Origin of the sequence: Streptomyces sp. WG7, assembly GCF_049975785.1 — a bacterium.
Taxonomy (GTDB): Bacteria; Actinomycetota; Actinomycetes; order Streptomycetales; family Streptomycetaceae; genus Streptomyces.
The window spans coordinates 1-103,826 of the sequence record NZ_JBNGGE010000029.1 but is presented as its reverse complement, the minus strand read 5'-3'; the positions used below and the strand labels follow the sequence as shown (position 1 = coordinate 103,826).

Here is a 103,826-nt window from a genome sequence, read left to right as displayed (position 1 = left end):
ATCAGGGGCCGAAGCGTGCGGATCCCGCCCCGAGTCGTACGGATCAGGCCGAAGGGTGCGGGTCCGGCCCTGAGTCGTACGGATCAGGGGCCGAAGCGTGCGGATCCCGCCCCGAGTCGTACGGATCAGGCCGAAGGGTGCGGGTCCGGCCCTGAGTCGCACGGTTCAGGGGCCAAGCGTGCGGAGACCGGCCCGGAGACGGCTACAACGCCTCTTTCCGCGTCAGGTGGTTGAAGACCAGCCAGCCCGGCAGTACGGGCAGCCAGAGCGTGAGCAGCCGGTACAGCAGGACCGCGGGGGCGGCGACCTCCTTGGGGAGGCCTACGGCGATCAGGCCGACCGTCAGTGTCGCCTCCACCGCGCCCACACCGCCCGGCGTCGGCGCCGCGGAACCCAGCGCGTTGCCCGCGAGGAAGACGACCGCGACGCTCGCCAGGCTGATCGACGTCGACTCGTCGCCGAAGGCCCGGATCGAGGCGTCCAGGCACATCACGAAGCAGGCGGTGAGCAGCAGCATCCCGCCGATGCCGGTGACCAGCTTCTGCGGCCGTTGCAGCACATCGAGCATGCGCGGTACGACTCCGGCGAAAAGCGACCGCACGCGCGTGACGACGAATTTCCGCAGGAACGGCACCGAGGTCACCACGAGCACGAGCACAGCCACCGTCAGCAGACCCGCGATGACCGTCCGGGACGGGGACAGCGACGGCGTCTTCTCGGTGCCGGTCAGATAGCCGAAGGACAGCAGCATCAGGATGTGGCAGCCGAGCCCGAACAACTGCGACGCGCCGACGCTCGCGACCGCGAGACCGGGGCGCACCCCCGCGCGCTGGAGGAAGCGGGTGTTCAGGGCGACCCCGCCGACCGCCGCGGGGGCGACGATCTTCACGAACGACCCGGCGACCTGCGCGGCCACGGTCCGCAGGAACGGCACCCGCTCGGGCACGAATCCCAGCAGGGCCATCGCCGCGGCGACGTAGCTCGCCGCGGAGAACAGCACGGCCGCGGCGACCCAGCCCCACTGGGCGTTCGAGATCAGGGGCCCGAACTCGATGTGGGTGAGCTGCGTCAGCAGGAAGTAGGCGCCGATCGCCCCGGCGATGAAGCTGATCAGCGTACGTGGCCGCACTCGTTCCAGGCGGGCCGGCTCGACGGGGGCCTGCGGCCTGATCCGCAGCACCGCGTGCCGGATCAGCGTGAGCAGGTCCTCCTCGCGGGCCCCCTCCAGCGCCTCGTCGACGGCCCGCTTCTCCGCACGCTGCTCGGCGCGTACGGCCTTCTTCTCGGCCTTGTCGGCCCTTTCCGGTCTGCCGGCCTTGTCGGAGGTCCCGGGTACGGGGCTCGTGTTGTCGGCGGCCGCCTCCGAGCGGGCGAGCTTGGCCTGCCGGGACGACTCCAGGACCGCCTCCCGCTCGCGCTCGGCCCGCTTCCGGGCCAGCTTGCGCAGGGTCGCGCGCGTGGAGCGGCTGAGCGCGATGGGCTGGAGCATCGGCAGGCAGTCCGCCACGGTGTCGGGGCCGAGCACGCCGACCGCCGAGGCGACCGCGCGTTCGGCACCCACCCGCAGGCCGAGCGTGACCAGGAGCTGGGAGACGTCCATGCGCAGCAGCAGGTCCCCGGCGGCGATCTCGCCGATGCGCAGGTCGGTGAGGATCACCGTGCCGGAACGATCCACCAGGATCGCGTCGCCCACCAGCCTGCGGTGCGCGATGCGCCGGGACTGCAGGGCCCGCACCTGCTCCCAGGTGCCGCGCAGCAGGTCGTCGGTGATCTCCTCGTCCGACAGCGAGTCGAGTGTGCGCCCGCCGGTGTGCTCGTAGACGAGCATCACGGCGTCGGGACCCAGTTCGGATGTCGCGATCAGCTTGGGGGCGTTGGCGCCGGCCGCGATCGCCGCGTAGGCGAGCAGTGCCTCCTGCTCCAGGGCCTGCCGCAGGGAGGGCAGGCTGCTGCGGGTGGCGAAGCCGCGCAGCGTCAGGTTGCGCCACGCGCGGTAGAAGAAGCCCTGTGCCTGCTGCTCCCGGTCCACCACCGTCACGTCCAGCGGTCGGCCGTCCTCCAGCGTGACGAAGTAGCGGCGGCCGCGGTCACCGGTCTCCGCCGTGTCCGACGGCGCCTCCTCGCGGGCGGCGGTCACCGGGCGGAAGCCGACGTGCCGCAGGCCCGCCATCAGCGTCCGCCCGGTGGGGCGGACGTTGGGGGACCCCACCGCGTACAGCGTTCCGTACGCCACGGACCAGCCGATGAGCACCGTCAGGATGATCGAGAACGGCGTCGTGTAGCCGGTGACGAGCATCGAGAAGGCGTCGAGGAGCAGCACGATCCACAGCACCGCGCGCCAGCGGGGTCTGCGGGACATGCCGACGGCCGTCATGTAGGCGATGACCGGCGCCAGGTAGCCGTGCACCGGATCGGTGAGAGCGTGGACGTCGCCCGGCGAGGGCTGGGTGAGGGCCTCCTGGATGGAGCCGGGGGCCGCCTCGGCGACCCACAGGTCGGTGGCGAGGGTCACCCCGTGTGCGAGGACCGCCGCCAGCACCCCGTCGGCGATCCGCAGCCCGTCCCGTTTGATCAGCCGCTCGATCGCGAACGCGACGGGCACCAGGAGGATCGCGATGCTGGAGGCCAGTCCCGCGATCTTGATCAGCAGATCGGGTGCCTGCCCGGTGCCCTTGTTGATGTCCTGTTCGAGGCCCGAGGTGGTGCCGTGGGCGAAGGCGGCGACGGCGAGCAGTACGGCGACGGCGAGCACGCCCACCAGGAGCCGCATCAGGTCGGACGGACGGTGCACGCGCGCGGGGAGCAGCGGTTCGTCGCCCTCCACCTCGTCGATGTGCGCGACGTCGTCGGGGTCGGCGGCGGTCGCCGTCCTGCCTGGGGCCGCCCGCCGGCCGGTGTTCTCGCCGCTTCCGTCCGCGGTGTCCGGGCGCGACGAGGAGTCAGAGGTGCCCTCGGGGTCCTCGGGGTGCACACCCTGCTGTTTCATCGCCTCTTCTTGCTCTCGTATCACTGGTCACCGCCCGCACGATGGTGGCATGCCGCGTCGGCCTCGGCAGGCATCAGGGTGCCCGTGCGGGCCGCACAGTCTGCCCGAAGCGCCGCTTCCGGGCGAGGGACGCGCACCGTCCCAAGCGCGTCGCGTTGTCGGTGGAGTGCGGCAGTATGGGTCGGATGAGCGAGCAGAGCCTTCCGGACGACGCCCGCCCGGACTACGCGGACGCGCTGCCCGAGTACGCCGAGCGGGTTCTCGAGGTGACCGAGCTGATTCCGCCGGGCCGGGTCATGACGTACGGGGACATCGCCGAGTACCTGGAGGAGGGAGGGCCCCGCCAGGTCGGACGGGTGATGTCCCTCTACGGGGGAGGCGTTCCGTGGTGGCGCGTCGTCCGCGCGGACGGGGTCCTGCTCGCGGGGCAGGAACTGGAGGCGCTCGACCGCTACCGGGAGGAGGGCACGCCCCTGAAGGAGGCGAGCAGAGGCGCGGAGGGGCATCTGCCGCGCCTCGATCTGAAACGGGCGCGGTGGGACGGCGGCGAACGCGCACAGGCTCACATCTGACAGCTTCCGCCATCGGATCGGCCGACGTGTGACCTGTGATCCGTATGAGGGAAAAGGGACAGTTCGGGCACGTCCATGGCATGACGTACGTTCGTGGGGCGGGGGACACAAGCGCCGCACGTGGCCCGAGGGAAGAAGGGGAAGCTCTGCTTCCGCCTCATCCGTCGGCCTGGCGTCGGCGGCACCAGCCCCTCTCATCCCGCGGCCCCCGTCGTGCCCGCAGCGCGGACGGCCCACCAGCACACCCACCAGGACCGGCGAACCACGTGAGCTCCTTCTCCTCTGCCAGACACCCGTCGCACCCCCAGGTGCGACGGGGGAGCCGTGGCGCTTACCGGCTGGTGCGTACCCCGCCGGAGCGAAAGGATCCCCCTCGTCTGGACGCCGCACAGCGCGCCGTGGTTGACCACCGGACCGGACCGCTGCTCGTCCTCGCGGGCCCGGGCACCGGCAAGACCACCACGCTCGTCGAGTCCGTGGCGGACCGTGTCGCCCGGGGCGGCGACCCCGAGCGGATCCTGGTGCTGACCTTCAGCCGCAAGGCGGCCCTCGAACTGCGCGACCGGATGGCGCTGCGCATGGGAGCCACCCGTGCTCCCCGGGCGACCACCTTCCACTCCTTCGGTTACGCCCTGGTCCGCGCTCACCAGACCGGCGACCTCTTCGCGGAACCCCTGCGGCTGCTGTCCGGCCCCGAGCAGGACGTGACGGTACGCGAGCTGCTCGCCGGGCAGGTCGACCTGGAGCGGCTCGGCCTGGCCCATGTGCGCTGGCCCGACGAGCTGCGGGCCTGCCTGACCACCCGCGGCTTCGCCGACGAGGTCCGCGCGGTCCTCGCCCGCAGCCGCGAGCTGGGCCTCGGGCCGGACGCGCTGGGGGCCTTCGCCCGACGCATCGGCCGCCCCGACTGGCGGGCCGCCGCCGTCTTCCTCGCCGAGTACCTCGACGTGCTCGACCTGCAGGGCGTGCTCGACTACGCGGAACTCGTCCACCGCGCGGTGCTCCTCGCCCGCCGTCCCGAGGTCGCCGCGCACCTGGCCGCACAGTACGACGCGGTCTACGTCGACGAGTACCAGGACACCGACCCGGCCCAGGTCCGGCTGCTGCACGCCCTGGCCGGGGGCGGGCGCACCCTCGTCGCCTTCGGCGACCCCGACCAGTCGATCTACACCTTCCGGGGCGCGGACGTGAACGGCATCCTCGACTTCCCGACCGCCTTCCCGCGCGCGGACGGCCGGCCGGCGCCGGTCGAGGTGCTGCGGACCTCGCGCAGGTCCCGGGGCGCCCTCCTGGCCGCGACCCGGCTGCTGACCCAGCGCATGCCGTTGACCCGGCTCCCCGCCGACAAGGTGCGCGCCCACCGCGAGCTGACCCCGGTGCGGGACGGAGGGCGCGTCGAGGTGTTCACGTACCCGACATCCGGTACCGAGCTCGACAACATCGCCGACATCCTGCGCCGGGCCCACCTGGAGGACGGCGTCCCCTGGGGCGACATGGCCGTCCTGGTACGCGCCGGGGCACGCACCATCCCCATGGTCCGCCGCGCCCTCACCGCGGCCGGCGTCCCCCTGGACATCGACGGCGACGACCTTCCCCTGCGACACGAGCCGGCGGTGGCGCCCCTGCTGACGGCGCTGCGGGCGGTGGCGGAGGCGGAGGCGGGCGAACGGCCCGGGGCCGGCCTCGCTGCACGCCGGGCGGACGGTGTCGTGCCGGGGGAGGCGATACACAGGGCGGACGGCGACGTCACGGACGAGGCTGAGGACGGGCCGGGCCGGGACGACGCCGACGAGGTGGCGCAGGCGGCACCTGAGGCGCCCCTGCAGGCCGGACCCGAGGTGGCGGAGGCAGGCCCCGAGGTGGCGGTGAAGGCCGGACCCGAGGCCGACGCCGATACGGCGGTGCAGGCAGCCCTCGAGGCCGACGCCGATACGGCGGTGCAGGCAGACCTCGAGGCGGACGCCGATACGGCGGTGCAGGCAGACCTCGAGGCGGACGCCGATACGGCGGTGCAGGCAGACCCCGAGGCCGACGCCGATACGGCGGTGCAGGCAGCCCCCGAGGCCGACGCCGACACGGCGGTGAAGACCGCGCCCGGAGAACGCGCCGACCGCGCGGCGGACCCGTGCTGGCTCCCCACCGAGACCGCCCTCACCTTGCTCACCTCCCCGCTCGCCGGCATGGACGCCGCCGATCTGCGCCGCCTCGGCCGCGCCCTGCGGGAGGAGGAGCGTGCCGCGGGCGACCCGTTGCCACCGCCCTCGGACGTCCTGCTCGCGCGCGCGCTGGCCGAGCCGGAGCGGCTGGCGGTGCACGACCCCGCGTACGCGCGTGGCGCCCAGCGTCTCGGTGCTCTGCTGCGCAAGGCCCGCGAGCGTCTGGCGGGAGGCGGCAGTGCCGAGGAGGCGCTGTGGGACCTGTGGGAGGGCACGCCGTGGCCCGCCCGCCTGGAGCGCTCCGCCCGGCGTGGCGGCGCGGCCGGACGCAACGCCGACCGCGACCTCGACGCCGTGTGCGCGCTCTTCGCGACGGCCGCCCGCGCGGAGGAGCGCACCGGCGGCCGGGGCGCCCTGAACTTCCTGGAGGAGATCGACGCCGAGGACATCGCCGCCGACACCATCACGCGGCGTGCCGTACGGCCCGAAGCCGTCCGCCTGATGACCGCGCACCGCTCGAAGGGGCTGGAGTGGCGCCTGGTCGTCGTCGCGGGCGTCCAGGAGGGACTGTGGCCGGATCTGCGCCGCCGCGGCTCCCTGTTGGAGGCCGACCGGATCGGCCGCGACGGACTCGCCGAACCGCTCACCCCCGGCGCGCTGCTCGCCGAGGAACGCCGCCTGTTCTACGTGGCCGCCACGCGCGCGCGTGAGCGGCTCGTCGTGACCGCCGTGAAAACACCGGCCGACGACGGTGACCAGCCCTCCCGGTTCCTGACCGAACTCGGAGTCGAACCCGCCGACGTCACGGGCCGCCCGCGTCGCCCCCTCGCCGTCTCGGCGCTCGTCGCCGAGCTGCGCGCCACCACGGTCGACCCCCGCGTCTCCGAACCCTTGAGGGAGGCCGCCGCCCGCCGCCTGGCGCGCCTCGCCGCCCTCGCCGACGAGGACGGCCGCCCCTTGGTGCCGTCCGCCCACCCGTACCGCTGGTGGGGCATGTGGGACTCGACCGAGAGCAAGGTGCCCCTGCGCGACCGCGACCAGCCCGTCACCCTCTCCGGGAGCGCCCTGGACCAGCTGGCCAACACCTGCGCCCTCCAGTGGTTCCTCGGCCGGGAGGTGAAGGCCGACGCGCCCGCGACCGCCGCCCAGGGCTTCGGCAACGTGGTGCACGTCCTCGCCGACGAGGTGGCCTCCGGGCGCACCCCGGCCGACCTCGCCGTCCTCATGGAGCGCCTGGACTCGGTGTGGAACGCGCTCGCCTTCGACGCCCCGTGGAAGTCGGCGCAGGAGAAGGCCAACGCGCGCGTGGCGCTCGAACGCTTCCTGAAGTGGCATGTCATGGACCGCGCCGGACGCACGCCGGTGGCGAGCGAGCACGACTTCGACGTGACCCTGGAAGCGGGCGACTACGAGGTGCGCATCCGCGGCCAGATGGACCGTGTCGAGGCCGACGGCGACGGCCGCGCCTACGTTGTCGACTTCAAGACCGGCAAACAGGCGCCCACCTCCGCCGAGGTGGCCCACCACCCGCAGCTCGCCGTCTACCAGCTCGCCGTCCGTGAGGGCGCTGTCGACGACGTCTTCGACGGCACCCGCCCCGGGCCGGGCGGCGCCGAGCTCGTGCAGTTGCGCCAGGGCGCGCCCAAGCGGGACGGCGGCGAGACCTTCCCCAAGGTGCAGGCGCAGGACCCCCTGGAAGGGCCGGGGGGCGAGTGGGTCGGGGACCTGCTGGCCACGGCCGCCGGCAAGGTCCTCGACGAACGGTTCACGCCGACCGCGGGCCAGCACTGCACCCACTGCGCCTTCCGCGCGTCGTGCAGTGCACGGCCCGAAGGGCGGCACGTCGTGGAGTGAGCGCCCGGAGCGCCCGGAGCCCCCAGAGCACCTGGAGCGTCCGGAGCCCCCGGAGCGCCCGGAGCGCCCGGAGCGCCCGGAACCCCCCGGAGCACCTGGAGCGCCCGGAGCCCCCGGAGCGAGCGGGCGTCCGGTGTGATGAGCGGCACCACAGGCGCTGACCTGCGCTTCTTCCCGCTCCGGAGGCGATCCCGCCTCCGCCTGTCAGTGCCCGCCGCTAGCCTCTCTGACGTGCCAGCCCATCTCACTGATCCCGAACAGCTCAAGGAGCTCCTCGGTATCCCTTTCACCCCGGAGCAGACGGCCTGCATCATCGCGCCGCCCGCCCCGCAGGTGATCGTGGCCGGGGCCGGGTCGGGCAAGACGACGGTGATGGCCGCCCGTGTGGTGTGGCTGGTCGGCACCGGCCAGGTCGCCCCGGAACAGGTCCTCGGCCTCACCTTCACCAACAAGGCGGCCGGCGAACTCGCCGAGCGCGTCCGCAAGGCGCTCATCAGGGCCGGCGTCACCGACCCTGATGTGATCGACCCGGACAACCCACCGGGCGAACCGGTGATCTCGACGTACCACGCCTTCGCGGGCCGCCTCCTGACCGACCACGGCCTGCGCCTCGGGCTCGAACCGACCTCCCGTCTGCTCGCCGACGCCACCCGCTTCCAGCTCGCCGCGCGTGTCCTGCGCGAGGCCCCAGGGCCCTACCCCGCGCTCACCCGCTCCTTCGCCGACCTGGTCAGCGACCTCCTCGCCCTGGACGCCGAACTCGCGGAGCACCTCGTACGCCCGGAGGAGCTGCGCACCTGGGACGCCGCCCTCCTGGACACCCTGCAGGACGTCAAGCTCAGCAACGCCGATCTGCGCAAGGTTCCCGAGGCCGCCGCCGCGCGCCGCGAACTCGCCGACCTGGTGATCCGCTACCGGGCCGCCAAGCGCGAACGGGACCTGCTCGACTTCGGCGACCAGATCGCCCTGTCCGCGCAGCTCGCCGGGCTCCCCGAGGTGGGCCGCGTCCTGCGCGACGAGTTCCGGGTCGTGCTGCTCGACGAGTACCAGGACACCTCGGTGGCCCAGCGCATCCTCCTGGCGGGCCTGTTCGGCGGCGGCACCGGCCACCCCGTGACCGCCGTGGGCGACCCGTGCCAGGCCATCTACGGCTGGCGCGGCGCCTCCGTCGCCAACCTCGACGACTTCCCGGAGCACTTCGCACACGGGGACGGCCGCCCCGCCGCCCGTCAGGCGCTCAGCGAGAACCGCCGCAGCGGCGGCCGCCTCCTCGACCTCGCCAACGGTCTCGCCGAGCCCCTGCGCGCCATGCACGCGGGCGTGGAAGCCCTGCGTCCCGCCCCGGGCGCGGAACGCGACGGCACGGTCCGCTGCGCCCTGCTGCGCACCCACGCCGAAGAGATCGACTGGATCGCCGACTCCGTCGCGCACCTCGTGCGCACCGGCAAGGCGCCCGGCGAGATCGCCGTCCTGTGCCGTACCGCGACCGACTTCGCCGAGATCCAGGGCGCGCTGGTGGCCCGCGACGTCCCCGTCGAGGTCGTGGGCCTCTCCGGGCTGCTGCACCTGCCCGAGGTGGCCGACCTGGTCGCCGTCTGCGAAGTACTCCAGGACCCCGGCGCCAACGCCTCCCTGGTGCGCCTGCTCACCGGCCCGCGCTGGCGTATCGGCCCGCGCGACCTCGCCCTGCTGGGCCGCCGCGCCCGGCTCCTGGTGAGCCACGCGCGCGTGGACGGCGACGACGACCCCGACCGGCGGCTCGCCGAGGCTGTCGAGGGGGTCGACCCGTCCGAGGTGATATCGCTCGCGGACGCCCTCGACACCTTCCTGGAGACGCCGCTGGACGGCACCGGCGACGACGACGGGCTGCCCTTCTCCACGGACGCCCGCGTGCGCTTCGCACGGCTGGCCGCCGAACTGCGCGACCTCCGCCGGGCCCTGTCCGACCCGCTCATGGACGTCCTGCACCGCGTCCTCGCGGTCACCGGCCTGGAGGTCGAGCTGTCGGCGTCCCCGCACGCCCTGGCCGCCCGCCGCCGCGAGACGCTGTCGAACTTCCTGGACGTCGCCGCGTCCTTCGCCGCGAGCGACGGCGAGGCCACCCTGCTCGCCTTCCTCGGCTTCCTGCGCACCGCCGCCCAGTACGAGAAGGGCCTGGACAACGCCCTGCCCGGCGGCGAGAACACCGTCAAGGTGCTCACCGCGCACAAGTCCAAGGGCCTGGAGTGGGACGTCGTCGCCGTACCCGGCCTGGTCACCGGAACCTTCCCCAGCGGCCAGGGCCGCGAGAAGTGGACCGCCCAGGGCAAGGTGCTGCCGCACGGCCTGCGCGGCGACGCCGACACCCTGCCCGACGTCGAGTCCTGGGACTCCCGGGGACTGAAGGCCTTCCACGAGTCCATGAAGGGACACCAGCACACCGAGGAACTCCGCCTCGGCTATGTCACCTTCACCCGCCCCCGGTCCCTGCTGCTGGGCTCCGGCCACTGGTGGGGCCCCAGCCAGAAGAAGCCCCGCGGACCGTCCGACTTCCTCACCGCCCTGTACGAGCACTGCGCCGCCGGGCACGGCGAGATCGAGGCCTGGGCGGACGAACCCGCCGAGGACGAGGAGAACCCGGCCCTGCACCGGGCGACCGCCGATCAGGCCTGGCCCCTGCCCCTGGACGACGAGGCACTCGCCCGACGCAGGGCCGCCGCCGAGACGGTTCTCGCCCACCTGGACGGCCTCGCCTCCCACGAGGACGGCCGCCCCGCCGCCACGCACGACGTGAACACCTACGACGACCCGGACTGGCCGGCGCCCCCCGAGGACGACGAGGCACCCCAGGACGAAGAGGACCCCGGCTGGACCGAAGACCCCGCCGACTGGGACTCCTGGGCCACGGACCGCCCCGTCACATCACAGGCGGACCTCCCTTCCACGTCAGAGGCGGACCTCCTGTCCGTACCACCGGCGGACCTCCCTTCCACGTCGCACGCGGACCTCCCCTCCGCACCGCCGGCGGACCTCCCCGTCACACCGCCGCCGGACGGATCCGCCACGCCGTTGCCGGACCGGCGGACCGTCCCCCCGCCGGACCGGCCGACCACGCGACCGCCGGACCGCCGCCCCACCGTCCCCCACCAGGCGACGCCTCCCGGACAGCCCGGCACCGACCTGCCCCGCCCCCACCCCGAGGAGCCGCCACCGGCTCACCCCGCCCCCCAGAGACCGGCCGCCCCCGCCCGCCTCACCCCGGAGGAGGCCCGCACCGTCGCCTCCTGGGACCGCGACCTCGACGCCCTCACCGGCGAGCTCCTGCGCGCCCGCGAGAGCGTCACCGAGGTGCATCTCCCGGCGTCGCTGACCGCCACCCAGTTGCTGAGCCTGGCCGCCGACCCGGACGGCTTCGCGCAGGAGCTGGCCCGGCCCATGCCTCGCCCGCCCCAGCCCGCCGCCCGCCGCGGCACCCGTTTCCACGCCTGGGTCGAGGCCCGCTTCGAACCACTGATGCTGCCCCTGCTCGAACCGGAGGAGCTCCCCGGCAGCGAGGCAGAGGTCGCCGACGAACGCGACCTGGAGTTCCTCAAGGACGCGTTCGAGCGCACCGAGTACGCCCGGCGCACCCCGTACCGCGTCGAAGCCCCCTTCCAGCTCTCGCTCGCCGGCCGTGTCGTACGCGGCCGCATCGACGCCGTCTACAAGGAGGGCGACGGGGAGACGGCGACGTACGAGATCGTCGACTGGAAGACGAACCGCGTCGCCAGCGGGGACCCGCTCCAGCTCGCGCTCTACCGCCTTGCCTGGGCCGAGCAGCTGAACGTACCGCTGGAGTCGGTGACGGCCGCCTTCCTGTACGTACGCACCGGCGAGGTCGTACGCCCCGAGGGGTTGCCGGACCGCGCCGCGCTGGAGGATCTGCTGCTGGCCGAGCCGGTCGGTGACGAACCGCACGACCGGGGTGTCCGCGCGGGCCGATAGGCTCGTGAGCATGAGCCACCCCGTTGACAATGCTGTCAGCGCTGTCCGTACGTACATCGAGCAGCACCGCGCAGCCTTCCTCGACGACCTCGTCGACTGGCTGCGCATACCGTCCGTGTCGGCCCAGCCCGAGCATGCGACCGATGTGCGCCGCAGCGCCGACTGGCTCGCCGCCAAACTGAAGGAGACCGGCTTCCCGACCGCCGAGGTCTGGCCGACCGAGGGCGCCCCGGCCGTCTTCGCCGAGTGGCCCTCCGGTGACCCGCAGGCACCGACGATCCTCGTCTACGGCCACCACGACGTGCAGCCCGCCGCGCGCGAGGACGGCTGGAACAGTGATCCCTTCGAGCCCGTGGTCCGTGAGAACCGCCTCTACGCGCGCGGGGCGGCCGACGACAAGGGCCAGGTGTTCTTCCACACACTCGGCGTCCGTGCCCACCTCGCCGCCACCGGCCGAACAGCCCCCGCGGTGAACCTCAAACTGCTGATCGAGGGCGAGGAGGAGTCCGGCTCCCCGCACTTCCGCGCCCTGGTCGAGGAGCGCGCCGCACGGCTCGCCGCCGACGCGGTGATCGTCTCCGACACCGGCATGTGGTCCGAGGACACCCCCACGGTCTGCACCGGCATGCGCGGCCTCGCCGAGTGCGAGATCCGGCTGCACGGCCCCGACCAGGACATCCACTCGGGCTCCTTCGGGGGCGCGGTCCCCAACCCTGCCACCGCCGTCGCCCGCCTCGTCGCCGCCCTGCACGACGAGCACGCGCGCGTGGCGATCCCCGGCTTCTACGACGGCGTGATCGAGCTCACCGACCACGAACGCGACCTCTTCGCCGAGCTGCCCTTCGACGAGCGGCAGTGGCTGGGCACGGCCAAGTCGTACGCCGCCCACGGCGAAGCCGGGCACACCACCCTGGAGCGCATCTGGGCCCGCCCCACCGCCGAGGTCAACGGCATCGGCGGCGGCTACCAGGGCCCGGGCAGCAAGACGGTCATCCCGTCGTCCGCCATGGTGAAGCTCTCCTTCCGGCTGGTCGCGGGCCAGGACCCCGACCACGTGGAGAAGGCCGTCCGCGCCTGGGCAGCCGAGCAGGTGCCCGCCGGGATCCGCTGCGAGATCACCTTCGGCGCGGCCACGCGCCCGTGCCTGACGCCGCTGGACCACCCGGCGCTGCAATCGGTGGTCCGTGCCATGGGCCGGGCCTTCGGCAAACCGGTGCGCTTCACCCGCGAGGGCGGCTCCGGACCGGCCGCCGACCTCCAGGAGGTCCTCGGCACACCGGTGCTCTTCCTCGGCATCTCCGTCCCGTCCGACGGCTGGCACGCCCCCGACGAGAAGGTGGAGCTGGATCTGCTCCTCAAGGGCGTCGAGACCTCCGCCCACCTGTGGGGTGACCTGGCGGAATACTGGCGCCACGCGCCCTGAACGCTCCGCACGGCCGTGGTCCGGACCGGCATCGCGCGCGCGGCACACTGGAAAGGCCGCCCCGCGCCGCCGAGCTCTCCGGACCCGGTCGCCACCCTCGTACGACCCGCTGAACCGCCTGCCGCACCGAACCGCTCACCGGGGGAGTTGGAAGCACCCGTGACCACCTGGACCGACCACACCGCCGACCGTCCCATCTCGCTCACCGCCCCGAGCGGAATCGACCGCGCCGCCCACCACCGCCTCGACGAGGCATGGCTCGCTGCGGCGTGGAGCCACCCCTCGACGCGCTGTTTCGTGGTCTCCGGCGGCCAGGCCCTCATCGACGAGACGCCCGACGGGCGCACCGAACTCGTCATGACCCCGTCCTTCGAGGCCCCGCTCACCGAGGCGCACCGCTACTTCCTGGGAACGGACGAGGACGGCGTCAGCTACTTCGCCCTCCAGAAGGACTCCCTGCCCGGGCGCATGGACCAGTCCGCCCGCCCCGCGGGCCTGCGCGAGGCGGGCCTGCTCCTGTCACCCCGCGACGCGGGTCTGATGGCCCACGCGGTCGCCCTGGAGAACTGGCAGCGCCTGCACCGGTTCTGCTCCCGCTGCGGCGAGCGCACCGTCATCGCCGCGGCCGGCCACATCCGCCGTTGCCCCGCCTGTGGTGCCGAGCACTATCCGCGCACCGACCCCGCCGTGATCATGGCGGTCACGGACGGGGAGGACCGTATCCTGCTCGGCCGCCAGGTCCACTGGCCCGAGGGCCGCTTCTCGACGCTCGCCGGCTTCGTGGAGCCCGGCGAGTCCATCGAGCAGTCGGTCCGCCGCGAGGTCTACGAGGAGGCCGGCATCACCGTCGGCCCCGTCGAGTACGTCGCCAGCCAGCCCTGGCCGTTCCCGTCCAGCCTGATGCTGGGCTTCATGGCCCACGCCACCTCGACCGACATCAACGTCGACGGCGACGAGATCCACGAGGCCCGCTGGTTCTCCCGCGACGAGCTGGGCGCGGCCTTCGACTCCGGCGAGGTGCTGCCGCCCTACGGCATCTCCATCGCGGCGCGCCTCATCGAGCTCTGGTACGGCAAGCCACTGCCGACGCGCGGCTCCTTCTGAGACAGGACGACGCGTAAGGGGTGGCCTCACCGGGGAGGCCACCCCTTGCGCGTCTCGAAGAAGGCGCGTGCCCCGGCCCACGGTGGCGTGCTTCCACCGGAAGCACGGCGCGGCACGCGCGCACACGAAACCCCCGACCAACCACCCTGGGAACGGTCGGGGGTCGCGCGCGCCGGCGTCAGACCGCGAGAGCCTGCTTCACCTGGGCAAGGCTCGGGTTGGTCATGACGACCTCGTCGCCACCCGTGGAGGGAACCACCCGGACAGTGGGTACCGTCTGGTTTCCGCCGTTCGCCTTCTCCACGTACGCGGCGGACTCCGGGTCCTGCTCGATGTTGATCTCGGTGTAGGCGATGCCCTCGCGGTCCATCTGGCTCTTCAGCCGACGGCAGTAGCCGCACCACGTGGTGCTGTACATCGTCACAGTGCCCGGCATGTCTATCGCGCTCCTTCGGCGGCTCGGAAATGAGGTCGCACGGAGGGAACGTCTGCGGCGACGCCACCATTCCCGGAGCGACCGAGGCACGTGACGCCCGTCGCATTGGTATGACTATCAGTGCGTGCCTGTGGACAACCGACTCACCCGTCTCCCGCGACCTGGCAGCATGGCGGTGTGACAGCAGCAACGCATTCCACCCTCTTCCCGCAGGTACCGGACTCGGCCGACGCGGTGCTCGAAGGGCTCGACCCCGAGCAGCGCGAGGTGGCGACCGCCCTGCGCGGCCCGGTGTGCGTGCTGGCGGGCGCCGGTACCGGCAAGACCCGGGCGATCACCCACCGCATCGCCTACGGGGTGCGCGCGGGGATCCTCCAGCCCTCCAGCGTGCTCGCCGTCACCTTCACCAACCGTGCCGCCGGGGAGATGAGAGGCCGCCTGCGCCAGCTCGGTGCCGCAGGCGTCCAGGCCCGTACGTTCCACTCGGCGGCGCTGCGCCAGCTCCAGTACTTCTGGCCGAAAGCGATCGGCGGCTCCCTGCCCAGGCTCGTCGACCGCAAGATCCAACTCGTCGCCGACGCGGCCGCCGCCTGCCGCATCCGCCTCGACCGGGGCGAGCTGCGCGACGTCACCGCCGAGATCGAGTGGTCCAAGGTGACCCAGACCGTCCCCGCCGACTACGCCCTCGCGGCGGCCAAGGCCGGCCGTGAGGTCCCCCGCGACCCGGCCGAGATCGCCCAGCTCTACTCCGCCTACGAGGACCTGAAGCGCGGACGCGGCGTCATCGACTTCGAGGACGTGCTGCTGCTGACGGTGGCCGTCCTCCAGGACCGCCACGATGTCGCCGAACAGGTCCGCGCCCAGTACCAGCACTTCGTGGTCGACGAGTACCAGGACGTCAGCCCCCTCCAGCAGCGCCTGCTGGAACTGTGGCTCGGCGACCGCGACGACCTGTGTGTGGTCGGCGACGCCAGCCAGACCATCTATTCGTTCACGGGAGCAACCCCCGACCACCTGCTCGACTTCCGCAGCCGTCACCCCGGCGCCACCGTCGTCAAGCTGGTCCGCGACTACCGCTCCACCCCGCAGGTGGTCCGCCTGGCCAACGGTCTGCTCGCCCAGGCCCGGGGCCGGGCCGCGGACCACCGTCTGGAGCTGGTCTCCCAGCGTCCGGCGGGCCCTGAGCCCGTCTACACCGAATACACCGACGAACCGGCCGAGGCCGAGGGCGCCGCCCGCCGCATCCGCGAACTCATCGACTCGGGTGTTCCGCCCGCCGAGATCGCGGTCCTGTTCCGCACGAATTCCCAGTCGGAGACCTACGAACAGGCCCTCGCCGACGCCGCGGTCCCTTACCAGCTGCGCGGTGCTGAGCGCTTCTTCGACCGCCCCGAAGTACGCAAAGCCGGCAGTTCCCTGCGGGCCGCGGCGCGCTTCGGCGGCAACGACTCCCTCCTCGACGACGCCGTCGACCTGCCCTCCCAGGTGCGCGCGGTGCTGTCCGGGGAGGGGTGGTCCCCGCAGCCCCCGGCAGGGTCGGGCGCCGTCCGCGAGCGCTGGGAGTCGCTGGCCGCCCTGGTCAACCTCGCCCAGGACTTCGCCGCCGCCAGAGCGGGCGCCACCCTGAGCGACCTCGTCACGGAACTCGACGAGCGGGCGGGGGCCCAGCACGCCCCGACGGTGCAGGGCGTCACCCTCGCCTCCCTGCACTCGGCCAAGGGGCTGGAGTGGGACGTCGTATTCCTGGTGGGCGTCACCGAGGGCATGATGCCGATCGCCTACGCAAAGACCGACGAGCAGGTCGAGGAGGAACGGCGCCTCCTCTACGTCGGCGTCACCCGGGCGCGCGAACGGCTGCATCTTTCCTGGGCGCTGGCCCGTTCACCCGGTGGTCGGCCGAGCCGCCGTCCCAGCCGCTTCCTGAAGGGGCTGCGGCCCGGTTCGGGGACGGCCGGCGGACGTACGGCCGCGGGCGGCTCGGGAGGTGTGGAACGCGGCTCCGGGGGTGGCGGCGTCGCGGCGTCGGTCCCCAGACGGGTACAGCGGATCCCGGCCCGCTGCCGGGTCTGCGGGCGCACACTCACCGACGCGGGCGAGATGAAGCTGATGCGCTGCGAGGACTGCCCGTCCGACATGGACGAGGGGGTCTACGAGCGGCTGCGCGAGTGGCGCGCGATCCAGGCGGGGCGCAGCGGTCAGCCCGCGTTCTGCGTCTTCACCGACAAGACGCTGATGGCGATCGCCGAGTCCGTCCCGGAGGACGAGCGCGAGCTGGTACGGATCCCGGGCGTCGGCGCGCGGAAGCTCAACCGGTACGGAGCGGATGTTCTGGCCATCTGTGCAGGCCAGAACGGAGTGGGGCTTGACGAAGGCGACTGATACGAACTCGTCGAAAAAATAGTTTGCGCATGCCCCGGGAATCCCCATAGGTTCTTGGTCACGGGAGCAGCGGCCTTCCCGAAGGCCCTGAATCCGTGTTGTACTTGCATATCCGCGGACTGGTTCATCCCGGTCCCCCGAGACGCCGAGAGGAGGCGAGCCCAGTGATCAGCATCGACTTCAGCACCACCGTCAGCTCCACCGCCAAACTGACCGATCGCTCGGCCGTCTCCCTGTGCACGCTCGGCGCTTCCAACCCGGGCACCGGTCTGTCCGGCATTCGTGCCGTCCTTCCGGCCGCCGCCTCCGTTGCCTCCGCGGGCCTTCCCGTCCGTGAGCGCGATGAGCGACCGACCGAGGCACTGGAAGCAGCAGTAGAGGCACAGGCGCAGGCCTATGCCTTTACCGCGACCGGTGCCGGTTTCCGGACGCAGACGACGCAGCACCACCTGATGTGGGCCTTCCGTGGGCCAGAACCCTGGAGTGATCCAGCCTGATTGACGATCAGGCCGGCGCCTTCAGGGCCGCGGAACCCCATCCGGGATCCGCGGCCCTTCTGTTTGTCCCCGAACGGGGACGACAGCACGAAGGAGCCTCGGGACAAGAAAAGAACCCGGTACCAAGCCGCCACCCGGCCGACCGGCCGGAACGACCAGACGAGGAAGAAACCCCGTGCAACTCGAAGCGCACGCCCCGTCCGTACCGCCTTCCGACACGATCCCCAAGCCCGTCCCCACGGAGGACTCCACCTTGACCCCGCTCACCGCGCTCACCGCGCTCGACGACGCCATCGAGAACCTCGGCGTGCCCGTTCCCTGCCGCTCCTACGACCCGGAGGTCTTCTTCGCGGAGTCGCCGGCGGACGTGGAGTACGCCAAGTCCCTGTGCCGCACCTGCCCGCTGGTCGAGGCCTGCCTCGCCGGCGCCAAGGAGCGGCGTGAGCCCTGGGGCGTCTGGGGTGGCGAGCTGTTCGTGCAGGGTGTCGTCGTCGCCCGGAAGCGGCCCCGTGGCCGCCCGCGCAAGAACCCGGTCTCGGCATGAACACCGCAGGAACGATCGACCGTCCCCTCACGTACGACCCGAAGAAGCAGGCCCCGATGAAGCCGTCCACCCACGACATCACAGGCACCACGCCTGAAGACTTCACCCCCAGTGACGCGAAGGACTCGCGTCAGAACAGGACCCGCGAGATGCAACTCATCCCAGAAGCCCTGGCTCGTGCGCATATGCACGACCGCCTGCAGAAGGCCGAGCAGGAACGCCGGGCCCTGCGCCTGGCGACCGCTCGCCGGATGCAGCGACGGGCCGAGCGCGCCTCGATGCGTGCCCGGCGCGCGCTCGCCATGGCTGTCATGCAGTAACCCGGCCACACCCGGAGCATGGCCTCGCCGACGAGGGAGGCGAAGCTCCCCGTGGGGGCCGGTCCGTCCGAACGGACCGGCCCCCACGGCGCGTTCAGCCCCGGCGGCTCATGCCTCCGCCGCCGTTTCCCCCATCTCGTACTCGTCCTCCGCCGCGTACTCCTCCTCGGGGAGGAACCCGACCAGCCACTCCTCCAGCTCGTCACGCAGCCGCACCGTCGCTCCCAGCTGGCACAGCACACCGATGGTGCTCAGGGTCACGCGGTGAATCAGCAGGTAGGCCGGCGGCAGGTTGAGCTGCTTGGCCAGCTGGTAGGCGGGGGAACGGGGGTCGCCGATCCGGGCCGCCTGGCTCCGCATCCAGCCGCGGGTGAAGGTGAACTCGTCGACCCGGGCAGGCTCGATGATCGGCAGCAGGTAGTCGAGGATGGCGTCGGGGTCCAGCTCTATCGACTCCTTGACGAAACCCTCTGCGCAGAGCATCTCGTAGACGGCGTCCGCCTCGCCGTCCAGCGCCATACGCAGGGCCGACCCGATGGGCTCGGGCAGGCCTCCCGGAAGGCGGTCGACCGTGCCGAAGTCCAGGACACCCAGGCGCCAGTCGTCCTCGCCGTCCGGCCCGCACGGCAGCAGCCGGAAGTTGCCCGGGTGCGGGTCGGCGTGCAGCAGGCCGGTGCGCGCCGGGCCGGAGAAGAGGAAGTGGGCCAGGAGCTGGCCCGCCCGGTCGCGCTGCTCCGGTGTGCCGTCCGCGATGATCTCCGACATCGGGATGCCGTCGATCCACTCGGTGACCAGCACCTGGTCGCACTGGTGGACGACGTCCGGCACCACGATGTCCGGGTCGTCCGCGAACTCCTCTGCGTGGGCTCGCTGGGCCTGCGCCTCCAGGTCGTAGTCCAGCTCCTCCGAGACCCGGTCCTTCAGCTCCTTGATCAGCGGCTTGATGTCCATGCCCGGGACCAGCGGGCCCAGCAGGCGGGCGAAACGGCTGAGCTGGTTCAGGTCGGACAACAGGGCCTCGCCGGCGCCCGGGTACTGCACCTTGACCGCGACCTCGCGGCCGTCGTGCCACACCGCACGGTGCACCTGACCGATCGAGGCGGCCGCGGCGGGCTTGTCCTCGAACTCCACGAACAGCTCGGGCCAGTCCTCGCCGAGCCGCTCCGCGAGCACGGAGTGCACCGTGCGCGTCGGCATCGGCGGTGCCGCCTCTTGCAGCTTGGTCAGCGCCGCCCGATAGGGGCCCGCGACCTCCTCGGGCAGCGCCGACTCGAAGACGGACAGGGCCTGTCCGAACTTCATCGCCCCGCCCTTGAGCTCGCCCAGCACCTTGAACAGCTGCTCCGCGGTGCGCTGCTGCAGCTGCTGGCCGACGATCTCCGCGGACTCGCCCACGATTCGCTTGCCGAGCCCCCAGGTCGCCCGCCCGGCGAAGCCGAGCGGGAGCGCGGCGAGCTTGGCGGTCCGGGTGACCGCCTTGCGCGGAAGATCAGACATGCGCCCTCCAAGTCCCAGCCGGCCGCCCCGGTTCTGCCTCACGGCGTACGTCCGCCGACGGCCCTTGCCCCGCCATTGTCGCGCGCCGCTCCCCATCCTCGGGGGTGTGTTCCTGCTTACCTTTTCCGGCGGCGCCGCACGGGCACGCGGAGTGCGCCCGCACCGGCCGCGTGTGCCACCGCAGACCCGGCAGCGAGACCTCCCAGCGTGCGCCGACGCTCGAAGGCGTCCGGCCGTCCAGGAAGGCGAGCGCGTGGGCCGCCGCCAGCCCGGCGACCGTCGTGGCCAGAGTGAGGTCGCAGGCCCGCACCTGGCGCTGCTTGCCGGACCGCCACTGTGCCACCAGACGGGGCCAGGCCGGGTCCCGGTCGGTGCGGTCCGCGTACAGACAGCCCGCGCACCCCGTCTCGCCGGGCAGGACGAGAGGACCGACGACACCGGTCCCCTCCACGACACCGGCGTACAGGTGGGGCGTACCGGAGGCCATGAGGGATTCCGCGGAGGTGGGGTCGGGTGTGTGGACCGCGACGTCGTCGCGCGGGGCGACGACCACCAGCGAGAAACCCGGGACGCCCTCCTCGGGCGGCGTCGTGGGACTGCGGCGCGCCGGGCGGCCGGGGGCGGCCCGGCGGACGACACGGCGGGCTGTCTCGTCCCGGCGCTCGCCTACGGACTCGGCGGGAAGCCCGCCCGGGGCGACGTCCCACGGCTCGACGCGGCCGCCGTCGAGCACGTCGATCTCGCCGACGCCCGCACCCGACAGCAGGCCGGACAGCACCGCGCCCACCCGCCCCGCACCCCTCACCCGCACTCGCAGGGCACGCCGGGCGGCCAGGTGTCTCATCGCGTCCCCCGGTTCGGAGGTGGTCAGGGACAGGGAGGCCAGGTCGGGGCGGAGCCGGTCGAGGACCTCCTTCTTCTCGCGCAGGGCGTCGGCATCCGGCCCGCCGCCCCGGGAGTCGTCGAGGAGGCCGGCCCGCGCCAGCCCCTCCACCACCCGGTCGACATGCCCTTCGGGCAGGTCCAGGCGATGCCCCTCCTCACGCAGGAGAGCCGGTCCACGGGTGCCGTTGAGCAGTTCGAGGAAACTGCCCGTAGCCGTGTCCACCGGGCCGAGCGTCAATGCGTGCGCTGGTGTCATCCCGAACTGCACGGTGTTCAGATCGCGCCAGCCGCGCCTGAGCGCGGGCTTCACCATCGGATGCATGCCAGGTCCCCCGTAGGTCTCCGAGAGTCTTCGAACGTCCCGTATGTCCGGCGGTGGCCCGTCGCGTACCCGTCCATGCGGTCGGTCGCGAATCCGCCGGCGAGTGCCAGCATGCCCTGATCCGTGGCCGGGCGTCGCGAGTTGTCCACAGGCGGTGATCATTCGTCGTACTAATCAGCCGATACTCATCAGCCGGTACCAATCACTCGTGCGAATCAGTCGTACAAGTCTGTCGTACACCCGCAGGAGGGGTGGCGGATCGGCACCGAACCCATCCGGAGCCGGGACTTCCCCGTGTGCAGCGGGTAACGTCGTGGCGTGTCCGCCGACCCACTGCACCGCGCCGGGGCGCCCCAGCGCGCACCGACGAATTCGCCGCCGAACGGCTCGGGGACGAGCGCGATCGAGGTCCGCAGGAGCACCCGGCGACGCCGGACGGTCTCCGCGTACCGCGAGGGCGATCGCACCATCGTGCTGATCCCCGCCCGGATGTCCGAGGCCGAGGAACAACGCTGGGTGAGCGTCATGCTGGACAAGCTGGCCGCCCAGGAGAGCAGACGGGTCCTCGGCGACGCCGAGCTGGCCGAGCGCGCGGAGCGCCTGTCGGGCCAGTACTTCGACGGGCGGGCACGGCCCACCTCGGTCCGCTGGGTCACCAACCAGAACACGCGCTGGGGCTCGTGCACCCCCTCCGAGGGAAGCATCCGGCTGTCGCACCGCCTCCAGGGCATGCCCGAGTACGTCGTCGACTACGTCCTTCTGCACGAACTGGCGCATCTGCTCGTCCCCGGGCACGGACCCCGGTTCTGGCGGCTGCTGGAGGCGTATCCGAGGACCGAGCGGGCCCGCGGCTACCTCGAGGGCGTGGTCGCCGCCGACCGGCTGCCGCACCTGCCCGAGGCCCGCAGCGAGTGACGTGCACCTCCGAGCGAGCGCGTCAGAGGTGTCCGGCACGGCCGCGCACGGGTTCTGTACCGGGTCTGTACCGACTCCCTCCGGTGTCCGGGATTGCCGTTAGCCTGGCGCGACGCACTCGCATTCGGATGGGGGACGGTCGTAACGCATGGCCAGGGAATTCCAACGCGGCCACAAGGCCAGGATCAGTGATCTCACCGCGGGCACGGATCTGTACGTAGGCGTGCAGATCTCCGGCCCCGGACTGAGCTTCGACATCAGCTGCTTCGGTCTCGACGCCGACGAGCGGTTGTCCGACGACCGCTACTTCGTGTTCTTCAACCAACCGAAGACCCCGGAGGAGTCCATCCAGCTCCTGGGTGCGCAGGCGGGTGACATGGAGTCCTTCCGGGTCACCCTCGACAGGATCCCGCCGCGGATCCAGAAGCTCTCCTTCACGGCCACGATCGACGGCGCCGGGCAGATGTCGCAGGCCGGCCCCGGCTACATCCGGATCGTCGCGGGCGGCGAGGAGGTGGCCCGGTACCCGTTCAACGGCTCGGAGTTCTCCACCGAGCGCGCGGTGATGCTGGGCGACTTCTATCTGAAGGACGTGTGGCGGTTCGCCGCCGTCGGACAGGGCTTCGACGGCGGGCTGGACGCGCTGCTGAGGAACTTCGGTGGCGAGGTGGCCGAGGAGGAGGCGCCCGCGCCGCAGCAGGAGCAGCAGCCGCAGGCCGGTGCCGCCCCGGGTTTCGCCCCGCCGGCCCAGGCCTCTGCGCCCCCGGCTTTCGGCGCGCCTACCACCCCCGCCCCTGCTCCCGCGCCGCAGCCCGCCGCGCCCCAGGGCTTCGCCCCTCCGCCCGGCGCCACGCCGGTGGTCCCCGCCCCGACGCCAGGGCCCGACGTGCACGCCGCGCAGACCATCGTCGCGCCCATGAACACGCCGCCCGGCGGATCCCCGGTGCCGCCCCCGGCCCCGCCGCCTCCTGGTTATGGTCAGCCTCAGGCTCCCCAGGCTCCGGTTCCGCCTCCTGGTTATGGTCAGCCTCAGGCTCCGGTTCCGCCTCCTGGTTATGGTCAGCCTCAGGTCCCCCAGGCTCCGGTTCCGCCTCCTGGTTATGGTCAGCCTCAGGTCCCCCAGGCTCCGGTTCCGCCTCCCGGTTACGGTCAGCCCCAGGTCCCCCAGGTCCCCCAGGCTCCGGTCCCGCCCCCCGGTTACGGTCAGCAGACCCCTCACGGCGCCCCGCAGGGCATGCCTCAGGGAGCGCCGCAGGGTGCCGGGGTGATGGCCGCGCTCCAGCAGTTCAAGGAGACGGCGACCGGGCAGCGCTGGACCCAGCAGAACAAGAAGCTGGTCCGCGTCGACCTCGGTGCGGAAGGCCAGCCTGTACTCGCCAGGCAGGGCAGCATGGTGCTCTACCAGGGCAAGGTCGACTTCAGCTACAAGGGCGCCGGGTTCGCCGGCCGGGTCGTGGGCAACGCCACCGGCCAGGAGATGCAGCTGATGCGCTGCACCGGCAAGGGGCAGGTGTTCCTCGCCGACAACAGCGCGATGCTGCACCCCATCGAGCTCCAGGGCGACGCCATCTGCGTCTCCGCGGAGAACGTCCTCGCCTTCGACGAGAGCCTCCAGTACGAGGTCCGCCGCATCGAGGGCCACGGCATCCCCGGCGGCGCGCTGTTCACGATGCAGTTCCAGGGCACCGGCACCATCGTCGTCAAGACGCACGGCGTGCCCGTGGTGCTGCCGGTCACGCCCACCACCTTCGCCGACTGCAACGCGGTCGTCGCCTGGTCGGCCGCCGCCCAGGTGGTCGTCTCCAGCCAGGTGCGGATGCGCCGCAACTCCTACGCGGGCGACACGGGCGAGAGCGTCAACCTGCAGTTCCGGGCCGCGCCCGGCAACTTCGTCATCGTCCAGCCGTACGAGATCTGAGGGAGAGCCCGACATGAACCAGCCGCTCGCGGGCTACGCTCCCGCACCGGTCACCGCCCGCATGGAGAACCACGGCAACCACATGCTGAAGGTCGCCATGCAGACCGGGAACGACCTCCTCGCGCGTGTGGGCTCGATGACCGCCTACGAGGGCTTCGTCCAGTACGAGCCCAACCCGCCGGCCGTCCGCCAGATCGCCCGCGACTGGGCCACCGGCGAGGGCGCGCCCCTGATGAAGTGCTCCGGCGACGGCCTGCTCTACCTCGCCGACTACGGCGCCAACGTCGTCGTCATCAACCTCAACGGCGACGGGATCTCCGTCAACGCGACCAACCTGCTCGCCTTCGACGCCCACCTCACCTGGGGTGTGGAGCGGGTCAAGGGCCTGGCGAAGTTCGCCGGTCAGGGCCTGTGGAACACCAAGATCTCCGGACAGGGCTGGGTCGCCCTCACCTCCCGGGGCAAGCCGATCGTGGTCGACTGCGGCGGCGGTGAGGACGAGACGTACGTCGATCCCGACGCGCTCGTCGCCTGGTCCCCGAACCTCAAGGTGAAGGGCAAGCGCAGCTTCAAGGCGCAGTCGCTGATCGGCCGCGGCAGCGGCGAGGCCTACCAGATGGCCTTCTCCGGTCAGGGCATCGTCGTCGTCCAGCCCAGCGAGGACAGCACCGACCGCCTCCGGGTCCGGGGCTGAGGGGGAGCCAGAACATCATGCAGAGCCCGCTTTTCGCCTACAACGACCAGCAGACCCAGGAAGCCTGGAGCCTGCAGAACAAGCACATGCTCCGCGTCGCCCTGGAGGGTCACGACGACGTGCTCGCCCGCAAGGGCACGATGGTCGCCTACCAGGGGCTCGTCGAGTTCGACGCCGAGTACCAGAGCAACAACCAGTCACGCGCGCGTGCGCACACCGGTGAGGGCCTGGACCTGATGCGCTGCCACGGGCAGGGCACGGTCTTCTTCGCCAACCTCGCCCAGTACATCCATGTGATGGAGGTCGACCAGGAGGGGATCACCGTCGACAGCAGCTACGTGCTGGCGATGGACTCGTCCCTGCACCACGAGGTCATCGCGGTCGACAGCCTGTACGGCATCTCCGGTTCGGGGAAGTACCAGCTCAACATCACCGGCCGCGGCAAGGTCGCCCTGATGACCTCGGGCGCACCGCTGCTGATGCAGGTGACGCCCGACAAGTACGTCAACTGCGACGCCGACGCGATCGTCGCCTGGTCCACCGGTCTGCGCGTGCAGATGCAGGCCCAGACCCACTCCTCCGGGGTGTGGCGGCGCCGCGGCAGCACCGGCGAGGGCTGGGAGCTCAGCTTCATGGGCAGCGGCTTCGCGCTGGTCCAGCCCAGCGAACTGCTGCCGCCGCAGAACGCCCAGATCGGGCAGGGCGTAGCCGCGCAGTACGGCATGGGACAGCAGGGAGCCCGTGGTCAGAACCAGGGGAACGTCTGGAGCTGAGCCCGGAGCACGGTCCCGTAAGGGGTGATCGCGCACAGCGGTCACCCCTTACCGGGGTGACGCGGTCACCCCGTCCGGGTTCGGAGCCGGGCACGCGTTGCCTCGAGCAGGCGTACGACCGACTCGTCGGCCACGTCCGTGACCTCTGCGTACGGGAACCAGCGCAGGTCGAGGGACTCGTCGCTGATGGCCTCCACAGCCCCCTCGGGAGCCACCGCGGCGTACTGGACGTCCAGGTGCCAGGCGCAGGGCGTGTGGTGGCGGTCCAGCCGCACCGGGCCGCCCGGGGCCAGGGCGAGCCCCGCGATGCCCGACTCCTCGGTCGCCTCGCGCAGAGCCGCCTGCGCCAGCGTCGCGTCGACCGGCTCGCAGTGGCCGCCCATCTGGAGCCACATGCGCATCTTCCTGTGGAGGGTCAGCAGGACCCGCTCGCGCGACGGGTCGACGACCAGGGCGCTCGCCGTGACGTGCCCGTCCCGGCAGGCCTTCCACATGCCGTCCGGGTGCGTCGCGAGGTGGTCCAGGTAGGCCTGGCGCAGCTCGTCCTGGCCCTCATGGCCCTTCAGGACCAGGACCGCGTCCTCGTGGAGACTCACTCGGCGTCGTCGCCCTTGCCGTCGGCCTCGGCCTGGCCCTTCTCGTCCTTCTCGTCCTTCTTCTTCAGGTCGGGCTTCCCGGCCGCCTCGCCGAGCATCTTGTCCAGCTCGGAGAAGTCGAGCTGCTCACGGTGCACGAAGCCGTCCGGGTCGTCCAGGTCGGTCGCGGTCGGCAGCATGTCCGGGTGGGCCCACAGGCCGTCCCGGCCGTCGACACCGCGCGCGTCCGTCAGGGACGCCCACAGACGGGAGGCGTCGCGCAGGCGGCGCGGGCGCAGCTCCAGGCCGATCAGCGTGGCGAAGGTCTGCTCGGCGGGGCCGCCCGAGGCGCGACGGCGGCGCAGCGTCTCGCGCAGCGCGTCAGCGGAGGACAGACGCGGCTTGGCGGCGGCGTGCACCACCGCGTCCACCCAGCCCTCGACGAGCGCCAGAGCCGTCTCCAGACGGGCCAGGGCGGACTTCTGCTCGGGGGTGTCCTCCGGCTGGAACATGCCCTGCTGGAGAGCCTCCTGCAGCTGCTCCGGGTTCTGCGGGTCGAACTGGCCGACCACGTCCTCCAGCTTGGCCGTGTCGACCTTGATCCCGCGGGCGTATCCGTCGACCGCGCCGAACAGGTGCGAGCGCAGCCACGGCACGTGTGCGAAGAGGCGCTGGTGGGCGGCCTCACGCAGGGCGAGATACAGCCGCACCTCCTCCTGCGGTACGCCGAGGTCCTTCCCGAACGCCTCGATGTTCACCGGCAGCAGCGCGGCCTTGCCGACCGGGCCGAGCGGCAGGCCCACGTCGGTCGAGCCGACGACCTCGCCGGCGAGCACGCCGACGGCCTGCCCGATCTGCGTGCCGAACATGGCGCCGCCCATGGAGCGCATCATGCCGATCAGCGGGCCGGCCATGGCCTGCATCTCCTCGGGCAGCACGTCCCCCATGGCGGTGCCGACGCGCTCGGCGACCGGGTCGACGAGCTCCCGCCAGGCGGGCAGGGTCGCCTCGACCCACTCCGCGCGGCTCCAGGCCACCGCGGTGCCCGCGCCCGAGGGCAGGGCGGTCGCGTCGTCCAGCCACAGGTCGGCCAGGCGGACGGCCTCCTGGACGGCAGTGCGGTCGGTGGGACCGACGCTGGCGTCCTTCGTGCCGTCCGGCGTGCCCTGGGAGACCGTCTGGCGGGCGATCTGCTTGGCCATGTCCCAGTTCACCGGGCCGCCCTCGTAGGAGAGCATCTGGCCCAGCTGCTGGAACGCGGCACCCAGGTCGTTGGGGTTCATGGAACCGAACATGGCAGCGAACGGGTTGTCCGCACCGGGGCCACCAAGGCCACCGGCTCCGGACGGCCCGAAACCGAACGGGTTGGCCGGTCCCTGACCACCACCGCTCTGCTGGTCCTTCTTCTTGCCCTCGTCGCCGTCGTCCGGCTCCTCCGGCGGAAGGCCGAATCCGAATGGGGTGTCACTCACGGGGTTCCTCGGCTGGTAGGGCCGCCGGTTCTTTCCGGCGGCACGGCTGCCCGACTTCACCACCCAGCGTAGACACCCGGGGCGGTTCGGGCCTCGGTGCTTCGCCGACTGACGGCCTGCGGCAGGATGGATGCCACCTGGTACGTACGCGTCACCCGCGCCCGTACTGAAGACAACCGCTGGAGACGCCCGGTGAGTTCCCCAGATCCGCAGGTTCGCGCAGCGCGAAACCAGTCAACCAGTTCCTCCCGCCCCGGCGCGCGCGGACCCGTCGTCGCGGTCACCGGTGCCGCGTCCGGGGTCGGGGCGCTGCTCACCGAGCGGCTCGCCGCGTCCGACGAGGTCAGAGAGGTCGTGGCCATCGACGAACGGCGCGGTGACTGCGCGGCGGCACGGTGGCAGATCCTGGACGTACGGGATCCGGCCATCGCCGAGAAGCTGCGCGGCGCCGACGTGGTCGTGCACCTGGCGCTGGACCTCGATCTGGAGACCGACGCGGCCGCCCGGACGGCTTACAACGTCCGGGGGACGCAGACCGTCCTGACCGCCGCGGCGGCGGCCGGCGTGCACCGTGTCGTGCTGTGCACCTCCGCGATGGTCTACGGCGCCCTCCCCGACAACGAGCTGCCGCTGTCCGAGGACGCCGAACTGCGCGCCACGGCCGAGGCCACCGGGGTCGGGGACCTGCTGGAGATCGAGCGGCTCGCGCGTCGCGCACCGCGGGCGCATCCCGGCCTCAACGTCACCGTCGTCCGGCCGGCGGTGCTGGTCGGGGGCATGGACACCGCGCTGACCAGGTACTTCGAGTCGCCCCGGCTGCTCGTCGTGGCCGGGTCGCGGCCGGCCTGGCAGTTCTGTCACGTCGACGACCTGTGCAGTGCCCTGGAATACGCGGTGCTCGAGAAGGCCGACGGGGAACTGGCCGTCGGCTGTGACGGCTGGCTGGAGCAGGAGGAGGTCGAGGAGCTCAGCGGCATCCGGCGGATGGAGCTGCCGTCGGCGGTCGCGCTCGGCGCGGCGGCCCGGCTGCACCGCATCGGGCTGACGCCCTCCCCGGCCGGGGACCTGGCGTACACGATGTACCCCTGGGTGGTGAGCGGCAGCCGGCTGCACGACGCCGGATGGCGGCCGAAGTACACCAACGAGGAGGTGCTCGCGGAGCTGCTGGAGGAGGTCTCCGGGCGGCACACGGTCGCCGGGCGACGCCTCGGGCGCAAGGACGCGACCGCGGCGGGAGCCGCCGGAGCGACGGTGGCCCTGCTGGGCGCGGCCGCGGTGGTACGACGGGCACGGAAGGTCCGGCGGCGGATCTGAGGCCGGACGCGGTGCCGCCTCCGGCCTCTTGCGCACGCGCCCTGGCTTGTCTGTCTGCCTCCGGCCTTTTGCGCACGCGCCCCGGCTTGCCTGTCGGCCCACGGCCTTTTGCGCACGCGCCCCGGCTTGTCTTCCGGCCCCCGGCCCCCGGCCCCCGGCCCCCGGCCTCCTGCGCCCGCAGCCCGGCTTCTCCTGCCCGCACCCGGCCCCGTCGCCCGCCGCACACCGGCGGCGGGCCCTGTAGGAGGCTCCAAAGCGGTACGCGCGCGTGCCGGGTGATAGCGCTATTCCGCGCCGTCCGCGCGGTGGGGCACGATGGGCGCATGGCAACCACGAACGACCACCCCGGCGAACTGGCCGCGCCGGACCCCGTCAAGCTGATCGGAATCCGGGAGGCACCCCTCTCCGTGGACGAGGTCTTCCGGGCCGTCGGAGACGACGCGGCCGGCGGGACCGCGCTGTTCGTCGGGACGGTCCGCAACCACGACGGCGGGACCGACGTCGACCGGCTCGGGTACTCGTGCCACCCCAGCGCCGAGGCCGAGATGCGGCGGATCGCCGAGAAGGTCGTCGCGGAGTACCCCGTACGGGCGCTCGCGGCGGTGCACCGCGTGGGGGAGCTGGAGGTCGGGGACCTCGCCGTGGTCGTCGCCGTGTCCTGCCCGCACCGGGGCGAGGCCTTCGACGCCTGCCGGAAGCTGATCGACGACCTGAAGCACGAGGTGCCCATCTGGAAGCACCAGTCCTTCTCGGACGGTACCGAGGAATGGGTCGGCGCCTGCTGAGAGCGGCGCCGCTCCCGTAACTCCGGTTGCGTAACGGACCCCCCGGCGTGAGCGTTGTCACTGCGGATGGTTAATCTGCTGATCGGTCAGTCGCGGACGCTCATGGGGTTGGGAGGTCGGCATGGCAGCGCTTGCCTGGTTGCTGATTCCGCTTGTGGCCGCTGTCGGCGCGGGTCTGTGGGGCAGTTGGGCCAACCGGACCCGCAAGGCACGGAGCGACGGACCCGAGCTGGACGGGTACGCCCGCTTCCGCGAGGCCATGGAGAGGCCCCGTACCGGGCCCTGACCGGACGACGCGGCCCTGACGGTGTTCTGACAGTCCGGTCCCGTACTGTCGTGCCATGCCACGCCGCACCGCGACGATGCTCGCTTCCACCCTGATGCTGATCGCGCTCCTGTGCGCGGGTGTGTTCATCCCCGTGCCGTACTCGGAGATGTCCCCGGGGCCGACGGTGAACACGCTGGGGGACCACGACGGCGAGCCGGTGCTGCAGATCTCCGGTCACGAGACCTACGAGGCGAGCGGGCATCTGAACATGACCACCGTCCGGGTCACCAGCGCCGAGTACAAGATGAACCTCGTGGAGGCGGTCTACGGGTGGCTGGCGCACGACAACCGCGTGGTGCCGCACGAGACCCTCTACCCGGACGGCAAGACCGAGGAAGAGGCCACCCAGGAGAACGCCGAGGAGTTCAGCCAGTCCCAGGAGAGCGCCAAGGTCGCCGCCCTGAAGGCACTCGACATCCCGGTGAAGTCCTGGGTGGTCGTCTCCACGGTCGTCAAGGACTCCCCGGCGCAGGGCAGGCTGCACGCCGGCGACGTGATCAAGACCGTGGACGGCAAGACCGTCACGAAGCCCGCCGACGTCGCCGAGCTGGTGACCGAGCACAAGCCCGGACAGGACGTCGTCTTCACGATCGTGCCCGCCAAGGAGCAGGCCGCCGCGGAGAAGGAGGGCCGGACGCCCACCGAGACGCAGGAGGTCACGATCACCACCGCGGCCTCGGACGACGCCGGCGAGAAGCGCGCCATCGTGGGGATCTCCGCCGGGACCGATCACACGTTCCCGTTCTCCATCGACATCAAGCTGGCCGACGTCGGCGGCCCGAGTGCCGGTCTGATGTTCGCCCTCGGCATCTACGACAAGCTCACGCCGGGCGACCTGACCGGCGGCAAGTTCGTCGCCGGCACCGGGACGATCGACGACAACGGCAAGGTCGGCCCGATCGGCGGCATCGGGATGAAGACGATCGGCGCACGCGACAAGGGCGCCCGGTACTTCCTGACGCCCGCCGACAACTGCGCGGCCGCCGCCGAGGACATCCCCGACGGGCTCACCCTCGTGAAGGTGGACACCATCGACGACGCCCTCGGCGCGCTGAAGGACATCCGCTCGGGGAAGACCTCGCAGCTGCCGGAGTGCACGACCGGATGACGGGCCGAACGGCCGCGTAGAGCTCCGCGGGGTTACTCCTCGAAGGTCGCCGTCAGCGCCTGGGCCAGCCCCGGCACCAGGTCGGAGCCCGTGAGGACCTCCGTGGCGGCGTCCTTCTCCCGCAACCGCAGGGCGGAGTCGCGGGTGCCGTCGCGCAGGACCGCGACCGTCATGCGGACCTCCTGGCGGTCGGGGTGCTCCGCCACCCACTGCGCCAGTCTCGCCTCGTTCAGGCCCTCGGGGACCTGGGCCTCGGCGGACGGCGGCAGCATCAGGCGCTCCACGGCGAGGGCGCAGCCGACCACCGCATCGGGCCAGGCGATGGTGCCCAGGAACTCGTCGAGCGGCTGGTCCGTTGGAATCTCGTCCTGCTCGATCGGGGTGAGGCCGGAGCTCTCCGGCTCGTCCTGGAGACCGAGCCGGTCCGCGAGCGAGGGCTGATCGGCCCTCAGCCGTGCGGTGTCGACAAGTGCAAAGAGGCGTGCGGGCTGGTCCCAGCCGAGGCCCGAGACGTATTCGTCGATCTCGAGTACGGCCCGGGTGAGGGGGCTCGCTGCCATGGGGGTGTTGGACATGGTCACAATCCTGCCTCGTTACTGGCCCGAATCGGGAACCGAGTAAACGATGAGTAAGTTGCATAAGTGTGGGCCCACGATCTCGGGGGCGCACGGGGGGCCCACGAACCCGAGGGCCTGACGGATCAACAGCGAACTTCGAGGTGCGCACCTTGGCTTTCCAGATGCCGGACCGCGGCGGAGGCCCCCCGTCGGGGCCGCGGATCAGAGTGGGCCGCCCGTCCCGGCGTGTCCGAACCCTGCTGATGACACTGGGTGTCCTTGCCGTGCTCGGCATGGCGTTCACCATGTTCGCGGGATTCTGGACGGACTGGCTCTGGTATCGGTCGGTCCACTACTCGTCGGTGTTCACGACGACCCTGTGGACCAAGATCGGACTCTTCTTCGTCTTCGGCCTGCTGATGGCGCTCGCCGTCGGGTTCAACATCTGGCTGGCCCACCGGCTGCGGCCACCGCTGAGCGCCATGTCGATGGAGCAGCAGAACCTCGACCGGTACCGCATGGGCATCGCCCCGTACAAGAAGTGGCTGCTGCTCGGCATCACCGCCCTGGTCGGCCTCATCGCCGGCGCGTCCGCGTCCGGTCAGTGGCGGACCTGGCTCATGTGGGTCAACGGCGTCTCCTTCGGGCAGAAGGACCCCCAGTTCAAGCTGGACGTCTCCTTCTACGCCTTCGACCTGCCCTGGTACCGGTTCCTGCTCGGCTTCGGCTTCGCCGCCGTGATCATCTCCGTGATCGCCGCCGCGCTCACCCACTACCTGTACGGCGGGCTCCGCGTCACCAGCCCGGGCGCGCGCGCCACGGCCGCGGCCACCGGGCACCTGTCGGTGCTCATCGGCGTCTTCGTCGCCCTCAAGGCGGTCGCCTACTGGCTGGACCGGTACGGGCTGGCGGTGAAGTCCAGCGACTTCAAGGCGACCGACAGCTGGACCGGTCTGCGGTACGTCGACGCCAACGCCTACCTGCCGGCCAAGACGATCCTGTTCTGCATCGCCGTCATCTGCGCGCTGCTGTTCTTCGCCACCATCTGGCGGCGCACCTGGCAGCTGCCCGTGATCGGCTTCGGCCTGATGGTGCTCTCCGCGATCCTCATCGGCGGCCTGTACCCGGCGCTGGTCCAGAAGTTCCAGGTCCAGCCGAACGAGCAGGCCAAGGAAGCGCCGTACGTCGAGAAGAACCTCAAGGCGACGCGCGACGCCTACGGCATCGCGGGCACCCAGGTCACCGAGTACCCGGGCGTGAGCCAGACCAAGGACAAGACCAAGCTCCGGGACGACGTGGACGCCGCCGCGTCCATCCGGATCATGGACCCGAACGTCATCTCCCCGACGTTCCAGCAGCTCCAGCAGATGCGTAACTACTACGCGTTCCCGACCAACCTGGACGTCGACCGCTACTCCGCGGACGGCAAGGACCAGGACACGGTCATCGGTCTGCGCGAGCTGAACCTGGCCGGCATCCCGAAGAAGAACTGGATCAACAACCACTTCCGGTACACCCACGGCTACGGCGTGGTCGCGGCCAAGGGAACCGAGGTCGACTCCGAGGGCCGCCCGGTCTTCACCGAGTCCAACCTGCCGTCCGAGGGCGATCTCGGCACGTACGAGCAGCGGATCTACTACGGCGAGAAGACCACCACGTACTCGATCGTCGGCGGTCCCCAGAAGGAGATCGACTACTCCGACGACAGCGGCGAGAAGACGTTCAGTTACAAGGGCGACGGCGGGGTCGACCTGTCCAACCCGATCAACCGGGCGGCATACGCGGCGGCGTTCAGCGAGCCGCAGATCCTCTACTCCGGTGCGATCGGCGAGGGGTCGAAGATCCTCTACAACCGAACGCCCAAGGAGCGCGTCGAGGCGGTCGCCCCGTGGCTGACCATCGACGGCGACGCCTACCCGGCGGTGGTGGACGGCCGAATCCAGTGGATCGTCGACGCGTACACGACGACGAACGGCTATCCGTACGCCTCGCGTACGACGCTCGGTGACACGACCGCCGACTCGCTGACCGCCGCGAACGACCAGCGTGCGGTGGTGGCCCAGCAGAACCAGGTCAACTACATCCGCAACTCGGTGAAGGCGACCGTCGACGCGTACAGCGGCGACGTGAAGCTCTACCAGTGGGACACCCAGGATCCGGTCCTCAAGACCTGGATGAAGGCGTTCCCGAACACCGTGCAGGGCAAGAGCGAGATCTCCGACGAGCTGATGGCGCATCTGCGCTACCCGCAGGACCTGTTCAAGGTCCAGCGCGAGCTGCTCACGCGCTACCACGTGAAGGACGCCAACACGTTCCTCAGCGGCAGCGAGGTGTGGCAGGTGCCCGACGACCCGACCAACAAGTCGGGCGACGCGGTGCCGCCGTACTACCTGAGCATGAAGATGCCCGACCAGGACGAGCAGGCGTTCTCGCTCACGACGACGTTGACGCCCAACGGACGTGACAACCTCAGCGCGTTCATGGCGGTCGACGCCGAGGCGGGGACCGAGGGCTACGGCAAGATCAGAATCCTGAAGCTGCCGACGAGCACCACCGTCAACGGACCCAAACAGGTCCAGAGCCAGTTCAACTCCGAACAGGACATCGCCGAGTCCATCAGGCTGCTGAGAGGCGGCGACTCGGAGGTCGAGTACGGCAACCTGCTGACGGTGCCGCTCGACGGCGGACTGCTGTACGTGGAGCCGGTCTACGTGCGCGGCGGCGGCCTCAAGTACCCGTTGCTGCGCAAGGTGCTGGTCAGCTACGGAGGTGCCACCGCCTTCGAGAACACGCTCGACGAGGCCCTCGCCAAGGTCTTCGGGGCCGCGGAGGCCGGCACGACGGAGCCGCCACCGGACGAGGGCGAGGGCACGACCGAGCCACCGCCGACGTCCACCAACCCGACGGTCCGGGAAGCGCTGAGCGACGCGCAGAAGGCCTTCGACGCCGGCCAGAAGGCCCTGGAGCAGAAGGACCTGGCCGCGTACGCGGAGGCTCAGAAGGACCTGGAGGCGGCCCTGCAGCGCGCCGAGGAGGCGCAGGCCAACGCCGACGAGAGCGCCGGCGGCAAGAACGGCGACGACAAGGCCGGGGACAAGACCGGGGACAAGACCGAGGACGGCAAGGCCAGTCCGAGTTCCGCCCCGACCGGAGATCCCGGCGGAGGCTCGGACAGCGGCTGACCCCGCTGCTTCGAGCCGGGCGTTCGACCTGGTCAAAGCCCATCCCGCGCCGTGCTAGGGTTGTGAACACAACGGCGCGGGGTGGAGCAGCTCGGTAGCTCGCTGGGCTCATAACCCAGAGGTCGCAGGTTCAAATCCTGTCCCCGCTACTGAAGTCGTGAGCTATACGCGAACGGCCACAAAGGCCCGGATTCCGAAAGGAATCCGGGCCTTTGTGATGTGCGAACGCATGTGCCGGTGACGTCTACGGCCGCGCCTCCAGGGGGAGTTGGGGGGATCTGTGTTTGACTTGTCTCCCTGTGGGCATGTCGACAAAACGCTGAAGTGACCTCACGGGCTGCGGTATACCGGATGTACCCAGGTTGCAGGTGGTGCGACGATGGACGTTATGGGGGACATGGCAAATCTGTTCGGGACAGGGCGTTTTGCCCAGCCGTCCGGTCAGGAGGAGAGCGCGGACGAGGCCCAGGAAGCGGCCGACGAGGCCGCCGAGGAAGTGCGCCGGCGGATCGCCGCCGAGGCCGGTGACGTCGAGGCGATGAGCGTCCTCGGCGCGATGCTGCTGCGCCGCGGCGACTTCGACGGAGCCGAGTCCCATCTGCGTGCCGCCACCGCGGCCGGCGACCGGGCCGCCGCCAACAACCTGGGCGTCCTGCTGCATCAGCGCGGGTACGCCGACGACGCGGCCGGATGGTGGCGGATCGCCGCCGTCGCCGGGTCCGCCCCCGCTGCTCACGCACTGGGACGGCACTTTCGCGAGCGCGGGGACGAACCCGCCGCCGAGTACTGGCTGCGCCAGTCCGCCGAGCAGGGCCATGTGCTGGGCGCCTACGCCCTCGCCGACCTGCTGGAGCACCGGGGTGACGACGCCGGGGCCGAGCGGTGGATGCGGGCCGCGGCCGAGCGCGGGCACCGGGAGGCCGCGTACCGGCTGGCACGAGCCCTGGACCGCGGTGCCGGGCGGGACCGTGACGGCGGCGACGCAGGGGCGGCCTCCGCGGCCGAAGGGGCCGAGCAGTGGTACCGGCAGGCCGCCGCACGCGGCCACCGGCGAGCCGCCCTGCACCTCGGGACGATCCTGGAGAAGCGGGGCGAGCTCAAGGAGGCCGGCCGCTGGTACCTCACGTCCGCCAAGGACGGCGAGGCCCGCGCGGCCTGCGCGCTCGGCTTCCTGCTGCGCGACGCCGGGGACACGGAGAGCGCCGCCGTGTGGTGGCTGCGGGCCGCGCAGGACGGCGACGGCAACGCCGCCAACGCGCTGGGCGCGCTGCACGCCGAACGCGGTGAGACCCAGACCGCCGAGCGCTGGTACCGGGCCGCGATGGACGCCGGGGACGACAACGGGGCGTACAACCTCGGGCTGCTCTGCGCCGAGCAGGGGCGCACCGCACAGGCCGAGCAGTGGTACCGGCGAGCCGCGTACGCCGGACACCGGGAGGCCTCCAACGCGCTGGCCATCCTGCTGCTGCGCGGCGGGGACGAGACAGGTGCCGAGCCGTGGTTCTCCAAGGCCGCCGAGGCGGGCAGCGTCGACGCCGCGTTCAACCTCGGGATCCTGCACGCGGGACGGGGCGAGGAGCAGGCGGCGCTGCGCTGGTACGAGCGGGCGGCCGCCGCCGGGCACACCGAGGCGGCGTTGCAGGTCGGCATGGCGCGCCTGCGGGACGGGGACGAGCGCGAGGCCGAGCGGTTCCTGCGGTGCGCGGCGGGGGGCGGCAGCGCGGAGGCCGCCTACCGCCTGGCGACGGTACTGGACGCGCGTCGCCCGCCCGCGCCCGCGCACGAGCTGGGTGAGACGGCACAGGAGAAGTCCGAGTGCGAGGAGTGGTACGAGCGGGCGGCTTCCCAGGGGCACCGGCGGGCCCAGGTGCGGGTCGGCATGCTGGCCGCGGCGCGGGGCGACGTGGTCGAGGCCGCGCGGTGGTACCGGGAGGCGGCCGAGGCCGGATCCCGCAACGGCGCGTTCAACCTGGGGCTGCTGCTGGCCCGCGAGGGCAGCGAGCCGGAGGCCGTCGTGTGGTGGCGCCGGGCGGCCGACGCCGGACACGGGCGGGCGGCGTTGCGGCTGGCGCTGGTCTGCGCGCGGCGGGGGGAGCTGGCCGAGGGGCAGCGCTGGGCCGACCGGGCGGTGTCGCTGGGGCCGCGGGAAGTGGGGGAGCGGGCGGCTCGGCTGCGAGACGCGTTGCGGCAGGAGTTGTCGGCGTGACGCGTGACGCGTGACGCGTGATGCGTCACGCTGCGCTGAGCCGGGTGCCCTGTGAGGCGGCCGGTGTTGTCGCTGGGCGGCGGCGTGGTCCCTCTCAGGCCGTTCAGGCACCGTTCGGGCACTGAGGGAGGCGCGACTGCCCCGGCTGCGGCGGAAGCGATTTGCTTCTGGTCGTGGGGTTGACGTAATGTTCCATTCATCGACGCGGGGTGGAGCAGCTCGGTAGCTCGCTGGGCTCATAACCCAGAGGTCGCAGGTTCAAATCCTGTCCCCGCTACTGAAGGCCGAGGGCCGGAATCCGAAAGGGTTCCGGCCCTCGGTGCGTTCACCGGGAGCCGGTTACCGGTCACTGTTCACCGGTCACTGTTCACCGGTCACGGTTCACCACGTCCGCTCCCACGACGAAGCCCCGGCACCATCGGTGCCGGGGCTTCGTGCGAGGACGGGTGGAAGGGCTTACGCCGCAACGCAGTTCGGGCAGGTGCCGCGGTACGTCACCTCGACGTCGGAGACGGTGAAGCCGAAACGCTCCGAGTCGGGGAGATCGGCCAGCGGGTTGCCGACCGGGTGGACGTCGCGAATCGCGCCGCACTGGGCGCAGACCAGGTGGTGGTGCGGCTGGTGCGCGTTCGGGTCGTACCGCTTGGCACGCTTGTCCGTCGCGACTTCCAGTACCTCACCGAGCGAGACCAGCTCGCCCAGGGTGTTGTAGACGGTCGCCCGGGAGATCTCGGGGAGCTTGTCCACGGCCCTGGCGTGCACCTCGTCGGCCGTCAGGTGGACGTGTTCGCCGTCGAGGACCTCGGCCACGACGCGCCGCTGCGCGGTCATGCGCCAGCCGCGTCCACGCAGCCGTTCCAGTAGGTCACTCATACAGACCAGCCTAACAGCAAGGGGGGCCAGGCCCCGAACGTGTGTGACTTTGGAGTCTTACTTGACTTAGACATTGTCCATTGTAGGATCGGTAGCGGCATTAGCCAAGGGACAGGTTTTGCAGGATTGGCGCAGGAGGCAGTACGTGACTCAGGGACCGCTCACTACGGAGACCGGTGCACCGGTAGCCGACAACCAGAACAGCGAGACCGCGGGCATCGGCGGCCCCGTGCTCGTCCAGGACCAGCTCCTTCTGGAGAAGCTGGCCCACTTCAACCGTGAGCGCATTCCGGAGCGCGTCGTGCACGCCCGCGGCGCCGGCGCCTACGGCACCTTCACGGTCACCGCCGATGTCACCAAGTACACCCGGGCGAAGTTCCTCTCCGAGGTCGGCAAGGAGACGGAGACCTTCCTCCGCTTCTCCACCGTGGCCGGCAACCTGGGCGCGGCGGACGCCGTCCGCGACCCGCGCGGCTTCTCGCTGAAGTTCTACACCGAAGAGGGCAACTACGACCTCGTCGGCAACAACACCCCGGTGTTCTTCATCAAGGACGCCATCAAGTTCCCCGACTTCATCCACACCCAGAAGCGCGACCCCTACACGGGTTCGACGGAGATGGACAACGTCTGGGACTTCTGGAGCCTGTCGCCGGAGTCCACGCACCAGGTGACCTGGCTGTTCGGTGACCGCGGCATCCCGGCGTCGTACCGCCACATGGACGGCTTCGGCTCGCACACCTTCCAGTGGAACAACGAGGCGGGCGAGGCCTTCTGGGTCAAGTACCACTTCAAGACGGACCAGGGCATCAAGTGCCTGACGCAGGCCGAGGCCGACAAGCTCGCCGGTGAGGACCCCGACTCCCACCAGCGCGACCTGCGCGAGGCCATCGAGCGCGGTGACTTCCCGTCCTGGACGGTCGGCGTGCAGATCATGCCCGTGGCCGAGGCCGCGACGTACCGCTTCAACCCGTTCGACCTGACCAAGGTGTGGCCGCACGCGGACTACCCGATCGTGTGGTTCGGCAAGCTGGAGCTCAACCGCAACCCGGAGAACATCTTCGCCGAGGTCGAGCAGTCGATCTTCTCCCCGGCGCACTTCGTGCCCGGCATCGGCCCGTCCCCGGACAAGATGCTCCAGGGCCGCCTGTTCGCCTACGGCGACGCCCACCGCTACCGCGTCGGCATCAACGCCGACCACCTGCCGGTGAACCGTCCGCACGCCACCGAGGCGCGCACCAACTCCCGTGACGGCTACCTGTACGACGGTCGCCACAAGGGTGCGAAGAACTACGAGCCGAACAGCTTCGGCGGCCCGTTCCAGACGGACAGGGCCCTGTGGCAGCCGGTCGCGGTCTCCGGTGTCACCGGCGACCACGAGGCTCCGTCGCACGCCGAGGACAACGACTTCGTCCAGGCGGGCAACCTCTACCGGCTGATGACGGACGAGGAGAAGGAGCGGCTGATCGGCAACCTGGCCGGTGCCCTCTCCGGCGTCTCGCGCGACGACATCATCGAGCGTGCGATCGACAACTTCCGTCAGGCCGACGGTGACTTCGGCAAGCGGCTGGAGGCCGCGGTCCAGGCCCTGCGCGGCTGACGTCCAGCACTGGACCGCTTGTCGTAGCGGCGGGCCGGATCCCCGGGTACGGGGGTCCGGCCCGTTCGTCGTGTCAGCGGGAGTGACGCGAGGGGTGTCGCCGGAAATGCCGGTCACCGGAAGCGCCGCCGGACGGACTCTCGTCAGGCGGTCACCGCCGGCGTCTCGTGCCGCGAGCGTGCCGGTGCCCAGCAGCGGATGATGTCGCGTACCGAGACGATGCCGGCGGGCTCCCCGCGGTCGAGGACGATGAGGTGGCGGAAGCCGCCGTGCGCCATCGCCCGGGCCGCCTCCTCCACGGTCCAGGACGGTGCGGCGAACACGACGTCGGTGGTGGTGTGGGCGTGGGCGCGTTCGGTGTCCGGGTCCTGGCCCAGGCCGACCGAGACGAGGACGTCGCGTTCGGTGAGGATGCCGATGCCGCCGGCGTCGGGGTCGTACACCACGGCCGCCCCGACGCGGCGTGCGGACATCAGGGCGGCGGCCTGGCGGAGGGTGTGGGCGGGGCCGATGGTGAGGACGACCGTGCTCATGGCTTCGCGGACGAGCATGGGTGGAGCCACCTCCTGCCGGTGATCCATGAGTTGGTTCATGGATTCACAAGTTCACAAGTAGGGGGACTCTCAGAGTGGCAGGTAAAGCACGGGTCAACAAGGGGCCGGGCGATGGTGCGCGGGGTGCGCCAGGAAGGCGCTCGGTAGCGCTGGTCGAGAACAGCGCTCTGGCGGCGCTGCCGGGGATGCCCTGCAGCTAGCCGATGACCTGCGTTCATGCTGTCATCACCGGTTGTCGCCGGCCACCCTCGGACGGTCCACGGTGATCTACCCCCTGTAAACGTTGATCCAGGCGATCTGTGTCCGTAGAGAGCCAGGACATAGCCGGGCGGGTGAGCCGGCCATTTCGTGTTCCGGCCGACTGTATCCGCCGCCTGTCGGACTCAGTCTCTCGCCCGCATGGCCCCACCGACACGAGCTCTTGCCGCGGGAGTGTGACAATCACGTATATGTGTGGGGCCCGAGTGGGTAGCCGGTGGCGAAAAGGGAGGCAATGCCATGTTGTTTTTCTACGACCGGCAGACGGGAGGTGCCGCATCCGGCAAGCTCGATGGCAGTGGTGACTACGTCAACCTCAACGACTTCCCGGCCGGACAGTTCGGGGAGTGGACGCACGTTGTGCCCGGAGGCGGCCAGCTCTTCTTCTACGACCGGCAGACGCGAGGTGCCGCATCGGGCAAGCTCGATGCCAGTGGTGACTACGTCAACCTCAAGGACTTCCCGGCCGGACAGTTCGGGGAGTGGACGGACGTCGTGCCCGACGGCGTTCTGGTCTTCTTCTACGACAGGCAGACGCGAGGTGCCGCATCCGGCAAGCTCGATACCAGTGGTGACTACGTCAACCTCAAAGACTTCCCAGCTGGACAGTTCGGGGACTGGACCCGCATCGTCTCCGCCGGCGGCGATTTCTTCGCCCGTTTCTTCTTCTACAGCAAGGACACGGGAGGTGGTGCATCGGGCGAGCTCCGCGACGACGGTGACTACGTCAACCTGAAGGATTTTCCGGCCGGGCAGTTCGGGAAATGGACCAACATTGTCTTCGACGAAGGCGCCTCCAAGCTCTTCTTCTACAGCAAGGACACGGGAGGTGCTGCATCGGGCAAGCTCGATAACGGCGGTGACTACGTCAACTTGAAGGATTTTCCGGCCGGGCAGTTCGGGCAATGGACCAACATCGTGTCCACCCGCAGCAAGCTCTTCTTCTACAACCAGGACACCGGAGCTGCCGCATCGGGCGAGCTGGATGAGGGTGGTGGGTACGTCAACCTGAAGGACTTCCCGGCTGGACAGTTCGGGAGCTGGACCAACTTGGGTGTGACCCAGGAGGGGACTCCCTGACAGCGGCGACGGTGGCCGATGGCTCCCTGGTCCCCCCCAGGCGCTGGCTCTCATGACGGCCCCACGACGGCTCAGAGGGCCTGCGAGAGGGAGGAACGCGCAGGCCAGGCCGTACTCAGCATCAGTAACGCTGGTTGAGGTACCCGAGAAGCTCGTCGTGCAGCCGGCCGTTCGAGGCCGCCGCGTTGCCGCTGTTCGGGCCGGGGCGGCCGTCGAGGCCGGTGAAGGTGCCCCCGGCCTCCGTGACGATGATCGAGTTAGCGGCCATGTCCCAGAGGGAGAGCTCGGGTTCGGCGCAGATGTCGACCGAGCCCTCGGCGACCATCATGTACGGCCAGAAGTCGCCGTACGCGCGCGTGCGCCACACCTCGCGGGTCAGGTCGAGGAAACCGTCGAGCCGGCCCTGCTCCTCCCAGCCGCCGAGCGACGAGTACGCGAAGGAGGCGTCGGAGAGCGCGGAGACCTGGGAGACCTGCAGCCGGGAGGCCGAGGTCAGGCTGCGGCCGGTGAAGGCTCCGTGGTCCTTCACCGCCCACCAGCGGCGGCCGAGCGCCGGGGCGGAGGCGAGGCCGACGACGGGCTGGTAGCCGCCCTCGCCCGCCTCCATGAGGGCGATGAGGGTGGCCCAGACGGGGACGCCGCGCACGTAGTTCTTGGTGCCGTCGATCGGGTCGATGATCCAGCGGCGGGGGCCGGTGCCCTCGACGCCGTACTCCTCGCCGAGCACCGCGTCGCGGGGGCGGGCGCGGGCGAGGTGGCCGCGGATGAGTTCCTCGGCGGCCTTGTCCGCCTCGCTCACCGGGGTCATGTCCGGCTTGGTCTCGACCTTCAGGTCGAGGGCCTTGAAGCGTTCCATCGTCGCGGCGTCGGCGGCGTCCGCGAGAACGTGGGCGAGGCGGAGGTCGTCGAGGTAGTCGGCCATGCGGTCACGGTATCTGCCGGGGGCGGGGCGGGGCTACCAGGGGTTCGGCGGGCGGAGGGCGGGTGCCGGCGCCGGTGGGCCCCCGGCCCGGTATCCGTCGGGGCGCGGGCCCGTCGGACACCGGGCGCAGGAGGGTGCGCGGCCCGGCGTGGCGGCGTGCGACTGCCCGCGGTCGTGTCGGCGGGTGGCCGCCGGTGGCCGTGACGGTCTGTGACCGCCTGCGGTCGGGTCGGGGTGCGACTGCCGGTGGCCGCGGCGGCGTGCGCGAAGGCCCTTGACAGTGCCCCCAGGCCCGTCAAACCTGGGCACCAGGTCGCTCGGCCCGAGGGAGGCGATGGTGCCTGCAGCCCGGGAGTCCCTGCTCGATGCCGCTTACGCGGCGTTGGCGCGCCGGCCGTGGTCCGCTGTGCGGATGGTGGACGTCGCGGCGGCGGCCGGAGTGTCCCGGCAGACGCTGTACAACGAGTTCGGGAGCAAGGAGGGGCTCGCCCGGGCGCTCGTCCGCAGGGAGGCGGACGGATACCTGGCCGGAGTGGAGCGCGCCCTCGCCGGCGGCCCCGAGGACGACTCGTGCGAACGGCTCACCGCGACCGCCGAGTGGACCACGTCCGCCGCCCGGGACAACGCGCTGGTGCGGGCCATGCTCACCGGCTGCTGGAGCGAGCGGCTGCCCTCCCCGGCCCTGACCGCGGTGCCGTCCTCCTCGGCCGTGCCGGCCCAGCGCAGGGCCGACGGTCCGCTGCCCTCGCCCGGCGACTTCGTCGCCCTCGTGCGCGACCGTGCCGTGGCCGTCGTCCTGAAGGGCGGCGGCACGTTTCCGTGGCCGGACGCCACCGAGCTGGCCCGCTCCTGCGAACTGGCCGTACGTCTCGCCCTGTCCTGCGTCGCGGCGCCGCCCGCCGAGGGCGGGGTGGCGGACCTCGTGCGCGCCGCCCTGCCGCGCCGGCCGGCGCCGTAGCGGCGAACGCCTCAGTGCGCCGAGCCCGACAACTGCAGCCCGATCACGCCGATGATGACCAGGCTGATCGAGACGATCTTCAGCGTCGAGACCAGGTCCCCGAGGAAGACCATGCCGTAGATGGCGGTGCCCGCCGCGCCGATGCCGGTCCACACCGCGTACGCGGGGCCGACGTCGAGCTTCTTCAGGGACATGGTCAGCAGGCCGAAACTGCCCAGCGCGAAGACGCAGAAGGCGATGGTGGGCCAGAGCCGGGTGAAACCGTGCGACAGCTTCAGGCAGACGGCGAAGCCGGTTTCGAGCACCCCGGCCACTATGACCAGCAGCCACGCCATGTGTTGTCCTCCCGTAGTCCCCTACCGTGACCGCTGCGCCGATCGGTCGCCTCGTCCGACTATGCCCGGACTTGGACACGACGTGGGTGCGACTTGGTGCGATTATGCACTTACCGGTACCACGGCACGGCAAACAACGCGGAGGTCAGTCGCCTTCCTTCCGCTCCCGCGTCGACAGCAGCCGGCGCAGCGAGTACAGCCGCGCCGGGTCGGCGTGCCCCTCGGCGACCCACGCGTCCAGCGCGCAGTCGGGTTCGTCGTGGCCGCACGCGCGGGGGCAGCCCTCGGTGCCGGGCACCAGGTCGGGGAAGGCGTTGATCACCCGGGACGGGTCGATGTGCGCGAGCCCGAACGACCGCACGCCCGGAGTGTCCACGACCCAGCCACCCGCCTCGGAGGACAGCGGCAGGGCGAGGGCCGAGGTCGTCGTGTGCCGGCCGCGTCCCGTCACCGCGTTGACGTGGCCCGTCACGCGCCGGCGATCCTCGGGCACCAGGGTGTTGACGAGGGTCGTCTTGCCGACGCCGGAGTGGCCGACGAAGGCCGTGATCTTGCCGTCCAGGTGTTCTCGTACGAGGTCGGCCGCCGCGCCGTTCTCCAGCCCCTCGCGGCTGGTGACGACGTACGGGATGTCCAACGCGCCGTACAGCTCCAGGAGTTCGTCGGGCGGCGCGAGGTCCGACTTGGTCATGACGAGCAGCGGGGTGAGGCCGCCGTCGAACGCCGCGACCAGGCAGCGGTCGATCAGGCGTGGGCGCGGCTCGGGGTCGGCGAGGGCGGTGACGATGGCGAGCTGGTCGGCGTTGGCGACGACCACGCGCTCGTAGGGGTCGTCGTCGTCCGCCGTGCGGCGCAGCACCGAGGTGCGCTCCTCGATGCGGACGATCCGCGCGAGCGTGTCCTTCTTGCCGGACAGGTCACCGACCAGTGCCACCCGGTCGCCGACGATCGCGGCCTTGCGGCCCAGTTCGCGGGCCTTCATCGCCATGACGACCCGGTCCTCGACCAGGCAGGTCAGCCGGCCGCGGTCCACGGTGAGGACCAGGCCCCCGGCGGCGTCCTCGTGCTTGGGCCGGGTGTGGGTACGCGGCCGGTTGCCCTTGCGGTTGGGACGGGAGCGGATGTCGTCCTCGTCGGTGTGCTTGCCGTAGCGGCGCATGGCGAACCGTCCCTACGCCTCGAGCATCCCGGTCCACAGGGCGGGGAATTCGGGCAGGGTCTTGGCGGTCGTCGCCACGTTCTCGATCTCCACGCCCTCGACCGCGAGGCCGATGATCGCGCCGGCGGTGGCCATGCGGTGGTCCTCGTAGGTGTGGAAGACGCCGCCGTGCAGGCGCCGCGGGCGGATGTGCAGGCCGTCGGCGGTCTCGGTGACGTCGCCGCCGAGCTCGTTGATCTCCTTGGTGAGCGCGGCCAGCCGGTCCGTCTCGTGCAGGCGCAGATGCGCCACCCCGCGCAGGGTGGAGGGGGAGCCCGCGAGGGCGGCGACGGCCGCGATGCCCGGGGTCAGCTCGCCGACCTCGCCGAGGTCCACGTCGATGCCGTGCACCGCACCCGATCCGGTGAAGACGAGTCCGTAGTCCGTCAGTTCGCAGGAACCGCCCATCTCGGTGAAGATCTCGCGGAGCCGGTCGCCGGGCTGGGTGGTGCGGGACGGCCAGTCGGGGATGACGACCCTGCCGCCGGTCACGAGCGCCGCCGCCAGGAACGGCTGGGCGTTGGACAGGTCCGGCTCGATGGTCAGGTCGCGGCCGAGCAGCGCTCCCGGCGTGACCCGCCAGACGTTCGGCTCGCCGCCGGACTCCGGGGTGTCGACCTGGGCGCCGACCGAGCGCAGCATGTCGACGGTCATCCGGATGTGCGGCATGGACGGCAGCGCGGAGCCGGTGTGGCGGACCTCCACGCCCTGGTTGAAGCGCGGGCCGGACAGCAGCAGCGCGCTGACGAACTGCGAGGACGACGACGCGTCGATCTCGACCGGACCGCCCTCCAGGGCGCCGCTGCCGTGCACGGTCATCGGCAGCGCGCCGCGCCCGTCGTCGTCGATGCGGGCTCCGAGGGTGCGCAGCGCGTCGATCACGCCGTGCAGGGGGCGCTCGTACGAGCGCGGGTCGCCGTCGAAGCGGATGGCGCCGTCGGCGAGCGTGGCGACCGGAGGCAGGAAGCGCATGACCGTGCCGGCGTTGCCCACGTCGACGGTGGCCGGGCCGCGCAGGCCCGCCGGGATGACCCGCCAGAACTCGCCGGTGCCCTCGGGGCCGACGCCCTCCTCGATCTCGACGCCCATCGCGCGCAGGGCGCCGGCCATCAGCAGGGTGTCGCGGGAGCGCAGCGGGCGGCGCAGCCAGCCGGGCTCGGAGGCGAGGGCGGCCAGCACCAGGGCGCGGTTGGTGACCGACTTGGACCCGGGCACGTGGACGGTCGCGTCGACGGCTCCGCTCGCGTGCGGGGCGGGCCAGAGGGCGGTGTGCGCGGGGTTCACGGTCATGGGCCCCACTTTAATGGCAGAGAACGACCGGAGATCTTGATCAAAAGCGGAGAAACCCGGCCGAAAACGCGACAGTGCAATGCGATCGTGCACTTGCCGTGCATATATGCGGAGTGCGGGGGTGGAAGGCTGGAAGCTCGGGGGCGGAAGGCCGAAGGGGAGCGCCCCGTTCACAGCTCCAGCAGCCAGCGCCCCCCGCCGATCAGCGAGCACAGCGACACCGCGTGGAACAGGAAGAACCACACCCCCGCCGGTGCGTGGGTCAGCCGGGCCAGCTGGTCCGCGTCCGAATCGCCGGCGCCGCCCCGCGCCCGCTTGGCCTGCAGCTCGAACGCCGGGCGCACCCCGCCCAGCAGCAGGAACCACACCACCGCGTACGCGAACGCCGCCTGCACCTGTGGCCCGGCCAGCCAGGACACCAGGACGAACGTGGCGCCGGTGAGCACCACCGTGAGCACCCCGTAGGCGTTGCGGACCATCACCAGCAGGGCGACGAGCAGTGCCGTCGCCAGCCACAGCAGCAGGGTGATGCGTCCCGAGGTCAGCAGCGCGGCACCGCCGAGACCGAGCAGCGGGGGAGCGGTGTAGCCGGACACCGCGGTGAGGATCATGCCGAGCCCGTGCGGCTTGCCGCGGCTGACGGTCAGGCCGCTGGTGTCCGAGTGCAGGGTGATGCCGGTCAGCGTGCGCCCGGTGAGCAGGGCCACGAGGCCGTGGCCGCCCTCGTGGGCGATGGTGATGGCGTTGCGCGCCATCCGCCACAGCCCGTGCGGCACCACGACGGCGAGCGCGGCGACCAGGGTCGCGACCACCACCCACAGGTCGGGATCGGGCTGGGTGCCGGAGACCTCGTCCCAGAGGGAGGTGAGCGAGGCCGTTGCGACGTGGTCCATGTTCGGTGAGGGCTCCTCGTGTGCGCGGTTCAGCGGGTGCGGCGCGAAGCGCCTCGTTGCGGGTGGTGGCAGGGAGACGGGCGGGCCTGGCAGTGTGGCACGTATGTGCGGACGGTATGCGGCGAGTCGTCGACCCGAGGATCTCGCGGGAATCTTTGAAATCGAGAAGTGGGAGCCCAAGGAGACCTTGGAGCCCGACTACAACGTGGCCCCCACCAAGGAGGTCTACGCCGTCCTGGACCGTCCCCTGAAAGACGCCGAGGACCCGAAGCCGGTTCGCCAGCTGCGCAAGCTCAAGTGGGGCCTCGTCCCCTCCTGGTCCAAGACGCCCGAGGGCGGCGCCCGGATGATCAACGCGCGTGCGGAGACCGTCCACGAGAAGCCCTCCTTCCGCCGCGCCTTCGCCACCCGGCGCTGCATCCTGCCCGCCGACGGCTACTACGAGTGGGTCACCGGCAAACAGGAGCGCGACCTGGAGGTCGAGGGCCGCAGGAAGCGGCCCCGCAAGCAGCCGTACTTCGTGACCCCGGCCGACGGCTCCGTGTTCGCCATGGCGGGGCTGTACGAGTTCTGGCGGGACAGGACGCTGCCGGACGACCACCCGCAGGCCTGGTGGGTGACGTGTTCGGTGATCACCACCGAGGCGGAGGCCGCGCCGCTGGCGGTCGCCCCGGCTGACGGCCCGCACGCGCTGGCCGAGATCCACCCGCGGATGCCGCTGATGCTGACGCCGGACCGGTGGGACGACTGGCTCGACCCGGCGCGCACCGACCCCGACGAGCTGACCTCCCTGCTGGCGTCGCCGCCCACCGGGCTGATGCGCGCGTTCCCCGTCTCCACCTCCGTCAGCAACGTCCGCAACAACGGGCCGGAGCTGTTGAAGGAGCTGGAAGGGCCGGAAGAGGGCACACTCTTCTGACGTGACGCATGCGACAACGGATCCGACAGAGACGGTCGAGACGGACGCCGGCCCGGCCCGCATCACCTGGCACCCGGCGAAGAAGCCCCGCCTCGTCCTCGCCGCGAGCCACGGCGCGGGCGGCGGCATCGAGGCGCGCGACCTGCGGGCGCTGGCGGCCGCGCTGCCCGCGCACGGCGTCAGCGTCGCCCTGGTCGAGCAGCCCTGGCGGGTGGCCGGCAAGAAGCTGGCGCCCGCACCCAAGACCCTGGACACCGGCTGGCGGGGCGTCTGGCCCGCGCTGGCCGCACCCGGCCTGCCGGTGATCTCCGGCGGCCGCAGCGCCGGCGCCCGCGTCGCCTGCCGCACGGCCGCCGAGCTGGGCGCCCACGCCGTCCTCGCCCTGAGCTTCCCGCTGCACCCGCCGGGCAAGCCCGAGAAGTCCCGCGCCGACGAGCTGCTCGGGGCCGGGGTGCCGACCCTCGTCGTCCAGGGCGGCAACGACCCCTTCGGCCGGCCCGAGGAGTTCCCCGAGGTCCCCGAGGAGACGTACGACCTGGTCGGGATCCCGCACGGCGACCACGGCTTCGCCGTGCCCAAGCGTGCGGAGATCACGCAGGAGCGGGCCCTGGAGATGATCACCGAAAGTGTCGCGGAGTGGACCCGCTCACTCGGCTGAGGGCCCGGGAATGACCGGCGGGCGGCCACTGTTGTGGCGGACATACGTTGCTGAGAATCAGCACCGACGCCGTACGAGAGGAAGTCCGCCGCATGGCTTCAGCCTTCTGCCCAAGTCGCAGCAGCCGCGCCGACCTGGACTGGACGGTGCTGCACGCGGCGAAGACCGCCCCTATTCGGACGGCGGGCGGACCGGATCGGCAAGCGCCCCCGACCGCAGGTCGTCTATCCTCCGAGTCGAGTGGGACCGGTCTCGGTCTCGCGACATCGCTGGAGGAGGTGGGTCCGGTCACTGGGACCGACGCAGGGACCGAACACGGCCAGGCGGAGCAGCCCGAGGGCCGGGGCACGGGCGTGGAGTCGACCGCGGAGCGCAGCGCGCGCTTCGAGCGGGACGCGCTCGAGTTCCTCGACCAGATGTACTCGGCCGCGCTGCGCATGACGCGTAATCCGGCCGACGCCGAGGACCTGGTGCAGGAGACCTACGCCAAGGCGTACGCGTCCTTCCACCAGTTCCGCGAGGGCACCAACCTCAAGGCGTGGCTGTACCGCATCCTCACCAACACCTTCATCAACTCGTACCGCAAGAAGCAGCGCGAACCCCAGCGCAGCGCGGCCGAGGAGATCGAGGACTGGCAGCTCGCGCGCGCCGAGTCGCACATGTCGACGGGTCTGCGTTCCGCGGAGTCGCAGGCGCTCGACCACCTGCCCGACTCGGACGTGAAGCAGGCGCTCCAGGCGATCCCCGAGGAGTTCCGCATCGCCGTGTATCTGGCGGATGTGGAGGGCTTTGCCTACAAGGAGATCGCCGACATCATGGGGACACCCATCGGTACGGTGATGTCCCGGCTGCACCGTGGACGCCGTCAGCTGCGCGGCATGCTGGAGGACTACGCCCGCGACCGCGGTCTGGTCCCGGCCGGCGCCGGAGAGTCGAACGAAGCGAAAGGCTCGGGGTCATGAGCTGCGGAGAGCCGCACGAGACGGATTGCAGCGAGATCCTCGATCATCTCTACGAGTTCCTCGACAAGGAGATGCCGGACTCGGACTGCGTGAAGTTCGAGCACCACTTCGAGGAGTGCTCGCCCTGCCTGGAGAAGTACGGGCTGGAGCAGGCCGTGAAGAAGCTGGTCAAGCGGTGTTGCGGACAGGACGACGTGCCGGGTGACCTGCGTTCCAAGGTCATGGGCCGGATCGACCTGATCCGCTCCGGGCAGTCCGTGCCCGAGCACGACGTCACGGCCGCGCCGCCGGCTCCTCAGGAGTCCTGAGCCGCTCCACGCACGGGGACATGGCGCGTTGCTCGCGTCGCGTCACTTGTGTCGTGTCACGTGTGTCGCTCGTGTCGCGTCACTCGTACGTGCTAATTCGCGGGTTGTCTGCCCGCGTTCCCCCCGCCGCCGTCCTAGGCTCCGGAAGCCTGACAGGCATGGCCGGGGGAGGGGCTCATGGACGCGGTACCGGCGCGGGCGCGTGTCTACGTCGCCGGTGTCGTCCTCGCCGTCCTGGTCTGCCTGAGCCCGCTGCCCCGGTGGCACACGCCCTGGTGGGTGATGCTGCTGCTCGCCGGGCTGTACGCGGGCTCGGAACTGGTCGCCAGGTCCCGTTCCGTCGGGACCTGCTACCCCGTGCTGCTCGCCGGGGCCTTCCTGCTGCCACCGCCCGCCGCCGCACTCGTGGTGCTGCCCGGGGCCCTGCTGTCCCCGGTGGCGCAGCGGCCCTTCACCCTGCGGCGCGTGTGGCGGGCCGGGCATCTGACGCTCGCCGTGTGGGCCGCGGCCCGGGTCCACTGGGAGCTGGGCGGGCGGGACGCGGTCGCCGCCCCCGACCTGCCGTACGCGCTCGTGCCGGCCGGGGCCGCGGTACTGGCCTTCTGCCTGGTGCTGACCCTGCTGGACGGCGGCATCCTGGCGCTCGCCGACCGAACCCCGGTGGGCAGGGCCTGGCGGGGCCAGTTCTCCCGGTCACTCGCGCCGATCGCCGTGCACGGGCTCGCCGGACTGATGATGGCCGTCCTGTGGCGCAGCCCGTACGGCCCCGTCGCCGCGCTGCTCGTGCTGCTGCCGATGTGCGTGGCGTGGTGGGCGTTCGCCCAGTACCACCGGGAGCGGGCCGCGCACCGGGCGACCATCCGCGCGCTGGTGCAGGCCGTCGACATCAAGGACGGCTACACGCGCGGGCACAGTGAGCGCGTCGGCCGGGCCTCGATGATGATCGCCCGCGAGCTGGGCATGGACGACGAGCGCGTCGAGACGCTCCGCTTCGCCGGCATCCTGCACGACGTGGGCAAGCTCGGCGTGCCCACCCGGCTGCTGCGCAAGGACGGGCCGCTGACGCCCGAGGAGCGCCGGGTGATCGAACTGCACCCCGAGTACGGTCACGAGATGGTGCGCGGCATCCGCTTCCTCGGGGAGGCCAGGGCCGCCGTCCTCCACCACCACGAACGGCTGGACGGCAGCGGCTACCCCTACGGCCTGGCCGGCGACCGCATCCCGGAATCGGCCCGGGTGGTGGCCGTCGCCGACGCCTTCGACGCGATGACGTCCACGCGTTCCTACAGCCGGGCGCGTCCCGTCGCGGCGGCGGTGGAGGAACTGCAGCGGTGCGCCGGGGCGCAGTTCGACCCACGGATGGTCGGGGCACTGGTCCGCGCCCTGGGGTGCGACGGCTGGCGCCCGGCGGTGACGGCGGACGGCACACCGGCCCCGGCCCTCCCCGGCGACACACCGGCACCCTCCCTCTCCGGCGGCGCGATCCCGGCCCGGGGAGAGGACGCGCGGGACAGCGTCGGGAGGGGGGCGCCGTGACGGGGCCGAGGGCCCGGGCGGACCGGCGCCGGAGGGCGCACCCGGGGCGTGGTCGCCGGTCGCGGGCGCCGGCCCGTCGGGCGTCGGCCGGTTCCGCGCCGAGGACGGTGGGCCGCGCGGGCCGCCCCGGCTTCCGCGGGCCGACGGGGGGCCGCCTCGACGAACCGGCCGACCACGCCGGCGAGGACCCGCCATGACACCGCCCCGGCCCGGGCCCCGGCCCCAGTCCCTGCCGCCGCCCCGTCACAAGGGCCGGTCGCTGCCGCGGGCCGGGCCCCGCCTCCGGACCCCGGTGGTTCTCCTCCTGATCCCCGCCTGCGCCGGCCTCCTCGCGCTCGCCTGCCTCGCCTCCGTGCTGTGGTCGGGACTGGCCGAGCGGCCCGTGGCGCTCGCCTTCGGCGTCCTCGTCGCCCTCGGTGAACTCACCCGGCGGGCCGGGGCCGAGGTCCGGGAGGCCGCGCCGCTCGCGGCCGCGGGGGCGCTGGCGTACGCGCTGCTCGGGGACATCGCCGGACGGCCCACGCACCACGGCGTCGCCCAGACGGTCACGGTCGTGCTCGCCGCCTCGCTGCTCGGCAGCGTGCCCTACATCGCGCGGGGCGGCGGGCCGGTGCTGGAACACCTCGCGCGGCGTGTGCTGACCGTCGCCTTCGCCGCCCTGTGCTTCCAGCCGCTGTCCAACCAGGGCGCGTTCCACGACTGGAGCGGCCCCGCCTACGCGGTGCTGCTGATCGTGCTGCTCGCCCTGTCCACACTGTGCGACGCCGTACTCGCCGCGGCTCCCGCGCACGCCCGCACCGGGTGGCCCTTCGGCCCGCTGCTGCGCGAGGAACTGCGCGGCATGGTCGGCGTCACGTCCGCGGTGTGCGCGACCGGGGCGGTGATGGCCCTCGCGGTGGCCGTCGCGGGACTGTGGGCGCTCCCCGTCCTCTGCGTTCCGCTTCTGCTCACCCAGCTGTCCTACCGGCGGTACGCGGCCGTCCGGGCCACCTACCGGCAGACCATCGCCTCCCTGGCCCGGGCCACCGAGATCGCCGGGTACACCCCGGCCGGGCACGCCCGCCGCGTCACCGAACTGAGCTGCGCCGTCGGCCGGGACCTGGGGCTGTCCGGGGCCGAGCTGACCGTGCTCGAGTACGCGGCCCTCATGCACGACATCGGCCAGCTGAGCCTGGTCGACCCGGTCCCGGCCGGGGCCACCGCCGGCCTGCCCGCCACGGAACAGCGCAGGATCGCGCTCCTCGGCGGGGCCGTCGTCCGCCGGACCGGGGTCGACGCGGCCGTCGCCGTGGTGGTGGAGCGGCAGGCCGACCCCTGCCGGGAGCAGCCGGTCGCCGCGCGGATCGTGCGGGCCGTGAACGCCTACGAGGAGAAGACACGGGACGCCGGGCCCGGCGGCGGCCTCACGGCGCTGGAGGAGCTGCGCCTGGCCACCGCGGGCGACTACGCTCCCGATGTCGTGGAAGCACTGGCCCGGGTGCTCTCCAGGCAGGGAGGGGTGGCACGTGAGCGTCTCGGCTGAGGGCGGGACGGGAGACGGGCGGGCAGTCTTACCGCGCCCGCGGCTGGGTAACCCATGGGTAATGAGCGCCCTTCCAGCCGTACGTGGTTGGATGCGAAGGAGAAGGTGTCCGGGGGCGCGGAAAGGCACAGCCAGCCCACTGAACGGAACTGGCAGGCGGGAATCGTGAGGATCTTCGGCAAGGGACGGCACCGGCCCTCCGCCTCCTGGCGGCAGGCCACGGACCGTGCGTTCACGCTGATCGGCGACGGTCGCTACGAGGACGCGGGCGCGCTGCTGACGCGGGCCGCCGACCTGGAACCCTGGCTGTCGGAGTCGTGGTTCAACCTCGCCCTGCTGCACAAGTTCCGGCACGACTGGGAGCAGGCCAGAGCGGCCGGCCTCAGGGCGGTGGCGCTCCTCGACCGGGACACCGGCGCGCCCGACTGGTGGAACGTCGGCATCGCCGCGACCGCCCTGCAGGACTGGCCACTGGCCCGCCGGGCCTGGCAGGCCTACGGGCTGCGTACACCCGGGGACCCGACGGACGCCGGTGAGCCGCTCGGCATGAACCTCGGCAGCGCGGCCGTACGACTGTCCCCGGAGGGGGAGGCCGAGGTCGTGTGGGGGCGGCGGCTGGACCCCGCCCGCATCGAGGTGCTGTCCATCCCGCTGCCGTCCTCCGGCCGGCGCTGGGGCGAGGTCGTCCTCCACGACGGGGTGCCGCACGGCGAACGGACCACCACCGCCGGGCACGCCTACCCCGTCTTCGACGAGATCGAGTTGTGGGCACCCTCGCCCGTACCCACCTGGGTGGTCCTCCTCGAGGCCGCCACCGAGTCCGACCGGGACGCCCTGGAGCAGCTCGCCGCCGACGCCGGGTTCGCCGCCGAGGACTGGTCGTCGTCGGTCCGGCTGCTGTGCCGGATGTGCTCGGAGTCACGGATGCCGTCCGACGAGGGCGAGGGCGAGCACCTCGACCCGCACGACCACAGCGAACCCGGACACCCCGGGCCCCTCGGCCACCGCACCGACGGGCAGCTGTGGGTGCCGGAGCGGGAGTGCGGGGTGGCCGCGCCGGCCGCGCTGGTGAAGGGGTTGCTGGACGGGTGGGTCGCGGACAGCCCGGACTCACGGGACTGGCGGGATCTGGAAGAGGTCTGCTGAGCGGCCCCGTAGTCTTGACCAGGGCTCTGCACCAGCAGGCGCCATCAGCATCACCCTTAGTTGTTCGAGGAAGGCATACGTCGGTCATGGCCCAGCAGGACACCGATCAGCAGCACGCGGGCGTGCTCCCCGTGGACGACGAGGGGTTCGTCGTCGACACCGAGGACTGCGAGGAGCGCGAGGCGGCCTGGCGCGAACGCGGCACCTCGCGTCCGATCACGGTGGTCGGCAACCCGGTGCTGCACAAGGAGTGCGCGGACGTCACCGACTTCGGCGAGGAGTTCCAGCAGCTGGTCGCGGACATGTTCGCCAGCCAGCGCACCGCCGAGGGCGTGGGCCTGGCCGCCAACCAGATCGGCGTCGCCAAGAAGGTCTTCGTCTACGACTGCCCCGACGACGAGGGCGTCCGCCACGTCGGCGTGGTCTGCAACCCCGTCCTCGTCGAACTGCCCGCCGACCGGCGCAGCCTGGACGACAGCAACGAGGGCTGCCTGTCCGTGCCGACCGCCTACGCGCCGCTCGCCCGCCCCGACTACGCCGAGGTCACCGGGCAGGACGAGAAGGGCAACCCGGTCAGGGTGCGCGGCACCGGCTACTTCGCACGGTGTTTGCAGCACGAGACGGACCACCTGTACGGGTACCTCTACATCGACCGGCTCTCCAAGCGGGAACGCAAGGACGCGCTGCGGCAGATGGCCGAGAACGAGCCGCGGTACCCCGTGGTCGCGAACGACTGACACCGCACCACCGGTCACACATCCACCGTGCGCACGGCGCCCGTTCGGGTCTCACCCCGAGCGGGCGCCGTTCGTATGCCGGAACCTGCCACACACCAGGAGAATTCCGGCACCGGGGGGTGGCGAATGAGGCAAATCCGTTCCCACAGCGGTCAGTTGTGGTGCTGAATAGGAACTGCGGGGATACGCAACGGCGCACGTCCCGCTCAGCGAGAGGGGTGCGCCACCGGCGGCTGAGAGGGGTTTGTTCGTGCATGCTTTCTCACACGGCACCACAGCGACATCGACCGCGATCGCAGTACCGCCATCGCTGCGCCTTCCGGTGATCGAGGCGGCATTTCCCCGGCAACTGCACCCGTATTGGCCGAAGCTCCAGGAGAACACCCGGACCTGGCTGCTGGAAAAACGGCTCATGCCGGCGGACAAGGTCGAGGAATATGCCGATGGCCTGTGCTACACGGACCTCATGGCGGGGTACTACCTGGGCGCCCCCGACGAGGTCATGCAGGCGATAGCGGACTACAGCGCCTGGTTCTTCGTCTGGGACGACCGGCACGACCGGGACATCGTCCACGGCCGGCCGGCCGCCTGGCGGCGACTGCGGGACCAACTGCACACGGCACTCGACTCACCGGAGGACCACCTGCACCACGAGGACACGCTGGTCGCGGGGTTCGCGGACAGTGTGCGCCGGCTGTACGCCTTCCTGCCGCCTCCGGCGACGTGGAACGCCCGCTTCGCCCGGCACTTCCACGCGGTGATCGAGGCGTACGACCGCGAGTTCCACAACCGCACCCGCGGGATCGTGCCCGGCGTCGAGGAGTACCTCGCACTGCGCCGGCTCACGTTCGCCCACTGGATCTGGACCGACCTGCTGGAGCCGAGCGCGGGCTGTGAACTTCCGGACGCCGTCCGGAAGCATCCGGCATATCGCCGGGCAGCGCTGCTGAGCCAGGAATTCGCCGCCTGGTACAACGACCTCTGCTCACTCCCGAAAGAAATAGCGGGCGACGAGGTCCATAATCTCGGAATCAGTCTTGTCACCCATGAAGGACTGACCCTGGAAGAAGCAATCGCAGAAGTCCGGCGACGCGTCGAGGAATGCGTAACGGAATTCCTCGCCGTAGAACAGGACGCGTTACGGTTCGCCGACGGACTCGACGACGGCACCGTGCGCGGAAAGGAACTGAGCGGCGCCGTCAGGGCCTGCGTCGGCAATATGCGGAACTGGTTCAGTTCCGTCTACTGGTTCCACCACGAGTCCGGCCGGTACAGGGTCGACAGCTGGGACGACCGCTCCACACCCCCGTACGTCAACAACGAAGCGGCAGGTGAGAAATGACCGTCGAGTCAGTCAACCCCGAAACCCGCTCCGCAGCGACACCGGAGCTGCGCGTGCCGCCCGTGGCGGGTGGCGGTGTCCCGCTCCTCGGCCACGGCTGGAAGCTGGCCCGCGACCCGCTGGCCTACATGTCCCAGCTGCGCGAACACGGCGACATCGTGCGCATCAGGCTCGGCCCGAAGACCGTCTACGCGGTCACCACCCCGGAGCTCACCGGCGCCCTGGCCCTGAGCCCCGACTACCACATAGCCGGCCCGCTGTGGGAGTCACTGGAGGGCCTGCTCGGCAAGGAGGGCGTGGCGACCGCCAACGGCCCGCTCCACCGCCGCCAGCGGCGCACCATCCAGCCGGCGTTCAGGCTCGACGCGATCCCCGCCTACGGACCGATCATGGAGGAGGAGGCGCACGCGCTCACCGAGCGCTGGCAGCCGGGACGGACCGTCGACGCCACCTCCGAGTCCTTCCGCGTCGCCGTGCGCGTCGCGGCCCGCTGCCTGCTGCGCGGCCAGTACATGGACGAGCGGGCCGAGCGGCTGTGCGTCGCGCTCGCCACCGTCTTCCGGGGCATGTACCGGCGGATGGTGGTCCCGCTGGGCCCGCTCTACCGGCTGCCGCTGCCGGCCAACCGCAAATTCAACAACGCGCTGGCCGATTTGCATCTCCTGGTCGACGAGATCATCGCCGAGCGCCGCGCATCCGGTCAAAAGCCGGACGATTTGCTGACGGCATTACTGGAGGCGAAGGACGACAACGGCGACCCGATCGGGGAACAGGAGATCCACGACCAGGTGGTCGCGATACTCACCCCCGGCAGTGAAACCATCGCCTCCACGATCATGTGGTTGCTGCAGGCACTTGCCGAGCATCCGGAACATGCCGACCGCATACGCGATGAAGTCGAAACGGTCACCGGCGGACGTCCCGTGGCATTCGAGGATGTCCGGGGGCTCACGCACACCGGCAATGTCATCATGGAGGCCATGCGTTTGCGTCCCGCCGTATGGGTATTGACGCGGCGCGCCGTGGTCGAGACCGAACTCGGTGGCTATCGCATTCCGGCCGGGTCGGACATCATCTACAGCCCGTACGCAATCCAGCGCGACCCGAAGTCGTACGCCGACAACCTGGCGTTCGACCCGGACCGCTGGCTCCCGGAACGCGCGACGGACGTGCCGAAGTACGCCATGAAGCCGTTCAGCGTGGGCAACCGCAAGTGCCCCAGCGACCACTTCTCCATGGCGCAGCTGACGCTGATCACGGCGGCGCTCGCCGCGAAGTACCGCTTCGAGCAGGTGGCGGGCTCGAACGACGCGGTCCGCGTGGGCATCACGCTCCGTCCGCAGGATCTGCTGGTCAGGCCAGTGGCACGGTGAGCGGCGCGGCGTCGTGGCTCAGGCGACGGCCTCCGGGCCCCGGAAGGTGCGCCGGTAGGCGTGCGGAGTGGTGCCCAGGGCCCTGACGAACTGGTGCCGCAGGGCCGCCGCCGTACCGAAGCCGGTGCGCCACGCGATCGCGTCCATCGTCTCGTCCGTCGCCTCCAGCAGCCGCTGGGCCAGCAGCACGCGCTGGCGCAGGATCCAGCGGTAGGGAGTCGTACCCGTCTCCTGCTGGAAGCGGCGGGCGAAGGTGCGCGGGGACATGTGCGCCCGCGCCGCGAGCCGCTCGACGGTGACCTCCTCGGCGAGGTGCTGTTCCATCCAGGCCAGCACCTCGCCGACGGTGTCGCAGGAGGAGCGGGGCAGCGGCCGTTCGATGTACTGCGCCTGACCGCCGTCCCGGTGCGGCGGTACGACCATCCGCCGGGCGATCCGGTTGGCGACCTCCGGGCCCTGCTCCTTGCGCACGATGTGCAGACAGGCGTCGATGCCCGCGGCGGTGCCGGCACTGGTGATCACCGGGTCCTCGTCCACGTAGAGCACGTCCGGCGAGACGGCCACCGTCGGGTACTGCCGGGCCAGCTCGGCCGCGTGGTGCCAGTGCACCGCGCACCGCCGTCCGTCCAGCAGACCGGCGGCGCCCAGCACGAACACCCCGGAACACACGCTCAGCACGCGCGCGCCCCGGTCCACCGCCCGCCGCAGGGCGTCCAGCAGCTCGGCCGGGTACTCCCGGCGCGCGTAGTCGCTGCCCGCCGGCACGGCGATCAGGTCGGCCTCCTCCAGCCGGTCCAGTCCGTACGGCGTGGAGACGGAGAGCCCGCCGACATGGGTGCTCAGCGACGGGCCCTCCGCCGACACCACCGCGAAGTCGTACTTCGGCAGGCCCTCGTCGGTCCGGTCGACGCCGAAGACCTCGCAGACGACGCCCAGTTCGAAGGGATGCGCGCCGTCCAGCAGGACCGCGGCCACGTTCTGCAGCATGCCGCCAGTGTGCCGCGGAAGTGGCAGGAAATCGAGGTCCTACGGCAGTCCTGCCACTCACGGTAAGGAGTCTCCGGCAGGACAGTGGTGTCATGACCGGAAACCAGACAGAAGCCCTGATCGGAATGCTCGTGACCTTCGGACTCCTCGTCCTCATGGTCCTCCCCTCGGTGATCGGCATCGTGCGCGAGAAGCGCGTCGACCGTCAGCTCAGGGAGGCCCGGACGGGCGAGGGGGCGGGGAAGGAGACTCAGAAGTCCTCGTCCAGGTCGACGGTGCCCTCCACCGCCACCTGGTACGCCGAGGGGCGCCGCTCGAAGAAGTTGGTCAGCTCCTGAACGCCCTGGAGCTCCATGAAGGAGAAGGGGTTCTCGGAGCCGTACACCGGGGCGAAGCCGAGCCGCGTCAGGCGCTGGTCGGCGACGCACTCCAGGTACTGCCGCATCGAGTCGGTGTTCATGCCCGGGAGGCCGTCACCGCACAGGTCGCGCGCGAACTGCAGCTCGGCCTCGACGGCCTCCCGCAGCATGTCGGTGACCTGCTGCCGGAGTGCGTCGTCGAAGAGCTCCGGCTCCTCCTTGCGCACGGTGTCGACCACGTCGAAGGCGAAGGACATGTGCATCGTCTCGTCCCGGAACACCCAGTTGGTGCCGGTGGCCAGGCCGTGCAGCAGGCCCCGGCTGCGGAACCAGTAGACGTAGGCGAAGGCGCCGTAGAAGAACAGGCCCTCGATGCACGCCGCGAAGCAGATGAGGTTGAGCAGGAAACGGCGGCGGTCGGCCTGGGTCTCCAGGCGGTCGATCGACTCGACCGAGTCCATCCACGTGAAGCAGAACTCCGCCTTCTCCCGGATGGACGGGATGTTCTCCACGGCCGCGAAGGCCGCGGCGCGGTCCTCCGGGTCGGGCAGGTAGGTGTCCAGCAGCGTCAGATAGAACTGGACGTGCACGGCCTCCTCGAAGAGCTGGCGGGACAGGTACAGCCGCGCCTCGGGGGAGTTGATGTGCTTGTAGAGGGTGAGCACCAGGTTGTTCGCGACGATCGAGTCGCCGGTGGCGAAGAAGGCCACCAGCCGGCCGATCAGGTGCTGCTCCTCCGGGCTCAGCTTCGCGAGGTCGGCGACGTCCGAGTGGAGGTCGACCTCCTCGACGTGCCAGGTGTTCTTGATGGCGTCCCGGTAGCGCTCGTAGAAGTCCGGGTAGCGCATGGGGCGCAGGGTCAGCTCGAAGCCCGGGTCGAGCAGGTTCTTGGTGGTGGTCTCGGTGGTCATTACTGGCAGGCCTCGCAGGACTCGGGGTTTTCCAGGGAGCAGGCGACCGCGTCGGGGTCGGGGGTCTGCCGCACGGGGGCGGTGGCTTGGGCGCCGGCGGCGCGGGCGATGCGGGTCGCCGGGCGGGAGCGCAGGTAGTACGTGGTCTTCAGGCCCCGCTTCCAGGCGTACGCGTACATCGAGGAGAGCTTTCCGATGGTCGGCGTCTCCAGGAACAGGTTCAGTGACTGCGCCTGGTCGAGGTACGGGGTGCGGGCGGCGGCCATGTCGATCAGGCCGCGCTGCGGGATCTCCCAGGCGGTGCGGTACAGCGCGCGGACGTCCTCGGGGATCCAGGTGAAGCCCTGCACCGAGCCGTTGGCCTCGCGCAGCGCCTCGCGGGTGCGGGCGTCCCACACCCCGAGCCGCTTGAGGTCGTCCACCAGGTAGGAGTTGACCTGGAGGAACTCGCCCGACAGCGTCTCGCGCTTGAACAGGTTGGACACCTGCGGCTCGATGCATTCGTAGGCGCCCACGATGGAGGCGATGGTCGCCGTCGGCGCGATCGCGAGGAGCAGGGAGTTGCGCAGGCCGGTCGCGGCGATGCGCTCACGCAGGGCCGACCAGCGCTCCGGCCAGGTGTGCTCGACGCCGTAGTGGTCGGGGTGCAGCACGCCCCGGGCGGTGCGGGTCTTCTCCCAGGCGGGCAGCGGGCCGTGGCGTTCGGCGAGGCCGGCGGAGGTCTCGTACGCGGCGAGCATGACCCGCTCGGCGATGCGGGTGGACAGGGCCTTCGCCTCGGGTGAGTCGAAGGGCAGACGCAGCTGGAAGAAGACGTCCTGGAGGCCCATCGCGCCGAGGCCGACCGGGCGCCAGCGGGCGTTGGAGCGGCCCGCCTGCTCGGTCGGGTAGAAGTTGATGTCCACGACCCGGTCGAGGAAGGTGACGGCGGTGCGGACGGTGGCGTCCAGCCGCTCCCAGTCGATGTCGCCGGCCTCCCGGTCGACGAACGCGCCGAGGTTGACCGAGCCCAGGTTGCAGACCGCGGTCTCCCCGTCGTCGGTGACCTCCAGGATCTCCGTGCAGAGGTTGGAGGAGTGGACGACGTGGCCCGGCTCGGCGGTCTGGTTGGCGGTGCGGTTGGCGGTGTCCTTGAAGGTCATCCAGCCGTTGCCGGTCTGCGCGAGGGTGCGCATCATACGGCCGTACAGCTCGCGGGCGGGCAGCGTCCTGCGGGCGAGCCCCGCGGCTTCGGCCCTGCGGTAGGCGGCGTCGAACTCCTCGCCCCACAGGTCGGTCAGCCCGGGCACGTCGGCGGGGGAGAACAGCGACCACGGCCCGTCGGCGTCCACCCGGCGCATGAACTCGTCGGGGATCCAGTGCGCCAGGTTCAGGTTGTGGGTGCGGCGGGCGTCCTCGCCGGTGTTGTCCCGCAGTTCCAGGAACTCCTCGATGTCCGCGTGCCAGGTCTCCAGGTAGACCGCCGCCGCGCCCTTGCGCCGGCCGCCCTGGTTCACGGCGGCGACCGAGGCGTCCAGCGTCTTCAGGAACGGGACGATGCCGTTGGAGTGCCCGTTGGTGCCGCGGATCAGTGAACCCCGGGCGCGGACGCGGGAGTAGGCGATGCCGATGCCGCCGGCGTGCTTGGACAGGCGGGCGACCTGGTGGAGGCGGTCGTAGAGGGAGTCCAGCTCGTCCTTGGGGGAGTCGAGGAGGTAGCAGGACGACATCTGGGCGTGCCGGGTGCCGGAGTTGAACAGGGTGGGGGAGGAGGGCAGGTAGTCGAGGCGGCTCATCAGCCCGTAGAGGGCGGCCACTTCGTCGACGGACCGTACGGTGTCGTCCTCGGCGAGCCCGGCGGCGACGCGCAGCAGGAAGTGCTGGGGCGTCTCGACGGCCTTGCGGGTGATCGGGTGCCGGAGCAGGTAGCGGCTGTACAGGGTGCGCAGCCCGAAGTAGCCGAAGCGGTCGTCGGCGGCCGGGTCGATCAGCGCGTCCAGCCGGTCCGCGTGCAGTCGGACGAACTCGGCGGTGCGGTCGGCGATCAGGCCCTCGCGGTGGCCGGTGGCGACCGACTCGGTGAAGGAGGTGACGCCCTGGGAGGCGGCCTCGGCGCGGATGCCGATGGTCAGCAGCCGGGCGGCCAGCCGGGAGTAGACCGGGTCCTCCGAGATGAGCCCGGCAGCCGCCTCGGTGGCGAGCTCGCGCAGTTCGGCCTCGTCCGCGCGGGCGGACCGGCCGCGCAGTGCGGCGGCGGCGACCCGGCCGGGGTCGGCGTCGGGGAGGTCGGCGGTCAGCCCGGTCAGGGTCCGCAGCAGGACGGCACCCGGGTTGCCGGGTTCCTCGCTCACTCCGGGTACCGGAGCCGCTGAGGTCGCTGAAGGCGTCACCGGGGTCGCTGAAACCGGGTCGGCTGGCGCGATGGTCACGTGGGGCACTCCCTCGCTCGGCACGGGGCCTGGCGGAGGGCAGGGGGCAGCTCACGAGCGCACACGGCGTCGCGTCCACCGGCCCACTCCACGAGGCCCGGACGTCATGGCACCCGGACCGGGACGGCCGGGCGCACTGTCGGCAGGTCCTCGGACTCGACTCGTGTACAGACGCACACAAGTACACCGTTGCGGGACAGTTCCGGATTCGCACCGGATTCCCCTGCGGCGACAGCGAGCATGAGCATACATCTTGTGCCGTGTTCCGCGAGCACCCCCAGATGTAGTGCCGATCCCGTGCCGGACGTCAGCGCGTGGTCGTGCTCCGCCGCCGCGTACGACAACGGGCCGCCGGATCTCTCCGACGGCCCGACGCGTGCCAGGGGTCAGTGCGAGGTGCCCGCCGTGGCCGGTGGCAGTTCCACCTGGACGCCGGGGTCGCCCGCGTCCGCCGTGTAGTCGCTCGGCTTGGTCTCGTCGACGCCGTCGGGCGCCTTGGCCGCCCGCAGGACGAAGGTCAGGACGACGGTGACCAGGACGTTCAGCACGAAGGCGGTGAGGCCGATGTAGCCGATCTCGCCGATGCCGGGGATCTCGTCGGAGGAGCCGCCGAAGTGCTTCTGCGTCGGCGAGGCGACACCGTACGCGGCGACCGTGCCGTAGACCATGCCGACCGCCCAGCCGCCGAGCAGCGCCCAGCGGTGGAACCAGCGGGTGAACAGGCCGCCGACCAGGGCCGGGAAGGTCTGCAGGATCCAGATGCCGCCGAGCAGCTGGAAGTTGATCGCGACCGTCTTGTCCATGCCGAGGACGAAGACCAGCGCGCCCACCTTCACCAGCAGGGAGACCAGCTTGGAGACCTTCGTCTCCTGCGCCGGGGTGGCGTCCGGCTTGATGAAGTCCTTGTAGATGTTGCGGGTGAAGAGGTTCGCGGCCGCGATCGACATGATCGCCGCCGGGACCAGGGCGCCGATGCCGATCGCCGCGAAGGCCACGCCGGCGAACCAGTCCGGGAACATGTTCTCGAACAGCTGCGGGATCGCCAACTGCCCGTTCTCCACCTTCACCCCCGCCGCGATCGCCATGAAGCCCAGCAGCGCGAGCAGACCGAGCATCAGCGAGTACAGGGGCAGGATCGTGGTGTTGCGGCGGATCACCTCGCGGCTGCGCGAGGACAGCGTGGCGGTGATCGAGTGCGGGTACATGAACAGCGCGAGCGCCGAGCCGAGTGCCAGGGTGGCGTACGTCCACTGGCCGCCGTGGTCCGGCACCAGCCCGCCGTTGCCCGACTCGGTGAACTTGTCGCCCGCCGCGGCGAAGATGTCGTCGAAGCCGCCCAGCTTGATCGGGATGTAGATGATCGCCACCGCGATCACGATGTAGATCAGCGTGTCCTTCACGAAGGCGATCAGCGCGGGCGCGCGCAGCCCCGACGAGTAGGTGTACGCCGCCAGCACGCCGAAGGCGATCAGCAGGGGCAGGTCCTTGACGAACCAGTTGGTGTCCTCGCCGCCGCCGACACCCATCACGTCCAGCACGGCCTGGATGCCGACCAGCTGGAGCGCGATGTACGGCATCGTGGCCAGGATGCCCGTCAAGGCGACCGCCAGCGACAGCCCCTTCGAGCCGAACCGGCCGCGGACGAAGTCCGAGGTCGTCACGTACCCGTGCTTGTGGGAGACCGACCACAGCCGGGGCAGGAAGGTGAAGATCAGCGGGTAGACCAGGATCGTGTAGGGCACCGCGAAGAAGCCGGCCGCGCCCGCCGCGTAGATCGCCGCCGGTACGGCCACGAAGGTGTACGCGGTGTACAGGTCGCCGCCCAGCAGAAACCAGGTGACCCAGGTGCCGAACGAGCGGCCGCCGAGGCCCCACTCGTCGAGGCTCTGGTCGTTCGCGGCCCGGCGCCAGCGGGCGGCCATGAAGCCCATGGCGGTGACGAGGACGAAGAAGAAGATGAAGACGGCGAGTGCGACGCCGTTCACGCCGTCGTTCACTTGGCCCCGCCTTCCCGGCGGGCGCGCTGGTCACGCTGCCACAGCTTGTAGGCGATCACCGTGAGCACGGTGGAGACGATCACCCACGCCATCTGGTACCAGTAGAAGAACGGGATGCCGATGAAGGCCGGGTCCGTCTTCGCGTACGAACCGACCCACAGCATGGCGACGAACGGTGCGACAAGGCAGAGGCCGATGACGACGCGCACCGGCGTCACCGTCGGCCCTCTGCTCACTTCCGGGGCTTGTGACATGCGGTGGCTCCGTCCCCTCGCTGATCACCTCGTGCAGTGCGCACGAAATGTAGGGGACGGCGTCAGGACAGCGGAAGACCTCGTCCGCATATCGGTCCTCAACCGCAACGTCGCCGCCGCGCGTGCGGGCCTTCGCCGGATACGCCCCGGGGCCGGGCCGCGCTCAGTCCCGGGGCCGCTTCAGCCGGGCCACGAACTTGTAGCGGTCGCCCCGGTACACCGAGCGCACCCACTCCACCGGCTGGCCCGTCCGGTCCTGCGAGTGCCGGGAGAGCATCAGCATGGGCAGGCCGACGTCGGTGCCGAGCAGGCCGGCCTCGCGCGGCGTGGCCAGCGAGGTCTCGATGGTCTCCTCGGCCTCGGCGAGATGGACGTCGTACACCTCGGCGAGGGCCGTGTAGAGGGACGTGTACTTCACCAGGGAGCGGCGCAGGGCCGGGAAGCGCTTGGCGCTCAGGTGGGTGGTCTCGATGGCCATCGGCTCGCCGTTGGCCATGCGCAGCCGCTCGATGCGCAGCACCCGCCCGCCGGCCGTGATGTCCAGCAGCCCGGCGAGCCGGTCGTCGGCGGTGATGTAGCCGATGTCCAGCAGCTGCGAGGTGGGTTCGAGGCCCTGGGCCCGCATGTCCTCGGTGTACGAGGTGAGTTGCAGGGCCTGCGACACCTTGGGCTTGGCGACGAAGGTGCCCTTGCCCTGGATGCGCTCCAGCCGGCCTTCGACGACCAGTTCCTGCAGGGCCTGGCGCACGGTCGTGCGCGAGGTGTCGAACTCCGCGGCCAGCGTGCGCTCGGGCGGGACCGGCGTGCCCGGAGTCTGCGTCCGGGTCATGTCGAGCAGATGCTTCTTCAGACGGTAGTACTTGGGCACGCGCGCGGTACGGACGGTCGCCCCACCCTCGTTCTCCGCACTGCTGACGTCGGTGCTCATGCTCTGCCTTCCCGGCTCCGGGTGCCGAAGCGACCGATATCCCTGTCGGCCACGGCTCACATCGTGGCACGGCTTCGTGCCGGTATGGTCCCGCACGCTCCGTGATCCCTTCTGTATACCCGCGCGGCCCCTGCTGGTCTAGTCCATAGCCTCACCCGGAGCCACTGGTACGCGCGTTCGGGCCCGTACCGGCACGCCATGGGGCGGGCGGTGGTACGCCCGGTCCCGGTCCGCCCGATCTGCCCGTTGCGCAATGAAAGGTCCCTGCATATCTCGGTCGCATCACGGACGAGGGGGCCGTGGTTGAACACCCTTGACAGCCCTATTGGTCTGGGCCAAGCTCCCCGTACTGGTCTACACCATTGGTCCAGGTCCCGGCCCCATGGGCGGTCCGCGTCGACGAGCAACCGCGGGGAGGCAGGGGGGTTGTGTGGCATCCCTGAGGAGGGTTGGCGTGAAGCGCAAGCTGACAGCCGCGATCGGTATCGCGGGCATGATGGTCTCGATCGCGGCGTGCGGGGGCGACGACGGCAAGGAGACCGGGGCGGACGGTTTCGCCGGCGAGACGCTCAACGTGTGGGTGATGGACGGTTCCTCGCCCGACGGCTGGCAGGCGGACCTCGCCAAGGAGTTCGAGGCGAAGACCAAGGCCAAGGTCAAGTTCGAGATCCAGAAGTGGAACGGCATCCAGCAGAAGCTGACCACCGCTCTCTCCGAGGAGAACCCGCCCGACGTCTTCGAGATCGGCAACACCCAGACCCCCGCCTACGCCAAGACCGGCGGACTGGCGGACCTGAGCGACCTCAAGAGCGAGATCGGCACCGACTGGTCCGAGTCCCTCAACAAGTCCGCCGTCTTCGACGGCAAGCAGTACGCGGCCCCGTGGTTCGTGGTCAACCGCGTGGTCGTCTACAACAAGAAGATCTGGGCGGACGCGGGCATCAAGGGCACGCCCAAGACCCGCGACGAGTTCTACAACGCCCTCAAGACGATCGGCGAGAAGACCGACGCCGAGCCGATCTACCTGCCCGGCCAGAACTGGTACCACTTCGTGGGCCTGGTCATCGGCGAGGGCGGCGAGCTGGTCAAGAAGGACGGCGACAAGTACGTCTCCAACCTCGGCGACCCGAAGATCGCCGCCGCCACCGAGACCTACAAGAAGTTCCAGGCCCTGTCCAAGGCGCCCAAGGACAAGGACGAGGCCACCCCGCAGCAGGGCGAGATCTTCGCCAAGGGCAAGACCGGCGCCTTCATCGGCATGGGCTGGGAGGGCGCCACGGCGATCACCACCAACCCGGCGATCGAGAAGGACCTCGGCTACTTCACCATCCCGGGCGCCACGGCCGACAAGCCCGAGGGCGTCTTCCTCGGCGGCTCCAACCTGGCCGTCGCCGCGGGCAGCAAGAAGCAGGAACTGGCCAAGGAGTTCCTGAAGCTCGCGCTGTCCGACAAGTACGAGGGTGCGCTGGCCAAGGCCAACGGCGTCATCCCGAACAAGGAGTCGCTGCAGACCAACCTGCAGGGCAACGCCGCCGCCGAGGCCGCCGCGCCGGCCACGAAGTTCGGTGACACTACGCCGCTGATCCCGGAGTGGGCCGCGGTCGAGAACGACCCCAACCCGATCAAGACGTATCTGACGGCCGTGCTGAAGGGCAAGTCGCCGGCCGAGGCCGCCGAGCAGGTCGAGGGCGAGTTCAACGAGCGCCTGGCGCAGCAGCAGTAGCACCGGGTGAGCCGGGGCGGGGGCCGGCACACGGCGGCCCCCGCCCCGGCGTCGAGGTGAACAGGTCGAGAAGAGAGAGACCGCGAGCATGACCGTGCAGACCGAACGGCCGCCCTCAGGCCCGGCGGACGTCCGCAAGGCGGACGGCGGGGAGGCCGGCGGGCCGAAACAGAGAGCCGCGTCGCGCGCCGGCGCGCTCACCCCGTACCTGTTGCTGCTGCCCGCCTGCGCGGCCACCGTGCTGCTGCTCGGCTGGCCGCTGCTGAAGGACGCCCTGCTGTCCTTCCAGAACCTCAACATGACGCAGCTGATCCAGCACGTCACCGAGTGGAACGGCCTCGACAACTACAAGGAGGTCCTCACCAGCGAGGACTTCTGGCGGGTCACCGTCCGCTCGATCCTCTTCACCGCGGTCAACGTCGCCCTCACCATGCTGGTGGGTGCCCTGATCGGTCTGCTGCTCGCCCGCCTCGGCAGGGTGATGCGGCTCGTGCTGCTGATCGGCCTGGTGCTGGCGTGGGCCATGCCGGTGGTCGCCGCGACCACCGTCTACCAGTGGCTCTTCGCCCAGCGCTTCGGCGTCGTCAACTGGGTCCTGGACAAGCTCGGCTGGCACTCCATGGCCGACTACAGCTGGACCGGCAGCCAGATGTCGACCTTCTTCGTCGTCACCGTGCTCATCGTCTGGATGTCCGTCCCGTTCGTCGCGATCAACCTGTACGCGGCGACCACCACCATCTCCGCCGAGCTGTACGAGGCCGCCTCCCTCGACGGAGCCGGCGCCTGGCGCAGCTTCACCACGGTCACCCTGCCGGTCCTGCGGCCGTTCCTCTACGCCACGACCTTCCTGGAGATCATCTGGATCTTCAAGGCGTTCGTCCAGGTCTACACGTTCAACGGCGGCGGCCCGGACCGTCTCACCGAGATCCTGCCCGTCTACGCCTACATCGAGGGCGTCGGCAACCAGCACTACGGCATGGGCGCGGCGATCGCCGTCCTGACCATCCTGATCCTGCTCGGCCTGACCGCCTACTACCTCAGGATCGTGCTCAAGCAAGAGGAGGACGAGCTATGAAGCGCTCGCTCTTCGGCCGCCTGTGGCCCAACGTCACGGCCGTCGTCCTGTTCATCGGCCTCGTCTTCCCCGTCTACTGGATGTTCGCCACGGCCTTCAAGCCGACCGGTGACATCATCTCGGAGGACCCGGTCTGGTTCCCGACCGACGTCACCTTCGAGCACTTCAGGACCGCGGTCAACGCCGACCACTTCTGGACGTACGTCGGCAACTCGTTCATCGTCACCGTCTGCGCGGTCGTCTTCTCGATGGTCATCGCGCTGGCCGGGGCGTTCGCCCTGGCACGGATGCGGTTCCGGGGACGGCGGGGCTTCATCGTCGGCTTCATGCTCGCCCAGATGGCGCCCTGGGAAGTCATGGTCATCGCGATCTACATGATCGTGCGCGACGCGTCGATGCTGAACAGCCTGGTGCCGCTCACCCTCTTCTACATGATGATGATCCTGCCCTTCACCATCCTGACGCTGCGCGGCTTCGTCGCCGCCGTGCCGAGGGAACTGGAGGAGTCCGCGCTGGTCGACGGCTGCACCCGCGGCCAGGCGTTCCGCCGGGTCATCCTGCCGCTGCTCGCCCCGGGGCTGATGTCCACCTCGATGTTCGGCTTCATCACCGCCTGGAACGAACTGCCCCTCATCCTGGTCGTCAACAAGGAGGCCGAGTCCCAGACCCTGCCGCTGTGGCTGACCAGCTTCCAGACCGTCTTCGGCGACAACTGGGGCGCGACCATGGCCGCCTCCTCGCTCTTCGCCATCCCGATCCTGATCCTCTTCGTCTTCCTGCAGCGCAAGGCCGTCAGCGGCCTGACCGCCGGCGCAGTGAAGGGATAACGCGACCGATGACGACCATCGCCAGAGCAACCGACACCCTCACGCGCGACGCGCTCACCGTCCTCCAACCCGGCTTCACCGGCACCACCGCCCCCGACTGGCTGCTGCGCCGCCTCGGCGAGGGCCTGGCCTCCGTCGGCCTGTTCGGACGCAACATCGCCTCGGCCGAGCAGTTGGCCGCGCTGACCGCGCAGCTGCGCGCCGAACGCGAGGACGTCCTCGTCGCCATCGACGAGGAGAGCGGCGACGTCACCCGGCTGGAGGTGCGCACCGGCTCCTCCTTCCCCGGCAACCTCGCCCTCGGCGCGGTGGACGACGTCGGGCTCACCCGGGAGGTGGCCGCGGAACTGGGCCGCCGGCTCGCGGCCTGCGGCGTCAACCTCAACTGGGCCCCGTCCGCCGACGTCAACTCCAACCCGGACAACCCGGTCATCGGCGTGCGCTCCTTCGGCGCCGCCACCGACCTGGTCGCCCGGCACACCGCCGCCTACGTCACCGGCATGCAGTCGGCGGGCGTGGCCGCCTGCACCAAGCACTTCCCGGGCCACGGGGACACGGCCGTCGACTCCCACCACGCCATGCCGCGCATCGACGTGGACGCCGCGGTGCTGGCCGAGCGCGACCTGGTCCCGTTCCGCGCGGCCATCGCCGCCGGCAGCCGCGCGGTGATGAGCGCCCACATCCTGGTCCCGGCCCTGGACCCGGACCGACCGGCAACGTTGTCCCGCCGCATCCTGACCGACCTGCTCCGCGGCGAACTGGGCCACGACGGCCTGATCGTCACCGACGGCATGGAGATGCGGGCCATCGCGGGCACGTACGGCATCGAACGCGGCAGCGTCCTGGCGGTCGCGGCCGGCGCCGACGCCATCTGCGTGGGCGGCGGCCTGTCCGACGAGGACACCGTGCGGCGGCTGTGCGACGCGCTGGTCGCGGCCGTCCGCTCGGGCGAACTGCCCGAGGAGCGCCTGGCCGACGCGGCGGAACGCGTCCGCGCCCTGGCCCGCTGGACCACGGCGCACCGGACGGACGCCCCGGGTGCGGAGGCCGCCGGCGGGCAGGGGGACGGGGACGTGGGCCTGCGTGCCGCCCGGCGCGCCGTGCGGGTCACCGGCGCCGAGGGCTTCACCCCCCTGACCGACCCGCCGTACGTCGCCGCCCTCACGCCCGTCGCGAACATCGCGGTCGGCGACGAGACCCCCTGGGGCGTCGCCGCCGAGCTCTGCCGCATGCTCCCCGGCACGGAGACCGGCAGCTTCACCGGACCGGACGCCGGGAAGGAAGTGCTGGCCGCGGCCGGCCCGCGCCGCGTCGTGGCCGTGGTCCGCGACGAGCACCGCCACCCCTGGATGGCGGCGGCCCTCGACATCCTGCTGGCGGCTCGCCCCGACACGATCGTGGTCGAGATGGGCGTCCCCGGCGCCGAGCCCCGCGGCGCCCTCCACCTGGCCACCCACGGTGCGGCCCGCGTCTGCGGCCGGGCGGCGGCGGAGGCCATCGCGGGGGTGTAGCGGGTACGCCCGCCGGTACGACGCAGGCGCCGGGTCCCTCGACGGGAGCCGGCGCCTCGGCCGGTGCGGGCGGGGTCCGGCCGCACCGCCCGGGGCGCCGGGCGGGCCGGTCCGGGGGCGGTGGGACGCGGAAGGCCTGGGACGCGGAAGGCCGCACCCCATGAGGTGCGGAGCCGGGCCCGGGGGTGCCCAAGAGGCGTGGAGCGGGACTTCTTCGTGCGCGCGGGCTCACCCGTCGGTACGACGAAGGGCGCCGCCCCCGCGATGGCGGGGGATCGGCGCCCTTCCTGCACGCGGGCCGCGCGGCCTTTTCGGCCGGCGCAGGCTCAGATGCCCTGCCAGTCGGGCTTGTGGGCGTAGGTGTGCCGGAAGTAGTCGGCGAGCTTCAGCTTGGAGGCCGCGGCCGTGTCGACGACGACCGTGGCGTGCGGGTGGAGTTGCAGCGCGGAGGCCGGGCACACGGCCGCGACCGGACCTTCGACGCTCGCGGCGACCGCGTCCGCCTTGCCCTCGCCGGTGGCGAGCAGCACCACGTGCCGGGCCTCCAGGATGGTCCCGATGCCCTGCGTCATCACGTGGTGCGGCACCTGCTCGATGTCGCCGTCGAAGAAGCGCGCGTTGTCGACGCGGGTCTGCTCGGTGAGCGTCTTGATCCGGGTCCGCGAGGCGAGCGAGGAGCACGGCTCGTTGAACCCGATGTGCCCGTCGGTCCCGATCCCCAGCAACTGGAGGTCGACCCCGCCGGCCTCGCCCAGCGCCCTGTCGTATGCCTCGCACGCCCCCTGCACGTCCTCGGCGGTGCCGTCGGGGCCCATGAACGCGTCCATGCCGATCCCCAGCGGCTCGAGCACCTCGCGCCGCAGTACCGAACGGTACGACTCGGGGTGCTCCGCGGGGAGCCCCACGTACTCGTCGAGCTGGGCGATCCGCGCCCGCGCCGTCTCCACGGCACCCGAGCGCACCTTGGCCGCCAACGCCTCGTACACGGGCAGCGGAGTCGAGCCGGTGGCCACCCCGAGCAGGGCGTCGGGCTTGCGCCTGAGCAGCTGCGCCATGGCCTCGGCTATGAGCTCGCCGCCCGCCTTGGCATCCGGAACGATGACAACTTCCACGCTTGCCTGCCGTTTCGAAGAGAGGACTCACCCGGGGCCCGGGACTGGCCGTGTGGTTGAACTGGTTGACGCTATGTGGTTTAGACCAATCTAACAGAGCCGGGCCCCGTGGGCGCGTTGAACCGGTCGGGCGGGTGGCCGTGCCCGGCGGGTGTCATCCCGGTGTCACGTCAGCGACCCTCCCGTCGCGTCCACCCAGCTTCCCGTGACCCACCGGCCCCCGTGCGAGGCGAGGAACGCGACCACGTCGGCCACCTCGGCCGGCGCCCCCACTCCGCCCAGCGCGGAGAGCGCCGCCGCCCGCTCCCAGCCGTCGGCGGTCCCGTGCAGCAGCTCTGCTGTGTTGTCCGTGTCGATGATGCCGGGCGCCACCGAGTTCACCGTGATGCCGCGGGTGCCCAGGACCTTGGAGAGGTCACGCGAGAACACGTCCAGGGCGCCCTTCGTCATCGAGTACGCCATGTTGTCCGGCATCGCCGCGGTGCGGGCCAGCCCCGACGAGATGTTGATGACCCGGCCGCCGTCACGCAGCCGGCCCATGCCGTGCTTGAGGATGAAGAACGGGGCCTTCACATTGACCGCGAAGACCGCGTCGTACTCCTCCTCCCTTATCTCTCCGATGGGCCGGGTGGTGCCGATGCCGGCGTTGTTCACCAGGACGTCCACCCCGTCGGCGTGCCGGTCGAACTCCTCCCACAGCGCCTCGGCGGCCCCCGGAGCGCTCAGGTCGGCCGCGATCGCGAACGCCGAGCCGCCTGCCGCCTCGATCGCTGCGACCGTCTCCTTCGCCGCCGCCTCATTCCTGCCGTAGTGCACCGCGACGCGTGCGCCGTCCCGCCCCAGCCGCTCCGCGATCCCTCGCCCGATGCCCCTGCTCGCCCCCGTGACGAGAGCCGTCCTGCCCGTGAGAACCCCCTGCTGCACGCCCATGCCGGCGCCCCCTCCGCATTTGACTAGTGGCCGCTACAGAAAGGACCGTACAACAGTCCGGCGGCATTTCTCTAGTGCCCGCTATAAAATGCACTCCATGGTGAGCAGTGAGAAGACCGGACAGGCGGGGGCCCCGGCCGGCGGTGCCGCGGCGAGGACCCGTGGCCGCCCCCGCTCCTTCGACCGCGCGACGGCCCTGGAGAAGGCGCTCATGGCCTTCTGGGAGCACGGATACGAGGCCACGTCGGTCTCCGACCTCACCCGGGCCATGGATATCGGCGCCCCGAGTCTGTACGCCGCCTTCGGGGACAAGCGTTCGCTCTTCGAGGAGGTCGTCCAGGAGTACGGCGTGCGGTACGGCTCCTTCGGTGCCCGCGCCCTGGCCGAGGAGCCGACCGCCCGCGCGGGGGTGGAGCGGATGCTGCGCGAGGCCGCCGTCGAGTACACGGCCCCCGGCCGGCCGCACGGGTGCCTCGTCATCCACGCCGCCGTCAACTGTTCGACCTCCGAGGTCGAGGAATCCCTGCGGGCGCGGCGCAACGCCAACATCGCCGGGATCGAGGACAGGATCGGCGCCGACGTCGCCGCGGGGGTGCTGCCGCCCGGCACTGACGCGGCCGCCCTCGCCCGGCACACCGGCGCCATGATCCAGGGCATGTCCCAGCAGGCGCGCGACGGCGCGAGCCGGGCGGAGCTGGCGGCGCTCGCGGAAATTGCCATGGCCGTCTGGCCCCGTGTGTGAGCCAACAGGGTTAGGCTTTGGCCGACTGCTCGGGCGTCCGGGCAGCCGACGGAGACGGGTATGACAAACCCTCGTCCGCCACATGGACACGATGAGTGGTCTAGTCCAGAATGGCCACTGAGACACTTGCCGTGACATTCGTACGACGTGATCGTCGGGCTTCCGCCTTCCCCGCACAGGAGGGCGGACCGAGGAACCGGAGCTCTCTGCCCTGACTGCCCCGGCTCCTCATCCTTCGGCCGACCGGGACCGCACACCCCACGGCCGTTGTTGCTCCGGGCTGCGGTGCCGGGAGGGCTGAGGGTCCCTCTCAGGCGCCGCGGCCCGCGGGTGTTCCGGGGCGGATCCGGCGCCGACGACGGTGGGATCCGGCTGGTTTCCGGCGCTGTCCGTACCGCCAGGTACGCTCAGCCACGTGCCCTCCATGAACGAACTCGTACGCCAGCACACCGCACTCGACGTCTCCGACCTCGAGTGGCTCCACCTGCTGGTCTCGGAGTGGCAGCTCCTCTCCGACCTCTCCTTCGCCGACCTGGTCCTGTGGGTCCCCACCCGCGACGGCACGCGTTACGTCTCGGTCGCCCAGATGCGGCCCAACACCGGACCCACCTCGTACCAGGACGACATGGTCGGCCACCTCGTTCCGCGCGGCCGCCGTCCCATGCTGGACGCCGCTCTGGACGAGGGCCGGATCGTGCGCGAGGGCGACCCGGAGTGGCGCGAGGAGGTCCCGGTCCGCGTCGAGTCCATCCCCGTACGACGGCAGGGGCGCGTTCTGGGTGTCATCGCCCGCAACACCAACCTGCTCACCGTGCGCACCCCGAGCCGCCTGGAGCTCACGTATCTGCAGAGCGCCTCGGACCTCGCGCAGATGATCGCGGCCGGCTCCTTCCCGTTCGAGAACCAGCAGCTCGACATGGACGCCTCGCCCCGCGTCGGCGACGGCCTGATCCGGCTCGACGCGGACGGCATCGTCCAGTACGCCTCCCCGAACGCGCTGTCGGCCTACCACCGCATGGGCCTCGCCGCCGACCTGGTCGGCCATCACCTCGGCCGGACCACCGCCGAACTCGCGCCGTCCCGCGGCCCGGTGGACGAGGCGCTCGCCAAGGTGGCCAGCGGCTGGGCGCCGCGCGAGTTCGAGATCGAGGCGCACGACGGGGTGATCCAGTTCCGCGCCATCCCCCTCAAGCCGAAGGGGACGCGCATCGGTTCGCTGGTCCTCCTGCGCGACGTCACGGAACTGCGTCGCCGTGAACGCGAGTTGATCACCAAGGACGCCACCATCCGGGAGATCCACCACCGGGTGAAGAACAACCTCCAGACGGTGGCGGCCCTGCTGCGTCTCCAGGCCCGGCGCATCGAGTCCGACCGGGGACGCGAGGCGCTCGAGGAGGCCGTCCGTCGGGTCGGGTCGATCGCCATCGTGCACGAGACCCTGTCCCAGACCCTGGACGAGCGCGTGGAGTTCGACGAGATCGCCGACCGCGTGCTGGCGATGGTGGCGGAGATCTCGCCGGGCAAGGTCACCGGCCGGCGCACCGGCCGCTTCGGCATCCTGGACGCCGAGGTCGCGACCCCTCTGTCGATGGTGCTGACCGAAGTTCTGCAGAACGCTCTGGAGCACGGCTTCCGCGAGGGCGACACCGGCACGGTCGAGGTCTCCGCGGTCCGTGGCGGTACGACGAAGGAGGCCCGGCTCCTGGTCACCGTCCAGGACGACGGCGTCGGGCTGCCCGCGGACTTCGACCCGCACCGCTCCGGCAACCTCGGCCTGCAGATCGTCCGCACCTTGGTGGAGGGCGAGCTGGGCGGAGCCTTCGACATGGTCCCGGCGCCGGAGCGCGGCACCCGGGTGATCCTGGACATCCCGGTGACCACGGAGAAGTAGCCGGCGCCGGCGGGGGGAGCGGCCGGCCCGCGGAGAAGCAGCCCGCGGAGAAGCAGCCGACGGGCCGGACAGCAAAAAGCCCCGGACCGGTGAAGGTCCGAGGCCAGTGCTCGTGCGATCGCATCGGGGTACTGCGCGCTGCGGCTCGGGAGCGGGGGGTTGCGTACTCGCTGTCTACGGAGTAATGCCGTCAGGCACACGCGCCACCAAGCTCAGGCTGTCAGCAGGGGTGGGGTCAGGCGGAGGCCTGACGAGCCCGGTTGCGGGCGGCACGGCGCTTCATTGCGCGGCGCTCGTCCTCGCTGAGACCACCCCAGACGCCGGAGTCCTGGCCGGACTCGAGCGCCCACTGCAGGCACTGCTCCATGACGGGGCAGCGACGGCAGACGGCCTTGGCTTCCTCGATCTGCAGCAGCGCGGGACCGGTGTTGCCGATGGGGAAGAAGAGCTCGGGGTCTTCCTCGCGGCAAACGGCGCGGTGACGCCAGTCCATGGCTGCTACCTCTCCTTGGTATTACATGCAGGGATGCTTGTGAATGTGAACGCTTTCACGAATCCCTCAACAAGGGAAGGGCCCATCGCCAGGTTGCCCGGGCGTGGTCCTGTGGTTTGAAGAGGGGTTCCGGTGATCTGTGGAGGCCGATGTTGCGGGCCGTCCCGATCGCCAAGAAGAGACTCGCAAACCTCGGCGGCGGATACAACCCCTTCCGGAAAGTTTTTTTAGATTCTGCGGTGTCGACTAGGTCACAGCCGTACTTCCATGGGGTGGATCCTGGTCTAAACGTTCGAGTGAAAGGACTTTCGCCCCTTCTGCTCACACAATCACACGCAGTGCACGGCGAACGCCTGTGAACGTCACGCTTGTGCGCAGCCCCAGGTGGTCACCGTCCATCTGGAGGGGGAGTGGCACCTTCGAATGCAAGGTGAACTCGGTCATGTCGTGCAGGGAGACGGCGTGCCGGCCCCGGGGGCCGCGCTCGGGGGACGAAGTGAGCAACTGGGTGCCATACCGGGCAACCGCCGCCGTCGACAGGCGGCTGAGGCCGAAGACGTCGAGCCCGGTGTCGAACGAGGCCTTGGGCGAGGCGTAGATCGGGCGATTGCCGAGGAACGTCCAGGGGCACGTGTTCGAAACTATGGACAGCACCAGATCGGTGACCGGGTCCTCGCCGGCCCGCTCCAGGGTGATCGTTCCGCTGCGGCGGTGCGGCTCGCCGATGAGCGCGCGCATCACCTGGCGGACGTAGAGGGCGTGTGTCGACTTCTTGCCGCGCTCGCGGTGCTGCTCGACCCGGCCTACCACGCCGGCGTCGAAGCCCAGCCCGGCGTTGAAGGTGAACCAGCGGGCCGGGGCCGCCGCGTCGTCCGAGCCGGGCGCGCCCGAGGCCAGGCCCAGTCCGACGGTCCGCTCGCTGCCCTGGCGCAGTGCGTCCAGCAGGGCGCCGGTCGCCTCCACCGCGTGGTTGGGCAGACCCAGCGCGCGGGCGAAGACGTTGGTGGAACCGCCGGGGACCACCGCGAGACCGGGCAGGTGCTCCGGGTCGGGGCCGGCGTGCAGCAGACCGTTGACGACCTCGTTCACCGTGCCGTCGCCGCCGAGCGCCACCACCAGGTCGATGTCCTCGCTCTGTGCCGCCTGCCGGCCGAGGTCGCGCGCGTGGCCGCGGTACTCGGTGGTGACCGCCTCGAGCTTCATCTCGCTCGCGAGGGCGTGGATCAGCACGTCGCGCGTACGCGCACTCGTGGTGGTTGCCGCCGGATTGACCACGAGAAGTGCACGCATGGTCTGCAGGGTACCTACTGGGGGGTACCCGGCCCAGTCCGAGGTGAGAACGCCGCGGGCGCGGGGTGCGCGTGATACGCCGGATTGTGCGCGTTGCGCCGGACGCGCCCACGGGCGCCGGCGTGCCGAGGGCTACCCTTCAGGGGTGAGCAGTGAGCAGAAACCCACCCCCGAAGCCGCCGAAGAGGCGGGCCCCCGTCCCGGCCGGCTGACCGCCGCGGCCTCGCTCGCCGCACTGGAGGGGCTGGCACTCGTCGTAGGGGGCGCCTGGATGCTGGTGGGAGGTCTTACCGGCCACCCCGACGACCGGACCTCGGCCATCACCGGCGGCGTCACCCTGATCGTCCTCGCCCTGCTGCCGCTGCTCGCCGCCCGTGGGCTGATCGGCCGGCGGGGCTGGAGCCGTGGGCCCGCCGTCGTCACACAGATCATGGCACTGCCGGTGGCCTACAACCTGCTGCAGGCCGACAGCGTGGCCATCCCGGCGGGCATCGTGCTCGGCGTCGTGGCCGTCACGGCGCTGGTGCTGCTCGTGAACCCCGCGACCACCCAGGCCCTCGGCATCCGGGGACCCAGGAGCGCCGAGAAGTAATCGCTGTCCGGTGACGAACGGGCGCGGCGACTGCCCGGCGGTGACGAGGGCTCGACGACAGCCCGGCGGTGACCGGGTGTGACGACAGCCCGGGGGTCTTCGGGCGCCTGCGACTACTCCTCGACCAGCAGCTTCTCCCGCAGCTGTGCCAGCGTGCGCGCCAGCAGCCGCGACACGTGCATCTGCGAGATGCCGACCTCCTGCGCGATCTGCGACTGGGTCATGTTGCCGAAGAAGCGCAGCAGCAGGATCCGTTTCTCCCGCGGAGGCAGGTCCTCCAGCAGCGGCTTGAGCGACTCCCGGTACTCGACACCCTCCAGGGCCTCGTCCTCGGCGCCCAGCGTGTCCGCGACCGCCGGGGACTCGTCGTCGGTGTCCGGGACGTCCAGGGACAGCGTGGAGTAGGCGTTGGCCGATTCCAGGCCTTCCAGGACCTCCTCCTCCGAGATCGCCAGCTTCTCGGCGAGCTCGTGGACGGTGGGGGAGCGGCCGTGCAGCTGCGAAAGCTCCGCCGTGGCCGTGGTCAGGGACAGCCGCAGCTCCTGCAGCCGGCGCGGGACGCGCACCGCCCAGCCCTTGTCCCGGAAGTGCCGCTTGATCTCGCCGACGACCGTCGGCGTCGCGTACGTGGAGAACTCCACACCGCGGTCGGGGTCGAAGCGGTCGACCGACTTGATCAGTCCGATGGTGGCGACCTGGGTGAGGTCGTCCAGGGGCTCACCGCGGTTGCGGAAGCGGCGCGCGAGGTGCTCGACGAGCGGCAGGTGCATGCGGACCAGCCGGTTGCGCAGTTCCGCGTACTCGGGGCTGTCCTTCGTCAGGGTGCGCAGTTCGGTGAACAGGAGGCGCGCCCCGCTGCGGTCCGTCGGGTCGTGCCGCGTGCCCTGCGCGCCTCGCGCGCCCGGCGCGCCGTCCTCGGAGTGTCGCTCGTGCTCGCTCATCGTCCCGCCCGTTGCCCTTTCCCGAGCCCGCGCCTCCGCTCGGACGGGCCGGACGGGGGTGTCCCCGGTCCGCGGCCCGTCGCCCGGGGCGACGGCCCCGGGCGAGGTCTCGTCCTCCGGATGTGGCCGGGCCTGCTCGGGAATGCCGTCGATGCCGTCCGCCATGCGTCGGGCCTCGTTCTCAGAACGTGTGCCCTCGGCCGGCAGCTCCCCTGTGCCGCGCTCTTCGTCCCGCACCGGCCCGTCCCCGTTCCTCACGTCGGCCCGGGTCCCGCGCCGCGCTGTTTGTAGAGGCTGATCGAAACGGTTTTGTCCTCGTCCACGGCGGAGGAGACCTTGCCGGCGAGAGCGGACAGCACGGTCCAGGCGAAGGTGTCCCGCGAGGGGGCGTGGCCGTCCGTGGTCGGCGCCGAGACGGTGACCTCGAGTGAGTCGTCGACGAGGCGGAAGACGCAACTGAGCACCGAGCCGGGCACGGCCTGCTGAAGCAGGATCGCGCAGGCCTCGTCGACTGCGATGCGCAGGTCCTCGATCTCGTCGAGGGTGAAGTCCAAACGGGCTGCGAGGCCGGCCGTCGCCGTACGCAGCACCGACAGGTAGGCACCCGCGGCCGGCAGCCGGACTTCGACGAAGTCCTGGGTCGCGGGCTCGCCTGCGATCTGGGACACCCTCACCTCCAAGGTGGTACAAGCGTTACAGGGCCGAGGTCGCCCCTCGGGGTAACGCGATACGTGGTTCAGCGGTGACGTTATCGCGCTCCGAACTTTCCTGTCCCCGAGACCCCAACCCCTTGCTGTCACTCATAGTAAACACATGAATACGCACAGTGGCTAGGGGTCCGGCGGGCTCAAATCGGAAGAGCGCGCGCCGGGTTGACGTACCCAGGCGTCAGACGGTCGAACCGTCCTGCGGAGAGGTCACACGAGGACGTGGTCGACGAAGCACCAGCGCCAGTTCTCGCCGGGCTCGAAGGTGCGCATCACCGGGTGGCCGGTGTCCTTGTGATGCGCCGTCGCGTGCTGCCTCGGCGAGGAGTCGCAGCAGCCGACGTGACCGCAGACGAGGCACAGCCTCAGCTGCACCGGTTCCGTGCCCTCGGCCACACACTCCGGGCAGGTCTCGCTCCGCGGCTGCGGTTCCGGGTGCGGCAGCGCGTCGGCGTGCGTGCACTGTTTCATGATTGCCAGGTTACGTCGGGTGTGCGGAGAGCCGCGCGGAAAAAAGAGGGCGGGCGAGGACGATGGACGTGATGCCGCTGCTGTTGCTGGTGGCGGGCAGCGCCGCGGTCGCCGCGGCGGGGCGGCGCGTGCCGGTGCCGCCGCCGCTGCTGCTGGTCGCGGCGGGCCTGGCGGTGAGCTACGTCCCCGGAGTGCCCGACTACACCCTCGACCCGCACATCGTCCTGCCGCTGCTGCTGCCCCCGCTGCTCCACACGGCGGCCACCGACAGCTCCTACCTCGGCCTGAGGGCTCAGATCCGGCCCGTGGCGCTGCTGTCCGTGGGCTACGTGCTCTTCGCCACCTTCGTGGTCGGCTGCGCCGCGTATCTGATCGTGCCCGGCCTGCCGCTGACCGCGGCCCTGGTGCTCGGCGCGGTGGTGGCACCGCCGGACGCCGTCGCGGCCACGGCGGTCGCGCGGCGCGTGGGGCTGCCCTCCCGGATCACCACGATCCTCCAGGGGGAGTCCCTGGTGAACGACGCCACCGCGATCACCGCTTTCCGGGTGGCGCTCGCCGCGGCGGTCGGTGAGGGTGCCACGTGGGCCGGCGGGATCGCGGAGTTCCTGATCGCGGCCGTCGGCGGGGTCGGTGTCGGGCTGGTGCTGATGGTGCCGCTCCACTGGCTGCGCACGCACCTGAAGGAGGCGCTGCTGCAGAACACGCTCTCCCTGCTGATCCCGTTCGTCGCCTACGCGGTCGCCGAGCAGGTGCACGCCTCCGGGGTGCTCGCGGTGGTGGTGGTCGCGCTCTATCTGGGACACCGCGCGTGGGAGGTCGATTTCGCCACCCGTCTCCAGGAGGACGCGGTGTGGAAGATGGTCGCGTTCGTCCTGGAGTCCGCCGTGTTCGCCCTGATCGGACTCCAACTGCCCGTCGTCCTGGACGGGCTCGGGGAGTACGAGGGTGCCGACGCCGCCTGGTACGCGGTCGCCGTCTTCGTGGTGGTCGCCGTGGCGAGATTCGTGTGGGTGTATCCGGCGACCTTCCTGCCGCGGCTGTCGGCACATGTCCGCGCGCGTGAAGGGGACCTCTCCTGGAGGGGGCCGTTCGTGATCGGCTGGGCCGGGATGCGGGGCGTGGTCTCGCTGGCGATTGCCTTCTCCATCCCGCTCACCGTGCACGGCGGCGAGCCGTTTCCCGAGCGCAACCTCATCCTGTTCCTCACCTTCACCACGGTCATCGGCACGCTCGTCGTCCAGGGCGTCACCCTGCCGCCGCTGATCCGCCTGCTGAAGTTCCCCGCGCACGACGTACAGGCGGAGACCCTGGCGGAGGCCAACGCCCAGGCACAGGCCTCCCGCGCCGCCGAGCAGCGCCTGGACGAGCTCCTCGCCGACGAGCGCAACGCCCTGCCGGCCCCGCTGGCCGACCGCCTCCGAACGGTCCTGGAGCGTCGCCGCAACGCCGTCTGGGAGCGGCTCGGGCAGGCCAACCCCGTCACCGGCGAGACCGTCGACGACACATACCGACGGCTGTCCCGGGAGATGATCAGCGCCGAGCGGGAGGTCTTCGTCCGGCTGCGGGACGGCCGCTACATCGACGACGAGATGCTGCGTACCCTGCTGCGGCGGCTGGACCTGGAGGAGGCGGCGGCGTACCGGGAGGCGGCGTAGGGGCCCGCCCGCCGGCCGACCGGCGGTGCGTTGTGCGGTTGACGGGGCGGGCGGTCCGACGCGGCCGGCGTGACGGGACACCACGCGCGGGTGCGCCGCCGGACACGGGAGGGGATCCCCGGCTCTCCGGGCCGCGCCCGGGTGGGCGGCCCAGAGGCCGGCCCTGCCCCGCCCGGACACGTCGCGGGCCGGGCAGCGTGGGCGGGGGTCCGGACCGCCGGACCCGCACGGCGCGGGATGCGCCGGGCAGGCCGGGGCAGGCGCCGGGGCGACCGCGGAGACCTCCGGATCCCGGTGCTCGCGAGGCCGGGCGCGGCGGGCGCCGTGACGTCCGTCCGACGGGGTCCGCTCAGGGAAAGGGGCGGCCGGTGACGACCGCCGTCAGGGTCGTCCCACGGGGGAAGGCGCCCTCCTGGGTGAGGACGAGCAGGGCGTGGAGCATCTTGGCGACGTAGACGCGCTCCAGGGGGAGGTCGTGGCGGCGCTCGAAGTCCTCGGCGAAGGAGTCGAGCTCGGGAGTGGTGCGGGCGTAGCCGCCGCCGTGGAAGCGGTCGTCGAGGTCCCAGGAGCCGCGGGGCCCGCCGAACGCGAGGTCCTGGAGCCGTCGTATGTCGTCGGCCAGGAAGCCGCCCTTGAGTACTGGTATCCCGAGCACCCGGCGGCCCGGGGGGAGGCCGGCGGCCAGCCCGGCGAGCGTGCCGCCGGTGCCGCAGGCGAGCGCGACCACGTCGGCGTGTTCGCCCAGTTCCGTGCCGAGGGCCCGGCAGCCGCGCACGGCCTCCGCGTTGCTGCCGCCCTCGGGGACGACGACCGCGTCCTCGGCGTCCGCCGAGCGCAGGAGGGCGGCCAGAACCTCCGGTTCGGTCTTGCGGCGGTACGTCGAGCGGTCGACGAAGTGCAGCCGCATGCCGTCGGCCGCACACCGGGACAGGGAGGGGTTGAGCGGCCGGCCGGCCAGCTCCTGACCGCGCACCACGCCCACCGTGGAAAGACCGAGCAATCGGCCGGCGGCGGCTGTGGCACGCAGGTGGTTGGAGTAGGCGCCGCCGAACGTGACGACGGTACGGCCGTCCACCGTGGCGAGAATCGGCGCGAGTTTGCGCCATTTGTTGCCGACCAGCTCGGGATGGATCAGATCATCCCGCTTCAGCAGCAACCGGACACCGTGACGCTCGAACCGCCCGTCGGCGGTCTCCTGCAACGGTGAGGGCAGGCGGGGGCGCAGGGAGGCGGGGCCGGAGGCGGTGTCGGTGCCGTTCACTCCGCCATTGTCACGCCCGCCGCGCGCGGCGCACGGATCACTTCAGCCGGTCGCGGATCCGCTCCCGCATCGACGCCATCGTGAACCCCCGAGGGTCGACCTTCCCCGGCTGCCATTCGAGGTGGCCGATGACGGATCGTTCGTTCCACCCGTGGTGGCGGCAGACCGCGGCGGCGGCCCGCTCGATCGCCTCCAGTTGCGCCGCCGGCCAGGGATCGTCGCCGTCACCCAGGTTCTCGCACTCGAAGCCGTAGAAGTGGCGGTTGCCGTCGGTGTTCGCCTCGTTGTCCCGGGGCAGGCCCTTCTCCGCGATCACCGCGCGCAGGACCTCGTCGTCGCCGAGCCCGGCGTGATTGGCCCGGCCGTACCCGACCAGGTGGACCTTGCCGTCCTTGGTGATGACCCCGTGGCACAGCGGCCCCGGCAGGCCCTCGTAGCCCTTGCGGCAGATCTCCACGGTCCGTTTGCTGCCCTTGGTGACCGTGTGGTGGATCATCACGCCGTGCACGGGCCCCCAGGGGCCCTTGTGGTTGCGGTTGTGGTCCCGCCAGTCGCCGACCTGGACGACGGTGAGGCCCTCTGCCTTCAGTGCCTTGAGGAAACTGCTCGCGGACATGGGTGAGGCCACGGCCGACTCCTTCGCGCTGAGCGACGACCGCCCGTCGCGACCGCCTCGTACCGTGCTTGTACCGAAACGGAGTGCTCCCTAGTACTTGTTCGATCCGTGTGCGATCCGATCCGGACAACCTTGTCCCGGCCAATCGTTTCGAACGGAGACGGGACAAGACGCCGAGAAGCCGAGACGGTGAGACACGAGACGTCGAACAAACCCCGTATCTGCCCCGGTCGACGGTGATCCATTCCCGCTCGTTCGGGTAATAGCACCGGCGCGCTCCGTGCGGAAGGGTGATGCACGCACAACGATGCCGGGCACAGCCGTCCGGCACGACCGGGGAGGGCAATTCCTTATGTCGGTAGGCGAAGAGGTCCGCACCGAGCAGACCAGGCCGCAGCAGAGTCTCGGCACGGCGGCCGCGCGGAACCTGGCCACCACCACCAAGTCCGTTCCTCAGATGCAGGAGATCAGCTCCCGCTGGCTGCTGCGCACGCTCCCGTGGGTGGACGTCCAGGGCGGCACGTACCGGGTGAACCGGCGCATGACCTTCGCCATCGGCGACGGCCGGGTGACGTTCGTGAAGACCGGCGACCGCGTCGAGGTCATCCCCGCCGAGCTGGGCGAGCTGCCGGCCCTGCGGTCGTACGAGGACCAGGAGGTGCTCTCGGAACTCGCGCAGCGCTGTGAGCAGCGGGAGTTCGGCCCCGGTGAGGTGATCGCCTCGTTCGGCGGCCGGGCCGACGAGGTCTACCTGCTGGCGCACGGCAAGGTGGAGAAGGTCGGCACCGGCCCCTACGGCGACGACGCGGTGCTCGGCGTCCTCGCCGACGGCGCCTACTTCGGCGACCAGGCGCTGCTCGACGGGGACGCCATCTGGGAGTACACCGCCCGCACGGTCACCGCCTGCACGGTGCTGGTGCTGCCCCGCCAGCAGGTGGAGCAGATCGCGGAGCGCGCGGACTCCCTGCGCACGCACCTCGAGGAGCGGCGCTCGATCCCCCAGCAGCGCACCAACAAGCTCGGCGAGAAGGCCATCGACCTCTCCGCCGGCCACAGCGGCGAGCCGGACATCCCGCACACCTTCGTCGACTACGAGGCCCGGCCCCGTGAGTACGAGCTGAGCGTCGCCCAGACCGTGCTGCGCATCCACTCACGCGTGGCCGACCTCTACAACCAGCCGATGAACCAGACCGAGCAGCAGCTCCGGCTGACCGTCGAGGCGCTGAAGGAGCGTCAGGAGCACGAGCTGGTCAACAACCGCGAGTTCGGCCTGCTGCACAACTGCGAGTACGACCAGCGGATCCAGCCGCACGACGGCGTACCCGGCCCGGACGACCTGGACGAGCTGCTCAGCCGTCGGCGCGGCACCAAGCTGCTCCTCGCCCACCCGCGTGCGATCGCCGCCATCGGCCGTGAGCTCAACAAGCGCGGGCTGGTCCCCGAGACGATCGACATCGCCGGCAACCGCATCCCGACCTGGCGTGGTGTGCCGATCTACCCGTGCAACAAGATCCCGGTCACCGAGGCCCGCACGTCCTCGATCATCGCGATGCGTACCGGCGAGCAGGACCAGGGCGTCATCGGCCTGCGCGCCACCGGCCTCCCGGACGAGATCGAGCCGAGTCTGTCGGTGCGCTTCATGGGCATCAACGAGCAGGCCATCATCAAGTACCTGGTCACGGCCTACTACTCGGCCGCGGTCCTCGTGCCGGACGCGCTGGGCGTCCTGGAGAACGTCGAGATCGGCCGCTGGCAGTGACGCCAGTCTCCCGAACGCCGTGTTGCCGCCCTTCCTGGCGGGTACACCCCGGGGGTACGGAGGCGGGCGTATGGGGGAGGTGAGTCCATGACAGAGGCTCGGCACGGCGTCACCGAGACGCTTCGCCCCACCGGGACGCTGGAAAGGCGCGAGCCCACCGGCACGCAGCGGGAGAAGGAGCCGGGGACGACACCCGACGGACGGGGGGCGGCGGGGTCCGAGGGGCACGAGGCCGCGGGGCTGCTGCGGGAGTCCCGGGCGGCGGTCGACCCCGAACTGCGGTCCGCCATCATGTCACTGCCCGCCTCGATGCGCCGGGTCGCGCTGTACCACTTCGGCTGGGAGCACGCGGACGGTACACCCGCGGCGGACAACGCGGGCAAGGCGATCCGCCCCGCGCTCGTGCTCACCTCGGCCGCCGCGCTCGGCGGCGCGGAGGCCAGGGCGGGGGCGGTGCGGGCCGCGGCGGCGGTGGAACTGGTCCACAACTTCACGTTGCTGCACGACGACGTGATGGACCGCGACGCCACCCGGCGCCACCGGCCGACCGCGTGGACCGTGTTCGGGGACGCCGACGCGATCCTCGCGGGGGACGCCCTCCAGGCGCTGGCCCTGCGGCTGCTCGCCGCGGACCCGCACCCGGCGTCCGCGGCGGCGGCCACCCGGCTCGCCGACTGCGTCATGGAGCTGTGCGAGGGCCAGCACGCGGACACGGCGATGGAGCGGCGCGCCCCGGGCGACGTCACCCTCGATGAGACGCTCGCCATGGCCGAGGCCAAGACGGGCGCCCTGCTGGGATGTGCCTGTGCTCTCGGCGCGCTGTACTCCGGTGCCGCCGAGGAGGACGTCGAGGCCCTGGACGCCTTCGGCCGCGAGGCGGGCCTCGCCTTCCAGCTCATCGACGACGTCATCGGCATATGGGGCGATCCGCGCCGTACCGGCAAGCCGGCCGGCGCGGACCTGGCCGCCCGCAAGAAGTCACTGCCGGTGGTCGCCGCCCTCACCTCCGGCACCCCGGCCGCCGCCGAACTCGCCGAGCTGTACACGGCGCCGTACGACGAGGACGGGGAGGACCTGGAGCGCACCGCACTGGCCGTGGAGCGGGCGGGCGGCCGGGACTGGGCGCAGGCCCAGGCGGCCGACCGGATGGCGAGGGCCATGCAGGAACTGGCCCGTGCGGTGCCCGACCCGGAGGCCGCGGGCGGACTGCTCGCGCTGGCCGAGTTCGTGACCCGGCGCAGCACCTGACCGCGCCCCTCCGGCAGGCCCGGCACCCGGGAAGCGCCTGGCCGGTGACGCAAGACCCCGGAGCCCGTGCAGGACCGTACGGACCTGACCGACGTACGGCCGCACCGCCGCGGGCTCCGGTTCGGCGGGTCCCGCACTTCCCCACGGTGTGCGGGGCCCGCCCCTTTGCGGTGTACGGCCGGGCGCGCCTCCTGCCTTCCGCCAGTGCTCGACGACCGGGCTCAACCGCCCTGTACGCGGGCGATGGTGAGCCGGCGAGTCGGGCGGGACATGGGCATGGTGATCCGGAGGGCGGGGAGGGCGACCGGGCGCCGGCCGTCCGGTCGCCGGACGAGGCCTTCCAGGACGGTCCGGCGAGCATCCGGGTTCTCCCCGACGAGATGGTTCCCCGGCCGGAAGACCAAAACCCCTTGAACCACTACGTGTGAAGCACTATAACTGAAGTGGTTGAGACGGAGGAGACCACTTTGCGCAAGCTCACGTACTTCATCGCCTGTTCGATCGACGGCTTCATCGGCGGCCCGGACGGCGACGCGTCCTTCATGGTCCCGTTCGTCGACGAGGAGTTCCTCGCGTTCCTGACGTCGGAGTATCCCGAGACGCTGCCGACCCACGGCCGCCGGCCCCTCGGGATCGACGACCTGCCGAACAAGCGGTTCGACACGATCGTCCAGGGCCGGGCCAGCTACGACCTGGCCCTGAAGGAGGGCATCACCAGCCCCTACGCCCATCTGCGCGAGTACGTCGCCTCGCGCACACTCGCGGAGTCGCCCGACCCGAACGTCGAGATCATCCAGGACGACCTGGTCGGCAGGATCCGCGCGCTGAAGGCCGAGGACAGTGCCTTCGGCATCTACCTGTGCGGCGGCTCGGCCGTCGCCGGCGAGCTGATCGACGAGATCGACGAACTGGTCATCAAGACGTACCCGGTGGTGCTGGGCACGGGCATGCCGATGTTCGGCTCCGGCTTCCAGGTCTCCGAGTTCGTCCAGGAGGGGGTGCGGGCCTTCGGCAACGGCGTCACGGTCAGGACGTACAGCAGGAAGGGCTGAGCGAGCGCGTTCGGCTTCAGGGCGAGAGACGGGGCCGACGGCAGCGATCCGGCCGCGGCTCTTCCGCTCGGCAGGGGGACCGAGGAGAGGCTGCGGAACGCGACCTGACTCGATCGTGGCGCAGGAACAGTCCGGTGAAGCACGGCCGACGGGATTCGTCGCGATGCCGGCCGGCTCGCCGTGACGAACGCCGCGCCGTCCGCGCCCGGCGCGGCGGCACTCGCGCTCGCCGTGGCCGCCTGCTGCGTCTGGACGGGCCCGCGCCGGACGGGACGGGCCCACCGGGGACCGCTCTCCCGCCTCGGGCGGGTGTGAGGGGCGGCAGCTCACGCCGCGGGCCCACGCCCAGGCGCGCGACCCCGGAAGACAGACCGCACCCGTTCCGTCATGGACGCCGTGCTCGGCGTACCGCGGAACGGGTGCGGGCCGGAAGACCAAGACCGTGCGACCCGAGGGAACCGGGCCGAACGGGGTCGTCCAGGATCAGGCCTTCTTGGTCTCCCAGAAGATCTTGTCGATCTGGGCGATGTAGTCCAGGGCCTTCTGGCCGGTCGCCGGGTCGGTCGAGGCCTTGGCCGCCGACAGGGCCTTCAGGGTGTCGTTGACCAGCTGGTGCAGCTCCGGGTACTTCTCGAAGTGCGGGGGCTTGAAGTAGTCGCTCCACAGCACGGAGACGTGGTGCTTCGCGAGCTCGGCGCGCTGCTCCTTGATGACCGTGGCGCGGGCCTGGAAGTGCGGGTCGTCGTTGCCGGCCATCTTCTCCTGGACGGCCTTCACCGACTCCGCCTCGATGCGGGCCTGGGCCGGGTCGTACACGCCGCAGGGCAGGTCGCAGTGGGCGCTGACCGTGACCTTGGGGGCAAACAGGCGGGAAAGCATGCAGCGTTCCTTCCTCGTGATCGTCTTCTCAGGGGGGACATTACTCCCTGGGAGGCGCGTTTTCGCGAGTGCCCCCGTGGGCTTAGGACAAAAGTCCGGGGTCAGACTGAGACTGGTGGAGGAAAGACCGGGGAGGTGCCGGGTCATGCCGGAGCAGCTGTCGCAGGAGACCGAACGCGCCAGAGGGGCCCTGCCCTTCGGGCCGGCCGAGGTGACCGGGCCGTCGATGGTGCCCACGCTGCACCACGGGGACGTGCTCCTGGTGCACTGGGGGGCCAGGGTCCGGCCGGGTGACGTGGTGGTGCTGCGGCATCCCTTCCAGCAGGACCTGCTCGTGGTCAAGCGGGCCGTCGAGCGGCGCGGGGCCGGCTGGTGGGTGCTCGGGGACAACGCGTTCGCGGGCGGTGACAGCACCGACTACGGGGTTGTCCCGGAGGAGCTGGTGCTCGGCAGGGCACGGGCGCGGTACCGGCCGCGCCGGCCGGGTCAGCGCTCGCCGCTCGCGGTGGTCCGCTGGGCGCTGTCGGCGCTCAGGCCGGTGGCCCGGTCCGCCTCCAGGCGTTTGCGGGCGCGGTAGGCCGCCACGTTGGCACGGGTGGCGCAGCGGTCGGAGCAGTAGCGCCGGGAGCGGTTGGTGGAGGTGTCCAGGTAGGCGTTGCGGCAGGGGGCCGCCTCGCACAGGCCCAGGCGGTCCACGCCGTACTCGGTGAGGTGGAAGGCCAGGCCCATCGCCGCGAGGGCGGCGAAACCGGCGGTCGCGTTGGACGGGTGGTCCGCCAGGTGCATGTGCCACAGCGGGCTGCCGTCGTCGTCGCGGTGGTCGTGGCCGGAGATCTGCGGGCTCACCGGGAACTCCAGCAGGAGGGAGTTCAGGAGGTCCACGGCGAGGGTCTCGTCGCCGCCGTCGGCCGCTTCGAAGACCGCCCGCAGCCGCCCCCGCACCGACCGGAACCGGGTCACGTCCGCGTCCGTGGCGCGCCGGGCCGCCGACTGGTTGGCGCCGAAGAGCTCGCGGACGGCCTCGACCGAGGTCAGGGAGTCCTGTCCCCGGGCCGGTTCCTCGGTGTTGACGAGACGTACGGCGTAATCCGAGTAATAGGCCAGTTCCACTTGTAGTCCTTACGGAGGGGCTCTATGGTCGTGCCTGCGGTCGGGTAACAGCTGATCGTGGTTCCAGGGTATTACCAGGGTATTGCGTCACGCACACGACGGAGGGGCTCGATGACGGACGCGGACATCACCACCACCACGACCGGCGCCGACTGGCAGGCCTGGCAGGTCAGCTGGGACCGGCAGCAGGAGTGGTACATGCCGGACCGCGAGGAACGCTTCCGGACCATGCTGGACATGGTCGAGGCCCTGGTCGGTCCCGCGCCGCGCGTGCTCGACCTCGCCTGCGGCACCGGGACCATCACGGCCCGGCTGCTCGCCCGGTTCCCGGAGGCCACCAGCACCGGCGTGGACCTCGACCCCGCGCTCCTCGCCATCGCCGAGGGCACCTTCGCGGGCGACGAGCGGGTCTCCCTGGTCAGCGCCGACCTCAAGGACCCCGACTGGACGGCGGGGCTGCCGTACGACTCCTACGACGCCGTGCTGACCGCCACGGCCCTGCACTGGCTCCACGCCGAACCCCTCGCGGCCCTCTACGGTCGGGTCGCGGAACTGGTCCGCGACGGTGGTGTCTTCATGAACGCGGACCACATGATCGACGAGACGACCCCCAGGATCAACGCGGCCGAGCGCGCCCAGCGGCACGCGCGGATGGAGGCCGCCAAGTCGCAGGGAGCGCTGGACTGGGCCGAGTGGTGGCAGCTCGCCGCCAAGGACCCGGTGCTCGCCGGGCCCACCGCCCGACGCTTCGAGATCTACGGTGAGCACGCCGACGGCGACACGCCCTCGGCGGCGTGGCACGCGCGCGTGCTGCGCGAGAAGGGCTTCGGCGAGGCGCGGCCGGTCTGGTGCTCGCCGTCGGACACGCTGCTGCTGGCGCTCAAGTAACGCGGCGGCGGTCCGGGGCCGGGTCCGAGTCCGGGGCCGGACGCAGCCCGAAGGGGGCGGTACAGAGATACGTACCGCCCCCTTCGGCGTGCCTGCGGGCGTTCAGAGGACCTTGGACAGGAACGCCTTCGTCCGCTCGTGCTGCGGGTCCGTCAGGACGTCGCGCGGGTTGCCCGACTCGACCACCACGCCGCCGTCCATGAAGACCAGGCTGTCGCCGACCTCGCGGGCGAAGCCCATCTCATGGGTGACGACGACCATCGTCATGCCGGACTCGGCGAGGTCGCGCATGACGTCGAGGACGTCGCCGACCAGCTCCGGGTCCAGGGCCGAGGTCGGCTCGTCGAACAGCATCAGCTTCGGGTCCATCGCCAGGGCCCGGGCGATCGCCACCCGCTGCTGCTGGCCGCCGGAGAGCTGCGAGGGGTAGTTGCCCGCCTTGTCGCCCAGGCCAACGCGCTCCAGGAGCTGCCGTGCCCGCTCCCTGGCCTGCGCCTTGCTCACGCCCTTGACCTGTACCGGCGCCTCCATGACGTTCTCCACGGCCGTCATGTGCGGGAACAGGTTGAAGCGCTGGAAGACCATGCCGATGTCCCGGCGCTTGAGGGCGACCTCGCTGTCCCTCAGCTCGTAGAGCTTGTCGCCCTTCTGGCGGTAGCCGACCAGCTCGCCGTCGACGTACAGACGCCCGGCGTTGATCTTCTCGAGGTGGTTGATACACCTGAGGAAGGTGGACTTGCCGGAGCCGGAGGGGCCGATGAGGCAGAACACCTCGCCGGACTTCACCTCCAGGTCGATGCCCTTGAGGACCTCCACGGCACCGAAGGACTTGTGGACGCCCTCGGCCTTGACCATGGCGGGGGAGGACTGCGTCATGCCGTGACTCCCTTCGGGCGGCGGGTGGGCAGGACGGCCGCCTTGAAGCGCTGCAACGGCGTCGGCGGCAGGGTGCGGCTGGAACCGCGGGCGTAGTACCGCTCGACGTAGTACTGCCCGACGCTCAGGATCGAGGTCATGATCAGGTACCAGGCGGCGGCGAGGAAGTACATCTCCACCGTCGAGCCCGCGCCCTGCCCGATGTCCTGGGCCTGCTTGAAGAGGTCGGCGAACTGCACCGCCGAGACCAGCGAGGTGGTCTTCAGCATGTTGATGACCTCGTTGCCCGTGGGCGGCACGATGACGCGCATCGCCTGCGGGATCACGATCCGGCGCAGCGTCTTCGGCTGGCTCATGCCGAGCGCGTGCGACGCCTCCGTCTGGCCCTCGTCGACCGAGAGCAGACCGGCACGGCAGATCTCGGCCATGTACGCGGCCTCGTTGAGCCCCAGACCGAGCAGCGCCGTCAGCAGCGGCGTCATGAACGAGGACCAGTAGTCCTTGTAGATCGGACCCAGGTTGATGTACTCGAACACCAGGCCGAGGTTGAACCAGACGAAGAGCTGGACCAGGACCGGGGTGCCGCGGAAGAACCAGATGTAGAACCAGGCGATGGACGAGGTCACCGGGTTCTTCGACAGGCGCATCACGGCGAGCAGGATGCCGCCGGCGATGCCGATCGCCATCGACAGCACCGTGAGCAGCAGGGTGTTCCAGACACCCTCGAGGATGCGGTCGTCGAAGAAGTACTCGGGGATCGCGCCCCAGTTGATGTTGCCTTGCGCGAAGGCGTAGACGACCGCGCCCAGGAGGGCGAGTGCGACGGCCGCGGACACGTACCGCCCCGGGTGCCGGACCGGGATGGCCTTGATGGCCTCCGGCCCGGCGGGGGGCGTCGCGTCGGGACCGCCCGTCTTGCTGACGTCAACAGTCACGGGTGGAGCCTTTCAGAGCCGAGTCGAACGGGGCCGGTTCAGGAACCGCCGTTGATCTTGGCCTCGGTGATCGCGCCGTCCGCGACGCCCCACTTGTCGATGATCTTCTTGTACTCGCCGTTGTCGATGAGCGCCTGGACCGCGGCCTGCAGCGCGTCACGGAGCTCGGTGTTGCCCTTGGCGACGGCGATGCCGTAGGGGCCCGCCTCGACCTGCTCGCCGACGATCTCGAAGTACTTGCCGCCGCCGGAGTTCTTCACGGAGTAGGCGGCGATCGGGAAGTCGGCGGAGACGACGTCGGCTCCCTTGGAGCGCATCCGGGTCTCGGCCTCGGGGTTGGTGCCGAAGTCCTCGATCTTCAGGGTCTTCTTGCCGTCCTTCTCGCACTTGGTCGCCTGCTCCTTGGCGAGGTCGTGGGAGAAGGTGTTGCGCTGCACGGCCATGGTCTTGCCGCACAGGTCGTCCCAGGTCTTGATCCCCTGGTCGTCGCCCTTGTTGGTGTAGAGCGAGACGCCCGCGGTGAAGTAGTCGACGAAGTCGACGCCCGCGCCGACCTTCTTGCCGGTGTCGGCGTCGATGCCCTCCTGGCGCTGCTTGGTGTCGGTCATGGCCGACATGGCGATGTCGTAGCGCTTGGACGCGAGACCGCCGATGAGGGTGTCGAACGTAGCGTTCTGGAACTCGAACTTCACCCCGAGCTGCTTGCCCATGGCCTCGGCGAGGTCCGGGTCGATACCGACGACCTTGCCGGAGTCGTCCTTGAATTCGACCGGCGCGTAGGCGATGTCGGAACCGACCTTGATGACGCCCTTGTCGCGTATGGACTGCGGCAGCTTGTCGGCCAGCGGGGCCGCGCTCTTCGCCGGGCTCTCGCTGCCGGAGTCGTTGTCCTTGGTCTGGTCGCCGCATCCGGTGAGCAGCAGGGCGCCTGCGACCGCGATCGCACCGACCGCTGCTGTCCGGGAGTGCGCGGCGGTCGTACGACGGGTGGAGCTTGCGGTCATGGTGGTTCCTCCGGCGGATGAAGGGAGATGCCGATGGTGACGGTGGAGTTCCGGTGGAGCGGGACGCCGGCCGGGACATCGGCAGGCGCGGCGGGTCGACGAGAGCACACGCCTTCGAGTGTCGCGACCTCGTGTGATTACGGCATCTTGCCATTCGGACTCGGCCGTTCAGGGGGGACGTCATGTCAAAATCGGATAACGGGTGACCCCCCGAACCGCACCAGGTCGGTACATCACGACCGAACCTTTACGGGAATCCTCCCTTCCGGCCGGAAGATCTTCGGCATTCCTCGATATCCAGACGCGGTTCGCGCGTATGTGCGGCCTTTGGAGACCTGTTCTCCATGCCTGTCAAGGGATGCCGAGAAGTTGTCCGGATCCCTGGCTATGAGTCATGTCACCGGCATGCGGCGTTCGGGGTCCGACATGTGAGCTTGCGCTTATCGGACTCGTCGCGGGGGGCGTCCGTCGGGTAAGAAGGTTCTTTACACCCCTCATCAGGGGCTCAGGGCGCGTGTGCGGCGCGCCCGTCGCGCAGGCCTCCCTGTGGCCCAGTCGGCCGGCGTCCTGCGCGGTGCCCGCCCATTCCTCACCAGGAGTGGACAAACCCTCAAACCATGAACTCTTAAGGGGTAAGACAAAGTGGCAGCGGAGATCGTCAATCCTCGCAGCGACAGCGACGCCAGTACGGAGCAGGAGGCGGGCACGGAGCCCCTCGACTCCTTCGACCCCGCGTTCGCGCTGCACCGCGGCGGCAAGATGGCCGTGCAGGCCACCGTGCCGGTCCGTGACAAGGACGACCTGTCCCTGGCGTACACGCCCGGCGTCGCGAAAGTGTGCAGCGCGATCGCCGAGCAGCCCGACCTCGTCCACGACTACACGTGGAAGTCGTCGGTCGTGGCGGTCGTGACGGACGGTACGGCGGTTCTGGGACTCGGGGACATCGGGCCCGAGGCCTCCCTTCCGGTGATGGAGGGGAAGGCGATCCTGTTCAAGCAGTTCGGCGGTGTGGACGCGGTTCCGATCGCGCTGAACTGCACGGACGCCGACGACATCGTCGAGACGGTGGTGCGGCTCGCGCCGTCCTTCGGCGGCGTGAACCTGGAGGACATCTCGGCGCCGCGGTGCTTCGAGATCGAGCGCAAGCTCCAGGAGCGCCTCGACATCCCGGTCTTCCACGACGACCAGCACGGCACGGCGGTCGTGACGCTCGCGGCCCTGCGCAACGCCGCTCGGCTGAGCGGGCGGACCCTGGGCGAGCTGCGGGCGGTGATCTCGGGCGCGGGCGCGGCCGGTGTCGCCATCGCCAAGATGCTGGTGGAGGCCGGCATCGGGGACGTCGCGGTCGCGGACCGCAAGGGCGTCGTCTCGGCGGACCGGGAGGACCTGACCCCGGTCAAGCGGGAGCTGGCCTCCTTCACCAACAAGGCGGGGCTGTCCGGCTCGCTGGAGGCCGCCCTGTCGGGCGCCGACGTCTTCATCGGCGTCTCCGGCGGTACGGTGCCGGAGCCTGCGGTCGCCTCGATGGCGAAGGGCGCCTTCGTCTTCGCGATGGCCAACCCGAACCCCGAGGTGCACCCGGAGGTCGCCCACAAGTACGCGGCGGTCGTCGCGACGGGGCGCTCGGACTTCCCGAACCAGATCAACAACGTGCTGGCGTTCCCGGGCATCTTCGCGGGCGCGCTGCAGGTGCGGGCGTCCCGGATCACCGAGGGCATGAAGCTCGCGGCGGCCGAGGCGCTGGCCTCCGTGGTGGGCGACGACCTCGCCGCGGACTACGTCATCCCGTCCCCGTTCGACGAGCGCGTCGCGCCGGCCGTGACGGCGGCGGTGGCGGCGGCGGCTCGGGCGGAGGGGGTCGCGCGCCGGTGACGGTGTGATGCCGCGTGTGGTGCACGGCCTCGTCCTTGGTGGACGGGGCCGTTCGCTTTTGCCGGTGGGGCGGCGTCGGTGTGGGGCGGGGGTGGGTGGCGCGGCCCGGCGCTGCGGGGTGCCTCCCCCACTCTCGGCTGCGCTCGAGCGGGAGGTGCCCCCACCGCCCACCCGTGCCGCCCCAGCGGCACGACTGCCCGCTGCTGCGCGGGGGCAAGAGGGCGTGTGTCACAGGGCGTCGTGGTTCCGGTCCGCGGGTCGGGAACCTATCGTCAAGGTCATGTTCGCTGTCTACGCCGCCCGAATCGACCGCGACCAGCCGCTGACCGGACTGGAGTTGGGAGAGCGCCCCGCTCCCGAGGCCCGTCCCGGCTGGAGCGTCGTCGATGTCAGGGCCGCCTCCCTCAACCACCACGACCTGTGGTCCCTGCGCGGCGTCGGCCTCCCCGAGGACCGGCTCCCGATGATCCTCGGCTGTGACGCCGCGGGTGTGGACGAGGACGGCAACGAGGTCGTCCTGCACTCCGTGATCGGCCAGACCGGCCACGGCGTCGGCCCGAAGGAGCCCCGCTCGATCCTCACGGAGCGCTACCCGGGGACGTTCGCCGAGCAGGTCGCCGTGCCGACCTGGAACGTCCTGCCCAAGCCGAAGGAGCTCTCCTTCGAGGAGGCCGCCTGCCTGCCGACCGCCTGGCTGACGGCGTACCGGATGCTGTTCACCAACGCCGGGGTGCGCCCGGGTGACTCGGTGCTGGTGCAGGGCGCCGGTGGTGGGGTCGCCACGGCCGCGATCGTGCTGGGCAAGGCGGCGGGGCTGCGGGTCTTCGCCACCAGCCGGGACGAGGCCAAGCGGAAGCGGGCCCTGGAGCTGGGCGCCGTGGAGGCCGTCGAGCCGGGCGCGCGGCTGCCGCAGCGGGTCGATGCCGTCATCGAGACCGTGGGCGCCGCCACCTGGTCCCACTCGGTGAAGTCGCTGCGGCCGGGCGGCACGCTCGTCATCTCCGGCGCCACCAGCGGCGACCGGCCCTCCCATGCCGAGCTGACCCGGGTCTTCTTCCTGGAACTCAAGATCGTCGGCTCCACGATGGGCACGAAGGACGAGTTGGAGGACCTGCTGTCCTTCTGCGCCGCGACCGGTGTACGTCCCGTCATCGACGAGGTGCTTCCGATGGACCGGGCCCGCGAGGGATTCGAGCGGATGGCCTCCGGAGGGCAGTTCGGCAAGATCGTGCTCAGCGGTTCCTGACCTTCAAGCTTTTCTCCCTGTCACGCAGACCGATCGGATCGATCGGATCGATCGGATCGATCAGGTCGATCAGGTCGATCAGGTCGATCAGGTCGATCAGGTCGATCAGGCCGTGCGGATCATTCGGATCGCGCGGGCCGATCGGATCATTCAGCTCGTCCACGGCGGGCCCGGTCTTCCGGGTCCGCCGTTCGCGTTCCCCGAACCACCCCGGAGTGTCAACCAGGGTTGACGAGCGTGTCCTGTCAACCTACATTGACAGCATGAGCGAAGCAACGGATCTCGCCGCGCGGGCGGGTGATCGTGACCCCCGGGTCGGGCTGCGGGCCGTCGCCGCACTGCGGATGCTGCTGGAGCAGCTGGAAGCGGTGCAGGTGCGCAGCGCGCGCAACCAGGGATGGTCGTGGCAGGAGATCGCCACGGAACTCGGGGTCAGCAGGCAGGCCGTGCACAAGAAGCATGGGAGGCATTGATGTTCGAGCGATTCACGAAGGACGCCCGGGCCGTGGTGCAGGGGGCGGTCGAGCACGCCGAAGGAGCACGGGCGCAGACCGTCGACACCGAGCACCTGCTGCTCGCCCTGCTGGACCGGGAGGGCAGCCGGGCCTCCTTCGCCCTGTCGGCGCTCGGGGTCGGCGAACGCGAGGAGGAGGTACGGCAGGCCCTGGCGGAGGCGCGGCGACGTGCCGGGCTGACCCGGGCCGAGACCGACGCCCTCGCCGGGCTGGGGATCGACGTCTCCGAGATCGTCGCCCGGGTGGAGGAGGCCCATGGCGTCGGCGCGATGTCCGGCGACCGGAGGAACAGGCGTTGGTGGTCCGGGCACCGCGGTTTCAGCAAGGGCGCCAAGGAGGTGCTGGAGCAGGCCCTGCGGGCTGCCGTCGCCCGGCGCGACCGGCACATCGGGGACGAGCACATCCTCCTCGCCCTCACCGTCCGCCCCGGTGTACCCGCCGAGGTGCTCGCCGACCACGGGGTGACCCATGAGTCGCTGACCAGGGTGCTGGGCGGCGGTGCGGGGGAGGCCTGCGCCTGACGTGCGCGGCGCCCCGGCGAGGCGCCTTCGGCGGTGTGCCGGGGAGCCGCGCCGGGGACATGCGCCGCAGGAGCCGGTGCCGGTGCTCAGGCCTTCGGTGCCCGCAGCACCGCCCCGATGTGCGCCGCGGCCGTCGACAACTGGAGGCGGGCGTCGCGGAGCTGGTCGGCCGTGACGCCGTGGTCCCGGGCCGCGTCGCGGATGTCGTCCCGGAAGCGGTCGAGCAGCCGGTCCAGGTCGCGGGCGGGGTCACCGGTGGACTCCGCGGCGTCCTCGTGCGCCCAGGACGGGGCGTAGCCGGCCGGGAAGTCCTCGCGGGCCGCGGAGTACTCGGGCCGGTGGGTGCTCGGCCCGGTGTCGGTGCGGCCGAAGCCCCAGTCCTTTCCGAACTCCTTCCCGAAGTCCTTGCCGAAGTCGCCGACCTCCTTGGCCAGTTCGGTCAGGCCCTCGCGCAGCCCGGTCGGCCAGTCGCCCCGCGAGAAGTGGTCCTGGACCTGCTCCTGGACCCGCTGGGCGATGCGCTGCACCTCCTCCTGTGCCTGAGCCCGGGCCCGCTCCTGGGCCTCCTTGGCCTGATGCCGGGCCCGCTGGGCCTCCTCGCGGGCGCGGCGGCTCTCGTCCTTGGCGCGGCGGGCCTGCTCCTTCCACTCCTGCTTGACGCGCCGCATCTCCTCCTTGGCGGCGCGCCAGGCCTCCTTGTCGTCGGTGTCCGCGGTGCCGGCGGCGGAGCCGGTGCCCTCGCCGTGCGCCGCCGAGCCGGTGCCCCCGCGGGCGGCGCTGGCCGCGGCCCGCATCTCCCGGCGCAGATCACCGGCGGCGCCGCGCACGTCGGCCCGGATCTCGGCGGCGAGCTCGGCGACGGACTCCCGGATCTCCAGCTCCAGGTCGGCCAGTTCGCCACTGCGGTCGGACAGTTCGGCGCGGCCGGCGTCGGTGATGGCGTACACCTTGCGGCCGCCCTCGGTGGTGTGGGTGACCAGGCCCTCGGCCTCCAGCTTGGCCAGGCGCGGGTACACCGTGCCGGCCGACGGAGCGTACAGACCCTGGAAGCGCTCTTCGAGGAGCCGGATCACCTCGTAGCCGTGACGCGGGGCCTCGTCCAGCAGCTTGAGGAGGTAGAGGCGGAGGCGGCCGTGCGCGAAGACGGGGGACATGTCAGAGCACCTTCTTTTCGGTCGTGCCGTCGGCCGGGGCGCCGGTGGCGCCGCGGTCCCGGCCGGAAGCGGAATTGTCCCCCGAGTCGTCCTGCGCGTCGCCCGCCGGGCCGGTGTCCACGGGCTCGCGCTCCCCCGCTGTGTCCTCCCCTGCCGGGCGGCGCAGCAGGGCGATCGAGCCGGAGATCGTCGTGGCCTTCAGCCGGCCGTTGCCCGCGCCGAGCCGGCCGGTGATCCGCTTGGCACCCCACTGCCCGCCCACCCGGAGGTCCTCGAAGGCGCTGGAGACCGTGCCGCTGGCGGTGTTCGCCTCCACCCGGGCGTCGGCGGGCTGGGGCAGCCGGATGGCGATCTCGCCCGAGACGCTGGTCAGGCTGATGTCGGTGGGGCCGCCGGCCGGATCCAGATCGACGATCATCGAACCGCTCACGGAGTCCGCCCGGACGGAGGAGCCCGCCTCCACCACCGTCAGGTCGCCGGAGACGGAGTTGAAGCGCAGGTCGCCGCTGAGGGCCTGGGCCTCCACATTTCCGGAGACGGTGTCCGCGCGGACCGGGCCCGCGAGGCTCACCAGCGTGGTGTCCCCGGCGACGCCCCGCACCTCGGCGCGCCCGTCGAGTCCGGAGACCACGGCCGTGGCGCTGACCACGCCCACCTCCACGCGGGTGCCGGTCGGCACGGCCAGGGAGACCACCGCGCTGCGGCGCCAGCCCTTGCGGTCGAGCCACTTGAGGAAGCCCTTCCAGGGCAGGTCCTCGTAGGCCACGGTGAGTATGCCGTCCTGGTGGGTCACGATCAGGGGTGGCCCCTCCATCTCGGAGACCTCCAGGCGGGCGGAACCTTCGTCCGTGCCCACGACGTTCACTGTTCCATTGACGATGCGTACCTGGAGCTCGCTCACGGACTCGTCGAAGGTGAGTTTCCCGGGCTCCGCGACGGACCACTCGGACATGGTGCAGACCTCCTCGACCGAACGCGCCATATCGCGTCCTCCGTAATTCACGATATATCGCGCGCAGGGAAAGTCAAGAGACCCGTTCCGGTGATCTGCGCTCGGCCGGGAGGGCGGGATCGGGCGGGTTTGCCCTAGCTTGTGAACATGTCGACGGAAGAGTCCGCATCCGCCTCCGCTGCCGGTGCCCTGCTGCTGTGCCGCGCCGAGCCGGACTCCGTCACCGCCGTCGCTCCGCTGCTGGGCGAGCGCATGCCGCTGCTCCGGGCCGGCGAGAAGTGGAGTGTGCTCGTCCCGGAGGGCGGGCCCTGGCGGCACGGCGGCGAACCGGTCGAGCGCGTGCTCACCGGCTGGGCGGCCGCGCTCGCCGTCGGCGCCCCCTGGCCCGTACTCGCCCTGTGGTGGGACGCCGACCGGGCCGGCTACACCCTCGCGTCCGGCTTCCGCCGCCCCGTCGGCTACGTGTGGCTCGCGGACGGGACCCCGGCCGGCGAGGCCGAGGCGATGCGCACCTTCGCCCACCGCCTCGGCCTGGATCCCGTACTGGACGTGCAGTCGCTGGACCGGCTGACCGGGCCCGATCCCGAGGCCGACGCCCGTACCAGGCTGCGCGGCCTGCTCGCGGTCCTCACCCGCGCGGGAGTCGCCCTCCCCGCCGGACTCGACCCCGGCGAGCCCGCCGACCGCCTCGGCGCCGCCGCCCGAGCCCTGCCCGGCGTCCGGCGGACCGGGGCCGCCGGGCGGCGCCCGACCGCCGGCGAAAGCCGCCTCGCCCCCTGGATGCCCTGGGTGGGCGGCCCCGGAGCCCGCGCCCTGGCCCTGGCCCAGATGGCGGCCGGCCTGCCCCTCACCGCCTGGGGTCTGCGGCGCCGCAGCGGAGGCTGGACCACGGCGGGGGTACTGCTGGTCGCGCACGGCGCGCTGGGGGTGGCGTACGGGCTGACACGGCGTCCCTGACAGCCTCCGGGACGCGGCGGCGCACCCCCTGGGGGACTACTCCTCGTCGTCCTCGTCGTCCAGCCGCGCCAGCCAGGTCGCCAGCCGCTCCACCGGCACCTCGAAGTCCGGGTTGAGATCGACGAAGGTCCGCAGCTGCTCGGCGAGCCACTCGAAGGTGACCTCCTCCTCGCCGCGCCGCTTCTCCAGTTCCTCGATGCCGCGGTCGGTGAAGTACAACGTGCTCTCCGTCGGATGGGTCGGCTGGACCGACTGAGTCGAACAGGGTGGGGTTCCGTGGGAACCGCTGGTCCCAGGATAGGCGCGCCCCGTACCCGCGCCCGCACGGTCCCGGCCGGGGTACGGGTACGCACGCCGAAGGGCCCGGCCCCGGTCTCCCGGGGGCGGGCCCTTCGACGTCAGGCCGGTTGACCGGGGGCTCAGGCCTCGAACACCTCACGCACCAGCTGCTCCTGCTCGGCCTGGTGCCGCTTCGCGGAACCCACGGCCGGGGACGAGCCGTGCGGGCGCGAGATGCGCCGCAGGCGCTCGCCGTGCGGGACGTCGGCGCCGACCGCCAGGTCCAGGTGGTCGATCAGGTTGAGCGCGATGAACGGCCAGGCACCCTGGTTCGCCGGCTCCTCCTGGGCCCACAGGTACTTCTCGGCGTTCGGGTACTTGGCGATCTCCGCCTGGAGCTCGGCACCCGGCAGCGGGTACAGGCGCTCGATGCGGATGATGGCCGTGTCCGTCACGCCGCGCTTCTTCCGCTCGGCGTCGAGGTCGTAGTAGACCTTGCCGGCGCAGAAGACGACCTTCTTGACCGCGGCCGCCTCGACCGAGTCGTCGCCGATGACCGGGCGGAACTGGCCCGTGGTGAACTCCTCCGCCTTCGACGCCGCGGCCTTGAGGCGCAGCATCGACTTCGGGGTGAAGACGACCAGCGGCTTGTGGTGCGGGTTGTGCACCTGCCACCGCAGGAGGTGGAAGTAGTTCGACGGCAGGGTCGGCATCGCGACCGTCATGTTGTTCTGCGCGCAGAGCTGCAGGAACCGCTCCGGGCGGGCCGAGGAGTGGTCCGGGCCCTGGCCCTCGTAGCCGTGCGGCAGCAGGAGCGTGACGCCGGAGGTCTGGTTCCACTTCTGCTCGGCCGACGAGATGAACTCGTCCACGACCGTCTGCGCGCCGTTGACGAAGTCGCCGAACTGCGCCTCCCACATCACCAGCGCGTCGGGGCGGGCCAGCGAGTAGCCGTACTCGAAGCCCATCACCGCGTACTCGGAGAGCAGGGAGTTGTAGACGTTGTACCGGGCCTGGTCCTCGGCCAGGTACAGCAGCGGCGTGAACTCGTCGCCCGTCTCGCGGTTGATGAGCACCGCGTGGCGCTGGCCGAAGGTGCCGCGCTGCGAGTCCTGGCCGGACAGCCGGACCGGGACGCCCTCCAGGAGCAGCGAGCCGACGGCGAGGGTCTCGCCCATGCCCCAGTCGATCGTGCCGTCCTCGACCATGGCCGCGCGGCGCTGCAGCTGCGGCAGCAGTCGCGGGTGCACGGTGACGTGGTCGGGGATGTTGACCTGGGACTCGGCGATCCGCTTGACGGTCTCGGCGGTGACCGCGGTGTTCACGGCGACCGGGAACTCGGCCTGCGGGTCCGAGGGCTCCGCGGCGGACGGCTGGGAGGCCGCCTCGCGGACCTCGGTGAAGACCTTCTCCAGCTGGCCCTGGTAGTCCTGCAGCGCCTGCTCGGCCTCTTCCAGGGTGATGTCGCCGCGACCGATGAGGGACTCGGTGTACAGCTTGCGCACCGAGCGCTTCTTGTCGATCAGGTCGTACATCAGCGGCTGGGTGAAGGCCGGGTTGTCGGTCTCGTTGTGACCGCGGCGGCGGTAGCAGATGAGGTCGATCACCACGTCCTTGTTGAACGCCTGGCGGAACTCGAAGGCCAGCCGCGCCACGCGGACGCAGGCCTCCGGGTCGTCGCCGTTCACGTGGAAGATCGGGGCCTCGATCATGCGGGCCACGTCCGTCGCGTACATCGAGGAACGCGACGACTCCGGGGCGGCGGTGAAGCCGACCTGGTTGTTGATGACGACGTGGACCGTGCCGCCGGTGCGGTAGCCGCGCAGCTGCGACATGTTCAGGGTCTCGGCCACCACGCCCTGGCCCGCGAAGGCCGCGTCGCCGTGGACCGCGATCGGCAGGACCGTGAAGTCGGTGCCGCCCTTGTTGATGATGTCCTGCTTGGCGCGGGCGACGCCCTCGACGATCGGGTCGACCGCCTCCAGGTGCGAGGGGTTGGCCACCAGCGAGACCTTGATCTGCTCGCCGTCCAGGCCGGTGAAGGTGCCCTCGGCGCCCAGGTGGTACTTCACGTCACCGGAGCCGTGCATCGACTTCGGGTCGAGGTTGCCCTCGAACTCGCGGAAGATCTGCGCGTACGACTTGCCGACGACGTTGGCCAGCACGTTCAGCCGGCCGCGGTGGGCCATGCCGATGACGACCTCGTCCAGGCGGGACTCGGCCGCCGAGTCGATGACCGCGTCCAGCAGCGGGATGACGGACTCGCCGCCCTCCAGGGAGAACCGCTTCTGGCCGACGTACTTGGTCTGCAGGAACGTCTCGAACGCCTCGGCGGCGTTCAGGCGGCGCAGGATGCGCAGCTGCTCCTCGCGCTCCGGCTTGGTGTGCGAGCGCTCGATGCGGTCCTGGATCCACTTGCGCTGCTTCGGGTCCTGGATGTGCATGAACTCGACACCGGTGGTGCGGCAGTACGAGTCGCGCAGCACGCCGAGGATGTCGCGCAGCTTCATCAGGGACTTGCCGGCGAAGCCGCCGACCGCGAACTCGCGCTCCAGGTCCCACAGGGTGAGCCCGTGCTCGGTGATGTCCAGGTCGGGGTGCTTGCGCTGCTGGTACTCCAGCGGGTCGGTGTCGGCCATGACGTGGCCGCGGACCCGGTAGGAGTGGATCAGCTCGAAGACGCGGGCGGCCTTGGTGACGTCGTCGTCGTGCGAGGCGTCGATGTCCTTGAGCCAGCGGACCGGCTCGTAGGGGATGCGCAGCGCCTCGAAGATCTCGTCGTAGAAGCCGTTCTCGCCGAGGAGCAGGTTGGCGACCTGGCGCAGGAACTCGCCGGAGGCGGCGCCCTGGATGACCCGGTGGTCGTAGGTCGACGTGAGCGTCATGACCTTCGAGATGCCGAGCTTGTTCAGCGTGTCCTGGCTGGTGCCCTGGAACTCCGCCGGGTAGTCCATCGAGCCGACGCCCATGATGACGGCCTGGCCGGGCATCAGGCGCGGCACCGAGTGGACGGTGCCGAGGCCGCCGGGGTTGGTCAGGGAGACCGTGACGCCGGTGAAGTCGTCCATCGTCAGCTTGCCGTCGCGGGCGCGGCGGACGATGTCCTCGTAGGCCTGCCAGAACTCGAAGAAGTTCATGGTCTCGGCCTTCTTGATCGCCGCGACGACCAGCTGGCGGTCGCCGTTGGGCTTGACCAGGTCGATGGCGAGGCCGAGGTTGACGTGCGCCGGCTTGATGAGCGTCGGCTTGCCGTCCTTCTCGCCGAACGCGTAGTTCATGGCCGGCATGGCCTTGATGGCCTGCACCATCGCGTAGCCGATCAGGTGCGTGAAGGAGATCTTCCCGCCCCGGGCGCGCTTGAGGTGGTTGTTGATGACGATGCGGTTGTCGAACAGCAGCTTCACCGGGACCGCGCGCACGGACGTGGCCGTGGGCAGCTCCAGCGAGGCGTTCATGTTCTTCGCGACCGCGGCGGCGGGGCCGCGCAGGGTCACCAGCTCGGGGCCCTCCGGGGAGGGGGTGGCCTCCTTGGCGGGCGCGGCGGCCTTCGTCTGCGGCTTGGCGGCGGGCTGGGCCGGGGCCGGCTTCGCCGCAGGAGCCGCAGGAGCCGCCGGGGCGGCAGCGGCAGGCTGCGCGGCCGGCTTCGGGGCCGCGGCGGCGGGCTGGGCGGCC

General features: G+C 71.2%; 90 protein-coding genes, 2 tRNA genes and 1 riboswitch. Of the genes, 53 read left to right on the top strand and 39 right to left on the bottom strand.

Features of this window, described 5'->3' with window-relative positions; translation table 11 throughout:
- Window positions 1–202: 202 nt before the first annotated feature.
- Complete coding sequence (locus ACP4J0_RS25675) at window positions 203–2,986, bottom strand: lysylphosphatidylglycerol synthase domain-containing protein (RefSeq protein WP_426601086.1); 2,784 nt, start codon at window positions 2,984–2,986, stop codon at window positions 203–205.
- Between the two features lie 185 nt (window positions 2,987–3,171).
- Here ACP4J0_RS25675 and ACP4J0_RS25670 point away from each other — a divergent pair, with 185 nt between their 5' ends.
- The 5 genes from ACP4J0_RS25670 to nudC all read left to right on the top strand — a co-directional run bounded on the left by ACP4J0_RS25670 (window position 3,172) and on the right by nudC (window position 14,058).
- Entirely contained in the window at window positions 3,172–3,558 is a 387-nt protein-coding gene (locus ACP4J0_RS25670; protein ID WP_426601084.1) for an MGMT family protein, read from the top strand.
- Window positions 3,559–3,824: 266 nt separating this feature from the next.
- Window positions 3,825–7,568, top strand: a complete 3,744-nt coding sequence (locus ACP4J0_RS25665; protein ID WP_426601082.1) for a UvrD-helicase domain-containing protein — start codon at window positions 3,825–3,827, stop codon at window positions 7,566–7,568.
- A gap of 231 nt (window positions 7,569–7,799) precedes the next feature.
- Complete coding sequence (locus ACP4J0_RS25660; RefSeq protein WP_426601080.1) at window positions 7,800–11,531, top strand: UvrD-helicase domain-containing protein; 3,732 nt, start codon at window positions 7,800–7,802, stop codon at window positions 11,529–11,531.
- A 10-nt stretch (window positions 11,532–11,541) separates the two neighbouring features.
- Window positions 11,542–12,954 carry a dipeptidase gene (locus ACP4J0_RS25655; protein ID WP_426601079.1) on the top strand — a complete coding sequence of 471 codons (1,413 nt, stop codon included), beginning with the start codon at window positions 11,542–11,544 and terminating at the stop codon, window positions 12,952–12,954.
- Window positions 12,955–13,113: 159 nt separating this feature from the next.
- Window positions 13,114–14,058, top strand: a complete 945-nt coding sequence (nudC, locus tag ACP4J0_RS25650; protein ID WP_426601077.1) for an NAD(+) diphosphatase — start codon at window positions 13,114–13,116, stop codon at window positions 14,056–14,058.
- Between the two features lie 178 nt (window positions 14,059–14,236).
- Here nudC and ACP4J0_RS25645 read toward each other — a convergent pair whose 3' ends face one another.
- Window positions 14,237–14,494, bottom strand: a complete 258-nt coding sequence (locus tag ACP4J0_RS25645) for a mycoredoxin (protein ID WP_426522361.1) — start codon at window positions 14,492–14,494, stop codon at window positions 14,237–14,239.
- A 177-nt stretch (window positions 14,495–14,671) separates the two neighbouring features.
- On the opposite strand from ACP4J0_RS25645, the gene ACP4J0_RS25640 reads away from it, so the two are divergent.
- The 4 genes from ACP4J0_RS25640 to ACP4J0_RS25625 all read left to right on the top strand — a co-directional run bounded on the left by ACP4J0_RS25640 (window position 14,672) and on the right by ACP4J0_RS25625 (window position 18,234).
- Complete coding sequence (locus tag ACP4J0_RS25640; protein WP_426601075.1) at window positions 14,672–16,873, top strand: ATP-dependent DNA helicase UvrD2; 2,202 nt, start codon at window positions 14,672–14,674, stop codon at window positions 16,871–16,873.
- A 164-nt stretch (window positions 16,874–17,037) separates the two neighbouring features.
- The gene (locus tag ACP4J0_RS25635; protein ID WP_426601074.1) at window positions 17,038–17,370 is read left to right on the top strand and encodes a hypothetical protein; all 333 of its coding nucleotides are present in this window, start codon (window positions 17,038–17,040) and stop codon (window positions 17,368–17,370) included.
- A 175-nt stretch (window positions 17,371–17,545) separates the two neighbouring features.
- Window positions 17,546–17,914: a WhiB family transcriptional regulator gene (locus ACP4J0_RS25630; RefSeq protein ID WP_351390591.1), complete on the top strand. Its 369-nt coding sequence runs from the start codon at window positions 17,546–17,548 to the stop codon at window positions 17,912–17,914.
- On the top strand, window positions 17,911–18,234 hold the full coding sequence (locus ACP4J0_RS25625; protein WP_426601073.1) for a hypothetical protein: 324 nt from the start codon (window positions 17,911–17,913) through the stop codon (window positions 18,232–18,234). Before ACP4J0_RS25630 ends, ACP4J0_RS25625 begins: the two co-directional genes overlap by 4 nt.
- 108 nt (window positions 18,235–18,342) lie before the next feature.
- Here ACP4J0_RS25625 and ACP4J0_RS25620 read toward each other — a convergent pair whose 3' ends face one another.
- Together ACP4J0_RS25620 and ACP4J0_RS25615 are read right to left on the bottom strand one after the other, a co-directional pair.
- Window positions 18,343–19,731: an ABC1 kinase family protein gene (locus tag ACP4J0_RS25620; protein WP_426601072.1), complete on the bottom strand. Its 1,389-nt coding sequence runs from the start codon at window positions 19,729–19,731 to the stop codon at window positions 18,343–18,345.
- On the bottom strand, window positions 19,724–20,938 hold the full coding sequence (locus tag ACP4J0_RS25615) for a TOMM precursor leader peptide-binding protein (RefSeq protein WP_426601071.1): 1,215 nt from the start codon (window positions 20,936–20,938) through the stop codon (window positions 19,724–19,726). The genes ACP4J0_RS25620 and ACP4J0_RS25615 overlap by 8 nt, the downstream gene beginning before the upstream one ends.
- A 318-nt stretch (window positions 20,939–21,256) precedes the next feature.
- Between ACP4J0_RS25615 and ACP4J0_RS25610 the strand changes: the two genes are divergently transcribed.
- From ACP4J0_RS25610 to ACP4J0_RS25595, 4 genes are all read left to right on the top strand, one after another.
- Complete coding sequence (locus ACP4J0_RS25610) at window positions 21,257–21,853, top strand: M48 family metallopeptidase (RefSeq protein WP_426601069.1); 597 nt, start codon at window positions 21,257–21,259, stop codon at window positions 21,851–21,853.
- 148 nt (window positions 21,854–22,001) lie between these two features.
- Window positions 22,002–23,771, top strand: coding sequence for a TerD family protein (locus ACP4J0_RS25605; protein ID WP_426601067.1), 1,770 nt, complete (start codon window positions 22,002–22,004; stop codon window positions 23,769–23,771).
- A gap of 13 nt (window positions 23,772–23,784) precedes the next feature.
- On the top strand, window positions 23,785–24,465 hold the full coding sequence (locus tag ACP4J0_RS25600; protein ID WP_398136170.1) for an AIM24 family protein: 681 nt from the start codon (window positions 23,785–23,787) through the stop codon (window positions 24,463–24,465).
- 17 nt (window positions 24,466–24,482) lie between these two features.
- A complete protein-coding gene (locus ACP4J0_RS25595) occupies window positions 24,483–25,238 on the top strand; it encodes an AIM24 family protein (RefSeq protein WP_426601064.1) in 756 nt (251 codons plus the stop codon).
- A gap of 65 nt (window positions 25,239–25,303) precedes the next feature.
- Here ACP4J0_RS25595 and ACP4J0_RS25590 read toward each other — a convergent pair whose 3' ends face one another.
- Both ACP4J0_RS25590 and ACP4J0_RS25585 read right to left on the bottom strand, forming a co-directional pair.
- Window positions 25,304–25,834, bottom strand: coding sequence for an NUDIX hydrolase (locus tag ACP4J0_RS25590; RefSeq protein ID WP_426601063.1), 531 nt, complete (start codon window positions 25,832–25,834; stop codon window positions 25,304–25,306).
- On the bottom strand, window positions 25,831–27,285 hold the full coding sequence (locus ACP4J0_RS25585; RefSeq protein ID WP_426601061.1) for a zinc-dependent metalloprotease: 1,455 nt from the start codon (window positions 27,283–27,285) through the stop codon (window positions 25,831–25,833). Before ACP4J0_RS25585 ends, ACP4J0_RS25590 begins: the two co-directional genes overlap by 4 nt.
- Before the next feature lie 192 nt (window positions 27,286–27,477).
- Between ACP4J0_RS25585 and ACP4J0_RS25580 the strand changes: the two genes are divergently transcribed.
- From ACP4J0_RS25580 to ACP4J0_RS25565, 4 genes are all read left to right on the top strand, one after another.
- Window positions 27,478–28,599 (top strand): SDR family oxidoreductase, encoded by a 1,122-nt coding sequence (locus ACP4J0_RS25580; RefSeq protein WP_426601059.1) that lies wholly within the window; start codon window positions 27,478–27,480, stop codon window positions 28,597–28,599.
- A 323-nt stretch (window positions 28,600–28,922) separates the two neighbouring features.
- On the top strand, window positions 28,923–29,384 hold the full coding sequence (locus ACP4J0_RS25575; protein ID WP_426601057.1) for a molybdenum cofactor biosynthesis protein MoaE: 462 nt from the start codon (window positions 28,923–28,925) through the stop codon (window positions 29,382–29,384).
- A gap of 121 nt (window positions 29,385–29,505) precedes the next feature.
- A complete protein-coding gene (locus ACP4J0_RS25570) occupies window positions 29,506–29,670 on the top strand; it encodes a hypothetical protein (protein WP_398136165.1) in 165 nt (54 codons plus the stop codon).
- Window positions 29,671–29,725: 55 nt separating this feature from the next.
- Window positions 29,726–30,820 carry a YlbL family protein gene (locus ACP4J0_RS25565; RefSeq protein ID WP_426601054.1) on the top strand — a complete coding sequence of 365 codons (1,095 nt, stop codon included), beginning with the start codon at window positions 29,726–29,728 and terminating at the stop codon, window positions 30,818–30,820.
- A gap of 32 nt (window positions 30,821–30,852) precedes the next feature.
- On the opposite strand, the gene ACP4J0_RS25560 is transcribed toward ACP4J0_RS25565, so the two are convergent.
- Window positions 30,853–31,395, bottom strand: coding sequence for a PPA1309 family protein (locus ACP4J0_RS25560; protein WP_426601053.1), 543 nt, complete (start codon window positions 31,393–31,395; stop codon window positions 30,853–30,855).
- Between the two features lie 164 nt (window positions 31,396–31,559).
- Between ACP4J0_RS25560 and ACP4J0_RS25555 the strand changes: the two genes are divergently transcribed.
- The 4 genes from ACP4J0_RS25555 to ACP4J0_RS25540 all read left to right on the top strand — a co-directional run bounded on the left by ACP4J0_RS25555 (window position 31,560) and on the right by ACP4J0_RS25540 (window position 37,042).
- Window positions 31,560–34,559, top strand: a complete 3,000-nt coding sequence (locus ACP4J0_RS25555) for a UPF0182 family protein (protein ID WP_426601093.1) — start codon at window positions 31,560–31,562, stop codon at window positions 34,557–34,559.
- Window positions 34,560–34,634: 75 nt separating this feature from the next.
- Window positions 34,635–34,708: transfer RNA gene (locus ACP4J0_RS25550), tRNA-Met, on the top strand.
- 239 nt (window positions 34,709–34,947) lie between these two features.
- Window positions 34,948–36,765: a tetratricopeptide repeat protein gene (locus tag ACP4J0_RS25545; RefSeq protein ID WP_426601051.1), complete on the top strand. Its 1,818-nt coding sequence runs from the start codon at window positions 34,948–34,950 to the stop codon at window positions 36,763–36,765.
- A gap of 203 nt (window positions 36,766–36,968) precedes the next feature.
- Window positions 36,969–37,042 (top strand) — tRNA-Met (locus tag ACP4J0_RS25540).
- Between the two features lie 179 nt (window positions 37,043–37,221).
- Here ACP4J0_RS25540 and ACP4J0_RS25535 read toward each other — a convergent pair.
- Window positions 37,222–37,638 carry a Fur family transcriptional regulator gene (locus ACP4J0_RS25535; protein ID WP_398136161.1) on the bottom strand — a complete coding sequence of 139 codons (417 nt, stop codon included), beginning with the start codon at window positions 37,636–37,638 and terminating at the stop codon, window positions 37,222–37,224.
- Window positions 37,639–37,783: 145 nt separating this feature from the next.
- Here ACP4J0_RS25535 and ACP4J0_RS25530 point away from each other — a divergent pair, with 145 nt between their 5' ends.
- Window positions 37,784–39,235 carry a catalase gene (locus tag ACP4J0_RS25530; RefSeq protein ID WP_426601049.1) on the top strand — a complete coding sequence of 484 codons (1,452 nt, stop codon included), beginning with the start codon at window positions 37,784–37,786 and terminating at the stop codon, window positions 39,233–39,235.
- Between the two features lie 143 nt (window positions 39,236–39,378).
- Here ACP4J0_RS25530 and ACP4J0_RS25525 read toward each other — a convergent pair whose 3' ends face one another.
- The gene (locus ACP4J0_RS25525; protein WP_426601047.1) at window positions 39,379–39,786 is read right to left on the bottom strand and encodes a CBS domain-containing protein; all 408 of its coding nucleotides are present in this window, start codon (window positions 39,784–39,786) and stop codon (window positions 39,379–39,381) included.
- A 501-nt stretch (window positions 39,787–40,287) separates the two neighbouring features.
- On the opposite strand from ACP4J0_RS25525, the gene ACP4J0_RS25520 reads away from it, so the two are divergent.
- Window positions 40,288–41,127 carry a hypothetical protein gene (locus ACP4J0_RS25520; RefSeq protein ID WP_426601046.1) on the top strand — a complete coding sequence of 280 codons (840 nt, stop codon included), beginning with the start codon at window positions 40,288–40,290 and terminating at the stop codon, window positions 41,125–41,127.
- 121 nt (window positions 41,128–41,248) lie between these two features.
- Here the strand turns inward: ACP4J0_RS25520 and hisN are convergent, their stop codons facing one another.
- Window positions 41,249–42,049 (bottom strand): histidinol-phosphatase, encoded by an 801-nt coding sequence (gene hisN, locus ACP4J0_RS25515; RefSeq protein ID WP_426601044.1) that lies wholly within the window; start codon window positions 42,047–42,049, stop codon window positions 41,249–41,251.
- Between the two features lie 334 nt (window positions 42,050–42,383).
- Between hisN and ACP4J0_RS25510 the strand changes: the two genes are divergently transcribed.
- Entirely contained in the window at window positions 42,384–43,007 is a 624-nt protein-coding gene (locus ACP4J0_RS25510) for a TetR/AcrR family transcriptional regulator (RefSeq protein WP_426601042.1), read from the top strand.
- Window positions 43,008–43,018: 11 nt separating this feature from the next.
- On the opposite strand, the gene ACP4J0_RS25505 is transcribed toward ACP4J0_RS25510, so the two are convergent.
- The 4 genes from ACP4J0_RS25505 to ACP4J0_RS25490 form a co-directional block, all read right to left on the bottom strand.
- The gene (locus tag ACP4J0_RS25505) at window positions 43,019–43,342 is read right to left on the bottom strand and encodes a DMT family transporter (protein WP_019326978.1); all 324 of its coding nucleotides are present in this window, start codon (window positions 43,340–43,342) and stop codon (window positions 43,019–43,021) included.
- A gap of 145 nt (window positions 43,343–43,487) precedes the next feature.
- Window positions 43,488–44,501, bottom strand: a complete 1,014-nt coding sequence (rsgA, locus tag ACP4J0_RS25500; RefSeq protein WP_426601040.1) for a ribosome small subunit-dependent GTPase A — start codon at window positions 44,499–44,501, stop codon at window positions 43,488–43,490.
- 12 nt (window positions 44,502–44,513) lie between these two features.
- Window positions 44,514–45,830, bottom strand: a complete 1,317-nt coding sequence (aroA, locus tag ACP4J0_RS25495) for a 3-phosphoshikimate 1-carboxyvinyltransferase (RefSeq protein WP_426601039.1) — start codon at window positions 45,828–45,830, stop codon at window positions 44,514–44,516.
- A gap of 170 nt (window positions 45,831–46,000) precedes the next feature.
- Entirely contained in the window at window positions 46,001–46,723 is a 723-nt protein-coding gene (locus tag ACP4J0_RS25490) for a M50 family metallopeptidase (protein ID WP_426601037.1), read from the bottom strand.
- A 103-nt stretch (window positions 46,724–46,826) separates the two neighbouring features.
- Between ACP4J0_RS25490 and ACP4J0_RS25485 the strand changes: the two genes are divergently transcribed.
- The 10 genes from ACP4J0_RS25485 to ACP4J0_RS25440 all read left to right on the top strand — a co-directional run bounded on the left by ACP4J0_RS25485 (window position 46,827) and on the right by ACP4J0_RS25440 (window position 57,226).
- Window positions 46,827–47,642, top strand: a complete 816-nt coding sequence (locus ACP4J0_RS25485; protein ID WP_426601035.1) for an SOS response-associated peptidase — start codon at window positions 46,827–46,829, stop codon at window positions 47,640–47,642.
- Window position 47,643: 1 nt separating this feature from the next.
- Window positions 47,644–48,300: an alpha/beta family hydrolase gene (locus ACP4J0_RS25480; RefSeq protein WP_426601034.1), complete on the top strand. Its 657-nt coding sequence runs from the start codon at window positions 47,644–47,646 to the stop codon at window positions 48,298–48,300.
- 278 nt (window positions 48,301–48,578) lie between these two features.
- Window positions 48,579–49,262 carry an RNA polymerase sigma factor SigR gene (gene sigR / locus ACP4J0_RS25475; RefSeq protein WP_426601032.1) on the top strand — a complete coding sequence of 228 codons (684 nt, stop codon included), beginning with the start codon at window positions 48,579–48,581 and terminating at the stop codon, window positions 49,260–49,262.
- Window positions 49,259–49,570: a mycothiol system anti-sigma-R factor gene (rsrA, locus tag ACP4J0_RS25470; RefSeq protein ID WP_053136860.1), complete on the top strand. Its 312-nt coding sequence runs from the start codon at window positions 49,259–49,261 to the stop codon at window positions 49,568–49,570. Before sigR ends, rsrA begins: the two co-directional genes overlap by 4 nt.
- Before the next feature lie 177 nt (window positions 49,571–49,747).
- Window positions 49,748–51,106 carry an HD-GYP domain-containing protein gene (locus ACP4J0_RS25465; protein WP_426601030.1) on the top strand — a complete coding sequence of 453 codons (1,359 nt, stop codon included), beginning with the start codon at window positions 49,748–49,750 and terminating at the stop codon, window positions 51,104–51,106.
- A gap of 193 nt (window positions 51,107–51,299) precedes the next feature.
- A complete protein-coding gene (locus tag ACP4J0_RS25460; RefSeq protein ID WP_426601029.1) occupies window positions 51,300–52,628 on the top strand; it encodes an HD-GYP domain-containing protein in 1,329 nt (442 codons plus the stop codon).
- 165 nt (window positions 52,629–52,793) lie between these two features.
- Complete coding sequence (locus ACP4J0_RS25455) at window positions 52,794–53,774, top strand: tetratricopeptide repeat protein (RefSeq protein WP_426601027.1); 981 nt, start codon at window positions 52,794–52,796, stop codon at window positions 53,772–53,774.
- Window positions 53,775–53,860: 86 nt separating this feature from the next.
- Entirely contained in the window at window positions 53,861–54,511 is a 651-nt protein-coding gene (gene def, locus ACP4J0_RS25450; protein WP_426601025.1) for a peptide deformylase, read from the top strand.
- A 250-nt stretch (window positions 54,512–54,761) separates the two neighbouring features.
- On the top strand, window positions 54,762–55,853 hold the full coding sequence (gene cyc1, locus ACP4J0_RS25445; RefSeq protein ID WP_426601024.1) for an epi-isozizaene synthase: 1,092 nt from the start codon (window positions 54,762–54,764) through the stop codon (window positions 55,851–55,853).
- Window positions 55,850–57,226, top strand: a complete 1,377-nt coding sequence (locus ACP4J0_RS25440; protein ID WP_426601022.1) for a cytochrome P450 — start codon at window positions 55,850–55,852, stop codon at window positions 57,224–57,226. Before cyc1 ends, ACP4J0_RS25440 begins: the two co-directional genes overlap by 4 nt.
- Before the next feature lie 18 nt (window positions 57,227–57,244).
- Here ACP4J0_RS25440 and ACP4J0_RS25435 read toward each other — a convergent pair whose 3' ends face one another.
- Window positions 57,245–58,213 carry a GlxA family transcriptional regulator gene (locus ACP4J0_RS25435; RefSeq protein ID WP_426601020.1) on the bottom strand — a complete coding sequence of 323 codons (969 nt, stop codon included), beginning with the start codon at window positions 58,211–58,213 and terminating at the stop codon, window positions 57,245–57,247.
- A 92-nt stretch (window positions 58,214–58,305) separates the two neighbouring features.
- Between ACP4J0_RS25435 and ACP4J0_RS25430 the strand changes: the two genes are divergently transcribed.
- Complete coding sequence (locus ACP4J0_RS25430) at window positions 58,306–58,551, top strand: hypothetical protein (RefSeq protein ID WP_426601019.1); 246 nt, start codon at window positions 58,306–58,308, stop codon at window positions 58,549–58,551.
- Here the strand turns inward: ACP4J0_RS25430 and ACP4J0_RS25425 are convergent.
- The 5 genes from ACP4J0_RS25425 to ACP4J0_RS25405 form a co-directional block, all read right to left on the bottom strand.
- Entirely contained in the window at window positions 58,464–59,483 is a 1,020-nt protein-coding gene (locus ACP4J0_RS25425) for a ribonucleotide-diphosphate reductase subunit beta (RefSeq protein ID WP_426601017.1), read from the bottom strand. The two genes, ACP4J0_RS25430 and ACP4J0_RS25425, sit on opposite strands and share 88 nt — an antisense overlap.
- Window positions 59,483–61,891: a ribonucleoside-diphosphate reductase subunit alpha gene (locus tag ACP4J0_RS25420; protein WP_426601015.1), complete on the bottom strand. Its 2,409-nt coding sequence runs from the start codon at window positions 61,889–61,891 to the stop codon at window positions 59,483–59,485. The genes ACP4J0_RS25425 and ACP4J0_RS25420 overlap by 1 nt, the downstream gene beginning before the upstream one ends.
- A 124-nt stretch (window positions 61,892–62,015) precedes the next feature.
- A riboswitch (cobalamin riboswitch) is annotated at window positions 62,016–62,139 on the bottom strand.
- A gap of 138 nt (window positions 62,140–62,277) precedes the next feature.
- The gene (mctP, locus tag ACP4J0_RS25415; protein WP_426601013.1) at window positions 62,278–63,888 is read right to left on the bottom strand and encodes a monocarboxylate uptake permease MctP; all 1,611 of its coding nucleotides are present in this window, start codon (window positions 63,886–63,888) and stop codon (window positions 62,278–62,280) included.
- Window positions 63,885–64,142, bottom strand: coding sequence for a DUF3311 domain-containing protein (locus ACP4J0_RS25410; RefSeq protein ID WP_310871293.1), 258 nt, complete (start codon window positions 64,140–64,142; stop codon window positions 63,885–63,887). The genes mctP and ACP4J0_RS25410 overlap by 4 nt, the downstream gene beginning before the upstream one ends.
- Window positions 64,143–64,305: 163 nt before the next feature.
- A complete protein-coding gene (locus ACP4J0_RS25405; protein WP_309318670.1) occupies window positions 64,306–65,070 on the bottom strand; it encodes a GntR family transcriptional regulator in 765 nt (254 codons plus the stop codon).
- Window positions 65,071–65,524: 454 nt separating this feature from the next.
- Between ACP4J0_RS25405 and ACP4J0_RS25400 the strand changes: the two genes are divergently transcribed.
- The 4 genes from ACP4J0_RS25400 to ACP4J0_RS25385 all read left to right on the top strand — a co-directional run bounded on the left by ACP4J0_RS25400 (window position 65,525) and on the right by ACP4J0_RS25385 (window position 70,206).
- Window positions 65,525–66,793, top strand: a complete 1,269-nt coding sequence (locus tag ACP4J0_RS25400) for an extracellular solute-binding protein (RefSeq protein WP_426601011.1) — start codon at window positions 65,525–65,527, stop codon at window positions 66,791–66,793.
- 88 nt (window positions 66,794–66,881) lie between these two features.
- Window positions 66,882–67,868: a carbohydrate ABC transporter permease gene (locus ACP4J0_RS25395; RefSeq protein ID WP_426601010.1), complete on the top strand. Its 987-nt coding sequence runs from the start codon at window positions 66,882–66,884 to the stop codon at window positions 67,866–67,868.
- The gene (locus tag ACP4J0_RS25390; protein ID WP_426601008.1) at window positions 67,865–68,695 is read left to right on the top strand and encodes a carbohydrate ABC transporter permease; all 831 of its coding nucleotides are present in this window, start codon (window positions 67,865–67,867) and stop codon (window positions 68,693–68,695) included. Before ACP4J0_RS25395 ends, ACP4J0_RS25390 begins: the two co-directional genes overlap by 4 nt.
- An 8-nt stretch (window positions 68,696–68,703) precedes the next feature.
- Entirely contained in the window at window positions 68,704–70,206 is a 1,503-nt protein-coding gene (locus tag ACP4J0_RS25385) for a glycoside hydrolase family 3 protein (protein ID WP_426601006.1), read from the top strand.
- A gap of 326 nt (window positions 70,207–70,532) precedes the next feature.
- Here the strand turns inward: ACP4J0_RS25385 and nagB are convergent, their stop codons facing one another.
- Complete coding sequence (nagB, locus tag ACP4J0_RS25380) at window positions 70,533–71,318, bottom strand: glucosamine-6-phosphate deaminase (RefSeq protein ID WP_426601005.1); 786 nt, start codon at window positions 71,316–71,318, stop codon at window positions 70,533–70,535.
- Between the two features lie 165 nt (window positions 71,319–71,483).
- A complete protein-coding gene (locus tag ACP4J0_RS25375) occupies window positions 71,484–72,248 on the bottom strand; it encodes an SDR family oxidoreductase (protein WP_426601003.1) in 765 nt (254 codons plus the stop codon).
- Between the two features lie 97 nt (window positions 72,249–72,345).
- Here ACP4J0_RS25375 and ACP4J0_RS25370 point away from each other — a divergent pair, with 97 nt between their 5' ends.
- Window positions 72,346–72,990, top strand: a complete 645-nt coding sequence (locus ACP4J0_RS25370; protein ID WP_426601001.1) for a TetR/AcrR family transcriptional regulator — start codon at window positions 72,346–72,348, stop codon at window positions 72,988–72,990.
- Window positions 72,991–73,405: 415 nt separating this feature from the next.
- Window positions 73,406–74,881, top strand: a complete 1,476-nt coding sequence (locus ACP4J0_RS25365) for a sensor histidine kinase (protein ID WP_426600999.1) — start codon at window positions 73,406–73,408, stop codon at window positions 74,879–74,881.
- A gap of 235 nt (window positions 74,882–75,116) precedes the next feature.
- On the opposite strand, the gene ACP4J0_RS25360 is transcribed toward ACP4J0_RS25365, so the two are convergent.
- Window positions 75,117–75,374 (bottom strand): WhiB family transcriptional regulator, encoded by a 258-nt coding sequence (locus ACP4J0_RS25360; RefSeq protein WP_003973730.1) that lies wholly within the window; start codon window positions 75,372–75,374, stop codon window positions 75,117–75,119.
- A 321-nt stretch (window positions 75,375–75,695) separates the two neighbouring features.
- Window positions 75,696–76,664: a diacylglycerol/lipid kinase family protein gene (locus ACP4J0_RS25355; protein WP_426600998.1), complete on the bottom strand. Its 969-nt coding sequence runs from the start codon at window positions 76,662–76,664 to the stop codon at window positions 75,696–75,698.
- Between the two features lie 145 nt (window positions 76,665–76,809).
- Between ACP4J0_RS25355 and ACP4J0_RS25350 the strand changes: the two genes are divergently transcribed.
- Window positions 76,810–77,256, top strand: a complete 447-nt coding sequence (locus ACP4J0_RS25350; RefSeq protein WP_426600996.1) for a hypothetical protein — start codon at window positions 76,810–76,812, stop codon at window positions 77,254–77,256.
- A gap of 113 nt (window positions 77,257–77,369) precedes the next feature.
- Here ACP4J0_RS25350 and ACP4J0_RS25345 read toward each other — a convergent pair whose 3' ends face one another.
- The 3 genes from ACP4J0_RS25345 to ACP4J0_RS25335 form a co-directional block, all read right to left on the bottom strand.
- The gene (locus tag ACP4J0_RS25345) at window positions 77,370–78,455 is read right to left on the bottom strand and encodes an RNA polymerase sigma factor SigF (protein ID WP_426600995.1); all 1,086 of its coding nucleotides are present in this window, start codon (window positions 78,453–78,455) and stop codon (window positions 77,370–77,372) included.
- Window positions 78,452–78,865, bottom strand: coding sequence for an anti-sigma regulatory factor (locus ACP4J0_RS25340; protein WP_003973726.1), 414 nt, complete (start codon window positions 78,863–78,865; stop codon window positions 78,452–78,454). Before ACP4J0_RS25340 ends, ACP4J0_RS25345 begins: the two co-directional genes overlap by 4 nt.
- 249 nt (window positions 78,866–79,114) lie before the next feature.
- On the bottom strand, window positions 79,115–79,375 hold the full coding sequence (locus ACP4J0_RS25335; protein WP_426600994.1) for a UBP-type zinc finger domain-containing protein: 261 nt from the start codon (window positions 79,373–79,375) through the stop codon (window positions 79,115–79,117).
- A 62-nt stretch (window positions 79,376–79,437) separates the two neighbouring features.
- Between ACP4J0_RS25335 and ACP4J0_RS25330 the strand changes: the two genes are divergently transcribed.
- Window positions 79,438–81,030: a Na+/H+ antiporter gene (locus ACP4J0_RS25330; RefSeq protein ID WP_426600993.1), complete on the top strand. Its 1,593-nt coding sequence runs from the start codon at window positions 79,438–79,440 to the stop codon at window positions 81,028–81,030.
- 349 nt (window positions 81,031–81,379) lie between these two features.
- Here ACP4J0_RS25330 and ACP4J0_RS25325 read toward each other — a convergent pair whose 3' ends face one another.
- Both ACP4J0_RS25325 and ACP4J0_RS25320 read right to left on the bottom strand, forming a co-directional pair.
- Window positions 81,380–82,291: a 1-aminocyclopropane-1-carboxylate deaminase/D-cysteine desulfhydrase gene (locus ACP4J0_RS25325; RefSeq protein WP_426600991.1), complete on the bottom strand. Its 912-nt coding sequence runs from the start codon at window positions 82,289–82,291 to the stop codon at window positions 81,380–81,382.
- A gap of 37 nt (window positions 82,292–82,328) precedes the next feature.
- Window positions 82,329–82,907 (bottom strand): N-acetylmuramoyl-L-alanine amidase, encoded by a 579-nt coding sequence (locus ACP4J0_RS25320; RefSeq protein ID WP_426601092.1) that lies wholly within the window; start codon window positions 82,905–82,907, stop codon window positions 82,329–82,331.
- Between the two features lie 352 nt (window positions 82,908–83,259).
- On the opposite strand from ACP4J0_RS25320, the gene ACP4J0_RS25315 reads away from it, so the two are divergent.
- The 3 genes from ACP4J0_RS25315 (at window position 83,260) to ACP4J0_RS25305 (ending at window position 86,966) form a co-directional block, all read left to right on the top strand.
- A complete protein-coding gene (locus ACP4J0_RS25315; protein ID WP_426600990.1) occupies window positions 83,260–84,666 on the top strand; it encodes a family 2B encapsulin nanocompartment shell protein in 1,407 nt (468 codons plus the stop codon).
- Window positions 84,667–84,753: 87 nt separating this feature from the next.
- Window positions 84,754–85,914, top strand: a complete 1,161-nt coding sequence (locus tag ACP4J0_RS25310) for a family 2 encapsulin nanocompartment cargo protein polyprenyl transferase (RefSeq protein ID WP_426600988.1) — start codon at window positions 84,754–84,756, stop codon at window positions 85,912–85,914.
- Window positions 85,915–86,381: 467 nt separating this feature from the next.
- A complete protein-coding gene (locus ACP4J0_RS25305; protein WP_426601090.1) occupies window positions 86,382–86,966 on the top strand; it encodes a dihydrofolate reductase family protein in 585 nt (194 codons plus the stop codon).
- Window positions 86,967–87,449: 483 nt separating this feature from the next.
- Here ACP4J0_RS25305 and sodN read toward each other — a convergent pair whose 3' ends face one another.
- Complete coding sequence (gene sodN / locus ACP4J0_RS25300) at window positions 87,450–87,845, bottom strand: superoxide dismutase, Ni (protein ID WP_077796552.1); 396 nt, start codon at window positions 87,843–87,845, stop codon at window positions 87,450–87,452.
- A gap of 145 nt (window positions 87,846–87,990) precedes the next feature.
- Between sodN and sodX the strand changes: the two genes are divergently transcribed.
- The gene (gene sodX / locus ACP4J0_RS25295) at window positions 87,991–88,422 is read left to right on the top strand and encodes a nickel-type superoxide dismutase maturation protease (RefSeq protein WP_426600987.1); all 432 of its coding nucleotides are present in this window, start codon (window positions 87,991–87,993) and stop codon (window positions 88,420–88,422) included.
- On the opposite strand, the gene ACP4J0_RS25290 is transcribed toward sodX, so the two are convergent.
- Window positions 88,332–88,955, bottom strand: coding sequence for a CGNR zinc finger domain-containing protein (locus ACP4J0_RS25290; protein WP_426600985.1), 624 nt, complete (start codon window positions 88,953–88,955; stop codon window positions 88,332–88,334). The two genes, sodX and ACP4J0_RS25290, sit on opposite strands and share 91 nt — an antisense overlap.
- Window positions 88,956–89,066: 111 nt before the next feature.
- On the opposite strand from ACP4J0_RS25290, the gene ACP4J0_RS25285 reads away from it, so the two are divergent.
- Window positions 89,067–89,843, top strand: a complete 777-nt coding sequence (locus tag ACP4J0_RS25285; RefSeq protein ID WP_426600983.1) for a class I SAM-dependent methyltransferase — start codon at window positions 89,067–89,069, stop codon at window positions 89,841–89,843.
- A 102-nt stretch (window positions 89,844–89,945) separates the two neighbouring features.
- Here ACP4J0_RS25285 and ACP4J0_RS25280 read toward each other — a convergent pair whose 3' ends face one another.
- From ACP4J0_RS25280 to ACP4J0_RS25270, 3 genes are read right to left on the bottom strand one after another with little or no spacing between them, the layout of a single operon-like run.
- On the bottom strand, window positions 89,946–90,719 hold the full coding sequence (locus ACP4J0_RS25280; RefSeq protein ID WP_426600982.1) for an amino acid ABC transporter ATP-binding protein: 774 nt from the start codon (window positions 90,717–90,719) through the stop codon (window positions 89,946–89,948).
- Window positions 90,716–91,654, bottom strand: a complete 939-nt coding sequence (locus ACP4J0_RS25275) for an amino acid ABC transporter permease (protein ID WP_426600980.1) — start codon at window positions 91,652–91,654, stop codon at window positions 90,716–90,718. Before ACP4J0_RS25275 ends, ACP4J0_RS25280 begins: the two co-directional genes overlap by 4 nt.
- A gap of 38 nt (window positions 91,655–91,692) precedes the next feature.
- The gene (locus ACP4J0_RS25270) at window positions 91,693–92,658 is read right to left on the bottom strand and encodes an ABC transporter substrate-binding protein (protein WP_426600979.1); all 966 of its coding nucleotides are present in this window, start codon (window positions 92,656–92,658) and stop codon (window positions 91,693–91,695) included.
- A gap of 642 nt (window positions 92,659–93,300) precedes the next feature.
- Here ACP4J0_RS25270 and ACP4J0_RS25265 point away from each other — a divergent pair.
- Together ACP4J0_RS25265 and ACP4J0_RS25260 are read left to right on the top strand one after the other, a co-directional pair.
- Complete coding sequence (locus ACP4J0_RS25265; RefSeq protein ID WP_426600978.1) at window positions 93,301–94,530, top strand: NAD(P)-dependent malic enzyme; 1,230 nt, start codon at window positions 93,301–93,303, stop codon at window positions 94,528–94,530.
- Between the two features lie 280 nt (window positions 94,531–94,810).
- Window positions 94,811–95,776, top strand: coding sequence for a zinc-binding dehydrogenase (locus ACP4J0_RS25260; protein WP_426600977.1), 966 nt, complete (start codon window positions 94,811–94,813; stop codon window positions 95,774–95,776).
- Here ACP4J0_RS25260 and ACP4J0_RS25255 read toward each other — a convergent pair.
- Window positions 95,763–95,939, bottom strand: coding sequence for a hypothetical protein (locus ACP4J0_RS25255; protein WP_426600976.1), 177 nt, complete (start codon window positions 95,937–95,939; stop codon window positions 95,763–95,765). The two genes, ACP4J0_RS25260 and ACP4J0_RS25255, sit on opposite strands and share 14 nt — an antisense overlap.
- Before the next feature lie 100 nt (window positions 95,940–96,039).
- Between ACP4J0_RS25255 and ACP4J0_RS25250 the strand changes: the two genes are divergently transcribed.
- Window positions 96,040–96,249, top strand: a complete 210-nt coding sequence (locus tag ACP4J0_RS25250) for a helix-turn-helix domain-containing protein (RefSeq protein ID WP_426600974.1) — start codon at window positions 96,040–96,042, stop codon at window positions 96,247–96,249.
- Window positions 96,249–96,812 carry a Clp protease N-terminal domain-containing protein gene (locus ACP4J0_RS25245; RefSeq protein ID WP_426600973.1) on the top strand — a complete coding sequence of 188 codons (564 nt, stop codon included), beginning with the start codon at window positions 96,249–96,251 and terminating at the stop codon, window positions 96,810–96,812. The genes ACP4J0_RS25250 and ACP4J0_RS25245 overlap by 1 nt, the downstream gene beginning before the upstream one ends.
- Before the next feature lie 86 nt (window positions 96,813–96,898).
- Here ACP4J0_RS25245 and ACP4J0_RS25240 read toward each other — a convergent pair whose 3' ends face one another.
- Window positions 96,899–97,966 (bottom strand): helix-turn-helix transcriptional regulator, encoded by a 1,068-nt coding sequence (locus tag ACP4J0_RS25240; RefSeq protein ID WP_426600971.1) that lies wholly within the window; start codon window positions 97,964–97,966, stop codon window positions 96,899–96,901.
- A gap of 1 nt (window position 97,967) precedes the next feature.
- Complete coding sequence (locus ACP4J0_RS25235) at window positions 97,968–98,918, bottom strand: DUF4097 family beta strand repeat-containing protein (protein ID WP_426601088.1); 951 nt, start codon at window positions 98,916–98,918, stop codon at window positions 97,968–97,970.
- A 147-nt stretch (window positions 98,919–99,065) separates the two neighbouring features.
- Between ACP4J0_RS25235 and ACP4J0_RS25230 the strand changes: the two genes are divergently transcribed.
- Window positions 99,066–99,875 (top strand): hypothetical protein, encoded by an 810-nt coding sequence (locus tag ACP4J0_RS25230; protein ID WP_426600970.1) that lies wholly within the window; start codon window positions 99,066–99,068, stop codon window positions 99,873–99,875.
- Between the two features lie 36 nt (window positions 99,876–99,911).
- Here the strand turns inward: ACP4J0_RS25230 and ACP4J0_RS25225 are convergent, their stop codons facing one another.
- Window positions 99,912–100,094, bottom strand: a complete 183-nt coding sequence (locus ACP4J0_RS25225; protein ID WP_005312030.1) for a DUF6104 family protein — start codon at window positions 100,092–100,094, stop codon at window positions 99,912–99,914.
- Between the two features lie 200 nt (window positions 100,095–100,294).
- On the bottom strand, window positions 100,295–103,826 hold a 3,532-nt coding region (locus ACP4J0_RS25220; protein WP_426600969.1), incomplete at its 5' end, for a multifunctional oxoglutarate decarboxylase/oxoglutarate dehydrogenase thiamine pyrophosphate-binding subunit/dihydrolipoyllysine-residue succinyltransferase subunit.

Excerpts from the sequence above, each read along its gene's own strand:
- aroA (WP_426601039.1), bottom strand. The coding sequence starts at position 45,830 with ATGACCGTGAACCCCGCGCACACCGCCCTCTGGCCCGCCCCGCACGCG.
- ACP4J0_RS25675 (WP_426601086.1), bottom strand. The coding sequence starts at position 2,986 with ATGAAACAGCAGGGTGTGCACCCCGAGGACCCCGAGGGCACCTCTGAC.
- ACP4J0_RS25425 (WP_426601017.1), bottom strand. The coding sequence starts at position 59,483 with ATGACCACCGAGACCACCACCAAGAACCTGCTCGACCCGGGCTTCGAG.
- ACP4J0_RS25625 (WP_426601073.1), top strand. The coding sequence starts at position 17,911 with ATGAACACCGCAGGAACGATCGACCGTCCCCTCACGTACGACCCGAAG.
- ACP4J0_RS25490 (WP_426601037.1), bottom strand. The coding sequence starts at position 46,723 with ATGGACCACGTCGCAACGGCCTCGCTCACCTCCCTCTGGGACGAGGTC.
- ACP4J0_RS25405 (WP_309318670.1), bottom strand. The coding sequence starts at position 65,070 with ATGAGCACCGACGTCAGCAGTGCGGAGAACGAGGGTGGGGCGACCGTC.
- ACP4J0_RS25435 (WP_426601020.1), bottom strand. The coding sequence starts at position 58,213 with ATGCTGCAGAACGTGGCCGCGGTCCTGCTGGACGGCGCGCATCCCTTC.
- ACP4J0_RS25570 (WP_398136165.1), top strand. The coding sequence starts at position 29,506 with ATGGCAGCGCTTGCCTGGTTGCTGATTCCGCTTGTGGCCGCTGTCGGC.
- ACP4J0_RS25615 (WP_426601071.1), bottom strand. The coding sequence starts at position 20,938 with ATGCATCCGATGGTGAAGCCCGCGCTCAGGCGCGGCTGGCGCGATCTG.
- ACP4J0_RS25335 (WP_426600994.1), bottom strand. The coding sequence starts at position 79,375 with ATGAAACAGTGCACGCACGCCGACGCGCTGCCGCACCCGGAACCGCAG.
- ACP4J0_RS25315 (WP_426600990.1), top strand. The coding sequence starts at position 83,260 with ATGTCGGTAGGCGAAGAGGTCCGCACCGAGCAGACCAGGCCGCAGCAG.
- ACP4J0_RS25320 (WP_426601092.1), bottom strand. The coding sequence starts at position 82,907 with ATGTCCGCGAGCAGTTTCCTCAAGGCACTGAAGGCAGAGGGCCTCACC.
- sodX (WP_426600987.1), top strand. The coding sequence starts at position 87,991 with ATGCCGGAGCAGCTGTCGCAGGAGACCGAACGCGCCAGAGGGGCCCTG.
- ACP4J0_RS25605 (WP_426601067.1), top strand. The coding sequence starts at position 22,002 with ATGGCCAGGGAATTCCAACGCGGCCACAAGGCCAGGATCAGTGATCTC.
- def (WP_426601025.1), top strand. The coding sequence starts at position 53,861 with ATGGCCCAGCAGGACACCGATCAGCAGCACGCGGGCGTGCTCCCCGTG.
- ACP4J0_RS25310 (WP_426600988.1), top strand. The coding sequence starts at position 84,754 with ATGACAGAGGCTCGGCACGGCGTCACCGAGACGCTTCGCCCCACCGGG.
- ACP4J0_RS25520 (WP_426601046.1), top strand. The coding sequence starts at position 40,288 with ATGTTGTTTTTCTACGACCGGCAGACGGGAGGTGCCGCATCCGGCAAG.
- ACP4J0_RS25525 (WP_426601047.1), bottom strand. The coding sequence starts at position 39,786 with ATGCTCGTCCGCGAAGCCATGAGCACGGTCGTCCTCACCATCGGCCCC.
- ACP4J0_RS25370 (WP_426601001.1), top strand. The coding sequence starts at position 72,346 with ATGGTGAGCAGTGAGAAGACCGGACAGGCGGGGGCCCCGGCCGGCGGT.
- ACP4J0_RS25560 (WP_426601053.1), bottom strand. The coding sequence starts at position 31,395 with ATGTCCAACACCCCCATGGCAGCGAGCCCCCTCACCCGGGCCGTACTC.
- ACP4J0_RS25645 (WP_426522361.1), bottom strand. The coding sequence starts at position 14,494 with ATGCCGGGCACTGTGACGATGTACAGCACCACGTGGTGCGGCTACTGC.
- ACP4J0_RS25565 (WP_426601054.1), top strand. The coding sequence starts at position 29,726 with ATGCCACGCCGCACCGCGACGATGCTCGCTTCCACCCTGATGCTGATC.
- ACP4J0_RS25460 (WP_426601029.1), top strand. The coding sequence starts at position 51,300 with ATGACACCGCCCCGGCCCGGGCCCCGGCCCCAGTCCCTGCCGCCGCCC.
- ACP4J0_RS25555 (WP_426601093.1), top strand. The coding sequence starts at position 31,560 with ATGCCGGACCGCGGCGGAGGCCCCCCGTCGGGGCCGCGGATCAGAGTG.
- ACP4J0_RS25505 (WP_019326978.1), bottom strand. The coding sequence starts at position 43,342 with ATGGCGTGGCTGCTGGTCATAGTGGCCGGGGTGCTCGAAACCGGCTTC.
- ACP4J0_RS25385 (WP_426601006.1), top strand. The coding sequence starts at position 68,704 with ATGACGACCATCGCCAGAGCAACCGACACCCTCACGCGCGACGCGCTC.
- ACP4J0_RS25240 (WP_426600971.1), bottom strand. The coding sequence starts at position 97,966 with ATGTCCCCCGTCTTCGCGCACGGCCGCCTCCGCCTCTACCTCCTCAAG.
- ACP4J0_RS25235 (WP_426601088.1), bottom strand. The coding sequence starts at position 98,918 with ATGTCCGAGTGGTCCGTCGCGGAGCCCGGGAAACTCACCTTCGACGAG.
- hisN (WP_426601044.1), bottom strand. The coding sequence starts at position 42,049 with ATGGCCGACTACCTCGACGACCTCCGCCTCGCCCACGTTCTCGCGGAC.
- ACP4J0_RS25410 (WP_310871293.1), bottom strand. The coding sequence starts at position 64,142 with ATGTCACAAGCCCCGGAAGTGAGCAGAGGGCCGACGGTGACGCCGGTG.
- rsrA (WP_053136860.1), top strand. The coding sequence starts at position 49,259 with ATGAGCTGCGGAGAGCCGCACGAGACGGATTGCAGCGAGATCCTCGAT.
- rsgA (WP_426601040.1), bottom strand. The coding sequence starts at position 44,501 with ATGCGCCGCTACGGCAAGCACACCGACGAGGACGACATCCGCTCCCGT.
- ACP4J0_RS25375 (WP_426601003.1), bottom strand. The coding sequence starts at position 72,248 with ATGGGCGTGCAGCAGGGGGTTCTCACGGGCAGGACGGCTCTCGTCACG.
- ACP4J0_RS25330 (WP_426600993.1), top strand. The coding sequence starts at position 79,438 with ATGGACGTGATGCCGCTGCTGTTGCTGGTGGCGGGCAGCGCCGCGGTC.
- ACP4J0_RS25655 (WP_426601079.1), top strand. The coding sequence starts at position 11,542 with ATGAGCCACCCCGTTGACAATGCTGTCAGCGCTGTCCGTACGTACATC.
- ACP4J0_RS25230 (WP_426600970.1), top strand. The coding sequence starts at position 99,066 with ATGTCGACGGAAGAGTCCGCATCCGCCTCCGCTGCCGGTGCCCTGCTG.
- sodN (WP_077796552.1), bottom strand. The coding sequence starts at position 87,845 with ATGCTTTCCCGCCTGTTTGCCCCCAAGGTCACGGTCAGCGCCCACTGC.
- ACP4J0_RS25245 (WP_426600973.1), top strand. The coding sequence starts at position 96,249 with ATGTTCGAGCGATTCACGAAGGACGCCCGGGCCGTGGTGCAGGGGGCG.
- ACP4J0_RS25510 (WP_426601042.1), top strand. The coding sequence starts at position 42,384 with ATGGTGCCTGCAGCCCGGGAGTCCCTGCTCGATGCCGCTTACGCGGCG.
- ACP4J0_RS25280 (WP_426600982.1), bottom strand. The coding sequence starts at position 90,719 with ATGACGCAGTCCTCCCCCGCCATGGTCAAGGCCGAGGGCGTCCACAAG.
- ACP4J0_RS25545 (WP_426601051.1), top strand. The coding sequence starts at position 34,948 with ATGGGGGACATGGCAAATCTGTTCGGGACAGGGCGTTTTGCCCAGCCG.
- ACP4J0_RS25260 (WP_426600977.1), top strand. The coding sequence starts at position 94,811 with ATGTTCGCTGTCTACGCCGCCCGAATCGACCGCGACCAGCCGCTGACC.
- ACP4J0_RS25535 (WP_398136161.1), bottom strand. The coding sequence starts at position 37,638 with ATGAGTGACCTACTGGAACGGCTGCGTGGACGCGGCTGGCGCATGACC.
- ACP4J0_RS25670 (WP_426601084.1), top strand. The coding sequence starts at position 3,172 with ATGAGCGAGCAGAGCCTTCCGGACGACGCCCGCCCGGACTACGCGGAC.
- ACP4J0_RS25250 (WP_426600974.1), top strand. The coding sequence starts at position 96,040 with ATGAGCGAAGCAACGGATCTCGCCGCGCGGGCGGGTGATCGTGACCCC.
- ACP4J0_RS25465 (WP_426601030.1), top strand. The coding sequence starts at position 49,748 with ATGGACGCGGTACCGGCGCGGGCGCGTGTCTACGTCGCCGGTGTCGTC.
- ACP4J0_RS25440 (WP_426601022.1), top strand. The coding sequence starts at position 55,850 with ATGACCGTCGAGTCAGTCAACCCCGAAACCCGCTCCGCAGCGACACCG.
- ACP4J0_RS25270 (WP_426600979.1), bottom strand. The coding sequence starts at position 92,658 with ATGACCGCAAGCTCCACCCGTCGTACGACCGCCGCGCACTCCCGGACA.
- ACP4J0_RS25575 (WP_426601057.1), top strand. The coding sequence starts at position 28,923 with ATGGCAACCACGAACGACCACCCCGGCGAACTGGCCGCGCCGGACCCC.
- ACP4J0_RS25485 (WP_426601035.1), top strand. The coding sequence starts at position 46,827 with ATGTGCGGACGGTATGCGGCGAGTCGTCGACCCGAGGATCTCGCGGGA.
- ACP4J0_RS25620 (WP_426601072.1), bottom strand. The coding sequence starts at position 19,731 with ATGTCTGATCTTCCGCGCAAGGCGGTCACCCGGACCGCCAAGCTCGCC.
- ACP4J0_RS25395 (WP_426601010.1), top strand. The coding sequence starts at position 66,882 with ATGACCGTGCAGACCGAACGGCCGCCCTCAGGCCCGGCGGACGTCCGC.
- ACP4J0_RS25600 (WP_398136170.1), top strand. The coding sequence starts at position 23,785 with ATGAACCAGCCGCTCGCGGGCTACGCTCCCGCACCGGTCACCGCCCGC.
- ACP4J0_RS25390 (WP_426601008.1), top strand. The coding sequence starts at position 67,865 with ATGAAGCGCTCGCTCTTCGGCCGCCTGTGGCCCAACGTCACGGCCGTC.
- ACP4J0_RS25430 (WP_426601019.1), top strand. The coding sequence starts at position 58,306 with ATGACCGGAAACCAGACAGAAGCCCTGATCGGAATGCTCGTGACCTTC.
- ACP4J0_RS25355 (WP_426600998.1), bottom strand. The coding sequence starts at position 76,664 with ATGCGTGCACTTCTCGTGGTCAATCCGGCGGCAACCACCACGAGTGCG.
- ACP4J0_RS25595 (WP_426601064.1), top strand. The coding sequence starts at position 24,483 with ATGCAGAGCCCGCTTTTCGCCTACAACGACCAGCAGACCCAGGAAGCC.
- ACP4J0_RS25360 (WP_003973730.1), bottom strand. The coding sequence starts at position 75,374 with ATGGACTGGCGTCACCGCGCCGTTTGCCGCGAGGAAGACCCCGAGCTC.
- ACP4J0_RS25285 (WP_426600983.1), top strand. The coding sequence starts at position 89,067 with ATGACGGACGCGGACATCACCACCACCACGACCGGCGCCGACTGGCAG.